Source organism: Allobosea sp. MMO-172, from assembly GCF_037147855.1.
In the GTDB taxonomy this organism is placed as follows: domain Bacteria; phylum Pseudomonadota; class Alphaproteobacteria; order Rhizobiales; family Beijerinckiaceae; genus Allobosea.
The window spans coordinates 55684-169812 of record NZ_JBBCUM010000009.1 but is presented as its reverse complement, the minus strand read 5'-3'; the positions used below and the strand labels follow the sequence as shown (position 1 = coordinate 169812).

At 66.7% G+C, this 114129-nt stretch carries 105 protein-coding genes and 1 pseudogene (2 of these 106 cut by a window edge); 46 read left to right on the top strand and 60 right to left on the bottom strand.

Going from position 1 to position 114129, the window contains the following annotated elements; genetic code table 11:
* The 6 genes from WFK61_RS15375 to fabD form a co-directional block, all read right to left on the bottom strand.
* Positions 1–96 carry the beginning of a YicC/YloC family endoribonuclease gene (locus WFK61_RS15375; RefSeq protein ID WP_336812959.1) on the bottom strand. The gene continues 786 nt to the left of window position 1, outside the view, so only the first 96 of its 882 coding nucleotides appear in the window; it begins with the start codon at positions 94–96; the stop codon falls past the left edge of the window.
* Between the two features lie 109 nt (positions 97–205).
* A complete protein-coding gene (gene mltG / locus WFK61_RS15370; protein WP_336812958.1) occupies positions 206–1552 on the bottom strand; it encodes an endolytic transglycosylase MltG in 1347 nt (448 codons plus the stop codon).
* Between the two features lie 209 nt (positions 1553–1761).
* On the bottom strand, positions 1762–3033 hold the full coding sequence (gene fabF, locus WFK61_RS15365; protein WP_336813016.1) for a beta-ketoacyl-ACP synthase II: 1272 nt from the start codon (positions 3031–3033) through the stop codon (positions 1762–1764).
* 56 nt (positions 3034–3089) lie between these two features.
* Entirely contained in the window at positions 3090–3326 is a 237-nt protein-coding gene (locus tag WFK61_RS15360) for an acyl carrier protein (RefSeq protein ID WP_047578895.1), read from the bottom strand.
* 264 nt (positions 3327–3590) lie between these two features.
* Complete coding sequence (gene fabG / locus WFK61_RS15355) at positions 3591–4328, bottom strand: 3-oxoacyl-[acyl-carrier-protein] reductase (protein WP_336812957.1); 738 nt, start codon at positions 4326–4328, stop codon at positions 3591–3593.
* Between the two features lie 54 nt (positions 4329–4382).
* Positions 4383–5327, bottom strand: coding sequence for an ACP S-malonyltransferase (fabD, locus tag WFK61_RS15350; protein ID WP_336812956.1), 945 nt, complete (start codon positions 5325–5327; stop codon positions 4383–4385).
* Positions 5328–5671: 344 nt separating this feature from the next.
* On the opposite strand from fabD, the gene rpsF reads away from it, so the two are divergent.
* The 10 genes from rpsF to WFK61_RS15300 all read left to right on the top strand — a co-directional run bounded on the left by rpsF (position 5672) and on the right by WFK61_RS15300 (position 15617).
* Positions 5672–6103 (top strand): 30S ribosomal protein S6, encoded by a 432-nt coding sequence (gene rpsF / locus WFK61_RS15345; RefSeq protein WP_257731937.1) that lies wholly within the window; start codon positions 5672–5674, stop codon positions 6101–6103.
* A 2-nt stretch (positions 6104–6105) separates the two neighbouring features.
* Complete coding sequence (gene rpsR, locus WFK61_RS15340; RefSeq protein WP_038367644.1) at positions 6106–6351, top strand: 30S ribosomal protein S18; 246 nt, start codon at positions 6106–6108, stop codon at positions 6349–6351.
* A gap of 181 nt (positions 6352–6532) precedes the next feature.
* Positions 6533–7480 carry a DUF2232 domain-containing protein gene (locus WFK61_RS15335; protein ID WP_336812955.1) on the top strand — a complete coding sequence of 316 codons (948 nt, stop codon included), beginning with the start codon at positions 6533–6535 and terminating at the stop codon, positions 7478–7480.
* Positions 7481–7515: 35 nt separating this feature from the next.
* A complete protein-coding gene (gene rplI, locus WFK61_RS15330; protein WP_336812954.1) occupies positions 7516–8079 on the top strand; it encodes a 50S ribosomal protein L9 in 564 nt (187 codons plus the stop codon).
* 217 nt (positions 8080–8296) lie between these two features.
* Entirely contained in the window at positions 8297–9784 is a 1488-nt protein-coding gene (locus tag WFK61_RS15325) for a replicative DNA helicase (protein WP_336812953.1), read from the top strand.
* A complete protein-coding gene (gene alr, locus WFK61_RS15320) occupies positions 9784–10911 on the top strand; it encodes an alanine racemase (protein ID WP_442896310.1) in 1128 nt (375 codons plus the stop codon). Before WFK61_RS15325 ends, alr begins: the two co-directional genes overlap by 1 nt.
* Before the next feature lie 158 nt (positions 10912–11069).
* On the top strand, positions 11070–12470 hold the full coding sequence (gene radA / locus WFK61_RS15315) for a DNA repair protein RadA (protein WP_336812951.1): 1401 nt from the start codon (positions 11070–11072) through the stop codon (positions 12468–12470).
* Positions 12471–12577: 107 nt separating this feature from the next.
* On the top strand, positions 12578–13195 hold the full coding sequence (locus WFK61_RS15310) for a CvpA family protein (protein ID WP_336812950.1): 618 nt from the start codon (positions 12578–12580) through the stop codon (positions 13193–13195).
* Between the two features lie 45 nt (positions 13196–13240).
* On the top strand, positions 13241–14713 hold the full coding sequence (purF, locus tag WFK61_RS15305; RefSeq protein WP_336812949.1) for an amidophosphoribosyltransferase: 1473 nt from the start codon (positions 13241–13243) through the stop codon (positions 14711–14713).
* 163 nt (positions 14714–14876) lie between these two features.
* Positions 14877–15617, top strand: a complete 741-nt coding sequence (locus WFK61_RS15300; RefSeq protein ID WP_336812948.1) for an SDR family NAD(P)-dependent oxidoreductase — start codon at positions 14877–14879, stop codon at positions 15615–15617.
* A gap of 6 nt (positions 15618–15623) precedes the next feature.
* Here WFK61_RS15300 and WFK61_RS15295 read toward each other — a convergent pair whose 3' ends face one another.
* The 4 genes from WFK61_RS15295 to WFK61_RS15280 form a co-directional block, all read right to left on the bottom strand.
* A complete protein-coding gene (locus WFK61_RS15295; RefSeq protein WP_336812947.1) occupies positions 15624–16034 on the bottom strand; it encodes an NUDIX hydrolase in 411 nt (136 codons plus the stop codon).
* Positions 16035–16051: 17 nt separating this feature from the next.
* Positions 16052–17149 carry an NAD(P)/FAD-dependent oxidoreductase gene (locus tag WFK61_RS15290; protein WP_336812946.1) on the bottom strand — a complete coding sequence of 366 codons (1098 nt, stop codon included), beginning with the start codon at positions 17147–17149 and terminating at the stop codon, positions 16052–16054.
* Positions 17149–18549 carry a ribosome biogenesis GTPase Der gene (gene der / locus WFK61_RS15285; protein WP_336812945.1) on the bottom strand — a complete coding sequence of 467 codons (1401 nt, stop codon included), beginning with the start codon at positions 18547–18549 and terminating at the stop codon, positions 17149–17151. Before der ends, WFK61_RS15290 begins: the two co-directional genes overlap by 1 nt.
* 83 nt (positions 18550–18632) lie before the next feature.
* A complete protein-coding gene (locus WFK61_RS15280) occupies positions 18633–19295 on the bottom strand; it encodes a tetratricopeptide repeat protein (protein WP_336812944.1) in 663 nt (220 codons plus the stop codon).
* Positions 19296–19477: 182 nt separating this feature from the next.
* Here WFK61_RS15280 and WFK61_RS15275 point away from each other — a divergent pair, with 182 nt between their 5' ends.
* Positions 19478–20506, top strand: a complete 1029-nt coding sequence (locus tag WFK61_RS15275; protein ID WP_336812943.1) for a purine-nucleoside phosphorylase — start codon at positions 19478–19480, stop codon at positions 20504–20506.
* A 14-nt stretch (positions 20507–20520) separates the two neighbouring features.
* Here WFK61_RS15275 and queA read toward each other — a convergent pair whose 3' ends face one another.
* The 27 genes from queA to WFK61_RS15140 form a co-directional block, all read right to left on the bottom strand.
* The gene (queA, locus tag WFK61_RS15270) at positions 20521–21606 is read right to left on the bottom strand and encodes a tRNA preQ1(34) S-adenosylmethionine ribosyltransferase-isomerase QueA (RefSeq protein WP_336812942.1); all 1086 of its coding nucleotides are present in this window, start codon (positions 21604–21606) and stop codon (positions 20521–20523) included.
* A 155-nt stretch (positions 21607–21761) separates the two neighbouring features.
* Positions 21762–22232 (bottom strand): peptidylprolyl isomerase, encoded by a 471-nt coding sequence (locus tag WFK61_RS15265; RefSeq protein WP_293806363.1) that lies wholly within the window; start codon positions 22230–22232, stop codon positions 21762–21764.
* Positions 22232–22876 carry a hypothetical protein gene (locus tag WFK61_RS15260; protein WP_336812941.1) on the bottom strand — a complete coding sequence of 215 codons (645 nt, stop codon included), beginning with the start codon at positions 22874–22876 and terminating at the stop codon, positions 22232–22234. Before WFK61_RS15260 ends, WFK61_RS15265 begins: the two co-directional genes overlap by 1 nt.
* Before the next feature lie 43 nt (positions 22877–22919).
* Positions 22920–23471 carry a peptidylprolyl isomerase gene (locus tag WFK61_RS15255; protein ID WP_336812940.1) on the bottom strand — a complete coding sequence of 184 codons (552 nt, stop codon included), beginning with the start codon at positions 23469–23471 and terminating at the stop codon, positions 22920–22922.
* A 389-nt stretch (positions 23472–23860) separates the two neighbouring features.
* Entirely contained in the window at positions 23861–24091 is a 231-nt protein-coding gene (locus tag WFK61_RS15250; protein ID WP_336812939.1) for a DUF1467 family protein, read from the bottom strand.
* Entirely contained in the window at positions 24088–24495 is a 408-nt protein-coding gene (locus tag WFK61_RS15245; protein WP_336812938.1) for a RidA family protein, read from the bottom strand. The genes WFK61_RS15250 and WFK61_RS15245 overlap by 4 nt, the downstream gene beginning before the upstream one ends.
* Positions 24496–24500: 5 nt before the next feature.
* Positions 24501–24905 carry a methylmalonyl-CoA epimerase gene (gene mce, locus WFK61_RS15240; protein WP_047575196.1) on the bottom strand — a complete coding sequence of 135 codons (405 nt, stop codon included), beginning with the start codon at positions 24903–24905 and terminating at the stop codon, positions 24501–24503.
* Positions 24906–25074: 169 nt separating this feature from the next.
* Positions 25075–26745, bottom strand: a complete 1671-nt coding sequence (locus WFK61_RS15235) for a ribonuclease J (RefSeq protein ID WP_336812937.1) — start codon at positions 26743–26745, stop codon at positions 25075–25077.
* Positions 26746–26857: 112 nt separating this feature from the next.
* Positions 26858–27616 carry a biotin--[acetyl-CoA-carboxylase] ligase gene (locus WFK61_RS15230; protein WP_336812936.1) on the bottom strand — a complete coding sequence of 253 codons (759 nt, stop codon included), beginning with the start codon at positions 27614–27616 and terminating at the stop codon, positions 26858–26860.
* Between the two features lie 11 nt (positions 27617–27627).
* On the bottom strand, positions 27628–29055 hold the full coding sequence (gene nuoN / locus WFK61_RS15225) for an NADH-quinone oxidoreductase subunit NuoN (RefSeq protein ID WP_336812935.1): 1428 nt from the start codon (positions 29053–29055) through the stop codon (positions 27628–27630).
* Between the two features lie 9 nt (positions 29056–29064).
* On the bottom strand, positions 29065–30576 hold the full coding sequence (locus tag WFK61_RS15220) for an NADH-quinone oxidoreductase subunit M (RefSeq protein WP_336813015.1): 1512 nt from the start codon (positions 30574–30576) through the stop codon (positions 29065–29067).
* A 4-nt stretch (positions 30577–30580) separates the two neighbouring features.
* The gene (gene nuoL, locus WFK61_RS15215) at positions 30581–32611 is read right to left on the bottom strand and encodes an NADH-quinone oxidoreductase subunit L (protein WP_336812934.1); all 2031 of its coding nucleotides are present in this window, start codon (positions 32609–32611) and stop codon (positions 30581–30583) included.
* A 29-nt stretch (positions 32612–32640) separates the two neighbouring features.
* A complete protein-coding gene (nuoK, locus tag WFK61_RS15210; RefSeq protein WP_336812933.1) occupies positions 32641–32949 on the bottom strand; it encodes an NADH-quinone oxidoreductase subunit NuoK in 309 nt (102 codons plus the stop codon).
* Positions 32949–33572, bottom strand: a complete 624-nt coding sequence (locus WFK61_RS15205; RefSeq protein ID WP_336812932.1) for an NADH-quinone oxidoreductase subunit J — start codon at positions 33570–33572, stop codon at positions 32949–32951. The genes nuoK and WFK61_RS15205 overlap by 1 nt, the downstream gene beginning before the upstream one ends.
* Positions 33573–33758: 186 nt before the next feature.
* Positions 33759–34247: an NADH-quinone oxidoreductase subunit NuoI gene (gene nuoI, locus WFK61_RS15200; RefSeq protein ID WP_038367698.1), complete on the bottom strand. Its 489-nt coding sequence runs from the start codon at positions 34245–34247 to the stop codon at positions 33759–33761.
* Positions 34248–34267: 20 nt separating this feature from the next.
* Positions 34268–34504, bottom strand: coding sequence for a hypothetical protein (locus WFK61_RS15195; protein ID WP_336812931.1), 237 nt, complete (start codon positions 34502–34504; stop codon positions 34268–34270).
* On the bottom strand, positions 34501–34701 hold the full coding sequence (locus WFK61_RS15190; RefSeq protein ID WP_336812930.1) for a hypothetical protein: 201 nt from the start codon (positions 34699–34701) through the stop codon (positions 34501–34503). The genes WFK61_RS15195 and WFK61_RS15190 overlap by 4 nt, the downstream gene beginning before the upstream one ends.
* Positions 34698–35750 (bottom strand): NADH-quinone oxidoreductase subunit NuoH, encoded by a 1053-nt coding sequence (nuoH, locus tag WFK61_RS15185; RefSeq protein ID WP_336812929.1) that lies wholly within the window; start codon positions 35748–35750, stop codon positions 34698–34700. Before nuoH ends, WFK61_RS15190 begins: the two co-directional genes overlap by 4 nt.
* 6 nt (positions 35751–35756) lie before the next feature.
* A complete protein-coding gene (nuoG, locus tag WFK61_RS15180) occupies positions 35757–37835 on the bottom strand; it encodes an NADH-quinone oxidoreductase subunit NuoG (protein ID WP_336812928.1) in 2079 nt (692 codons plus the stop codon).
* Between the two features lie 4 nt (positions 37836–37839).
* Positions 37840–39144, bottom strand: a complete 1305-nt coding sequence (gene nuoF, locus WFK61_RS15175) for an NADH-quinone oxidoreductase subunit NuoF (RefSeq protein WP_336812927.1) — start codon at positions 39142–39144, stop codon at positions 37840–37842.
* Between the two features lie 11 nt (positions 39145–39155).
* Positions 39156–40352: an NADH-quinone oxidoreductase subunit NuoE gene (gene nuoE / locus WFK61_RS15170; protein WP_336812926.1), complete on the bottom strand. Its 1197-nt coding sequence runs from the start codon at positions 40350–40352 to the stop codon at positions 39156–39158.
* A 650-nt stretch (positions 40353–41002) separates the two neighbouring features.
* On the bottom strand, positions 41003–41317 hold the full coding sequence (locus WFK61_RS15165; protein WP_336812925.1) for a hypothetical protein: 315 nt from the start codon (positions 41315–41317) through the stop codon (positions 41003–41005).
* Positions 41314–42504 (bottom strand): NADH-quinone oxidoreductase subunit D, encoded by a 1191-nt coding sequence (locus tag WFK61_RS15160; protein ID WP_199092713.1) that lies wholly within the window; start codon positions 42502–42504, stop codon positions 41314–41316. The genes WFK61_RS15165 and WFK61_RS15160 overlap by 4 nt, the downstream gene beginning before the upstream one ends.
* Positions 42501–42941 (bottom strand): GFA family protein, encoded by a 441-nt coding sequence (locus WFK61_RS15155; RefSeq protein WP_336812924.1) that lies wholly within the window; start codon positions 42939–42941, stop codon positions 42501–42503. The genes WFK61_RS15160 and WFK61_RS15155 overlap by 4 nt, the downstream gene beginning before the upstream one ends.
* Entirely contained in the window at positions 42941–43546 is a 606-nt protein-coding gene (locus WFK61_RS15150; protein ID WP_336812923.1) for an NADH-quinone oxidoreductase subunit C, read from the bottom strand. The genes WFK61_RS15155 and WFK61_RS15150 overlap by 1 nt, the downstream gene beginning before the upstream one ends.
* Before the next feature lie 41 nt (positions 43547–43587).
* Entirely contained in the window at positions 43588–44172 is a 585-nt protein-coding gene (locus WFK61_RS15145; protein ID WP_173046135.1) for a NuoB/complex I 20 kDa subunit family protein, read from the bottom strand.
* A 65-nt stretch (positions 44173–44237) separates the two neighbouring features.
* Entirely contained in the window at positions 44238–44618 is a 381-nt protein-coding gene (locus tag WFK61_RS15140; RefSeq protein ID WP_374678812.1) for an NADH-quinone oxidoreductase subunit A, read from the bottom strand.
* 341 nt (positions 44619–44959) lie between these two features.
* Between WFK61_RS15140 and WFK61_RS15135 the strand changes: the two genes are divergently transcribed.
* The 15 genes from WFK61_RS15135 (at position 44960) to WFK61_RS15065 (ending at position 62164) form a co-directional block, all read left to right on the top strand.
* The gene (locus WFK61_RS15135) at positions 44960–45652 is read left to right on the top strand and encodes a YcbK family protein (protein WP_336812922.1); all 693 of its coding nucleotides are present in this window, start codon (positions 44960–44962) and stop codon (positions 45650–45652) included.
* Between the two features lie 278 nt (positions 45653–45930).
* Positions 45931–46584 (top strand): TetR/AcrR family transcriptional regulator, encoded by a 654-nt coding sequence (locus WFK61_RS15130; protein WP_336812921.1) that lies wholly within the window; start codon positions 45931–45933, stop codon positions 46582–46584.
* On the top strand, positions 46581–47345 hold the full coding sequence (locus tag WFK61_RS15125; protein ID WP_336812920.1) for an ABC transporter ATP-binding protein: 765 nt from the start codon (positions 46581–46583) through the stop codon (positions 47343–47345). Before WFK61_RS15130 ends, WFK61_RS15125 begins: the two co-directional genes overlap by 4 nt.
* Positions 47342–48064, top strand: a complete 723-nt coding sequence (locus tag WFK61_RS15120; protein WP_336812919.1) for an ABC transporter ATP-binding protein — start codon at positions 47342–47344, stop codon at positions 48062–48064. Before WFK61_RS15125 ends, WFK61_RS15120 begins: the two co-directional genes overlap by 4 nt.
* Before the next feature lie 47 nt (positions 48065–48111).
* Positions 48112–49317 carry an ABC transporter substrate-binding protein gene (locus tag WFK61_RS15115; RefSeq protein ID WP_336812918.1) on the top strand — a complete coding sequence of 402 codons (1206 nt, stop codon included), beginning with the start codon at positions 48112–48114 and terminating at the stop codon, positions 49315–49317.
* Entirely contained in the window at positions 49314–50177 is an 864-nt protein-coding gene (locus tag WFK61_RS15110) for a branched-chain amino acid ABC transporter permease (protein WP_336812917.1), read from the top strand. The genes WFK61_RS15115 and WFK61_RS15110 overlap by 4 nt, the downstream gene beginning before the upstream one ends.
* Positions 50177–51088 (top strand): branched-chain amino acid ABC transporter permease, encoded by a 912-nt coding sequence (locus WFK61_RS15105; protein ID WP_336812916.1) that lies wholly within the window; start codon positions 50177–50179, stop codon positions 51086–51088. Before WFK61_RS15110 ends, WFK61_RS15105 begins: the two co-directional genes overlap by 1 nt.
* A 19-nt stretch (positions 51089–51107) precedes the next feature.
* On the top strand, positions 51108–51596 hold the full coding sequence (locus WFK61_RS15100; RefSeq protein ID WP_336812915.1) for a GAF domain-containing protein: 489 nt from the start codon (positions 51108–51110) through the stop codon (positions 51594–51596).
* A gap of 40 nt (positions 51597–51636) precedes the next feature.
* Positions 51637–52872: a metal-dependent hydrolase family protein gene (locus tag WFK61_RS15095; RefSeq protein ID WP_336812914.1), complete on the top strand. Its 1236-nt coding sequence runs from the start codon at positions 51637–51639 to the stop codon at positions 52870–52872.
* A gap of 97 nt (positions 52873–52969) precedes the next feature.
* Complete coding sequence (locus WFK61_RS15090; RefSeq protein WP_336812913.1) at positions 52970–54346, top strand: ABC transporter substrate-binding protein; 1377 nt, start codon at positions 52970–52972, stop codon at positions 54344–54346.
* Positions 54343–56283 (top strand): ATP-binding protein, encoded by a 1941-nt coding sequence (locus tag WFK61_RS15085; protein ID WP_336812912.1) that lies wholly within the window; start codon positions 54343–54345, stop codon positions 56281–56283. The genes WFK61_RS15090 and WFK61_RS15085 overlap by 4 nt, the downstream gene beginning before the upstream one ends.
* Complete coding sequence (locus WFK61_RS15080; protein ID WP_336812911.1) at positions 56280–57635, top strand: sigma-54-dependent transcriptional regulator; 1356 nt, start codon at positions 56280–56282, stop codon at positions 57633–57635. Before WFK61_RS15085 ends, WFK61_RS15080 begins: the two co-directional genes overlap by 4 nt.
* Before the next feature lie 196 nt (positions 57636–57831).
* Positions 57832–59166, top strand: a complete 1335-nt coding sequence (locus WFK61_RS15075) for an ABC transporter substrate-binding protein (protein ID WP_336813014.1) — start codon at positions 57832–57834, stop codon at positions 59164–59166.
* 176 nt (positions 59167–59342) lie between these two features.
* Entirely contained in the window at positions 59343–61064 is a 1722-nt protein-coding gene (locus WFK61_RS15070) for an ABC transporter permease (RefSeq protein WP_336812910.1), read from the top strand.
* Between the two features lie 2 nt (positions 61065–61066).
* A complete protein-coding gene (locus WFK61_RS15065) occupies positions 61067–62164 on the top strand; it encodes an ABC transporter ATP-binding protein (protein WP_336812909.1) in 1098 nt (365 codons plus the stop codon).
* Between the two features lie 177 nt (positions 62165–62341).
* On the opposite strand, the gene WFK61_RS15060 is transcribed toward WFK61_RS15065, so the two are convergent.
* From WFK61_RS15060 to WFK61_RS15045, 4 genes are all read right to left on the bottom strand, one after another.
* Positions 62342–63946, bottom strand: a complete 1605-nt coding sequence (locus tag WFK61_RS15060; protein ID WP_336812908.1) for a hydantoinase B/oxoprolinase family protein — start codon at positions 63944–63946, stop codon at positions 62342–62344.
* Positions 63946–65997, bottom strand: a complete 2052-nt coding sequence (locus WFK61_RS15055; RefSeq protein WP_336812907.1) for a hydantoinase/oxoprolinase family protein — start codon at positions 65995–65997, stop codon at positions 63946–63948. The genes WFK61_RS15060 and WFK61_RS15055 overlap by 1 nt, the downstream gene beginning before the upstream one ends.
* Positions 65998–66012: 15 nt before the next feature.
* Positions 66013–66849 carry a PfkB family carbohydrate kinase gene (locus tag WFK61_RS15050; protein ID WP_336812906.1) on the bottom strand — a complete coding sequence of 279 codons (837 nt, stop codon included), beginning with the start codon at positions 66847–66849 and terminating at the stop codon, positions 66013–66015.
* Between the two features lie 168 nt (positions 66850–67017).
* Positions 67018–68031, bottom strand: a complete 1014-nt coding sequence (locus tag WFK61_RS15045; protein WP_336812905.1) for an SIS domain-containing protein — start codon at positions 68029–68031, stop codon at positions 67018–67020.
* Positions 68032–68244: 213 nt separating this feature from the next.
* On the opposite strand from WFK61_RS15045, the gene WFK61_RS15040 reads away from it, so the two are divergent.
* Entirely contained in the window at positions 68245–68991 is a 747-nt protein-coding gene (locus WFK61_RS15040; protein ID WP_336812904.1) for a GntR family transcriptional regulator, read from the top strand.
* A gap of 47 nt (positions 68992–69038) precedes the next feature.
* Complete coding sequence (locus tag WFK61_RS15035) at positions 69039–70364, top strand: NAD(P)/FAD-dependent oxidoreductase (RefSeq protein WP_442896309.1); 1326 nt, start codon at positions 69039–69041, stop codon at positions 70362–70364.
* Between the two features lie 66 nt (positions 70365–70430).
* Here WFK61_RS15035 and WFK61_RS15030 read toward each other — a convergent pair whose 3' ends face one another.
* Positions 70431–71957 (bottom strand): ABC transporter substrate-binding protein, encoded by a 1527-nt coding sequence (locus WFK61_RS15030; protein WP_336812902.1) that lies wholly within the window; start codon positions 71955–71957, stop codon positions 70431–70433.
* 467 nt (positions 71958–72424) lie between these two features.
* Here WFK61_RS15030 and WFK61_RS15025 point away from each other — a divergent pair, with 467 nt between their 5' ends.
* The 11 genes and pseudogenes from WFK61_RS15025 to WFK61_RS14975 all read left to right on the top strand — a co-directional run bounded on the left by WFK61_RS15025 (position 72425) and on the right by WFK61_RS14975 (position 82897).
* A complete protein-coding gene (locus WFK61_RS15025; RefSeq protein WP_336812901.1) occupies positions 72425–73297 on the top strand; it encodes a transporter substrate-binding domain-containing protein in 873 nt (290 codons plus the stop codon).
* Between the two features lie 166 nt (positions 73298–73463).
* Positions 73464–74132, top strand: coding sequence for an amino acid ABC transporter permease (locus WFK61_RS15020; protein ID WP_336812900.1), 669 nt, complete (start codon positions 73464–73466; stop codon positions 74130–74132).
* A 4-nt stretch (positions 74133–74136) separates the two neighbouring features.
* Positions 74137–74772, top strand: coding sequence for an amino acid ABC transporter permease (locus WFK61_RS15015; RefSeq protein ID WP_336812899.1), 636 nt, complete (start codon positions 74137–74139; stop codon positions 74770–74772).
* A 12-nt stretch (positions 74773–74784) separates the two neighbouring features.
* Positions 74785–75597 carry an amino acid ABC transporter ATP-binding protein gene (locus WFK61_RS15010; RefSeq protein WP_336812898.1) on the top strand — a complete coding sequence of 271 codons (813 nt, stop codon included), beginning with the start codon at positions 74785–74787 and terminating at the stop codon, positions 75595–75597.
* Between the two features lie 7 nt (positions 75598–75604).
* Positions 75605–76093: a RidA family protein gene (locus tag WFK61_RS15005; protein ID WP_336812897.1), complete on the top strand. Its 489-nt coding sequence runs from the start codon at positions 75605–75607 to the stop codon at positions 76091–76093.
* A 41-nt stretch (positions 76094–76134) separates the two neighbouring features.
* Positions 76135–77334, top strand: a complete 1200-nt coding sequence (locus WFK61_RS15000) for an aminotransferase class V-fold PLP-dependent enzyme (RefSeq protein WP_336812896.1) — start codon at positions 76135–76137, stop codon at positions 77332–77334.
* A gap of 84 nt (positions 77335–77418) precedes the next feature.
* Complete coding sequence (locus WFK61_RS14995) at positions 77419–78942, top strand: ABC transporter substrate-binding protein (protein WP_336812895.1); 1524 nt, start codon at positions 77419–77421, stop codon at positions 78940–78942.
* 61 nt (positions 78943–79003) lie between these two features.
* Complete coding sequence (locus WFK61_RS14990; protein WP_336812894.1) at positions 79004–79945, top strand: ABC transporter permease; 942 nt, start codon at positions 79004–79006, stop codon at positions 79943–79945.
* Positions 79945–80817: an ABC transporter permease gene (locus WFK61_RS14985; RefSeq protein WP_336812893.1), complete on the top strand. Its 873-nt coding sequence runs from the start codon at positions 79945–79947 to the stop codon at positions 80815–80817. The genes WFK61_RS14990 and WFK61_RS14985 overlap by 1 nt, the downstream gene beginning before the upstream one ends.
* 1 nt (position 80818) lies before the next feature.
* Positions 80819–82023: pseudogene (locus tag WFK61_RS14980) on the top strand (amidohydrolase/deacetylase family metallohydrolase).
* A 31-nt stretch (positions 82024–82054) separates the two neighbouring features.
* A complete protein-coding gene (locus WFK61_RS14975; protein ID WP_336812892.1) occupies positions 82055–82897 on the top strand; it encodes an IclR family transcriptional regulator in 843 nt (280 codons plus the stop codon).
* Between the two features lie 17 nt (positions 82898–82914).
* Here WFK61_RS14975 and urtE read toward each other — a convergent pair whose 3' ends face one another.
* The 9 genes from urtE to WFK61_RS14930 all read right to left on the bottom strand — a co-directional run bounded on the left by urtE (position 82915) and on the right by WFK61_RS14930 (position 95527).
* Complete coding sequence (gene urtE / locus WFK61_RS14970; RefSeq protein WP_336812891.1) at positions 82915–83610, bottom strand: urea ABC transporter ATP-binding subunit UrtE; 696 nt, start codon at positions 83608–83610, stop codon at positions 82915–82917.
* 188 nt (positions 83611–83798) lie between these two features.
* Positions 83799–84563, bottom strand: coding sequence for an urea ABC transporter ATP-binding protein UrtD (urtD, locus tag WFK61_RS14965; RefSeq protein WP_336812890.1), 765 nt, complete (start codon positions 84561–84563; stop codon positions 83799–83801).
* 5 nt (positions 84564–84568) lie between these two features.
* Positions 84569–85708, bottom strand: a complete 1140-nt coding sequence (urtC, locus tag WFK61_RS14960) for an urea ABC transporter permease subunit UrtC (RefSeq protein ID WP_336812889.1) — start codon at positions 85706–85708, stop codon at positions 84569–84571.
* On the bottom strand, positions 85705–87306 hold the full coding sequence (gene urtB / locus WFK61_RS14955; protein ID WP_336812888.1) for an urea ABC transporter permease subunit UrtB: 1602 nt from the start codon (positions 87304–87306) through the stop codon (positions 85705–85707). The genes urtC and urtB overlap by 4 nt, the downstream gene beginning before the upstream one ends.
* Positions 87307–87414: 108 nt before the next feature.
* Entirely contained in the window at positions 87415–88710 is a 1296-nt protein-coding gene (urtA, locus tag WFK61_RS14950; RefSeq protein WP_336812887.1) for an urea ABC transporter substrate-binding protein, read from the bottom strand.
* A 455-nt stretch (positions 88711–89165) separates the two neighbouring features.
* Positions 89166–90506, bottom strand: a complete 1341-nt coding sequence (locus WFK61_RS14945) for an HlyD family type I secretion periplasmic adaptor subunit (RefSeq protein ID WP_336812886.1) — start codon at positions 90504–90506, stop codon at positions 89166–89168.
* 23 nt (positions 90507–90529) lie between these two features.
* Complete coding sequence (locus WFK61_RS14940) at positions 90530–92539, bottom strand: type I secretion system permease/ATPase (protein WP_336812885.1); 2010 nt, start codon at positions 92537–92539, stop codon at positions 90530–90532.
* A gap of 98 nt (positions 92540–92637) precedes the next feature.
* A complete protein-coding gene (locus WFK61_RS14935; RefSeq protein WP_336812884.1) occupies positions 92638–94353 on the bottom strand; it encodes a hypothetical protein in 1716 nt (571 codons plus the stop codon).
* A 421-nt stretch (positions 94354–94774) separates the two neighbouring features.
* On the bottom strand, positions 94775–95527 hold the full coding sequence (locus tag WFK61_RS14930; protein WP_336812883.1) for a hypothetical protein: 753 nt from the start codon (positions 95525–95527) through the stop codon (positions 94775–94777).
* A gap of 579 nt (positions 95528–96106) precedes the next feature.
* On the opposite strand from WFK61_RS14930, the gene WFK61_RS14925 reads away from it, so the two are divergent.
* Complete coding sequence (locus tag WFK61_RS14925) at positions 96107–96793, top strand: IS1595 family transposase (protein ID WP_336812882.1); 687 nt, start codon at positions 96107–96109, stop codon at positions 96791–96793.
* Between the two features lie 29 nt (positions 96794–96822).
* On the opposite strand, the gene WFK61_RS14920 is transcribed toward WFK61_RS14925, so the two are convergent.
* A complete protein-coding gene (locus tag WFK61_RS14920) occupies positions 96823–97272 on the bottom strand; it encodes a hypothetical protein (RefSeq protein WP_336812881.1) in 450 nt (149 codons plus the stop codon).
* 45 nt (positions 97273–97317) lie between these two features.
* On the opposite strand from WFK61_RS14920, the gene WFK61_RS14915 reads away from it, so the two are divergent.
* The gene (locus WFK61_RS14915; RefSeq protein ID WP_336812880.1) at positions 97318–97899 is read left to right on the top strand and encodes a hypothetical protein; all 582 of its coding nucleotides are present in this window, start codon (positions 97318–97320) and stop codon (positions 97897–97899) included.
* 21 nt (positions 97900–97920) lie between these two features.
* Here the strand turns inward: WFK61_RS14915 and WFK61_RS14910 are convergent, their stop codons facing one another.
* Positions 97921–98865, bottom strand: coding sequence for a carbohydrate kinase family protein (locus WFK61_RS14910; RefSeq protein WP_336812879.1), 945 nt, complete (start codon positions 98863–98865; stop codon positions 97921–97923).
* Between the two features lie 248 nt (positions 98866–99113).
* On the opposite strand from WFK61_RS14910, the gene WFK61_RS14905 reads away from it, so the two are divergent.
* The 4 genes from WFK61_RS14905 to purU all read left to right on the top strand — a co-directional run bounded on the left by WFK61_RS14905 (position 99114) and on the right by purU (position 104771).
* Positions 99114–100574, top strand: a complete 1461-nt coding sequence (locus tag WFK61_RS14905; protein WP_336812878.1) for an NAD-dependent succinate-semialdehyde dehydrogenase — start codon at positions 99114–99116, stop codon at positions 100572–100574.
* Positions 100575–100587: 13 nt separating this feature from the next.
* A complete protein-coding gene (locus WFK61_RS14900) occupies positions 100588–101358 on the top strand; it encodes a DeoR/GlpR family DNA-binding transcription regulator (RefSeq protein ID WP_336812877.1) in 771 nt (256 codons plus the stop codon).
* 74 nt (positions 101359–101432) lie between these two features.
* Complete coding sequence (locus tag WFK61_RS14895; protein ID WP_336812876.1) at positions 101433–103850, top strand: GcvT family protein; 2418 nt, start codon at positions 101433–101435, stop codon at positions 103848–103850.
* A gap of 15 nt (positions 103851–103865) precedes the next feature.
* The gene (purU, locus tag WFK61_RS14890) at positions 103866–104771 is read left to right on the top strand and encodes a formyltetrahydrofolate deformylase (RefSeq protein WP_336812875.1); all 906 of its coding nucleotides are present in this window, start codon (positions 103866–103868) and stop codon (positions 104769–104771) included.
* Between the two features lie 2 nt (positions 104772–104773).
* Here purU and WFK61_RS14885 read toward each other — a convergent pair whose 3' ends face one another.
* Together WFK61_RS14885 and pbfA are read right to left on the bottom strand one after the other, a co-directional pair.
* Positions 104774–105787 (bottom strand): 2-hydroxyacid dehydrogenase, encoded by a 1014-nt coding sequence (locus tag WFK61_RS14885; RefSeq protein WP_336812874.1) that lies wholly within the window; start codon positions 105785–105787, stop codon positions 104774–104776.
* A 7-nt stretch (positions 105788–105794) separates the two neighbouring features.
* Positions 105795–107156 (bottom strand): (R)-1-hydroxy-2-aminoethylphosphonate ammonia-lyase, encoded by a 1362-nt coding sequence (pbfA, locus tag WFK61_RS14880; RefSeq protein WP_336812873.1) that lies wholly within the window; start codon positions 107154–107156, stop codon positions 105795–105797.
* A 299-nt stretch (positions 107157–107455) separates the two neighbouring features.
* Between pbfA and WFK61_RS14875 the strand changes: the two genes are divergently transcribed.
* Positions 107456–108325, top strand: coding sequence for a LysR substrate-binding domain-containing protein (locus WFK61_RS14875; RefSeq protein WP_336812872.1), 870 nt, complete (start codon positions 107456–107458; stop codon positions 108323–108325).
* Positions 108326–108334: 9 nt separating this feature from the next.
* On the opposite strand, the gene WFK61_RS14870 is transcribed toward WFK61_RS14875, so the two are convergent.
* From WFK61_RS14870 to phnY, 5 genes are all read right to left on the bottom strand, one after another.
* On the bottom strand, positions 108335–109066 hold the full coding sequence (locus WFK61_RS14870) for a metallophosphoesterase family protein (protein ID WP_336812871.1): 732 nt from the start codon (positions 109064–109066) through the stop codon (positions 108335–108337).
* Positions 109067–109149: 83 nt separating this feature from the next.
* Complete coding sequence (locus WFK61_RS14865; RefSeq protein ID WP_336812870.1) at positions 109150–110865, bottom strand: putative 2-aminoethylphosphonate ABC transporter permease subunit; 1716 nt, start codon at positions 110863–110865, stop codon at positions 109150–109152.
* Positions 110862–112007: a putative 2-aminoethylphosphonate ABC transporter ATP-binding protein gene (locus WFK61_RS14860; RefSeq protein WP_442896308.1), complete on the bottom strand. Its 1146-nt coding sequence runs from the start codon at positions 112005–112007 to the stop codon at positions 110862–110864. The genes WFK61_RS14865 and WFK61_RS14860 overlap by 4 nt, the downstream gene beginning before the upstream one ends.
* A gap of 88 nt (positions 112008–112095) precedes the next feature.
* Complete coding sequence (locus WFK61_RS14855; protein ID WP_336812868.1) at positions 112096–113115, bottom strand: putative 2-aminoethylphosphonate ABC transporter substrate-binding protein; 1020 nt, start codon at positions 113113–113115, stop codon at positions 112096–112098.
* A gap of 107 nt (positions 113116–113222) precedes the next feature.
* Positions 113223–114129 carry the 3' portion of a phosphonoacetaldehyde dehydrogenase gene (phnY, locus tag WFK61_RS14850; RefSeq protein ID WP_336812867.1) on the bottom strand. 545 nt of this gene lie beyond the right edge of the window, so the window shows 907 of its 1452 coding nt (coding positions 546–1452); its start codon lies beyond the right edge, outside the window; its stop codon occupies positions 113223–113225.

The window sequence follows — 114129 nt, the reverse complement described above, 5'->3', positions numbered from 1 at the left end:
CCCGCGCCCGTTGACGCTGCGGATTTCCCAGGCCCAGCCATGGACCCCGGCCGTTCCGGCCGCACGGGCGAACCCCGTCATGCTTTCGATGGCCATCGCCCCTGCCGCCTTCGTCTGAGATCGGCGGGACCGTAGTGGCGCATATCCGCGACAGCAAGCGGCCCGCTGCCGGAAAATGGGGATTGCGAGCCTTCCAGCCCTCAGATCAGGGCTTGAGCTGCGGAACCTGCTTCGGGGAATTCAGGTCGTAGGTCTTGTTCAGCAGCGGGTCCCGCGCCGTTCCCTCGGAGGCGTCGAAGGCGCGCGCGCGTGTTCCGGCCACGGCCCCGACCGGCTGCGCGACGGGCACACCGGCAGAGCCGGCATTGTCGGAGGCGGGCTGGGTCGTCGCGGGCGCTTCGGTACGGTTGTCCGGGCCAGTCGGCGGCTCGACTTTGTCGACGCTGTCCGCGGGCGGCTTGCCGCCCTGCTGCTGGCTGCGCGTCGTCTCGATCTGGCGCCAACGCCCGACATTGCGGTTGTGCTGCTCCAGCGTCTCGGCAAAGGCGTGGCCGCCGCTGCCGTCGGCGACGAAGTAGAGATCCTTGGTCCGCGAATGATTGACCACCGCTTCCATGGCGGCGCGGCCGGGATTGGCGATCGGGCCCGGCGGCAGGCCGTTGATGACATAGGTGTTGTAGGGCGTCGCCTGGGTGATCTCGCTGCGCAGGATCGGGCGGCCGAGCGTGCCCTTGCCGCCGACGAGCCCGTAGACGATCGTCGGATCCGACTGCAGCCGCATCTTCTGGTTCAGGCGGTTGATGAAGACGCCCGCGACGCGCGGCCGCTCGTCGGCGCGGCCGGTCTCCTTCTCGACGATCGAGGCCAGGATGACGAGCTCATCCGGCGTCTTGATCGGCAGGCCGGCGGGAATGCGGATATTCTTGAGGACGGTGGCCTGGCTGCGCGCCATCACGTCAAGAATGCCCTTCCGGGAAAAGCCGCGCGGGAAGCGATAGGTGTCAGGCAGGATCGAGCCTTCCTTCGGCACCTCCGCGATGTCACCGGTCAGCAATTCGTTGTTCCGCAGCCGCTCGACGATCTGCTCGCTCGTCAATCCCTCGGGGATGGTGATCGAGTACTCGACCGACTTGCCGCTGGAAATGATGCCGAGGATTTCCTGCGGGCTGACGCGCGCCTTGAACAGGTACTCGCCGGCCTTCAGCTTGTGCCAGTCGCCGCCCATGATCGCCGCGACACGGAAGCTCAGCGGATGCTCGATCAGGCCCTCGCGCTGCAGCAGCTCGGTGATCTCGGTAAGGCCGCTCTCTTTCGGAATGATGAGGGTGCGGTCACTGGCGAGCGGTCCGGGCGCCTTGCTCTGGTTCGAAACGATGGCGATGCCGGCGCCAACCACGCCAGCGCCGATCAACGCGACCGTGAACAGGCCGCTCAGCATCGACAGGAACGGGCTGCGCCGGCGGCGACGAACCTTGGGCGGCGGCGCAGGCGGCGCTACGGGCTTGAGCGCCTCGCTCGGACTCTTCGGGGCGACGCGGGGCGTATCATTCACGATCAAGACGCTCGCAGCACGGGGTAATTGATCTCGGCACGGTGCCATCTGGACCGCGCCTGCCGGAGTGGACAAGCGACCGCACCGCAGCCGGACGGTCGCATTAGAGCCGGTTTCCTTGCGGCTGTGAACGCGGAATCACGCATTCGGCCGCTTGTGCCGCAAACTCTACCCAAGATTATGGCGAAACCGCGCTATCGCGCCGCGGCTCACTGTTCGGGTCGATAGCGCCGCATCACCAGCGAGGCATTCGTCCCGCCAAAGCCGAAGGAATTCGACAGGGCGTAGTCGATCTCGCGCTTGCGGGCGACATGCGGCACCAGGTCGATCTCGGTCTCGACGGACGGATTGTCGAGATTGATCGTCGGCGGCGCCACCTGATCGCGGATAGCGAGCACGGTGAAGATCGCCTCGATCGCACCGGCGGCGCCGAGCAGATGGCCGGTCGACGACTTGGTCGAGGACATGGACGGGCGCTTGGGCGCATTGGCCAACAGGCGCTCGACCGCGCGCAATTCGATTTCGTCACCGAGCGGCGTTGAGGTGCCGTGGGCATTGATGTAGTCGAGATCGGCCGCCGTGATGCCGGCGCGATCGAGCGCGGCCTGCATGCAGCGATAGGCGCCGTCGCCATCCTCGGAGGGCGAGGTGATGTGATAGGCATCGCCCGACATGCCGTAGCCGACGATCTCGGCATAGATGCGGGCGCCGCGGCCCAAAGCGTGCTCGAGCTCCTCGAGCACGAGGACGCCGGCACCCTCGCCCATCACGAAGCCGTCGCGGTCCTTGTCATAGGGGCGCGAAGCCTTCTCGGGCGTATCGTTGAAACCGGTCGAGAGCGCGCGGCAGGCGCAGAAGCCGGCAATGCCGATGCGGTTGATCGCCGATTCGGCGCCACCGGCCAGCATAACCTCGGCATCGCCGAGCGCGATCATGCGGGCAGCGTCGCCGACGGCATGGGCTCCGGTCGAGCAGGCGGTCACGACGGCATGGTTCGGGCCTTTCAGCCCGTGCTCGATCGAGACATAGCCCGCCGCCAGATTGCTCAGGCGGCCGGGAATGAAGAAGGGCGAGAGGCGGCGCGGGCCGCGCTCCTTGAGCAGGAGCGAAGCCTCGTAGATGCCGCCGAGACCGCCGATGCCGGAGCCGATGGCGACGCCGGTGCGGGTCTGGTCCTCGTAGCTTTCCGGCTTCCAGCCGGCGTCTTTCAACGCCTGCGTGGCAGCCGCCATGGCGAAGACGATGAAATCGTCGACCTTGCGCTGTTCCTTCGGCTCCATCCACTCGTCGGGATTGAAGGTCCCGTCGCTGCCGTCACCCCGGGGGATGTTGCAGGCGATCCGCGCCGGCAGGTCGCTGGCGTCGAAACTGGTGATGGGGCCGGCGCCGCTGGCACCGGCAAGAAGGCGCGACCAGGTCGGCTCGACGCCGCATGCAAGCGGCGTCACCATGCCGAGCCCGGTCACGACGACGCGCCGCATCGGATAACTGCGAGAAGCCATGGCTCTTTCTGCGTGGACCAACCCCGAAGGGCCGATCAGGCGCTCTTCGCGGAGAGGAACTTCACGGCGTCGCCGACGGTCACGATCGTCTCGGCCGCATCGTCCGGGATCTCGACGCCGAACTCTTCCTCGAAGGCCATCACGAGCTCGACGGTGTCGAGGCTGTCCGCGCCCAGGTCCTCGATGAAGTTGGCGCCGTCGACGACCTTGTCGGCCTCGACGCCGAGGTGCTCGACCACGATCTTCTTCACGCGCTCGGCAACATCGCTCATGGGTCTCTTCCTTAGACTTAGAAACTGAAAACGCATCGCAGGGATGCGACGCGGTGGAGGGATCTCATTCCGAGCCGCCGCGCCACCTGACGATGTCCGCGATCCGGAAAGCTCGAAGCCTGCACAAACGCAACAACCGAGGTTTCGTCAAGCCCCCTCGGATCGCCCGGCTGCACCGCGACGGCGCTAGTTAACACACCCTTTACGGGCTGGCGAGTGCGCCGCGGACTTATCAAAACCGATCTAAAATGGGCGCTAACGCACCTAGATCATTGCCATTCCGCCGTTGACGTGCAGCGTCTGGCCGGTCACGTAGCCGGCTTCCGTGCTGGCCAGGAAGGCCACGGCCGCGGCCACATCCCCGCCCTCGCCCAGACGGCCCATCGGCACGCCGGAGAGGATGCCCTCGCGCTGCTTGTCATTGAGGGCCTGCGTCATCGGCGACTCGATGAAGCCCGGGGCGACCACGTTGACGGTAATGTTGCGGCTCGCGACCTCGGCGGCCAGCGCCTTCGACATGCCGATCAGGCCGGCCTTGGCGGCGGCGTAATTGCCCTGCCCGGGATTGCCGGTGGTGCCGACGACGGAGCCGATCGCGACGATTCGGCCGTAGCGGCGGCGCATCATCGACTTCACGGCGGCGCGCGACAGGCGGAAGGCCGCCGTCAGGTTGACGGCCAGGACGCTGTCCCAATCCTCGTCCTTGAGGCGCATGAACAGGTTGTCGCGGGTGATGCCGGCATTGTTGACGAGAATATCGAGCCCGCCGAGCTTCTCCTCGGCCGTCGGCACCAGCGCCTCGACCGAATCCTTGTCGGAGAGATTGCAGGGAGCGATCACGACACGCTCGCCGAGTTCGGCCGCCAGGGCCTCCAGCGCTTCCGCGCGCGTTCCCGAGATCGCGACGCTGGCGCCCTGCGCGTGCAGCGTCCGGGCGATGGCTCCGCCAAGGCCGCCGGTCGCGCCGGTGACCAGGGCCTTGCGGCCGGTCAGATCAAACATGTTCGCTCCCCTTGTTCGGCATCCTGCCGCTGCAGCCCATCCTGGGTTCTGCGCTTATCCTTTGCGGGCCTTGTAAGCCGCGATGTCCTCGGCCGTGCCGATCGAGACCGGCGCGGCGCCCGCGGCGATACGCTTGACGAGGCCTGCCAACACCTTGCCGCTGCCGAGCTCGACGAAATCGGTGACACCGGCTGCGGCCATCGCCTGCACGCATTCGCGCCAGCGCACCGTGCCGGTGACCTGGGCGACGAGCGAGGCCCGGATCGCATCGGCATCGCTCAACGGCGCGGCCCCGACATTGGCGACGACGGGCACGACGGGCGCCTGCATTGCGACTTTGGCCAGCGCCTCGCGCATCGCGTCGGCGGCCGGCTGCATCAGGGCGCAATGGAAAGGCGCGGAAACCGGCAGCAGCATGGCGCGCTTCACGCCGCGCTCGCCGGCCAGAACGATGGCGCGGTCGATCGCCGTCTTGGCGCCTGAGAGCACGACCTGACCGCCGCCATTGTCGTTGGCAGCCTCGCAGACTTCGCCCTGAGCAGCGGCCGCAGCGATCTCGCGAGCGAGGTCGAGCTCGGCGCCAAGCAGCGCCGCCATGGCGCCCTGTCCGGCCGGAACGGCCTTCTGCATGGCGTCGCCGCGGATGCGCAGCAGGCGGGCGGCATCGCCGATCGAGAAGGTGCCGGCAGCTGCCAGTGCCGAATACTCGCCGAGCGAATGGCCGGCGACGAAGGCGGCGTCGCGCTTCAGATCGAGTCCGGCTTCGTTTTCGAGCACGCGCACGACCGCGAGGCTGACCGCCATCAGGGCCGGCTGGGCATTGGCCGTCAGGGTCAATTCCTCGGAAGGGCCTTCCCACATCACGGACGAGAGCTTCTGCGACAGGGCCGCATCGACCTCGTCGAAGACCGCCTTCGCAACAGGGAAGTTGTCGGCCAGGCTCTTGCCCATGCCGACCGCCTGAGAGCCCTGGCCCGGAAAGATGAACGCTGTGGTCATGCTGTGAACGTCCCGGTCTTCATTATCAGTCATTCGTCTTATATGACGCGGCTGTCACATCGCTTCCGCCGCCAAGTCAAGCGCGGCGCCCGAATTTTCCGCTCCCGAGGCGGTGTTTTCCGGCAGATTCCGGTTGCCATGGCGCGCCGGACACTGTAACGACCGCCTCCTGCTTGTTCGGCCGGAGGCTGAACGGATGGCGCATGTCCGAAATGGACCGGCGCAGGCTCGTTTCCCGAACCGTCATCCCGTGTCTCCGCCTTCGATGAAATCCTGTCGGGCCTTATCCAGGGCTCGGAGGGCTCCGCGCCGGGCGAAGCAGGGTGAAACAAGGAAGGCCACATATGGCATTGTACGAGCATGTGCTGCTCGCGCGGCAGGATGTCAGCGCGCAGCAGGTCGAAGCTCTTGTCGAGCAGTTCAAGGGCGTGATCGAAGCGAATGGCGGCGCCATCCGCAAGGTCGAGTACTGGGGCGTCAAGTCCCTCGGCTACCGCATCAAGAAGAACCGCAAGGCTCACTACACGCTGCTGAACATCGAGGCTCCCTCCGCCGCCGTGCTGGAGATGGAGCGCCAGATGCGCATCAACGAGGACATCCTGCGCTTCATGACCGTCAAGGTCGAGGAGCTCGAGGAAGGTCCGTCGGCCATGCTGCAGAAGCGTGACCGCGAAGACCGTCCGGAGCGTGGCGGCGACCGTTTCGACCGCGGCCCGCGCCGTGATCGTCCGCGTCGTGACGACGAAGCGACCGAAACCGCCGAAGCGGAGGCCTGAGAATGTCGACTGCATCCGCTGGCGCCCGTCGCCCCTTCTTCCGCCGCCGCAAGTCCTGCCCGTTCTCGGGCGAAGGCGCCCCGAAGATCGACTACAAGGACGTGCGTCTGCTCTCGCGCTACATCTCCGAGCGCGGCAAGATCGTCCCGTCCCGCATCACGGCGGTCTCCGCCAAGAAGCAGCGCGAGCTCGCCCAGGCGATCAAGCGCGCCCGCTTCCTCGGCCTGCTGCCCTACGTCATCCGCTGATCCGTTCATCCGGATCCGGCAGACACTAAATCCCGGAGGCGTACCCTGCGCCTCCGGTTCTCGCTTTCAAGATCAACCAGTCGCCCGGCGGTGAAACTCCATCGGGTTCGTTGAGGCCAAGGGGCCTCTCACCCTGCCGAGCCAAAAGGCTTGCGAGCAGCGGGACAGCAGGACGGATTAGATGATTCCGATTGTCGGCATCGGCGCGGGCCTCGTTTCGGCCCTGCTCTTCTCAGTGGTGATCACCGGATCGCCGCTGGCCGCCTTGCTGTACTCGGCCGCTCCCCTCCCGATCTTCATCGCATCGCTGGGCTGGAACCACCGCTCCGGGCTGTTCGCCACGGCTGCCGGTGCGTTGGCCGTCGCCATCGCGCTCGCCCCGACCGGCGGGATCGCCTTCGCCCTGATCATCGGCCTGCCGGCATGGTGGATCGCCTATCTCGCCCTGCTCGCCCGCGGCGATGCAGACGGCCGGGTCGAATGGTATCCGCTCGGCAACCTGCTGCTCTGGATCGCCGCCACCGCCGCGCTCGCCACCGTCGGCAGCGCGCTGGTGATGACCACCGATTACGAGACCTATCGCGCGGTGATCGCGCGCATGATCGAGAACCTGCTGAACGAGATGGTACGCGGCAAGCTCATCTCCTTGCCCGGTGACGTCCAGGTCAAGGAACTGGCGCTGAGCCTGGCGCCCGCCGTGCCGCTCGGCATCGGCGCCTCCTTCGTGACCACCATCACCGCCAATCTCTGGCTCGCGGCCCGCACCGTGAAGATGTCCGACCGGCTGCCGCGGCCCTGGCCCTTCATCCCGTCGACGACGCTGCCGCGGCAGGCGCTGCTGCTGCTGATCGCGACGGGCCTCGTCGCGACGACGGGCGGCTTCGTCGGCGTCGCCGCCATGGCCATGGCCGGCGCGCTGCTCGCCGCCTTCATGTTCAGCGGGCTCACCACGCTGCACGACATCTCGCGCGGCCGCCCGTGGCGGCTGCCGATGCTGATCTCGATCTATGTCGCCCTCGTCGTGATGCAGGCCGTGCTGACGCCGCTGCTCGCGATCGTGGGCCTCATCGACACGCTGTTCGGACTGCGCAAGCGGGCCGCGCTGCCGCCTCCGCCTAACCGTTCCTGAAACCCTCGTCTGAAGACATAACAAGGAGAAGACCCATGGAAGTGATCCTGCTCGAGCGCGTCGCCAAGCTTGGCCAGATGGGCGACATCGTGAAGGTGCGCGACGGCTTCGGCCGCAACTACCTGCTCGCCCGCGGCAAGGCGCTGCGCGCCACCGAGGACAACAAGAAGCGCTTCGAGAGCCAGAAGCTCGAGCTCGAGACCCGCAACCTCGAGCTGAAGTCCGAGGCCGATGCCGTCGCCGAGCGCCTGAACGGCCAGAGCGTCACCATCCTGCGCCAGTCGGGCGAGTCCGGCGTGCTCTACGGCTCGGTCTCGACCCGTGACATCGCCGAGGCCCTGTCCAAGGAAGGCTTCAACGTCTCGCGCGGCCAGGTGACCCTGAACAACCCGATCAAGACGCTCGGCCTGCACACCGTCCCGGTCGTGCTGCATCCGGAAGTCGCGGTCTCGATCACCGTCAACATCGCCCGTTCGGCTGAAGAGGCCGAGCGTCAGGCCGCCGGCGAGAACGTCACGGCCCGCGAGGAGTTCGACCTCGACGATCTCGGCCTCGAGGTCGGCGCGGCGCTGGCCGAGGCCGGCGACGTCGAGCTCTGAGCCTCATCGCTCCCGAATCGAGTCAAGGGCGCCGTGGCAACACGGCGCCTTTTTCATTTCAGGGCCTGTGCAAAGGGGTGGATGGAACCGGAGCCTGCTGGCACCGATTGTCAGAATGTTAAGGTAGTTCCCTGCCCGACTCAGCTACGCCAAGCCGCAAGCCTGCGCGGCTGATTGTCGGCTTGAATTCACCCAGCATTGATTTATCGGGACGGCCATGGCCACCGCTACAGCCCTCGTCGCCCGCCTCGACAACCGCGAGGCGGAATTCCGCGTCCAGCCTCATAACATCGAGGCTGAGCAGGCGCTGCTGGGCGCAATCCTGGTCAATAACGACGCGTTCTATCGCGTCTCCGACTTCCTGCTGCCGGATCATTTCTTCGAGCCGGTCCACCAGCGCGTCTACGAGCTGGTGTCGAGCATGATTCGCGCCGGCAAGATCGCGACGCCGATCACGCTCAAGACCTTCGTCAACGACATCGACCTCGGCGAGATCACGCCGAGCCAGTATCTCGCCCGCCTCGCGGCAGAGGCGACGACCGTCATCAACGCCGCCGATTACGGCCGCACGATCTACGACCTCGCGGTACGCCGACAATTGATCGGCGTCGGCGAGGACCTCGTCAACGTCGCCTATGACGCGCCGGTCGAGATGGCGCCGCGCGAGCAGATCGAGGATGCCGAGCGCCGGCTCTACGAGCTTGCCGAAAAGGGGCGCTACGAGGGCGGCTTCCAGAAATTCGACGGCGCGCTGCGCCTCGCCATCGACATGGCGGCGAGCGCCTACCAGCGCGCCGGTGGCCTCTCCGGCATCTCGACCGGCCTGCGCGACGTCGACCAGCGCATGGGTGGCCTGCAGCGCTCGGACCTGCTCGTGCTCGCCGGGCGCCCCGCCATGGGCAAGACCTCGCTCGCCACCAACATCGCCTTCAACATCGCCAAGGCCTGGCGCGGCGAGCGGCAGGAGGACGGCTCGATCAAGTCGGTCGATGGCGGCATCGTCGGCTTCTTCTCGCTCGAAATGTCGGCCGACCAGCTCGCGACCCGTATCGTCGCCGAACAGTCGAGCATCTCGTCCTACAAGATCAGGCAGGGCCGCATCACCGAAGGCGATTTCGCCCGGTTGACCGATGTCGCCGCCCAGATCGAGAAATTGCCGCTCTATATCGACCAGACCGGCGGCATCTCGATCGCGCAGTTGATGGCGCGCGCCCGGCGCCTGAAGCGCCAGAAGGGCCTCGACGTCCTGTTCATCGACTATCTGCAATTGCTCTCCGGCTCGTCCAAGAACAGCCAAAACCGCGTGCAGGAACTGACCGAGATCACGACCAGCCTGAAGGCGCTGGCCAAGGAGCTCAACGTCCCTATCATCGCGCTCTCACAGCTCTCGCGTCAGGTCGAGAATCGCGACGACAAGCGCCCGCAGCTTTCGGACCTGCGTGAATCCGGCTCGATCGAGCAGGACGCCGACGTGGTGATGTTCGTCTACCGCGAGGAATATTACCTCAAGGGCAAGGAGCCGCGGCCCGGCACCGAAGAGCACAACAAGTGGCAGATCGAGATGGAGGCGATGCACGGCGTGGCCGAACTGATCATCGGCAAGCAGCGCCACGGCCCGACCGGCGCGGTGGCCTTGCAGTTCGACGCGGATGTGACACGCTTCTCGGATCGCGCCGATGAGATGCGCCTTCCGGACCGTGAATGATGCCTGCCGACCTGCCTGATTCCGCCGCCTACGGCGCGACGCTCACCATCGATCTCGACGCGCTGGTCTCGAACTGGCGCCTGCTCGGGAAGCGCGCCGGCACGGAGGCCGGAGCCGTGGTCAAGGCCGACGCCTATGGCATCGGCATCGAGCCCGCCGTGACGGCGCTCGCCAGGGCCGGCTGCAAGAGCTTCTTCGTCGCCCATGTCTCGGAGGCTATCCGCGCCCGCAAGGTCGCGCCGGACGCCACGATCTACGTGCTGAACGGGCTGCTACCCGGTGCGGCCGAGACCTTCGCGGCGCATGGCCTGTCGCCGGTGCTGGGCTCGCATGAGGAACTGCTGGAATGGGCCTCGTTCCGGCAGACCGGCGCGCAGGTCCGACCGGCGGCGCTGCATGTCGATACCGCGATGAACCGGCTCGGCCTCTGGCCCGGCGAAGGCCTCAACCTCGCCCGCGAGCGCTCGGGCGTGATCGCGGCGGCGGGGATCGGGCTGGTGATGAGCCATTTCGCCTCCTCCGAGGACGAGACCGACCCGGCCAATGCCCGCCAGATCGCCGCCTTCGCCGAGATCGCTGCGGCCCTGCCGGAAGTGCCGGCCTCGCTCAAGAATTCGTCCGGGCATTTCCTCAAGGACTGCCCGTCCTACCAGCTGACCCGGCCGGGCTATGCGCTCTATGGCGGCAATCCGACGCCGGGCCAGCCGAACCCGATGAAGCCGGTCGTGGGCCTGGAAGCGACGATCATCCAGACCCGCGAGGTCGAGGACGGCACGCAGGTCGGCTATAACGGGCGCTGGACCGCCAAGGGCAAGCGCAAGCTCGCGACGATCTGCCTCGGCTATGCCGACGGCTATCCTCGCAACGGCAGCTGGACCGATAGCTCGACCGGCGGCTCGGTGCTGATCGGCGGCGTTTCCTGCCCCTTCGTCGGCACGGTTTCGATGGACCTGATCATCATCGATGTGACCGATGCCCCGGCCGGTGCCGCCAGGCGCGGCGAGAGCGTGACCCTGATCGGCGGGCCACTCGACCTCGAGACCGTCGGTGGTGGCGCCAAGACGATCGGCTACGAGATCCTGACCAGCCTCGGCCGCCGCTATCACCGGCGTTATGTGGGGCTGTAGAGAGTGGCTCATTCCCTTGTCATTCCGGGGCTTCGCGCCAGCGAAGAACCCGGAACCCACGACCGGGTGAGCGGTTGCCACCGCGTTCGGCATAGGTCGCGCGCGATCGTGGATTCCGGGTTCACGGCTGCGCCGTGCCCCGGAATGACAATCTAACGATGGCCAAGCGCGGTCCGACTTATCATTGCCAGGCCTGCGGCGCGGTCTATCACCGCTGGCAGGGCAAGTGCGACGCCTGCGGGACATGGTCCTCGCTGGTCGAGGATGCGCAGGCCGCGCCCGTTCCCGGCGGCGGCCGGCCCTCCTCCGGCGGCCGGGCGCGCGGACGCATCTTCGCGCTGGAGACGCTGAAGGGCGAGACGCAGGATGCGCCGCGCATCGTCTCCGGTATCGGGGAACTGGACCGCGTCACCGGCGGCGGCTTCGTCCCGGGCTCTGTGCTGCTGATCGGCGGCGATCCCGGCATCGGCAAGTCGACCTTGCTGATGCAGGCCTGCGCGGCACTGGCCATGGGCGGTCGCCGCGTCGTCTACGTCTCGGGCGAGGAATCGACGGGTCAGGTGCGTCTCCGGGCCGAGCGCATGGGGCTGGCCGAGGCGCCGGTCGATCTCGCGGCCGAGACCAATGTCGAGGACATCATCGCGACGCTGGGCCAGGGCGAGCGCCCTGCCCTCGTCGTGATCGATTCGATCCAGACGATGTGGTCCGGCGAAGTCGAGAGCGCGCCGGGCACGGTGACGCAGGTGCGCGGCTCGGCCCAGGCGCTGATCCGCTATGCCAAGACATCAGGCGTCTGTCTGATCCTCGTCGGCCACGTCACCAAGGACGGGCAGATCGCCGGCCCCCGCGTGGTCGAGCACATGGTCGATGCCGTGCTCTCCTTCGAAGGTGAAGGGGCGCATTCCTTCCGCATCCTGCGCGGCCAGAAGAACCGCTTCGGCGCGACCGACGAGATCGGCGTGTTCGAGATGACCGGCAAGGGCCTGTCCGAGGTCACCAATCCCTCGGCACTGTTCCTCGCGGGGAGAGACCAGCCGGCACCGGGCGCAGCCGTCTTCGCGGGCATGGAAGGCACGCGACCGGTCTTGGTCGAGATCCAGGCGCTGGTTGCGCCGACCGCGCTCGGCACGCCGCGCCGCGCCGTCGTCGGCTGGGAAAACAGCCGGCTCGCCATGGTTCTGGCCGTTCTGGAGACGCATGGCGGCCTGCGACTGGGCCAACATGACGTCTATCTCAACGTCGCCGGCGGTCTGCGCGTCAACGAACCTGCAGCCGATGTCGCGGTCGCCGCCGCGCTGGTGTCCTCGCTGAGCGGCGCGACCTTGCCGCAGGAAGCGGTCTATTTCGGCGAGATCGCGCTGTCGGGCGCGATTCGGCCGGTCGCGGTCGCAGCGGCACGCCTCCGGGAGGCCGCCAAGCTCGGCTTCGAGGCCGCGCTGATGCCGGCCGGCGGCGCCGATCACGGCGACGGCAACGGGCTGACCCTGCGCCGTTTCGGTCATGTCACGGAACTCGTTGCCGATATCGCGGCACGCGCTCCTCGCAGAGATGTGAAATGACTCTGCCCAAAGGGTGACGGAAAGCCCCGGAACGCGTATAGCAAAGCCGAAACGGCCGCCCTGCCTCCGGCCGGTCGGCACCTGACCACAGCAAAGCGGCCCTCCCAATGCCTGTCACCATTCTCGATCTCGTCGTCATCGGCGTGGTTCTGATCTCGGCTTTGCTCGCAGCCGTGCGCGGCTTCACGCGCGAAGTGCTGGCGATCGCCTCTTGGGTCGCCGCCGCGGCCGTGGCCTGGGTGTTCCACCCGCAGCTCGTGCCCTTCATCAAGCAGTACATCCCGGCCAGCTCGGCTCAGGACACGATCGCGCTGGTGGCGGCGATCGCTGCGCTGTTCCTGGGCACGCTGATCGTCGTCTCGCTGATCACGGCCCGCATCTCCGATTTCGTGCTGGATTCGCGCATCGGTGCGCTGGATCGCACGCTCGGCTTCGTCTTCGGCGCCGCGCGCGGCCTGCTGCTGGCGGTGATCGGCTATGTCTTCTTCACGGCGCTGGTCGGCAGCGAGAAGCTTCCGGTCTGGGCCAAGGACGCCAAGGCCAAGCCGATGCTGGAGGAGACCGGCCGCTCGCTGATCGCCATGCTGCCGCAAGACGTGAACGCCGATTTCATCAAGAACCTGCTGAAGAAGCCGGCCGGCGAGACCGCGCCGGAGGCTCCGGCGGAGGAGCCGCGCAGCCCCGCGACGCCGGCACCGGTTGCGCCTGCCCCAGCCCGTCCCTAATTAGCGCGTAGAACATCAGCCCAAGCCATCTGCCTGGAGCAAGACATGATCTCGCAAACCGAGCGTGATACCGCCTTCGATCCCAATGCCGACCGGCTGCGGGAGGAATGCGGCGTCTTCGGCATCTACGGCCATGCCGATGCCGCGGCGCTGACCGCGCTCGGCCTGCACGCCCTGCAACATCGCGGCCAGGAGGCGGCGGGCATCGTCTCCTTCGACGGCAAGCGCTTCCATTCGGAGCGTCGTCTCGGCCTCGTCGGCGACGCCTTCTCGGAAGCGAGCGTCATCGACAAGCTCAAGGGCAAGCAGTCGATCGGCCATGTCCGCTACTCGACCACCGGCGAGACGATCCTGCGCAACGTCCAGCCGCTCTTCGCCGAACTGCATGGCGGCGGCTTCGCCGTCGCGCATAACGGCAACCTGACCAACGGGCTGACGCTGCGCCGCAACCTCGTCCGCGACGGCGCGATCTACCAGTCGACTTCGGACACCGAGGTGCTGCTGCATCTCGTCGCCCGCAGCCGCAAGCAGAACTTCGTCGACCGCTTCATCGAGGCGATCCGCCAGATCGAGGGCGCCTACGCCTTCGTCGGCATCACCAACAAGAAGCTGATCGGCGCCCGCGATCCGCTCGGCATCCGCCCGCTCGTGCTTGGCGAGCTCGACGGCGCGCCCATCCTGACCTCGGAAACCTGCGCGCTCGACATCATCGGCGCCAAGTTCATCCGCGAGGTCGAGAACGGCGAGGTCGTGATCATCTCCGAGACCGGGATCGAGAGCCACAAGCCCTTCCCGCCCGTGGCGGAACGCCCCTGCATCTTCGAGTACATCTATTTCGCCCGTCCCGATTCCATCGTGAAGGGCCGCAGCATCTACGAGCGCCGCAAGGCGATGGGCGCGGTCCTGGCCCAGGAATCCCCGGCCGATGCGGATGTCATCGTGCCCGTGCCGGATTCCGGCGTGCCGGCGGCGCTCGGTTATGCCCAGGCCAGCGGCATCCCCTTCGAGCTCGGCATCATCCGCAACCACTATGTCGGCCGCACCTTCATCGAGCCGACGCAGAAGGTCCGCGAGCTCGGCGTCAAGCTGAAGCACTCGGCCAACCGTTCGGTGGTCGAGGGCAAGCGCGTCGTGCTCGTCGACGATTCGATCGTGCGCGGCACGACCTCGTTCAAGATCGTGAAGATGATGCGCGAGGCCGGCGCCCGCGAGGTCCATTTCCGCATCTCCTCGCCGCCGATCACCCATCCCGACTATTACGGCATCGACACGCCGGACCGGGAGAAGCTGCTCGCCGCGACCCATTCGCTGGAAGAGATGCGCCAGTTCGTCGGCGCGGATTCGCTGGCCTTCATCTCGGTGGACGGGCTCTACCGCGCCATGGGCCATGAGGGCCGCGACCCCACCCGGCCGCAATTCACCGACCATTGCTTCACCGGCGACTATCCGACCTCGCTGACCGACGTGATCGGCGAGAGCGCCAAGCAGCAGATCTCGCTGCTGGCTGAAGCCGGCTGATCTTTCGAAAGAATGGGCTGTCATCCCGGGCGAAGCGCAGCGCAGACCCGGGATCCATGCCTGAACCTTGATCGGAAGCGCTCCGGCATGGATCCCGGATCGGCGCCGCTATCGCGGCTTGTCCGGGATGACGGCGCGTAAAGGAACCGGGGCAACTCTCATCATGACCAAACCATTGCAGGGGCGCGTCGCGCTCGTCACCGGCGCCTCGCGCGGCATCGGCCGCGCCGCGGCGCTCGCCTTCGCGGAAGCCGGTGCGCATGTCATCGCGCTCGCCCGCACCGCCGGCGCGCTTGAGGAGCTCGACGACGAGATCGTCGCGATCGGCGGCAGCGCCACCCTCGTCCCGCTCGACCTTGCCGATGCCGGCGGGCTGGAGAAGCTCGGCCATGCCGTGACGGAGCGCTGGGGCAAGCTCGACATCCTGCTCGCCAATGCCGGCGTGCTCGGCTCGCTCAGCCCGCTCGACCATGTCACCGAGAAGGACTGGGCTAGGGTTTTCGACATCAACGTCACCGCCAACTGGCGCCTGCTCAAGGCGCTCGATCCGGCATTGCGCGCCTCGGATGCCAGCCGCGTGCTGCTGATGACCTCGGGCGCGGCGCATAAGTGCACGGCCTATTGGGGTCCCTATTCGGTCTCAAAGGCCGCGGTGGAGGCTCTGGGGCGCACCTATGCGGCCGAGACGGCGACGACGCCGGTCAAGCTCATGCTGGTCAACCCCGGCCCCCTCCGCACCAAGATGCGGGCCGAGGCGATGCCGGGCGAAGACCCGGAGACGCTGAAGACGCCGGAAGAGCTGGCGCCGCATCTGGTCAGGCTGGCTTCGCCCGACTGGAGCGAGAGCGGCAAGATCTTCGACTTCCCGCAGGGCAAGGTCCTCACCCCGCAATTGCCGGTCTGAGGCTGCTCAGCCGCGCGCCAGCGCGGCCTGCACCAGCGTGATCAGGTCGGGGATGGTGAGGTTCGGCAGGGCCGCCATCTCCTCCAGGCCGAACCAGCGGATCTCGTCATGTTCGTCGACGAGATTGACGGCCGCTCCGCCTTCCCAGGCTCTGACGACATAGATGTGATGGAGCGCGGCGCCGTTGCGCTCCGGGAAGCGCTCGGCCTCCGACAGCACCAGTTCATAGCGCGTCGGTACCAGGCCGACCTCTTCGCGGCACTCCCGCAGCAGGGCCTGTTCCAGCGCCTCGCCGGGCTCGACGCGCCCGCCGATCGCATCCCAATGGCCGGGCCAGGCCTGTTTCCAGACGGCACGCAGGCCGAGCAGGACCTTCTGGTCGGCATCGACGAAGAGCGCGCTGACGGTTTCGAGCATGCGCGCGACCGCAATCGCTATTCGGCCCTGAGCCAGCGCAGCAAGCCAGCCTGATCGCCGCTTTCCACGGCCGCCGCGACGCGCCGGCCGACCGCCGCGCCGAACTTGTAGCCATGGCCCGAGCAGGCCGAGACCGCTATCACGCGGCCGATCTGCCGCGAGAGGAACTTGCGATCCGCCGTGAAGGTGTAGGCGCAAGTGACCACACGCTCGACGCGGTACTCGGCGATGCGCGCAAAGGGCGGCGCGAAATAATCGCGGATCTGCTCGCCCTCGCCCGCCCGCGGCTCGCGCTCCTCATCGGGCTGGCGAGGGCGCTTGTGCACGCCGGCGCCGACCTTGAGGCCGGTGCCGTCGACCGGAGGCAGAACATAGCCATCGACCGAGCCGCCGACATCGACGATGACCGGAGCGGCCTCCCAGGCGGCCTTCAGATCATCGGGCGGAGCTAGATAGGCGACGGCCGTGCGATAGGTCGTCAGGACGTCTGCAAGCTCGGGCAGGAGCTTCAGCACCCAGGCGCCGGAGCTGATCACGACGCGGTCGAAGCTCGCCGCCTCGCCATCGGCAAGGACAATGCGGCCGCTCTCGGGATCGATCGCGGTAACCGTTGTGCCCTCGCGCAGAGTGACGCCGCGCTCGCGCAGCAGACGCACCATGTCGGCGGCGATGCGGGCCGGGAACAGCGCACCGCCCTCGGGGCTGAGATAGGCGTAGCGGATCGTCGCCGCGTCGATGAAGGGATAACGCCGGGCCGTCTCGGCTGCGTCATAGAGCGCGTAGGGCGAGGCCATGCGGTCGAGGCCCTCGCGGTATTCCTCGCCCTCGTCGCCTTGCGTCTGGGAGATGCCGAGCACGCCGCAGGGCGCATAATGCTGCCTGCCGAGATCGGCCCAGAGCTCGCTCCAGGCCTCGAAGGCCTCGGTGATGGTCCGGGCATAACCGTCGGCGCCGCCATAGGCGCGGCGGATGATGCGGTGCTGGTCGCCGGAGGCCGCATAGGGGTTGGGGATCTGCGGTGCCTGCTCGAACAGGGTCACCTCATGCCCGCGCTTGTTCAGCGACCAGGCGGTGGAAAGCCCGGCGATACCGGCGCCGACGACCGCGACCTTCATCAGCCCTTGCGCTCCTTGTCATAGGGATTGGCGCCGCCGCGGCGATGCAGGCGGATCGGCGTACCCGGAAGCTCGAACGCATCCCGCAGGTTGTTGACGAGATAGCGCGTGTAGGAGACCGGCAGATGATCCAGCTGGTTGCCGAACAGCGCGAAGGTCGGCGGCCGGGCCTTGGCCTGCGTCATGTAGCGGATCTTGATGCGCCGACCGGCCACGGCCGGGGGCGGATGGGCCGAGAGCACGCCTTCAAGCCAGCGATTGATGCGCGCGGTCGAAACGCGGCGGTTCCAGACGCCATAGGCCGAGAACACGCCCTGCATCAGCTTGTCGATGCCCTCGCCGGCGAGGCCGGAGAGCGGGATGATCGGCACGCCGCGAACCTGCGCCAGCAGATGGTTGGCCTTCTCCTTGAGCTCGGCCAGCAGGCCCTGCTTGTCGGCGACGAGGTCCCATTTGTTGAGGCCGATGACGACGGAGCGGCCCTCACGCTCGGTCAGGTCGACCAGCGTCAGATCCTGCTTCTCGAAGGGGATCGTCGCATCGAGCAGCACGACCACGACCTCGGCGAAGCGGATCGCGCGCAGCGAATCGGCGACGGAGAGCTTCTCCAGCTTCTCCTCGATGCGGGCGCGCTTGCGCATGCCGGCGGTGTCGAAGAGCTTGACCTTGCGGCCACGCCATTCCCAGTCGACCGAGATGGTATCGCGGGTGATGCCGGCCTCGGGGCCGGTCAGCATCCGCTCCTCGCCGATCATGCGGTTGACCAGCGTCGACTTGCCGGCGTTCGGACGGCCGATGATGGTGACCCGCAAGGGGCGATCGGGATCGATATCCTCCTCGTCGTCCGAATCGGCAGCGGGAACGTCTGCCCAGGCCGCTTCCTCGTCCTCGTCATCCTCGGATTCATCGGGGATATAAGGCATCAGCGCCTCGAGCAGATCCGAGGTGCCCTCGCCATGCTCGGCCGAGAACGGCACGGGGTCGCCGAGGCCGAGCCCGTAGGACTCGATGATGCCGTCGGTGCCCTTCTTCCCCTCGGCCTTGTTGGCGAGCAGGATCACCGGCTTGCCGGAGCGGCGCACCAGATCGGCGAAGGGCTGGTCCATCGGCGTGATGCCGAGGCGGGCGTCGATCATGAAGAGCACGACATCGGCCTGCGCGATCGCAGTCTCGGTCTGGGCGCGCATGCGACCGGCGAGCGAATCCTTGTCGGCCTCTTCGAGACCGGCGGTATCGATCACCTTGAAGCGGAGATGGCCGAGGGTGGCGTCACCCTCGCGGCGGTCGCGCGTAACGCCCGGCCGATCGTCGACCAGCGCAAGCTTCTTGCCAACCAGCCGGTTGAACAGCGTCGACTTGCCGACATTGGGGCGCCCGATCAGGGCGACGATGGCTGTCATCAGATTTCACACATTTTCGCCGTCGTCCCGGCCTGCCGAAGCAGGAAACCGGGGCGGCGGCGCCGTTGGAGCGAGGCTCCGGTTCAGTTCTTCACCGTGACGGGACCGCCACGGACCAGAGCGAGATAGAGCTCGACACGCTGGCGCAGGGCCTGCGGTGCCTGCGGATCGGTGATCGCGGCATCGAACCAGCGCCCGGCATCCTCGAAGAGATTGGCCTTGAGCGCAGCGATGCCGAGGAACTCACGGGCCGTGTGGCGCCAGACGCCCTGCGCCGTCGCGAGCGGCTCCAGCGCTGCCTTGACCTCCGGATAGGGCGCGAGGTCGACGCGCAGGATGCCGGCGCGCAGCTTGGCGAGGTCGCGAGAGGTCTGGTCGAGCGAGGCGTCGTTGGCGAGCGCATCGAAGGCGGCGACGCCGGCGGCCGGATCGCGCTTGGCGGTCTCGGCGGCGAGGCGGAAGCGGGCGATCAGACGATAGCCGGCGGGCGCCGTGGCCGAGAGCTCCTTCAGGATGGTCTCGGCCTGCGTGGCGTCGCCATCGCGCGAGGATTTCAGCGCGGCTTCAAGGCGCGCGCCGACGGCCTGCGAGGCCTGATTCTCGCGGTGCAGCCAGAACTGCCAGCCAGCGACAGCAAGCACCGCCAGCACGGCGAGGCTGGTGAGAAGCCAGCCATATTTCTTCCAGAGCTCCGCGGCTTTGTCGCGGCGGACTTCCTCATCGATCTCGCGAAAAATATCGGCCATTTGACTGTCAAAATCCCTGTTGGGAGCCCGGTAGCATTTTCAGACCGGGAATGCGAGCCGGTTCAGCGCATGGCGCATCGCGCTGCGATGGACGGCCGCAGCCCCGCCATGGCAAAATTGGCCCGGCCCTTGCTGCGCCGGCACCGGACGGCCCCTTCAGCTTTCGGCCGTGGAGAGCTTGCATGAACCAGACGATCACCAGACGGGCCGGCCTCGCCGCCCTCAGCTTCGCGGCTTTCGGCGCGCTTGCTGCGCCCGCCACAGCGCAGACCCCGCCGATCAAGGTCAAGGTCTTCATCGCCGCGATGTTCGAGATCGGCCAGAACACCGGCGACCGGGCGGGCGAGTTCCAGCACTGGTACGAGCGCTACTGGAGGGCGAGCCAGCCGCATGAGGTCAAGGGCGCGCTGAAGCCGGTCTATTGCAATGGCGACGGCGTCTGCGGCGCCGTGCTGGGCATGGGCAAGGTCAACTCGTCCTCCTCGATGCAGGCGATTCTGCTCGATCCGGCCTATGACTTCTCGCAGGCCTATTTCGTGCTGAGCGGCGTCGCCGGCACGCCGCCCTCCCGCGGCACGATCGGCGACGTCTCCTGGGGCAGCTGGCTGGTCGATTACGATCTCGGCCATCGCTGGGCGCCGGAGGAAGGCAAGCCGGGCGAGCCGGTCTTCATGCCGCGCAAGGGCTATGAGAGCTATCGCGTCTTCCAGCTCAACCCGGCGCTGGTGAACTGGGCGGTGAAGCTCGGCTCCGGCGTGAACTTGCAGGACTCCGATTCCGCCAAGCAGTACCGCATGCGCTATCCCGACAAGCGGGCGCAGGCCGCGCCCTCCGTGCAGGTCGGCACGCATATGACCGGCGACACCTTCTTCCACGGGCCGGGCCTGTCGAAGGAAGCGCAATACATGGCCAAGCTCTACGGCGCCGACGACTACGTGATCACCGAGATGGAGGCGGCCGCGATCACGCTGGTGATCAAACGGCAGTTCGGCACCGACCGGATCATGAGCCTGCGCGGCGCGGTCAATTTCGACCAGGGCAACCCGAACGAGACGACGCTGCAGCATCTCGATCCCGCGCCCGGCCAGACGGCGGGTGGCTTCGCCGAGACCGTCGCCAATATCGAGGCCGTCGGCTCGAAGGTGGTCGACCACATCGTCGCGGACTGGCCGGTCTGGCACAAGGGCGTGCCGCCTCTGCCGGCGAAGTAAGACCTGCGGGGCGGTCAGCCTGCCCGGAAGAGCAGGCTGCCGTCACCGTAGGAGTAGAAGCGGTAATTCGCTGCGATCGCATGGGCATAGGCCCGTTTCATCATGTCGAGTCCGCAGAAAGCGGAGACGAGCATGAACAGCGTCGAGCGCGGCAGATGGAAGTTCGTCATCAGCATGTCGACCGCGCGGAAGCGGTAGCCCGGCGTGATGAAGATCGCGGTGTCGCCGGAGAAGGGCCGGATCGTGCCGTCCTCGGCCGCCGCGCTCTCGATCAGGCGTAGCGAGGTCGTGCCGACGCAGACGATGCGCCCGCCCTTCGCCTTGACGGCGTTGAGGGCCGCCGCGGTCTCGGGCGAAACCGTGCCCCATTCGGCATGCATGCGGTGGTCTTCGGTATCATCGGCCTTCACCGGCAGGAAGGTGCCGGCGCCGACATGGAGCGTGACGAAATGCCGGCTGATGCCGCACGCGTCCAGTGCCGCCAGCAGCTCCGGCGTGAAATGCAGGCCCGCGGTCGGCGCCGCGACGGCTCCGTCCTTCCGGGCGAAATTGGTCTGGTAATCGGCCGTGTCGGCGCTGTCGGTCGGGCGCTTGCCGGCGATATAGGGCGGTAGCGGCAATTCGCCGAGCCGCGCGATGGCCTCGTCGAGATAGGCGCCGGTCAGGCTGAACTGCAACTCGACCTCGCCGCCCTCGCCCTTGGCGATGACCTCGGCATGGAGACGGCCGAGCTCGCAAGCATTGCTGGCGGCGTCCGAATCGAAAACCACGCGTTCGCCAAGCGCCAGCTTCTTGGCCGGCCGGGCGAAGGCGAGCCAGCGATCCTCGCTCTCGCGCTTGTGCAGCATGATCTCGATACGCGCCGAATCCGCGCCGCGATAACGCCGCCCGCGCAGGCGAGACGGGATGACGCGGGTATCGTTGAGGACGAGCGCATCGCCGGGCTGAAGCAGCGAGACGAGATCGCGGATGCCGCGATCCTCCAGCGGCTCGGCTGTGCCCGGACGCACGACGAGCAGCCGCGCCGTATCGCGCGGACTGGCGGGCCGCAGCGCGATACGATCCTCAGGCAGGTCGAAATCGAAGAGATCGACGTTCATCGGACTAAAGCCGGCTTCCTGTCACAGGAACGCGCAGGTCATCCCGGCCGCAGCGGAGCGGAGAGCCGGAATCCATGCCTGAAGCTCGACAAGAGGCGCTCCAGCATGGATCCCGGGTCAAGCCCGGGATGACTCCGAGGTTCCGAAGCGAGCCCTCAGGCCGCGTCGGCCATCACCTTCATCGAGACGATGGAGTCGGGATCGCGCACCGGCTCACCGCGCTTGATCTTGTCGACATTGTCCATGCCTTCGACGACCTCGCCCCAGACAGTGTACTGCTTGTCGAGGAAGCGGGCATCGTCGAACACGATGAAGAACTGGCTGTTGGCCGAGTTCGGGTTCTGGGCGCGGGCCATCGAGCAGATGCCGCGGACATGCGGCTCGGCGTTGAACTCCTGCTTCAGGTCCGGATAGCTCGAGCCGCCGGTGCCGGTGCCGTGCGGGCAACCGACCTGGGCCATGAAGCCGTCGATGACGCGGTGGAAGACGATGCCGTCATAGAAGCCCTCGCGGGCGAGCAGCTTGATGCGCTCGACATGGCCGGGCGCGAGGTCGGGACGCAGCTTGATCACCACCTTGCCCTTGGTGGTTTCCATGACGATGGTGTTCTCGGGATCCAGCGACATCAGGTCTGCCTTTCGTTGAGCCGCGTGCGGCCGTGGAAGCGAATGGTGAAGGGTCGCCCCGCGATACTCGCTCCGAGGCCCGCCGACAACCTCATCGGCGTGCAGGAGCTGATGGCGGCGACGGCGGAATCGCTGAAGCGTCGCTGAAACTCGGCGTCGCCGCGCTTGGTCTCCCAGGTGACGCGGGGCTGGCCGAAGAGGCTGCCGTCACGGCGCAGGCTGAAGCGAAGCGAGACCATCGCGCCCGTCAGGTCGCCAGGCAATGGCGGCGGGTTCCAGCAGCGCTGGATGGCCGGGGCGATCTCGTCGAGTCGATCGACGGCCTCGGAGCCATCGTGCTGATTGTCGGGCGTGACCTGGCCGATCAGGCCGATCTCGCCACTGCCGCGCAGCGGCCGCGGCGCGCCGAGCCCGCGCTGGTCGAGGCCGGGGATGTCGCTGCCGCTGAACGGGCCGCCGATCCCCGGATTGTAGCGCTGGCCGCTCTGCGGCGGCAGGATCGGGTTCTGTGAGCCCGAAGGCGGCGGCAGAACCGGATTCTGCGAGCCGGATGGCGGCGGCAGGCCGAGATCGCGCGTGTCCTGCGCCAGGGCTCCGTTGAACCCCAGCGCCAGGGCGATCCCGACCAGGGCCGTCCGAGCCATCGCCGCGCCCTCCCCGGCTCGCCCTGCGCGCACGTATCCTGCCTTACTTGGCGTCGGCCTGCATGCGCATGCGGACGATCTTGTCAGGGCCGCTCACCTGGCCGTTATTGGCGCTGGAACCCTTCTTGATCTTGCGCACGGCGTCCATGCCGGAGACGACCTCTCCGAACAGCGTGTACTGGCCAGTCAGCGAGCCGCAGCCCTCGTAGCAGATGAAGAACTGCGAATTGGCCGAATCCGGCGAGGACGAACGGGCCATGCCGAGCGAGCCGACCTTGTAGGGGGTCGGGGTGAATTCGGCGGGCAGGTTCGGCAGGTCGGACTTGCCGGTGCCGGTGCCGGTCGGGTCACCGGTCTGGGCCATGAAGCCGTCGATGACGCGGTGGAAGACGATGCCGTCATAGAAGCCGCGCTTCACCAGCGTCTTGATCTGGGCGACATGCTTCGGCGCGAGATCGGGCCGCAGGCGGATCGTCACCGGGCCGTCCTTGGTCTCGAGGATGACGGTGTTCTCGGGATCGGGCTTCGGCGTCTGCGCCTGAGCGAAACCGAACGAGGCGACGACGGCAAGGGCGGCGAGCGAGCTGCGCAGCATGAAAATCTCCATGGCCGCCAGCGAGCCCGGCGGATGCCGGTCGATAGCCCTATCCTTTGGCCGGAACAAGGCGTCCCGGCGATCCGCGACCTGCCCTTGCTGCACTGCACAAGTGCAATGGAGACTAATCTTGCAAAAATTCCAGGCTGACGCTGCCTAAACTGATGACAGCGCCGTCACAATCGGCTAATCCTTCCGGCGCTGGGAGCGCTTTGCAGGTCGAAGCGCTGCGGACCAGGTCTTGGGAGGAACAAACGCCCGCCTTGCAAAATGAGTTGCATGCTTCTTGAAGACGTGCGCCGGTGCAGCGGTAAAAAGCGGACTACCAAAGGCAAGGCATCGGCCTTGCCTTTTTTCTTGGGCGGTACCCTGAGCGGGCGCGCCAATCTTCAGATGTCGTAGGTCACCCAGACATACCAGACGCCGGCGAAGATCACCGCCGCGATCAGCGAGGTGATGACGGCCTTCTTCACCAGGCCCGGCAGCACAGGCGCGCCGGGCTCCGTGCCGGCCACCACGTCACCCGCCTCCTCCTGGCTGCGGATGCCGAAGGGCAGCACCGCGAAGAGCGTGATCCACCAGATCACGAAATAGAGGGCGAGGCCGCCGACGACGTTCATGCCGCCTTCCCCGCGAGCGCGATGCAGGAGAAGGCGACCTTCGCCTCGGTCGGCACGCCGAAGCGCGCGGTATGGCGAGCCGGCAGGCCGCCCGGGAAATGCTTCACATACTCGGCGTTGCAGGCGGCATAGTCGGCCGGATCGGTGATCAGCATCGTCATCTGGACGACGCGGTCGAGCGAGCTTCCGGCCTCGGCGAGAATCTCAGAGATGCGGCCGAGCGCATTGCGCACCTCCTCGGCCGGGGTCTCACCACGATGGATGCCGCGCGCCGGATCATGCGGCGCCGAATGGCCGGAGACGAAGACGAGCCCGCCCGCGACAGTCGCGGCGCTGAAGGGGCGCGGCGAGCCGGCTTCTGGCTGGCCCAGGAAAGCGATCTCGGTCGAAGCGAAGTCGGTCATCGTCGTCAGGCCTGTTCGAGCTCGACCAGCGTGCCCAGGAAATCCTTGGGGTGCAGGAACAGCACCGGCTTGCCATGGGCGCCGATGCGCGGCTCGCCGGAGCCGAGCACGCGGGCGCCTTGCGCCTTCAGGCGGTCACGCGCCGCAAGGATATCGTCGACCTCGTAGCAGATGTGGTGGATGCCGCCGTCGGCATTGCGCTCAAGGAACTTGGCGATCGGCGAATCGGCGCCGAGCGGCTCCAGCAACTCGATCTTGGTGTTGGGCAATTCGACGAAGACGACGGTTACGCCGTGCTCCGGCTCGGCCTGCGGCTGCGACACGCGCGCGCCGAGCGTATCCCGATAGAGCGCCGTCGAGGCTTCGAGGTCCTTCACCGCTATGGCGACGTGGTTCAGGCGTCCGATCATGTCACTTTTCCCGATCACATCCGTTCAACTCAGAAACACCGTGTCATCCCGGACAAGCCGCGCGAGCGGCGCCGATCCGGGATCCATGCCTGAACCGTTCCGGAATGGATCCCGGGTCTGCGCTTCGCTCCGCCCGGGATGACCACGCGCGGTTCATAAAGAGCCTACCCTACACCTCGACCACCAGCGCATGCACCAGCGGCTTCTTGCCCCACTCCTCGTTGACCGCGCTGCGCACGCCGCGCTCCAGCGCGTTGCGCAGGGCTTCGGGATCGCGGCGGCGGGCCTTGGGAATGTTGTCGAGCAGGTCGCTGACCGTATCGGCGACGAACTCGTCGAAATCGATGCCGCCAAGGGTGCGCGGCGGCAGGCCGAGCACGGCAATCTCCGGCTCCCCGGCAATGCCGCCCTTCTCATCGATGGCAACCGCAATCGAAACGATGCCGGCGAAGGACAGGCGACGGCGCTCCTGGATCGTCTTCTCGAGCGCGCTCACCAGCAGGGAACCGTCCTGGTAGAGCCGGCCATGCGGGGCCTCATCCACCTTGCGGGCGCCTTCAGCCGAAATCGCGACCACATCGCCGTTGCCGGCGCGCAGGACATGTTTCACGCCGAGGCTGCGGGCGAAGGTTTCATGCTCGGACAGATGCAGGTCCTCGCCATGGGCGGGGATCGCGATCTGCGGCTTCAGCCAGCCATAGAGCCGGGCCATCTCCTCGCGGCGCGGATGGCCGGAGACATGGACCAGATGGGTCCGGTCGGTGATGATCTCGATCTTGTCGCGGGCGAGCGCGTTCAGAATGTTGCCGACCGACTTCTCGTTGCCGGGAATGGTGCGCGAGGAGAAGATCACGCGGTCGCCGGGCGAAAGCGCGATCTCGGGATGGTCGTCGGAGGCGATGCGCGAAAGCGCGGCGCGCGGTTCGCCCTGGCTGCCGGTGACCAGCGCCACGACCTTGTCGCGCGGGAGGTAGCCATAGGCGTCGACCGGACGGAAGCCGGGAATGCCGTCGAGATAGCCGCATTCGCGGGCGACATCGATGACGCGGTCCATGGCGCGGCCGACGACGACGACCTCGCGGTCATTGGCCATCGCCGCTTCCGCGACGGCACGCAGACGCGCGACATTGGAGGCGAAGGTGGTGACGGCGACGCGGCCGGGCGCCGAGGCGACCAGCTCCTTCATCTTGGCGGCGACATCGGCCTCGCTCGGGCTCGTGCCGTCGCGCATGACATTGGTGGAATCGCAGACCAGCGCCAGCACGCCCTCCTCGCCGAGTTCGCGCAGGCGTTTCTCGTCGGTCGGCAGGCCGACGCGCGGGGTCGGGTCGATCTTCCAGTCGCCGGTATGGACGACGAGGCCGGCCGGCGTGCGGATCGCGAGCGCGTTCGATTCCGGGATCGAATGGGCCACGGGCACGAATTCGATGTCGAAGGGTCCGAGCGTGATCGCCCCGCCCTGCGGCACGACGTTGAGCTCGACGCTCGGCGCGCCCGGCTCGGAGAGGCGGCGCGTGGCGAGGAGGCCGGCGGCGAAGCGTGTGCAATAGACCGGCGCGCGCAGCGAGGGCCAGAGCGCGGCGAGCGCGCCGATATGGTCCTCATGGGCGTGGGTGATGACGATGCCCAGCAGGTTCGCCCGTTCCTCGATGATGTAGCTCAGATCGGGCAGGACGATATCGACGCCCGGCGCCTCCGGCCCGGCGAAGGACAGGCCGCAATCGACCAGGATCCACTTTCGTCGTCCCTCGGGCCCGAAGCCGTAGAGAGCGGCATTCATGCCGATCTCGCCGAGGCCGCCGAGGGGAACGAAGACGAGCTGGTCGGAGGAGCGGGTCACTGGCAATCCTGATTCTGGCAATGGCTTGATCTAATGCCGCGTGATGGCAACGAGCCCTAGCACGCCCGCGACACCGTCTCCAGATCGACGGAGGTCGAGCGGGACTGCGTAATCAGGCGGGCGGGCCGAAGAAAAGGTCGCCGGCATCGATGAGGCGGCGGCCGGTTTCGGTTTCGAGTTCGAGGCGCCCGATCGGGTCGAGGCCGATGAAGGTGCCGCTGAGCGGGCCTTCGGGCAGGCGGATGGTGATGGTCTCGCCAAGGAAGGCCGCGCGCTCCAACCAGGCGGCGCGGGTCGGGCCGAAACCGCCGGCTTGAGACCAGATGGCGAAGCGCTGGGCGAAGGCGTCGCTCAGGCCCGTCAGCATGGCCTCGACATTGGCCTGCGGCGCGGCGGCCTTGAGGAAGGTCGCCGGGTACGGCGTGTCGTTCGGACAGGAGGCGATGTTGACGCCGCAGCCGACGATGACGTTGAAACGCCCTGCCCGGCTATCGCCCTCCAGCAGCAGGCCGGAGGTCTTGGCTCGGTCAAGCAAAAGGTCGTTCGGCCATTTCAGCCGGAGGCCGGATGCGGCCGGGCCGAGCAGCTTCGCGGCGGCATCGTGCAACGCGAGGCCCACGACGAAGCCGAGCTGCGGCGCCAGCGCCGGCTCGCACGGATCGGTCAACAGCAGGCTGACGTAGAGATTGCCGGGCGGCGAGCCCCATTGCCGGCCGTGCCGGCCACGGCCGGCGTTCTGGCTGCGGGCGACGATCCAGAGCTTGCCCGGCTCGCCCTGATCGAGCGCGCGACGGGCCTCCTCCATGGTGGAGCCGACCTCGTCGCGGACGATCAAACGATAGCCCGCGGCGCGGGCGGCCTCACCGAGCACGCGCCGTCAGCTCAGAACAGCGACTTCGCAGCGGCGGCCGCCGAGTCGAAGAGCGGTGCCGGCACCAGCGAGAGCACCAGCACGAAGAGCGCCGAGACCAGCAGCACGGTGCGCACGCCGAGGTCCGCCTTCTCGAAAGCCGGCTTCGGCTCGTCGAAATACATCACCTTGACGAGGCGCAGGTAATAGTAGGCGCCGACGACGCTGGTCAGCACGCCGATGACGGCGAGCACGTAGAGCTTCGCGTTGATCGCGGCCAGGAAGACGTACCACTTCGCCCAGAAGCCGGCGAGCGGCGGGATGCCAGCGAGCGAGAACATCATCATCGCCATTGCGAAGGCCATCCAGCCATTGGTGCGGGACAGGCCGGCGAGCTCCGAAATGTCCTCGACCAGCTTGCCGTCGCGGCGCATCATCAGCACGCAGGCGAAGGCGGCGAGCGTCGTGGCGAGATAGATCGCCATATAGGTCATCACGCCTTGGACGCCCTCGGCCGTGCCGGCGGCGAGGCCGACCAGCGCATAGCCCATATTGGCGATCGAGGAGTAGGCGAGCAGGCGCTTGATGTTCGTCTGGCCGATCGCGGCGAAGGCGCCGAGGCCCATCGAGGCGATCGAGATGAAGACGATGATCTGGCGCCAGTCATGGATCGCGCCCGGGAAGGCGCCGATGAAGACGCGGATCACCATCGCCATGGCAGCCATCTTGGGCGCCGAGGCGAAGAAGGCGGCGACCGGGGTCGGAGCGCCCTCGTAGACGTCGGGCGTCCACATGTGGAACGGCACCGCCGAGATCTTGAAGGCGACGCCGGCCGCGATGAAGACGATGCCGAAGATCAGGCCGATGCCGGCATGGCCGCCAGCGGTCGCGGCCGCGATGCCCGGGAAGGTGACGGTACCGGTGAAGCCGTAAACCAGCGAGCCGCCATAGAGCAGCATGCCGGAGGAAAGCGCGCCGAGCACGAAATACTTCAGGCCGGCCTCGGTCGACTTGGCGTTGTCGCGGTCGAAGGCGGCGACGACATAGAGCGCCAGCGACTGCAGCTCGAGGCCGACATAGAGGCTGATGAGATCGTTGGCCGAGATCATCATCATCATGCCGATGGTCGAGAGCACGACGAGGATCGGGAACTCGAAGCGCATCGTGCCCTGGCGGCGCAGCGTATCGGCCGAGAGCAGGATCGCGGCGCCGGCGCCCAGCAGGGTCAGCACCTTCATGAAGCGGGCGAAGCCGTCGACGATGAAGCCGTCGTTGAAGGTCAGCATCTTGCCGGTGCCTGAGAGGACCAGCACCAGCGCCACCGCCAGCAGCGCCAGCGCCAACCCTTCGAGCAGGCGCGTGGCGCGCTCGCCCTGGATGGCGCCGACCAGCACCATCGCGATGGCGCCGAGGGCGAGGATGATTTCCGGCAGGGCCGGGCCGAGAGCGGGCAGAGCCATGACGAGACCTTACTGCGCGACCGCCAGCGCCGTCTTCGCGACGGCGAGGGCTGCCTGATAGTTCTTGATGAGCGCTTCGGTCGGCGCCGCGAAGGCGTCGAGGATCGTATGCGGCTGGACGCCGTACCAGATCGTCAGCAAGACGAGCGGGACCAGCGTCACGTATTCGCGGACGTTCAGGTCCTTGATGTCCTTCAGCTCGGGCTTGGTGAGCTCGCCAAACACGACCCGGCGATAGAGCCAGAGCGCATAGGCCGCCGAGAGGATGACGCCGGAGGTCGCGAAGAACGCCACCCAGGGATTGGCGCGGAAGGCGCCGAGCAGCGTCAGGAACTCGCCGACGAAGCCGGCCGTGCCGGGCAGGCCGACATTGGCCATGGTGAAGACCATGAAGACGACGGCATAGGCCGGCATCCGGTTCACCAGGCCGCCATAGGCAGCGATCTCGCGGGTATGCATGCGATCGTAGATCACGCCGACGCAGAGGAAGAGCGCGCCCGAGACCAGCCCGTGGCTGACCATCTGGAACATCGCGCCCTGAATGCCCTGCGGCGTCAGGGTGAAGAGGCCCATCGTCACGAAGCCCATATGGGCGACCGAGGAATAGGCGATCAGCTTCTTCATGTCCTCCTGCATCAGCGCCACCAGCGAGGTGTAGACGATGGCGACGACCGAGAGGGCGAAGACCAGCGGCGCAAACAGCGCCGAGGCTTCCGGGAACATCGGGATCGAGAAGCGGATGAAGCCGTAGCCGCCCATCTTCAACAGGATCGCCGCCAGAACGACGGAGCCCGCGGTCGGCGCCTCGACGTGCGCGTCCGGCAGCCAGGTATGGACCGGCCACATCGGCATCTTCACCGCGAAGGAGGCGAAGAAGGCCAACCACAGCCAGGGCTGCATCTGCGACGGGAATTTATGCGCCAGCAGCGTCGGGATGTCGGTGGTGCCGGCGTTCCAATACATCGCCATCACGGCGAGCAGCATCAGCACCGAGCCGAGCAGCGTGTAGAGGAAGAACTTGTAGGAGGCATAGACGCGCCGCTTGCCGCCCCAGATGCCGATGATCAGGAACATCGGGATCAGGCCTGCCTCGAAGAACAGGTAGAACAGCACGAGGTCGAGCGCCGCGAAGACGCCGATCATCAGCGCTTCCAGCACCAGGAACGCGATCATGTATTCGCGCACCCGCTTCTCGACCGAGGTCCAGGACGCGACGATGCAGAACGGCATCAGGAAGGCCGTCAGCACGATGAAGGGGAAAGAGAAACCGTCGACGCCAAGCTTGAACTTGATGGCGTCCGAGACCCAAGCGTGAGTCTCGACCAGCTGGAAGCCGGGATTGGCGATGTCGAAGCGATACCAGGCGACGCAGGCGAGCAGGAAGGTCAAGCCCGTGGTGAACAGGGCGATCCAGCGCGCATTGGAATCGACGGCCGACTGATCGCCACGCTGCACCAGGATCAGGGCAGCGCCGACCAGCGGCAGGATCAGAAGACCGGTGAGGATACCGAAACCCAACATCATCTCACCCGCGCGCCACGAGATACCAGGTCACGAGCCCAGCGACGCCGATCAGCATGGCGAAGGCATAGTGATAGAGATAGCCGGTCTGCAGCCGGACCACCCGATTGGTGACGTCGACCACCCGGGCCGAGACGCCGTCCGGGCCGAAGCCGTCGATGACCAATCCATCGCCCTTCTTCCAGAGGAAGCGGCCAAGCCATTTCGACGGGCGCACGAACAGGAAGTCGTAGAGCTCGTCGAAATACCACTTGTTGAGCAGGAACTTGTAGAGCGCGGGGTTGGCGGCCGCCAGCTTGCCCGGAATCTCCGGCCAGCGGACATACATCAGGTAGGCCAGCACGAAGCCGATCACCATCGCCACGAAGGGCGACCAGACGACCCATTTCGGCACTTCATGCATGGCGTGCAGGATGTGGTTGTCCTTGCCCATGAACAGGGCCGACTTCCAGAAATGCTCGAAATCGTGGCCGATGAAGGCTTCCTTGAAGACGAAGCCGGCCGCGATCGCGCCGACCGAGAGCACGGCAAGCGGGATCAGCATCACCCAGGGGCTCTCATGCGGCGTGTGGTCGTGACCATGGCCATGGCCGTGATCGTCATGACCATGCGCATGATCGTCGTGGCCGTGCGCGGCATGCGCGTGGTCGTCATGACCGTGGCCATGCGAGTCATGCCCATGGCCCCAGCGCGGCTTGCCCTCGAAGGTCATGAAATAGAGCCGCCACGAATAGAATGAGGTCATGCAGGCCGCGATGACCAGCAGCGGGAAGGCATAGCTCGTCGCGGCAGCGCTATGAGCGGCATAGGCACTCTCGATGATCGCGTCCTTCGAGAAGTAGCCAGCGAGGAACGGGAAGCCCGTCAGCGCCAGCGTGCCGATCGTCATGGCGGCGGCCGTGATCGGGATGTGCTTCCGCAGGCCACCCATGTTGCGCATGTCCTGCTCGTGATGCATCGCGTGGATGACCGAGCCGGCGCCCAAGAAGAGCAGAGCCTTGAAGAAGGCGTGCGTGAACAGGTGGAAGATGCCGGCGCCGTAGTTGCCGACGCCGAGCGCGACGAACATGTAGCCGAGCTGCGAGCAGGTCGAATAGGCGATGACGCGCTTGATGTCGTTCTGCACGAGGCCGACCGTCGCCGCGAAGAAGGCGGTGGTGGCGCCGATGACGACGACGACGGTAAGCGCGACCGGGGCGTATTCGAAGACCGGCGACAGGCGCGCCAGCATGAAGACGCCGGCGGTGACCATGGTCGCGGCATGGATGAGGGCCGAGACCGGGGTCGGGCCTTCCATCGCGTCCGGCAGCCAGGTGTGCAGCAGGAACTGCGCCGACTTGCCCATCGCGCCCATGAAGAGCAGCAGGCACGTCAGGGTCAGGGCGTTCCAGTCATAGCCGAGGAAGCGGAAGCTCTGGTTCACCAGCTCGCCGGCGCGCGGGAAGATCGCGTCGAAGCCGACCGAGCCGAACAGCACGAAGACGAGGAAGATGCCGAGCGAGAAGCCGAAATCGCCGACGCGGTTGACGATGAAGGCCTTCATCGCGGCCGCATTGGCCGAGGGCTTCTGATACCAGAAGCCGATCAGGAGATAGGAGGCGAGACCGACGCCTTCCCAGCCGAAGAACATCTGGACGAGGTTGTCCGACGTCACCAGCATCAGCATCGCGAAGGTGAAGAGCGAGAGATAGGCGAAGAAGCGCGGACGGTGCGGATCCTCGTGCATGTAGCCGATCGAATAGAGATGCACGAGGCTGGAAACCGTGTTGACCACGACCAGCATCACCACTGTGAGCGTATCGATGCGAAAGGCCCAGTCGACCTGGAGCTGGCCCGACGAGATCCAGCTCGCGACCTGCACGCGGGTCGTGCCGGAGCCGAAGCCGACCTGAACGAAGGCGACCCAGGACAGGAGGGCGGAGACGATCAGCAGCGAGGTCGTGACGATCTCGGAGCCACGCGCGCCGATCAGCCGGCCGAAGAGGCCGGCGATCAGGAAGCCGATGAGAGGGAGGAAGACGATCAGGTGATACATGGCAGTGAGGTCCAGGCGCAGGGGCGCGCTCAGCCTTTCATCATGTTGATGTCTTCCACCGCGATCGTGCCGCGGTTGCGGAAGTAGACGACGAGAATGGCGAGGCCGATCGCGGCCTCAGCCGCCGCCACCGTGAGCACGAGCAGCGCGAAGACCTGCCCGACGATGTCGTTCAGGAAGCTCGAGAAGGCGACGAAGTTCAGGTTGACCGAGAGCAGGATGAGCTCGACCGACATCAGGATGACGATGATGTTCTTGCGGTTGACGAAGATGCCGAGCACGCCGAGCGTGAACAGGATGGCGCTGACGGCGAGATAATGGCCCAGTCCGATCGTCATCACGCCATCTCCTCGGGAACGCCGGCGCGCGAGGGCACCTGCTTGACCGCCATCGCCGCGTCCTTGGTGCGGGCGTTCTGGGTCGGGACGTGCTGGCGCTTGATGCCGTGACGGTCGCGCAGCGTCAGGACGATCGCGCCGATCATGGCGACGAGCAGCACGAGGCCGGCCGCCTGGAAGTAGTAGACATACTGGGTGTAGAGCACGCGGCCGAGCGCCTCGGTGTTCGAGATGCCCGCCGGGATCGCGGCGACCGGCGCCTTGACGATCTGCGGATCGATGACCCAGGCGCCGACGACCAGCAGCAGCTCGACGGCGAAGATGAAGCCGATCAGCGCGCCGATCGGCAGATAATTCAGGAAGCCCTGGCGGAACTCGGCGAAATCGACGTCGAGCATCATCACCACGAACAAGAAGAGCACCGCGACCGCGCCGACATAGACGACGACCAGCAGCATCGCGAGGAACTCGGCGCCGAGCAGCATGAACAGCCCGGCCGCGTTGACGAAGGCCAGGATCAGATAGAGCACCGAATGCACGGGATTGCGCGAGGTCACCACCATGAAGGCGGATGCCACGGTCACCCCTGCGAAGAGATAGAAGAAAGCCGCTGCGGCATTCATCTCGGCCAGCCCTTCCCGCCCCTTTTCGGCGCGGTCCTCGTTTGGTTCGTGCTCCGGGACTCAAAGACCCCGAGCAATTTGGAGCGTCTATAATCAGGCCCGCCGGGCGGGACAACCGCACGGCGGGGCTGCATCCTCAGTCACGTCCTTCGGCATCATCGTGGGATGGCGCCGGAGGGTGGTCGCTCACCGATAGGGCGCGTCCATCGCGATGTTGCGCGCGATCTCGCGTTCCCAGCGCGCGCCGTTCGCGAGCAGCTTGTCCTTGTCGTAGAACAGCTCCTCGCGGGTCTCGGTCGCGAACTCGAAATTCGGCCCCTCGACGATGGCATCGACCGGGCAGGCTTCCTGGCAGAAGCCGCAGTAGATGCACTTGGTCATGTCGATGTCGTAACGGGTGGTGCGGCGCGTGCCGTCGTTGCGGCGCGGGCCGGCCTCGATGGTGATGGCCTGCGCCGGGCAGATCGCCTCGCAGAGCTTGCAGGCGATGCAGCGCTCCTCGCCGTTCGGATAGCGGCGCAGCGCATGCTCGCCACGGAAGCGCGGCGAGAGCTGGCCCTTCTCGAACGGGTAGTTCAGCGTCGCCTTCGGCTTGAAGAAATAGCGCATCGACAGGCCGATAGCCCCGACGAACTCCTTCAGCAGCAGGCCCCTTGCGGCTTGCGCGAGTGACATCGCCTTCGTCCTTTACATCCTCAGCCGAACAACGCCCGGCCGATCACGAAACCCAGGACCGGCATCAAGCCGATCGTCATCACAACCAGCACCGCCCGCAGGATGCGGATGCGACGCTCATAGTCAGCCTTCTCGGCCTCCGTCGTCGAACGATCCGTGCGCCGGAGCGCCCCGATCACCACCGCCGACATCAGCCGGTATTCCAGCAAGCCCAACGCGAAGCCGATCACGGCACCGACCAGACCTGCATTGTTCATGGCGCCACCAGCCCGAGCCAGGCGACGCCCTTGTATCCGAGGAACCCGCCGAAGAATGCCCCGACCATGAGCCCGACGAGGGCAGCCTTAACACCCATTACGACGTCCCTGCGGAAAACCCACAGGACAAACGCCACGGAACATATTCCACCGACGACCATGCCCGCTGCCGGGCCCATGATCGTCGGGTTGATCATCCCGCCACCGGGCCCCAGCCCGTCAGCTGCAGCACCAGCGCCACGATCACGACGCAGGCGAGCGAGAGCGGCAGGAAGACCTTCCAGCCCAGGCGCATCAACTGGTCGTAGCGGTAGCGCGGCACGAAGGCCTTCACCAGCGCGAACATGAAGAACACCAGGCAGACCTTGAGCGCGAACCAGAACACGCCGGGCAGCCAGGTGAAGGGCGGCAGCGCGACCGGGGGAGCCCAGCCGCCGAGGAAGAGGATCGTGGTCAGCGAGCACATGGTCATGATCGCCACGTATTCGCCGAGCATGAACAGCAGGTACGGCGTCGAGGAATACTCGACCATGAAGCCCGCCACGAGCTCCGACTCGGCTTCCGCCAGATCGAAGGGCGGCCGGTTCGTCTCGGCCAGTGCCGAGACGAAGAAGACCACGAACATCGGGAAGAGCGGGATGAAGTACCAGTTCAGGATCGAGAGCCACGGCACGCCGAGCGCATGGGCCAGGCCGCGGTTCGCTTGAGCCTCGACGACGGCCGAGAGGTTCAGCGAACCGACGCAAAGCAGCACGGTGATGATGACGAAGCCGATCGAGACCTCGTAGGACACCATCTGTGCCGCCGAGCGCAGCGCGCTCATGAACGGGTATTTCGAGTTCGAGGCCCAGCCGGCCATGATGATGCCGTAGACGCCGAGCGAGGAGATCGCGAGGATATAGAGCACGCCGACATTGATGTCGGCGATCGCCCAGCCTTCCGCCACCGGGATCACCGCCCAGGCACCGAGCGCCAGCAGGCAGGAGATGAACGGCGCCAGCAGGAAGATGCCCTTGTTGGCGCCGGACGGGATGATCGGCTCCTTGAGCGCGAACTTGATCAGGTCCGCGAAGCTTTGGAACAGGCCGAAGGGGCCGACCACGTTCGGGCCGCGGCGAAGCTGCACCGCCGCCCAGATCTTGCGGTCGGCCAGCAGGATATAAGCGATGAAGACCAGGAGGCAGACCAGCAGCAGCAGGCTCTTGCCGAGGATGATCGCGATATCGAGGACGAGGTCCCAGTTCATGGCCGCTTACTCCGCCGCCTGCTGATGCCGGCCGGAGGCCAGCGCCGAGCATGCCGCCATGATGGCGGAGGCACGCGCGATCGGGTTGGTCTGATAGAAATCGGCGACGGCGGGCGCGAAGCCCGCCTTGTCGGTCTTGCCACCGAGGCCGGCGAGCTTGCCGATCTCCGAAGCATCGTTGGCTGACAGGCTGTCGAGCGCCGCGAAATGCGGATGCGCCTCGTAGAGCGCCTTGCGCAGGCCGGATAGCGAGTCGAAGGGCAGCGTCTTGCCGAGCGTCGCGGAGAGCGCACGCAGAATCGCCCAGTCCTCGCGGGCATCGCCCGGTGGGAAGGTGGCGCGGTCGCCCATCTGCACACGGCCTTCCGTGTTCACATAGGTGCCGGACTTCTCGGTATAGGCCGCGCCCGGCAGGATGACGTCGGCGCGATGCGCGCCCTTGTCGCCATGCGTGCCCTGATAGACGACGAAAGCGCCTTCCGGCACCTCGATCTCGTCGGCGCCGAGCAGGAAGAGCAGGTCGAGCGCGCCCGGCTTGACCATCGCGGCCGCATCCAGACCGCCCGATCCATCAGCGTTTTCTTGCGGCACGAAGCCGAGATCGAGCGCGCCGACGCGGGCGGCGGCGGTGTGGATCACGCCGAAGCCGTTCCAGCCTTCGGCGACGGCGCCAAGCGCCTGCGCCGCCTTGGCGGCGAGCGAGAGCACAGCCTCGCCGTCAGTGCGGGCAAGAGCGCCCTGCCCGACCAGCACCATCGGCTTGCCGCCAGCGGCCTGGGCCGACTTGACGACCTCGGCCAGCGTCTCCGGACCGGCGCCAAGATAGTCGTAGGCGTAGGTCAGGTCGGCCTTCTCGCCGATCACGCTGACCTTGAGGTCGCCGCGCAGCCAGCGCTTGCGGATGCGGGCGTTCAGGATCGGCGCCTCGCGGCGCGGGTTCGAACCGATGATCAGCAGCGAGGTCGCATCCTCGATGCCGGCGATGCCGGCGTTGAGGACGTAGGAGGCGCGGCCGAACTTCGGATGCAGCTTCGTGCCATCCTGACGGGCATCGAGATTGGCGGAGCCGAGCGAGGCGATCAGGCTCTTCAGCGCGAACATGTCCTCGACAGCCGCGAGATCGCCGGCGATGGCGCCGATCTTCTCAGGCGAAGTCGCCTTCACCTTGCCGGCGATGGCGGCGAAAGCCTCGTTCCAGCTTGCGGGGCGCAGGCGGCCGTTCTCGCGGATATAGGGCCGGTCGAGACGCTGGGTCTTGAGGCCATCCGCGACGTGGCGGGTCTTGTCGGAGATCCACTCCTCGTTCACCGCCTCGTTGAGGCGAGGCAGGATGCGCATCACTTCCTTGCCGCGCGAGTCGACGCGGATGGCCGAGCCGACGGCGTCCATCACGTCGATGCTCTCGGTCTTCGAGAGCTCCCACGGCCGGGCCTTGTTCTGGTAGGGCTTCGAGGTCAGCGCGCCGACCGGGCAGAGATCGACGACGTTGCTCTGCAGCTCCGACGCCATCGCCTGCTCGAGATAGGTCGTGATCTCCATGTCCTCGCCGCGGCCGATGGCGCCGAGATCGGAGGCACCGGCAACCTCGGTGGTGAAGCGGACGCAGCGCGTGCACTGGATGCAGCGCGTCATCGTCGTCTTGACCAGCGGGCCGATATACTTGTCCTCGACCGCGCGCTTGTTCTCGGCATAGCGCGAAGTGTCCGCGCCATAGGCCATGGCCTGATCCTGCAGGTCGCACTCGCCGCCCTGGTCGCAGATCGGGCAGTCGAGCGGGTGGTTGATGAGCAGGAACTCCATCACCCCTTCGCGGGCCTTCTTGACCATCGGCGACTTGGTCAGGACGACCGGCGGCTCGCCGTTCGGACCGGGGCGCAGGTCGCGCACGCCGATGGCGCAGGAGGCCTGCGGCTTCGGCGGGCCACCCTTCACCTCGACGAGACACATGCGGCAGTTGCCGGCGATCGAGAGACGCTCGTGGAAGCAGAAGCGCGGCACCTCGACGCCCGCCGCCTCGCAGGCCTGCAGCACGGTGTACTCCGCGGGAACGTCGACCTCGATGCCATCGATGAGGAGTTTCGTCATGGTCTCACTCCGCCGCCATCAGGCGCACAGGCTCGCTGTGCGGGTTGGCGGCATAGTCGTCGATGCGCTGCTCGATCTCGTGCCGGAAATGCGCGATCAGGCCCTGGATCGGCCAGGCCGCGGCGTCGCCGAGCGCGCAGATGGTGTGGCCCTCGATCTGCTTGGTAACGTCGAGCAGCATGTCGATCTCGCGCTTCTGGGCGCGGCCCTCGGCCATGCGCTCCATGACGCGCCACATCCAGCCCGTGCCCTCGCGGCAGGGCGTGCACTGGCCGCAGCTCTCGTGCTTGTAGAAATGGCTGATGCGGGCGATGGCGCGGACGATGTCGGTCGACTTGTCCATCACGATCACCGCCGCCGTGCCGAGGCCGGAGCGCAGCTTCGAGAGCGAGTCGAAATCCATCGGCGTGTCGATGATCTGCTCGGCCGGGACCATGCGCACCGACGAGCCGCCGGGGATGACCGCCTTGAGATTGTCCCAGCCGCCGCGGATGCCGCCGCAATGCTTGTCGATCAGCTCGCGGAAGGTCAGGCCCATCGCCTCTTCGACGTTGCAGGGCTTGTTCACATGGCCCGAGACGCAGAAGAGCTTGGTGCCGACATTGTTCGGCGTGCCGATCGAGGAGAACCAGCTCGCGCCGCGGCGCAGGATGGTCGGGGCCACCGCGATCGACTCGACGTTGTTCACCGTCGTCGGGCAGCCATAGAGGCCCATATTGGCGGGGAATGGCGGCTTCAGCCGCGGCATGCCCTTCTTGCCTTCGAGGCTCTCCAGCAGCGCCGTCTCTTCGCCGCAGATATAGGCGCCGGCGCCGTGATGCACATAGAGATCAAAGGGATAGCCGTGGACGTTGTCCTTGCCGATGAGCTTGGCCTCATAGGCCTCGTCGACCGCGCGCTGCAGCGCCTCGCGCTCCCGGACATACTCGCCGCGGATATAGATATAGGCGGCATGCGCGCCCATGGCGAAGGAGGCGATCAGGCAGCCCTCGACCAGCGTATGCGGGTCGTTGCGCATGATCTCGCGGTCCTTGCAGGTGCCCGGCTCCGACTCGTCGGCGTTCACGACGAGATAATGCGGGCGCCCGTCGCTCTGCTTGGGCATGAACGACCATTTCAACCCGGTCGGGAAGCCTGCGCCGCCGCGGCCGCGCAGGCCGGACTTCTTCATCTCGTCGATGATCCAGTCCCGGCCCTGCTCCAGGATGAACTTGGTGCCATCCCAATGGCCGCGCTGGATCGCACCCTTCAGGGTACGGTCATGCAGGCCGTAGAGATTGGTGAAGATGCGATCGCGATCTGCGAGCATGTCCTGGTGCCTCACTCTGCCGGCTTGTCGCCAAGCTTCGATTCCGGGCGCCAACCCGTCGCGAGCTTCTTCGACTGAGCAATCCAGTCGTCACGCAGCGCCCGGCCCTTGAAGCCGGTCAGCCGTGCATCGACCCAGGCGAGCTCCGCCGGTGTCCATTTGGCGATCTGGTCATAGTGCCAGACCCCCATCTCGTTGAGCATCTTGCCGAGCTTCGGCCCGACGCCCCAGATCAGTTCGAGATCGTCGCCCTTGCCGCCGCGCGCGGCGGCCAGCAGTTCGGGCTTGCTCTCGTCGGTCGCGGGCTTTGAGGCCTCGGCGACGTCCTTCTTCTCGACCTTGCCGCTGGCGGCCGGAGTATCCTTGGCCGCGTTGGACGGCTGGGCCGGCGAGGAAGGCTGCGGGCGGGCGGCAGCGGCCGTCTCCGTCGCAGGCTTCTCGGCAACTGCGGCAGTCGTCGCCTCCGCCTTCTTGGCCTCGGCCTCGGCAGCCTTCTTGGCTTCCGCCTCGGCGGCAGCCTTCGCGGCGGCGGCTTCGGCCGCAGCCTTGCGCTGCTCGACGATGCGCTTCTGCCAGTCGCCGGCGCCGATCATCGAGCCGTCGTAGAGGGCCTTGTCGGTCAGCGTCTGCGGGCCGCCTTCCGGCTCGGAGCCGGTGCGGCCGTTCTGCGGGCCGGGCTTGGTGGCGCGGCCATTGCGGAGGTCGTCGAGGAGCTGGCGGAAATTCGCCGGCGTCAGGTCCTCGTAATAATCGACATTGATCTGCGCCATCGGGGCGTTGCAGCAGGCGCCGAGGCACTCGACCTCGAGCCAGGAGAGCTTGCCGTCGGCGGTCACGGTCGATTGCGGGCCGATGACGTCCTCGCAGACCTTCTTCAGCGCTTCGGCGCCGCGCAGCGCGCAGGGCGTCGTGCCGCAGAGCTGGACGAAATACTGGCCGACCGGCTGCAGGTTGAACATCGTGTAGAAGGTCGCGACCTCCAGCACCCGCATCGGCGCCATGCCGAGACGCCGGGCGACGGTCTCGATCACGGCGCGAGAGACCCAGCCCTCCTGCTCCTGCGCCTTCCACAGCAGCGGAATGACGGCGGAAGCCTGGCGGCCTTCGGGATACTTGGCGATCTGCTGGACGATCCAGTTCTCGTTCGCCGCGGTGAAGGCGAAGGAAGCGGGCTGGACCGGATCAGGGGCGAGACGACGGACGGACATGACTAGTCTGCTTCCGCATTGTTTGAACGGCGGGCGGTAAACCGGCCAACCAGTAGAACGGCGATTGTCACGATGGCAGGCGTCACGACACCGACATCAGCAAAAGTTCCAGCCTGAGCGTAGCTTCGAACGCCTTCGATCGTCAGGAAAGCAGCCATAAGGACCACCGCCTGCGCGACCCAGGAGGTCTGCAACGTCCGTCGAAGCGAGTTGGCCGATCCCGAACTCATCGCTTGCCCGCCCTCAGGAGTTGCGACAGCACGCGCTCACACCACGCCAGCCCGAGGACAGCAGCGTACTTCCATGCCTGCAGGAATTGCGACATCTCGTGCGAGACCCTGGCCTGAAAGAGGTGGCTCGACATCAGCTCGGGACAAGCGAAGAACAGCGCCGTCCACGAGACCCAGATCGTCGCGGCCCGCGTAAGAAAAACACCCCAACCAACGGGAGTGCCCAAGAGCTCCGACAAGAGATGAAGCTCCGACAAGAGATGAACAACTATCCAGGGCGCTGCAATGAGCAGGCCGGCATAGGCAGCTCTGACGAGTAGGCGATGTGATGCGATTAGCCTCACCGATCGACCTCCCCGAACACGATATCGAGGGAGCTGAGGATCGCGGAGACGTCGGCGAAGATGTGCGTGTGCTCGATCACGAGATGCCGCCCCCCATCACCGCGCTGCCCAGAAACATTCCCAAACCTCCGGCCGCGCCAATGAAGAGGCCGGATTTCAGGCTATGCTTCAAGGCCACCGGTAGAGTCTCGCCATGTATCCGCTCGGCCAGCGTCTGAATCAGAGCGATCGAGAGGAATGCCGCGACGGCGAAACGGACACCCCTGATCGGGAAATAGCCGTCGGAGACGTTGGTAAGATAGACCGCGACAAACGAAGCCAAGCCGACCGCGATGGCGCTGTGCCATGAGCCGATGAAGCCGTTTCTCTCGGACAGGAAGCCCAAAATCACCGATCGACCTCCCCGAACACGATATCGAGGGAGCCGAGGATCGCTGAGACGTCGGCGAGCATGTGCTTGCGGCACATGAAATCCATGGCCTGAAGATGGGCGAAGCCCGGGGCCTTGATCTTGCAGCGATAGGGCTTGTTGGTGCCGTCGGAGACCAGATAGACGCCGAACTCGCCCTTCGGGGCCTCGACTGCGGCATAGACCTCGCCGGCCGGGACCTTATAGCCCTCGGTATAGAGCTTGAAATGGTGGATCAGCGCTTCCATCGAGCGCTTCATCTCGCCGCGCTTGGGCGGCACCATCTTGCCGTCGAGCGACGAGACCGGGCCGCCGCCATCGGGGGCCAGCAGCTTGTCGCAGCACTGCTTCATGATGCGGACCGACTGGCGCATCTCTTCCATGCGGATGTGGTAGCGGTCGAAACAGTCGCCGTTCTTGCCGACGGGGATGTCGAATTCCATCTCCTCGTAGCACTCGTAGGGCTGCGACTTGCGCAGGTCCCAGGGCGCGCCGGAGCCGCGCACCATCACACCCGAGAAGCCCCATTTCCAGCAGGTCTCAAGATCGACCACGCCGATATCGACGTTGCGCTGCTTGAAGATGCGGTTGTCGCTGAGCAGGCCTTCGAGGTCGTCGCAGACCTTGAGGAACGGATCGCACCACTCGGCGATGTCATGGATCAGCGAGACCGGGATATCCTGGTGCACGCCGCCGGGGCGGACATAGGCCGCGTGCATGCGCGCGCCGCAGGCCCGCTCGTAGAAGATCATCAGCTTCTCGCGCTCCTCGAAGCCCCAGAGCGGAGGCGTGAGGGCGCCGACGTCCATCGCCTGCGTGGTGACGTTCAGCAGATGCGAGAGGATGCGGCCGATTTCGGAATAGAGCACGCGGATGAGCTGGCCGCGGCGCGGCACGGTCACGCCGACGAGGCGCTCGACCGCGAGGGCATAGGCATGCTCCTGATTCATCGGCGCGACATAGTCGAGCCGGTCGAAATAGGGCACGGCCTGGAGATAGGTCTTGGCCTCGATCAGCTTCTCGGTGCCGCGATGCAGCAGGCCGATATGCGGATCTACGCGCTCGACGATCTCGCCGTCGAGCTCCAGCACGAGGCGCAACACGCCGTGCGCGGCCGGATGCTGCGGGCCGAAATTGATCGAGAAATTGCGGATATTGTGCTCGGTCATGACCGGCCTTCCTGCGCAGCGAAGAACTCTGCGACCACCTGCTCGCCCGTCTTGCGCCGCCGCTCACCGGCGAAGGCATAGAGCCCGGGCTTTTCGTCGATGAAGATTTCCTCGGCAAAGGCGAGGCCTTGCGGGTCGTCGAGGCTGGGGAACGCCACCGCGACATGGCCCTCGCCCGAACGCTGCCGCCAGAACAGGCTGGTGCCGCAATTGCGACAGAAAACGCGCTCGCCCCATTCGGAGGAGGGGTAGATACCGAGCTGCGCCTCATCGGCGACTACGACATCGGTGCAGGGCACCGTCATCAGCACGCCGCCGCTCCAGCGCCGGCACATGCTGCAGTGACAGACGTCCATCTCCGCCTTCGCGGCCACGGCCGTGAAGCGGACGGAGCCGCAGAGACAACCGCCGGAGAGGGTTTGGTGACCCGCCGTCATCACGCCCCCTTCGCCTTCTCGTCGCCCGGCAACACGTAGTCCGTGCCTTCCCAGGGCGAGAGGAAATCGAAGTTGCGGAATTCCTGGTTGAGCTTCACCGGCTCGTAGACGACGCGCTTCTGCTCGTCGTCATAGCGGACCTCGACGAAGCCGGTCAGCGGGAAGTCCTTGCGCAGCGGATAACCCTCGAAACCGTAATCGGTGAGGATGCGGCGCAGGTCCGGATGGCCGGAGAAGAGGATGCCGTAGAAATCGTAGGCCTCGCGCTCGAACCAGTTCGCCGCCGGGAAGACCTCGATGACGGAGGGAACGGGCGTCGCCTCGTCGGTCTGGACCTTCACGCGGATGCGGCGGTTATGGTGCGGCGCCAGCATATGATAGACGACATCGAAACGCTTCTCGCGGCCAGGATAGTCGGCGCCGGCGATGTCGGTGAAGTTCACGAAGCGGAAGCGCGGGTCGCTGTAGAGCGTGCGCAGCACCTCGACGATCGAAGCCGCCTCGGCATGGATCGTGAGCTCCTCGAAGGCGACGACAGCCTCCGTCACCGCGCCGGGCAGCGCGGCCTTGATCTCTTCGCCGAGTTGTACGAGCGCTTCGCTCATCGTCTCACCTTCATCGCCTGCAGCATCGACCGAAAGAGCGCTCAGCGCTCGATCGTGCCGGTGCGGCGGATCTTCTTCTGCAGCAGCAGGACGCCGTAAAGCAGCGCCTCGGCCGTCGGAGGGCAGCCCGGGACATAGATGTCGATCGGGACGATGCGGTCGCAGCCGCGCACCACCGAGTAGCTGTAGTGGTAGTAGCCGCCGCCATTGGCGCAGGAGCCCATCGAGATGACGTAGCGCGGCTCCGGCATCTGGTCGTAGACCTTGCGTAGAGCCGGGGCCATCTTGTTGGTCAGCGTGCCGGCCACGATCATCACGTCCGACTGGCGCGGCGAGGCGCGCGGCGCGAAGCCGAAGCGCTCGACATCGTAGCGCGGCATCGAGAGCTGCATCATCTCGACGGCGCAGCAGGCCAGCCCGAAGGTCATCCACATCAGCGAGCCCGTGCGGGCCCAGTTGATCAGATCGTCCGTCGCGGTGACGAGGAAGCCCTTGTCGGCCAGTTCATTGTTGATCTCGACGAAGAACGGATCACGCGCCCCCAACGGCTTGCCGTCGGGACCGAGCAAACCCCTCGGCGCCTGCGCGACGAGCGGATCACCACGATCGATCGCTGTGACTGCCATGACCTATTCCTTGTGAACCTTTGCCTGCCGGATCGAATGCGGAGCGCCGCCTCGCAACCCGACAGTCAGTCCCACTCCAGCGCGCCCTTGCGCCACTCGTAGATGAAACCCACGGTGAGCACGCCGAGAAAGACCATCATCGACCAGAAACCATACCAGCCGAGCCCGCCGAAGGCGACGGCCCAGGGGAACAGGAACGCGACCTCGAGATCGAAGATGATGAAGAGAATCGCGACCAGATAGAAGCGGACGTCGAACTTCATGCGCGCATCGTCGAAGGCGTTGAAGCCGCATTCGTAGGCCGAGAGCTTTTCCGCGTCCGGCTTCGAATAGGCGATCGCGAAGGGCGCGATCAGCAGGGCCAGGCCGATCACCGCCGAGACGCCGATGAACAGCACCAGCGGCAGGTAGTCGCTCAGGATGGATGGCACCGTGGCAGCTTGCATGGTCGAACTCATTTCAGGCGGCCGTGGCGCGGCTCGCTGTCCCAGTCGCTTAGACCCTCGATTAGAATGAAGCAAGACTCCGCCGCGCCGCACAATCGCCGCATCCGGGTTGAACCCAGCGCAGAATGCGGCAAAATCCGGCCTCGTCTCGCCGCAGCCCTGCCATGCATCGGCGAAAAATCGACAAAACCGCGTGCTTTCGGCATGCGGCAGCGGCAGCAATCCGTTCACCGTGCCGAATCGTTGCCGGCTGCGCGAGCGCTTTATCCCGAAAGGCCTTCGATGTTTCGTGATCCCCGCCCCGCTCGCCAGCCATGCATTTGCGGGCGCCCGGCCACGCGATGAGCCCGGCCTGCCTTTCGCGCGTGCTGGCCATGCCGGCGCTCGCCCTGCTGCTCTCGACGACCGCGGTCTACGCCCAGGAGGGCGAGCCGATGCGCGCGCCGCTGCCGCCGCAGCGCCCGTTCGACCTCGACCTGGAAGGCACGCCGAAGCTGCCGCCGATCGTGGTGCCGCCGCCGACGCCACGCGCTTCCGCTCCCGATACGCCCGTGCCGGCCTCCTCGCAGGAGACTCCCGCAGCGACACCGGCTCCGGAAACCCCGCCGGCCGAGGCCACGCCGCCCAACCCCGGCGAGCCCGATGACGATGAAGGCGTCGAGTGGCCGAAGCTGACGCCCGGCCAGAAGGCGGGCGCCGAGCCCGATTTCGATCCGAACGAAAAGCCGGAGCGGCCGGGCATCTCGACGGATCCCGGCACCTCGATCGCCTGCCTGCCGCAGGAGCTGAAGCAGATCCTCGGCAAGATCGCCGACAGATATGGGGCGGTGAAGGTGACCTCGACCTGGCGGCCGCCCTGGCGCGCCCGGCGCGGCTCCTATCATAAGGGCTGCCAGGCGATGGATTTCCGCGTCCCCGGCGTCAGGCCGCGACTGGTGCTGGAATGGGTGCGCGCGCTCCCCGAGGTCGGCGGCAACCATGTCTATTGGAACGGGCTGATCCATATCGATACCGGGCCGCGCCGACCCTGGTAGGCTTGGTGGGGGCCGGCCTCTATCACGACAGCTCTTCGCCTGTCCGCGGAACCACTGCGTCATCCCGGGCTTGACCCGGGATCCATGCCGGAGCGAGTCCGGTCAATGGTCAGGCATGGCTCCCGAATCTCCGCTTCGCTCCGTCCGGGATGACCAGCACCATTAGGGAGCGCTGAAGCCCCGAGTCTTCAGCGCCCTACTCGCCCTCAAAAAACAGGCTTGACTGTTTGTAAGTGGAGTCGCACCGTTTCCCCATCGTCAAGGGGAGCGAGGTCGGGATGAGCGGTACCGGCAAGCGGCGATCGCAGAAGCAGCGCAGCGCGGAGACATCCGCGCGGCTGATGAACGCGACCATCGACCTGCTGCACGACCAGGGGTTGGCCCGCACCACCACGCCGGAGATCGCCCGCGTCGCCGGCGTCTCCCGCGGGGCGCTGACCCACCATTTCGCCAGCCGCGAGGCGATCATCACCGCCTCTGTCGCCGACCTGCTCGGCAAGTCGACGCGCGACCTGCACCGCTTCGCCGAGGATTTCGTCGAGCGCGGCGGCTCCAGCGACGAGATCGTCGACTACATCTGGCGGATGATGGACGACCGGCTGTTCTACGTGACCATGGAGTATCTGCCGGAAGCCCGCCACAACCCGGCTTTCCGCGCCGACCTCATCCCGCTGGTCAAGGAATTCCACGCCGGGCTCGACGCGATCTGGACCGCGCTCGCGGCCCGCGCCGGCACCGATCCCGACCATACCCGCACGGTGATGAACGCGACGATGTGCCTGTTCCGGGGCATGATCAGCCAGACCGTGCTGCGTCCCAACGACCCCGCCTATTACGAGGGCATGCAGCGGTTCTGGAAGCAGCAGGTCAGCCAGCATTTCCCGATGAAACCAGCCGCCGTGCCCGGCGCGCGCAAGACGGCGACGGCATGACGGCTGCACTGACCATCCAGGGCCTGAAGCTCGGCTTCTACGGCGTGCAGGTGCTGCGCGGCGTCGATTTCGCGGTGCCGCAGGGCTCCTTCACCGGATTGATCGGCCCGAACGGCGCCGGCAAATCGACCCTGTTCAATGCGGTTTCCGGGCTCTACCCGCCGCAGGCTGGCTCGGTCCGGCTCGGCGCGACCGAGACGGCAGGGATGCCGCCGGAGAAGCTCGTCGCGGCGGGTCTCGTCCGCTCCTTCCAACTCGCGCGCGGCTTTCCCAAGCTCAGCGTCTTCCAGCACCTCATGCTCTATGGCGCCGAGCAGCCGGGCGAAGGCCTGCTGGCCGGGCTGATCGGAACGAGCGGAGCCAAGCGTCGCGAGGCCGAACTCTCCGAGAAGGCCTTCGGAATCGCCCGCCGCTTGAAGCTCGACCATGTGCTCGACAACCCCGTCACCGCCCTCTCCGGCGGCCAGAAGAAGCTGGTCGAGATCGGCCGGGCGCTGATGGCCGAGCCGAAGCTCCTGCTGCTCGACGAGCCGATGGCCGGCGTCAACCCGAGCCTGACCGAGCAGATCGCCGAACACCTCGTCGCACTCAACCGCGACGGGCTGACGATCTGCCTGATCGAGCATGACATGGGGCTGATCCGGAAGCTCTGCGCGCCCGTCATCGTCATGGCCGAGGGCAAGACGCTGACGCAGGGCACGTTCGACGAGGTCGCCTCCGATACCCGCGTGCAGGAAGCCTATCTCGGGAGGCGTCATTGAGCGCGGCACAGAGCGAATTGCTCGCCGTCGACGGCATCGTCGCCGGCTATGGCGCGGCCGAACAGATCCTGAAGGGCACTTCGCTCACGGTCTCAGCCGGCGAGATCGTCTCGATCATCGGCCCAAACGGCGCCGGCAAGTCGACATTGCTCAAGACCATCGCCGGGCTCGTCCAGGCGCGTGACGGCACGATCCGGCTCAAGGGCGGCGACGTGACCCGCGAGAATGCGCTCGGCCGGGCGAAGGCCGGCATCGGCTTCGTGCCGCAGGAGCGCAATGTCTTCGGCGCGATGACGGTCGCCGAGAATCTCGAGATCAGCGGCTTTCAGGAACCCGGCAAGGTCAGGGAGCGCAGCGAACAGATGTATGCGCGCTATCCGATGCTGGCGGAGAAGCGCAAGGCGCTGGCCCGCACGCTCTCGGGCGGCCAGCGCCAGATCCTCGCCATGGCGATGGGGCTGATGAACGCCCCTGCCCTGCTCCTGCTCGACGAGCCGACGGCCGGGCTTTCGCCCAAGGCTGCCGACGAGCTGTTCGATGCGATCGTCGCGCTCAACAAGGGCGGCCTGCCGATCCTGATGGTCGAGCAGCATGCGCTCGAAGCGCTGCAGATCTCGACGCGCGGCTATGTGCTGGTCTCCGGCCGCAACAGCCGCGAGGGCGCGGGCCCCGCGCTCGCCACCGATCCCGAAATCCGCCGGCTCTTTCTCGGCGGCTAGGACGACGCCGAAACGACAGCAAACCAACAAGACAACAGGGGAACAGCATGACCGAGTTCACGACCGACCGCCGCACGCTGCTGGCAGGCGCTGCCGCGCTTGCCGGCCTCTCCGCCCTGCCCGGCCGTGCGCTGGCCCAGGGCGCGCCGATCAAGATCGGCACGCTGACGCCGCTGACCGGCGCGGGCGGCCCCTATGGCCCCGTCATGGTCAAGGCGGTCAAGGCCGTGATCGACGAGGTCAATGCCGCCGGCGGCGTGCTCGGCCGCAAGGTCGAGCTGATCTCGGAAGACGACCAGACCAATCCTGAGGCCGGCGTCCGCGCCGCCCGCAAGCTGATCGATGTCGACAAGGTCTCGGCCATCCTCGGCACCTGGGCCTCGTCGGTCACCACCGCCGTCGCACCGCTCTGCTGGGAATCGAAGACCTTCCTCGCGACCGTCTCGGGCGCCGATTCGATCACGCAACTGCCGCATCAGGGCTACCTGATCCGCACCCAGCCGAACACGACCCTTCAAGGCCGCAAATTCGGCGAGTTCTGCATCGCCGAGAAGGCCAAGCGCGTCTTCTTCCTGTCGCCGCAGACGCCCTTCGCCAAGAGCCAGTTCGACAACATCACCGAGGCCGTGAAGAAGGCCGGCGGCGAGACCGGCTCGCTGATCTATGATGACAAGAAGCCGGCCTATCGCAGCGAGATCGACGAGGTGCTGCGCTTCAAGCCCGACGCGATCATCTTCGGCGGCTACACGCCCGATACCGCCGTCATGCTCAAGGATGCCTACCGCGCCGGCTATGGCGGGTTGAAGGTCGCCTTCGGCTATGCCGTCAACCAGAAGCTGGTCGAGAGCGTGCCGGCCGAGGTCGTCGACAAGACCTTCACGATCGCGCCATCGCCGGCCGAGGGCTCGAAGGCCTATGCGCGGCTGGTCAAGATGATCGGCGTCGCCTCGCCCGATCCCTACACCACTCAGGTCTACGACCAGATCAACCTGATCCTGATGGCGATCGCCATCGCCGGCGACACCTCCGGCACCGCGATCAAGGACGCGGTCCGCAAGGTCAGCCAGGCGCAGGGCGGCGCCAAGGTCGACAACGCGCTCGACGGACTGAAGGCGATCGCCGCCAAGCAGCCGGTCGATTATGACGGCGCCAGCGGCCCCTGCGACTTCACCGAGACCGGCGACATCGCCGATTGCCAGTTCCGCTACGAGCAGGTCCAGGGCGGCAAGCTGGCGCTGGTGAAGATCGCGTGAGCCAGTTGCTGCAGGCGCTCGTCAACGGGGTGATGAGCGGGACGCTGATCGCCGTCCCGGCCATCGGCTTCTCCGCCATCTTCGCGGTGCTGCGCTATCCGAACTTCGCCATCGCGGCCTATGCCACCATCGGCGCCTTCGCGGCCTGGTGGGCGAATGTCGCGATGGGGCTGCCGGTGCCGGCCGCGCTCCTCGTCGCCTTCGCGGTGACGGGGCTCGTCGGCGTCGTGGCCGAAGAGACCTCGCTGAAGCGCCTGCGCAACAACGGTGCGCTGATCGTGGCCATCGCCTCGATCGCGCTCAATCTCGTGCTGGAGAACATCGTCCGCTTCATCTTCGGCAACGAGATGCGCGGCTACGACCTGCCGATCGCGCGGGATATGCGCTTCGGCGACCTGCGTATCGGCCCGCAGCAGCTCCAGAGCCTGCTGCTCGCCGTCGCGATCATGGCGGCGATGTTCCTGTTCCTGCGCTATACCCGCTTCGGCAAGGCGATGCGCGCCGTCGCCGACAATCCCGATCTCGCCCGGCTCAAGGGCATCGATCCCGCCAGGATCGCGATCGTCACGCTGTTCCTGGGCGCAGGGCTGACCGGCGTCGGCGGCGTGCTGATCGGGCTCGACACCTCGATCGACCCGCTGACCGGCTATCGCGTGCTGCTCTCGGTCTTCGCCGCCGCCGTGCTCGGCGGGCTCGGCTCGATCCCCGGCGCGGTCGTCGGCGCGCTGATGCTCGGCATCGCCGAGGAACTGGCATTGCTCGTCGTTCCCGCGACCTATCGCACCGGCGTCGGCTTCGTCGCGATCCTGCTGATGCTCACCTTCCGCCCGCGCGGCATCCTCGGGGAAAGGGCCGCCTGATGCTGTCCTATCTGATCTTCACCCTGACGCTCTGCGCCATCTACGGCCTGCTCGCGCTCAGCCTGAACCTGATCTGGGGTGGCGCGGGCCTCGTCAATCTCGGCCTTGCCGGCTTCTTCGCGGTGGGGGCCTACGCCTCGGCGCTGGCGACGGGTGCGGGCGCGCCGGTCCTGATCGGCTGGGGCGCGGCGCTCGTGGTGGGCGCGGCGGTTGGACTCATAGTCACCTTCGCGACGCTACGCCTGCGCGACGACTATCTCGCCATCGTCACGCTCGGCTTCGCCGAGGTCATTCGCCTCGTCGCACTCAACGAGCGCTGGCTGACCAACGGCTCGGACGGCATCTCCGGCATCAAGGCGCCGCTCAAGGCCGAGCTCGGCACGCAGAACTTCGCCTATTTCTATCTCGGCCTCGCCACGCTGGTGCTGATCATCGTTTGGGCGCTGCTACGCCGGCTCGACGCCTCGCCCTATGGCCGCGCCTTGAAGGCGATCCGCGAGGACCAGCAGCTGGCGAGCTTCGCCGGCAAGCCGGTGCTGCGCTTCAAGCTGCAGGCCTTCGCGCTCTCGGCCGCGATCGCGGCGCTGGCAGGCGCGCTCTATGCGCATTTCCAGTCCTATGTCTCGCCCGACCATTTCCAGCCGCTGATCACGATCTACATCTTCCTCGCCGTCACGGCCGGCGGCGTGGGGCGCCCGAGTGGTGCCGTGCTCGGCGCCTATCTGGTCGTGATCTTCCTGGAGGCGACGCGCTTCATCACCGAATGGGTGCCGGGCCTGCAACCGGTCCAGCTTGCCGCCACGCGCGAAATGCTGATCGGCATCGCCCTCATCCTCGTCCTGCATCTCAAGCCGCAGGGCATCCTGCCCGAGCGCATCCCGAAGGCGCCGGTTCCTCCGACCGCCGCCTGAAGCCAGAGAAGGTCTGCCCATGTCCGACGATCTCGCCACCCTCTCCGCCCTCATCAAGGAGCCCGGCCAGCCCGACACGGTGTTCAAGGCCTTCGAGGACATCACCCGCCGCCTCGTCGGCCATGAGCTGTTCACGCTGCTTTATGTCGACGGCCAGGAGGTCGCGCGCATCTATTCCAACCGGCCGGCCGAGTACCCGGTCTCCGGCCGCAAGACGATGGGCCCGACGCCCTGGGGCAAGCATGTGCTCGACGGCCGCCAGCCCTATCTCGGCAAGGACAAGGCCGGCATCCGCTGGGCCTTCTTCGATCACGAGCTGATCGAGAGCATGGGGCTGGGCTCCGTGATCAACATCCCCGCGATCTATGACGGCAAGGTGGTCGGCACGATCAACCTGCTCGCGCCCGAACACCATTACCGCGAGGAGCATGTCGCGCCGGTCGAGAAGCTCGCGCCGCTGCTGGTGCCGGCCTTCCTCGCCGCGCGCGCCGCCAACAAGGCCGCCTGATCCCGTTTCCCCGACGCATCCCGACCGAAGGAACATGCCAGTGGCTTCCACCCTCTTCACCAATGCCCGCATCGTCGACGGCTCGGCGCCGGAGGCAGGCGCGCCCGTCAGCGTCCTCGTCGAGGGCGGCACCATCCGCGAGGTCGGCAAGTCCGTGACCTCGGCCAAGGCCAAGGTCGTCGATCTCAAGGGCAAGACGCTGATGCCCGGCCTGATCGACGCCCATGTCCATGTCGTAGCCGGCGTCGCCGATCTCGGCGCGAACTCCCGCCTGCCGGATTCGCTGGTCACCGCCCGCTCCTTCGGGATCATGCGGGCGATGCTGATGCGCGGCTTCACCACGGTGCGCGATGTCGGCGGCGCCGATTTCGGCCTGAAGCAGGCGACGGAGGAAGGCGATTTCCCGACGCCGCGCCTCGTCATCTCCGGCAAGGCGCTGAGCCAGACCGGCGGCCATGCCGATTTCCGTGGCCGCTATGACGACCGCCCGAGCGTAATCGAGCGCCACCGCCTCGGCGCGCTCGGCCGCATCTGCGACGGCGTCGACCAAATCCGCCGCGCCGCGCGCGAGGAGCTGAAGGGCGGCGCCGACTTCATCAAGATCATGGCCAATGGCGGCTGCGCTTCGCCGACCGACCCGATCCATTTCCTCGGCTTCTCGGTGAGCGAGTTGGAAGCCGTGGTCGAGGAAGCGAAGATGGCCGGCACCTATGTCTCGGCCCATGTCTATACCGACGACGCCATCCGCCGCTGCGTCGAGGCCGGCGTGCATTCGCTGGAGCATTGCAACCTGATCAAAGCCGAGACGGCGAAGCTCGCCGCCTCCAAGGGCGCCGTCGCGGTGCCGACTCTGGTGACCTATGACAAGCTGGTCTCGGACGGGCCGAAGCTCGGCTTCCCGCCGGATTCGGTCGCCAAGGTCGATGTCGTGCGCTCGGCCGGCATGGAATCGCTCGCCATCATGAAGAAGGCTGGCCTGACCATGGCCTATGGCAGCGACCTGCTCGGCGAGATGCACAAGTACCAGTCCGAGGAGTTCGTGATCCGCGGCCGCGCCCTGCCGGCCCATGAGGTCATCGCCTCGGCGACCCATGTCGCGGCCAAGCTCCTGAAGATGGAAGGCCTGATCGGCACCGTCGCGGCCGGCGCCCATGCCGACCTGATCGTCGTCGACGGCGACCCGCTGAAGGACCTCTCGCTCCTGACCCGCCAGGGTAAGCACATGCCTGTCATCATGAAGGGCGGCACCTTCATGAAGCGCGCCAGCCTGAACTGAGCATCAGGGCGCAGTGGCTCCTATCGGATGCCCTGCGCCCTGATCGTCCTGCGGAGTGAGCCTAGCCGGACCTGCAAGCCGGCTATATGACGGCTTCATGGGTCGTTCCGCCGTTACGATCAGGCTTGTCCTTCTCGCCCTGCTGGCTTTCGGCTGGCCCGCCAGCGGCATGGCCGAAGGGCGACGCGTCCAGATCATCACGTCCTTTCCGCCCTCCTTCTTCGAGCCGTTCCGCAGCGCCTTCCGCAAGCAGCATCCCGACATCGCCGTCGAGGTGGTGCAGCGGAAGACGACCGCCGCCGTCATCGACATCCGCGCGCAGAAGCGGCCGGAGGCCGACCTGTTCTGGGCCTCGGCGCCCGACGCCTTCGAACTGCTGAAGCGTGCGAACCTGCTGGCGCCCCTCCAGCCGCGCAGGACCGGCGCGCCCGAGACCATCGCCGGCTATCCCGTCAACGATCCCAACGGCCGCTATCTCGGTTTCGCCGTCTCGGGCTACGGGCTGGTCTACAACCCGGCCTATCTGGTGGCGCGCGGCCTGCCGGTGCCGCGCAACTGGGCCGATCTCGCAGCGCCGGTTTATGCCGGGCATATCGGCCTGACCTCGCCATCCCGCTCCGGCACCACGCATCTGATGGTCGAGGCTCTCCTGCAATCGCTCGGCTGGGAGCGCGGCTGGGCGCTCTGGTCGGCGATCGGCGGCAATCTCGCGACGATCACCGCGCGCAGCTTCGGCGTGAATGCCGGCGTCGCGCGCGGGCGCTTCGGCATCGGCATCTCCATCGATTTCCTGACGGAGGCCAATGCGACGGAGGGCGAAGGCAATCGCTTCGTTCTGCCGGGCGAGACGCTGTTCGCGCCTGCCAGCATCGCCAGGCTTGCGACCTCGCCCAACCCGAAGGAAGCAGAACTCTTCATCGATTTCGTGCTCTCGCCCGAAGGCCAGGCGATGCTGCGCGAGCCCCGGATCGGGCGCCTCGCCATTTCACCTTCAGCCTATGGGCCCGAGGAAACGCCGCCGCATCTCTCGGCAACGGAAAGCATCTTCAACCGGACGCGTTTCGATGCGGGGCTCTCGGCCGGGCGCTACGAACTCGTCAACCTGATCTTCGACGAGTGGATCACCTTCCGCCGCACCGAGCATGCCCGGCTCTGGCGCAGCCTGCAGGCGATGGAGGCGGCGCTGCTGACCCGCCCCGACGAGCAGGTCGCCAAGCTGCTGACGCAGGCGCGCGCCGCGCTGACGCAACCGCCGGTGTCAGCTGCGGAGCTGGAGAAGACGGATCGCTTCCGGAACATCGTCCGCGTGCCGCGCGGCCTGCCCGTGCCTGAAGAGCAGGCGCGGATCGAGGCCGATATCCGCAATGCGATCGCGGCTCGCGCGTCGGAAGCCGGCGACAGCTTGCAGCAGGCCGCCGAGCGGCTGGCGGGTTTGGGCTGGCGCGACGAAAGCCTGACCGGAGCGCGGCCATGACGCTCCCTCCCGTCAAGCGGCGCTTCGGCATCGGCGGGCGATTGATCGCGGCCTTCCTAGGCGTCGGCCTCTTCGCCGTCGGCGCCGGTATCGTCGGCGTGATCTCCTATGAGCGCTTGAGCAAGGAGCTGGCGGCGATTGCCCGGGAGCATCTGCCCGGCCTCGCCTCTGCCGCGCGGCTGGCCGAGGCCAGTGCCCGCGTCATCGCCAGCATGCCGGAACTTGCCAATGCCGAGCGGCGCGATGGCTATGAACGCGGTCGGCGCGTGGTGGGAGAGCGCCTGAGCGAACTGGACAAGGTTCTGTCCGAGCGAACGGGCAGCGGCTTCGACGCACCGCAGTTGACAGCCGTAGCGGCCGAGATCCGCCGCAACCTCAATGCCATCGACGACGTATCAGGGCGCCGCTTCACGCTTGCCGAACGCATCCGCGGCGTCAGCGAGGAACTGCGCTGGCTCCAGGCCGATCTCATCGACGAGATCGAGCCGCTGACCGACGATGCCCGCTTCAACATCGATACCGCGCTCGGCCAGAGCGGCAGCGAGGCGGCAGCGGCCAAGCCGAACACGATCCGCGAGGAAACCCGCAAGAGCGAAGCGCTGATGACGCTCAACGCCCAGGCCAACCTGATCGTCGGCCTGTTCGGGCGGCTCGGCACCGTCCAGACCCGCGAGGACATGGAGCAGACCGGCCATGTCATCGGCGAGGCTGTCGACCAGCTCGAGGTCGAGGCCAAGGCGCTCGCCGGCTGGCCCGACACGATCACCGTCCGGCAGATCACGCAGCGCCTGATCGGGCTCGCCGATACCACGACCGGCCTGCCCGGCCTCAAGCGCGCGGAACTCGCGGCGCTGGCCGACGCGCAACGGCTGATCTCGGAAAGCCGCCGCCTCGTCACGGAACTCGGCACGCTGGTCTCGCAGGAGGTGCAACGTACCGAGTCCGTGGCGAAGGAGGCCGCCGACCGCTCGGCCGAGGCGATACGGCTCGGCCGCAACCTGCTGCTTGCCATTGCTGCGGCCTCGCTGCTCGGCGCGCTGTTGATCGGCTGGTTCTATGTCCGGCGCCATCTCGTGGCGCGCCTGCGCGTGCTGACCGAGGCGGCGACCAGCATCGCCAGCGGCCAGTCGTCGGCGCTGCTGCCCAAGGCGGGCAATGACGAGCTTGGCGATCTCGCCCGGGCGCTCGCCGTCTTCCGCCAGACGCGCGACGACCTGATCCAGGCGGCCAAGCTCGCGGCCCTCGGGCAGATGGCGGCGGGCTTGAGCCACGAACTCAACCAGCCGCTCGCCGCGATCCGCTCTCACGCCCATAACGGCGCATTGCTGCTGGAACGCGGACGGCCCGAGGAAGCACGCAAGGCGATTGGCCGCATCCAGGCGCTGACGACGCGCGCGGCCGACCTGATCGCGCATCTCAGGCGCTTCGCCCGCAAGCCCGGCGTGGTTCTCAACCCCGTTGCGGTCGGCGATACCATCGACACCGCGCTATCCCTGTTCGAGCCGCGTTTCGAAGCCGAGCGCGTCAGGCTCACGCGGGAGCTGCCGGCCGGGCGGCTCCATGTCCATGCCGAGGAGATCCGGCTGGAGCAGGTTCTGGTCAATCTGATGGCCAATGCGCTCGACGCCGTTTCAGGCATGGAGGACGCGACGATCGCGATCGGTGCGCGCCGTGCCGGCCACAAGGTCGAGATCTGGGTCGCGGATAGCGGCCCCGGCATCGACCGGGCGCATCTGGAACGCATCTTCGACCCGTTCTTCACGACCAAGCCGGTCGGCTCGGGGCTCGGCCTCGGCCTCTCGCTGTCCTACAACATCATCAAGGACCTCGGCGGCACGCTCGCGGTAGCCGAGACCGGCCCCGCCGGCACGCGCTTCCTGATCACGCTCGAAGGAACGACATCCCACGTCATGGCCCCGCTGGAAATCGACGCATGAACGCTCCCAAGGTCGTCCTCGTCGATGACGATGCCGAGGTGCTCGAAGCCTGGCGGCTGACGCTGGAGTTGGAAGGGTTTGCGGTTATCGCCAAGCGCTCCGGCGATGCCGCGCTCGCCGAACTTGGCCGCGACGCCGCCGTCGTGCTGGTCAGCGACGTGCGCATGCCCGGCCGCGACGGTTTCGGTTTGCTCGCGGCTGTGACCGCGATCGATCCGGAAATCCCGGTCGTGCTGATCACCGGCCATGCCGATGTTCCCATGGCGGTGAAGGCGATCCGCGAAGGCGCCTGGGATTTCGTCGAAAAGCCCGCCGATCCCGTCCGCCTGATCGAGACCATCCGGCGCGCCAGCGAATACCGCCGGCTGATCATCGAGAACCGTTCGCTTAAGGCCGGTGCCCATCCCGAGGACCCATGGGCGGCGCGCGTCGTCGGCCATTCGCCGGCGGTCGCGCGCCTGCGTAGCAGGCTCGCCCTGCTGGCCGATGCCGATACCGACGTGCTGCTCTTCGGCGAGACCGGCACCGGCAAGGAGGTCGCGGCCCGCGCGCTGCACGATCTCGGCAATCGCCGCGCCGGGCGCTTCGTCGCGGTCAATTGCGGGGCGATCCCCGAGACCATGATCGAGAGCGAGCTGTTCGGGCACGAGGCCGGAGCCTTCACCGGGGCGCGCGAGCGGCGGATCGGCAAGATCGAGCATGCCAGCGGCGGCACGCTCTTCCTCGACGAGATCGAGTCGATGCCGATGGCGGCGCAGGTGCGGCTGCTACGCGCGCTGCAGGAGCGGCGGATCGAGCGTCTCGGCTCCAACAAGGAGATCGCCGTCGATATCCGCATCGTCGCCGCGACCAAGACCGACCTCGCCGCGCTCGCGAAGGCCGGTGGCTTCCGCGAGGACCTGGTCTATCGGCTGAACGTCGTGACGCTGCGCCTGCCGCCCCTGCGCGACCGGCGCGAAGACATTCCGCTGCTGTTCCAGCATTTCCTTTCGCTTGCCGCCGCGCGCGTCGGCCGCTCGGCCCCGCCGCTCGGGCGCGACCTGCTCCAGCGGCTGGCGCGGCAGGACTGGCCGGGCAATGTCCGCGAATTGCGCAATGCCGCCGAGCGCAGCCTGCTCGGCATGGACGAGGATTTCGAAGATACGGATGCCGGCCCGGCCGCAACCGACGGCGCCGAGCGCTCGCTGGAGGAGCTGGTCGCCATCGCCGAGGCGGAGGGTATCGGCGCCGCGCTGAAGCGCCATAACGGGCGCATCGGCGTCACCGCCGCGGCGCTCGGCATCACCCGCAAGACGCTCTATCTGAAGATGCGCCGCTACGGCCTGAGTGGTTCGGCGGCGCTCGCGGACTGAGCGGCGATGTTACCGCAATGACCCATCGGGGGCTGTGGCAGGTTACCACCATGCCCCCGAAACCGGGTACCTGACGACCCCTTCTCCCGAATTCCCCAACGGAATCAAGACCGCAACCACTTGGCATCGCGGTTGCTGAAGCAGTGGCATCGACCTCGACGTCGACCCAAAAAATTCGCTTCGGGAGGAAGCCATGTTGAATCGTCGGACCGCGCTCGCGGCCACTCTCGGCCTGTCGCTGAGCGCCTCGTTTATGACCATCGCGCTGGCGCAGGCGCCGGCCGGCAAGGTCACGGTCGTGACCTCCTTTTCCAAGGACGTTACCGATCCCATCAAGAAGGCGTTCGAGAAGGCGGTTCCGGGCGTCACGCTCGAAGTACAGAACCGCAACACCAATGCCGGCGTGAAATATGTCGAGGAAACCAAGGCCAACAATCAGGTCGACCTGTTCTGGGCCTCGGCGCCCGACGCCTTCGAGGTGCTGAAGGGCAAGAAGCTGCTCACCGCCTACAAGCCGAAGGCGACCGGCATCCCCGACAAGATCGGCTCCTATCCGATCAATGATCCGGCCGGCTTCTATTTCGGCTTCGCCGCCTCCGGCTACGGCATAATGTGGAACGACCGCTATGCCAAGGCCAACAAGCTGCCCGAGCCCAAGGAGTGGCAGGACCTCGCCAAGCCGGTCTTCTACGACCATGTCGCGATCGCGGCGCCGTCGCGCTCCGGCACGACGCATCTGACGATCGAGACGATCCTGCAGGGCGAAGGCTGGGACAAGGGCTGGCGCACCATCAAGGAGATGGCCGGCAATTTCCGCTCGATCAACGAGCGCTCCTTCGGCGTGCCGGAGCAGGTCAATTCCGGCCAGGTCGGCGTCGGCGTCGTCATCGACTTCTTCGCCTTCTCGGCCCAGGCCTCGGGCTTCCCGGTCAAGTTCGTCTATCCGAGCGTGACGACCGTGGTTCCGGCCAATGTCGGCATCATCGCCAACCCGCCGAACAAGGCCGCGGCCGAAGCCTTCGTCGAATTCCTGCTCTCGCCCGCCGGTCAGGAAGTGCTGCTCGAGCCCGGCATCCGCCGCCTGCCGGTGAACCCGGCCGTCTATGCCAAGGCCGGCGCCGACTATCCGAACCCCTTCACCGATCCGCGTTTCCAGAAGATGATCGGCTTCGACGTCGACAAGTCGGAAGGCCGCACGGCGGTCGTCGACACGCTGTTCGACCAGCTGATCTCCTTCCAGCTCGACGCGCTGAAGGGCGTCAACAAGGTGCTGCACGAAGTCGATGCGGCCCTGGCCAAGAAGCCGAACGACAAGGCCAAGGCGCTGGCCGAGGAAGCGCGCGTGCTGCTCGCCGCCATGCCGGTCAGCGAGGCGCAGGCTGCCAGCGCGGAGCTGCGCGGCGCCTTCACCGGCGGCAAGGAAAAGGGCGCCCGCCAGGCCGAGGTCGAGGCGCAATGGGCAAGCTTCGCCCGCGACAACTACGCCAAGGCCAAGGCGAAGGCCGAAGAGGCGCTCAAGGCGGCGAAGTAAGCTCGTCTGTCTTCGTCGTCCTGCGGGTCATCCCGTGTGCGCTGCAGCGTGAAACGCTGCGGTGCAGACACGGGACCGCGCGACCAACAGGCGCCTTTTCCTGACAACGGTTCCGTGTCTGCGCAGCGGCATTTGCATGCCGCAGCGCGCACGGGATGACAGCCCGGCCGCATCTCATGACAGCCATCCCCACCACAACGGCTCCACGCCGCCCCCGTCGCATCGCCGGCACGCCCGGACAGATCGCGCTGGCGCTGGCGATCGCCGCCTTCCTCCTGATGTTCCTCGTGCTGCCGGTGGCGACGGTGATCTATGTCGCCTTCACCGAGAAGGGCACCTCGACCTTCACGCTGGTGAATTTCTACGATTTCGTCCGCACCGAGCTGTTCATGCGCTCGCTGTGGAACTCGTTCTATGTCTCTGCGATGTCTGTGGTCTGGGCCTCGGTCTTCGCCCTGCCGCTGGCCTATCTCACGACGCGCTTCGTCTTCCGCGGCGCCGCCATCGTCCAGACGCTCGGCTTCCTCCCGCTGATCATGCCGCCCTTCGTCGGCGCGGTGGCGATGCAGCTCTTCTTCGGCCGCAACGGCTCGATCAACCTGCTGCTGGACGACTGGTTCGGCTTCAAGATCGACTTCATGGAGGGGCTGAACGGCGTCATCTTCGTCCAGTCGGTCCATTATTTCCCGTTCATCCTGATCAATCTCTCGGCGGCCCTGCGCAATGTCGACCGCGCCATGGAGGAGGCCGCGCAGAATCTCGGCTCCTCGGGCTTCCGGCTGTTCCGTCGGATCGTCTTCCCGCTGGCGATGCCGGGTTATCTCGCCGGGGCCTCGCTCGTCTTCGTCAAGGTCTTCGACGATCTCGCAACCCCGCTCCTGCTCAACGTCAAGGACATGCTGGCGCCGCAGGCCTATCTGCGGGTCACCTCGATCGGCATCGCCGACCCGATGGGCTACGTCATCTCGGTCGTGCTGATCATCGCCTCGGTCACGGCGATGTGGCTCTCGGCGCGGGCGCTGAAGGGGCGGGACTACGCCACGACGCAGCGCGGCGGCGGCGGCCTCGCCAAGCGGGTGATGACGCCGATGGAGGCCGTGTTCGGCTATGGCATCGTCATCCTGATCCTGGCGCTGGTGCTGGCGCCGCATCTGGGCCTGCTGCTGCTCTCCTTCGCAACGATCTGGTCGTATTCGCCGCTGCCCGATGCCTTCACGACGGCGCATTACGCCCGCGTCTTCGGCGAGAGCTCGGTCTACATCAAGAACACGCTGATCTACGCGACGATCGCCGGCGGCATCGACGTCGTTCTCGGCGTCGCCATCGCCTATCTCGTGCTGCGGACCAAGCTCGTCGGCCGCGAATGGCTCGACTGGATGGCGACCGCCGCGCTCGCGATCCCCGGCGTGGTGCTCGGCATCGGGTATCTCAGGACCTTCTACGGCGTCACCCTGCCGGACGGGACGCCGCTCGCCGCGCTCTGGATCACCATCGTGCTGGCGCTGGCGATCCGGCGCCTGCCCTATGCCTTGCGGGCCTGCTATGCGGCGCTCCAGCAGATATCGGTCTCGCTTGAGGAGGCGGCCGAGAATCTCGGAGCCACCAAGGCGCGCACGGTCCGGCGCATCGTCGTGCCCTTGATGGCGGGCGGCATCCTCGCCGGCTTCGTCACCTCGTTCTCGACGGCCGCCGTCGAGCTCTCGGCGACATTGATGCTGGTGCAGTCCAACTCGGACGCGCCGCTGGCTTACGGGCTCTATGTCTTCATGCAGTCGGCAGCAGGGCGCGGTCCCGGCGCCGCGCTCGGCGTCGTCGCGGTGATCCTCGTCGCGGCCTGCACCTTCCTCTCCCACCTCATCATCGAACGCAGCCAGAAGGCCAAGGGAATGGGCCACTGATCATGAACGCGACCGTCTCCCTAACCACGCCCGCCGTCGCCGTCGATATCGAAGGCGTCAACCTGTCCTACGGCACCAACCATGTGCTCAAGAACGTCAATCTGGCGATCAAGCCGGGCGAGTTCTTCGCCTTCCTCGGCCCCTCCGGCTGCGGCAAGACCACGCTGCTGCGCCTGATCGCCGGCTTCAACCATGCCGATACCGGCGAAGTCCGAATCGGCGGCAAGCCGATCACCGACCTGCCGCCCTGGAAACGCGATGTCGGCATGGTCTTCCAGTCCTATGCGCTCTGGCCGCATATGACGGTGCGCCGCAACGTCGCCTTCGGGCTGGAGGAGCGCGGCGTGAAGCGCGCCGAGGTCGAGCGGCGCGTCGAGGCGGCCTTAGGCCTCGTCGGCCTCGCCCATCTTGCCGAGCGGCGGCCCTCGCAGCTCTCGGGCGGCCAGCAGCAGCGCGTCGCGGTGGCACGCACCGTCGCGGTCGAGCCCAAGGTTCTACTGCTCGACGAGCCGCTCTCCAATCTCGACGCCAAGATGCGCGTGCAGGTGCGTCGGGAACTGCGCGACCTGCAGCAGCGCCTCGGCCTGACCACGATCTTCGTGACCCATGATCAGGAAGAAGCGAACACGATCTGCGACCGCATCGCCGTAATGAACGACGGCATCGTCCAGCAGGTCGGCACGCCGATGGAGCTCTACGAGCGGCCGGCGAACCTGTTCGTGGCCGGATTCCTCGGCACCGCCAATATCGTCGGCGGGAAGCTGACCGGCAGCGGCGGGACCCGAGTCTTCGAGATCGAGGGCGGGACGCGGGTGCCGGTTCCAGCCGAAGCTGAGGTGCCGGAGGGCGCCAAGCTGGTCTTCCGGCCGCAGCATGCCAGCCTCGGTGATGCGGGCCCGGCCGGAGACGAGATGCTCGCCCTGCCCTGCACCGTCGCCAATCGCGAGTTCCTCGGCGCGAGCGTGCGCTACGGCGTGCGGATCGGGACGACGGAAGTGGCAGTGGACGTGCCCTTCCAGTCCGGCAGCGGCTTGTTCGAGGTCGGCAGCGGGGCGACGCTCAGGCTGTCGCCGCATGCGCTGCTGTGGCTGGCGGGTTAAGGGGCACTACCGTTGTCATTCCGGGGCGCGCTGCAGGCGCGAACCCGGAACCCACGACTGGGCAGGACATCCAAGACCCGATTGCAGGCGGCTCACCCGGTCGTGGGTTCCGGGTTCTTCGCTTTGCGAAGCCCCGGAATGACAAGCGTTTGCGTCTAAGCGCGCCTTAGTGCTTCTTCACCCTCTCTGCTCGGCCTTGTCGCGCGCCCGCGCCTCGGCGCTGCGCTCAGAAGCCGGGCCGTAGCCCCCTGCTCCGGGCGTGATGATTTCGACGATCTGGCCCTTCTCCAGCGCGCCATCGCCCTTGAAGAAGGGCACGACGCCATCGCTGAAGGCGAAGGAGCCGCCCTGCCCCTCACCGCCACCGGCAAGGCCCCAGGGCCGCGAGGTCAGGCGCGAATTGTCGACATTGAGCCGGCACGGCGCCTCCGCCCGGTAGACGCGGCGCAGGCCCATGCCGCCGCGCTGCCGGCCGTCGCCGCCGGAGCCGTCAACCAGCTCGTAACGCAGCAAGGTCAGCGGGTATTCGAGCTCCAGCGCCTCGACCGGCAGGTTCGAGGTGTTGGTCATGTGGACATGGACGCCGTGGAGGCCGTCCTTGTTCGTGCGGGCGCCGGAGCCGCCGCCGATCGTCTCCAGATAGACCCAGAGCTCGCCGCTGCCGGGTTGCTCGCCGGCGAAGGTCGCGGAAGCGACCGCGCCCGAACAGGCGGCGATCACCCGATCCGGCACGGCCTGCGCGAGCGCGCCATGGATCAGGTCGACCACGCGCTGGCAGGCGGCGATGCGCCCGTTGACGGCGGCCGGGTGAACGCAGTTCAGCACCGTGCCTTCAGTCGCCGTGACGGTGAGCGGCCGGGCGAGCCCCGCATTCGGCGGGATGGTCGGATCGGCCACGGTCTTGACCGCGTAATACACGGTCGAGAGCAGCGCGGTGTAGACCATGTTGAAGCCGGCGCGCATCTGCGGCGGCGAGTCGAAGGCCAGCCGCATCTCCTCGCCCGCGACGGTGATCGCGACCGAGAAGGTCAACGCCTCGTCGATCTCGGGGTTATCGAACGAATCCGAGAAGCGATAGGTCCCGTCGGGAATCGAGGCGATGCCGGCGCGCATCTTGCGCTCGGCATAGTCCTGCAAGGCCTTGCCGGCAGCGAGCACCGTGTCGCGGCCGTATTTGTCGCAGAGCGCGCGCAGCCGTTCGACGCCGAGGCGGTTCGCCGCCATCTGGGCGCGCAGGTCGGACAACCGCTCGCGCGGCACCTGGCAGTTGAGCAGGATCAGCTCCTGCACGTCCTTCATCAGCACGCCGCCGTCATAGAGACGGATCGGCGGGATGCGCAGGCCCTCCTGGTAGATATGGGCATGGCCGCGATCGGCGAAATCGGAATGATGCGCCGTGTTGACCGCCCAGGCGATCATCACACCCTCGTGGAAGACCGGCTCGGCCAGGACGATATCCGGTAGATGCGTGCCGCCGCCTTCATAGGCGTCATTGCCGATGAAGACGTCGCCCGGCTTCATATCAGCGACAGCGTGGCGCTTCAGGATATGCGGGATGATGCCGATGAAGGAGCCGAGATGCATCGGGATATGCTCGGCCTGGCAGAGCGTCTGGCCCTCGACATCGAACAGCGCGGTCGAGCAGTCGCGGCGCTCCTTGATATTGGTCGAATAGCTCGCCTTGACCAGGGCCTCGCCCATCTCCTCGGCGATGGAGGCGAAAGAGGAGCCGATGACCTCGACGGTGATCGGGTCGACGCTGACGGATGCGAACGCGGTCATCACGGCATCTCCAGGATCAGGTTGAGATAGGGCTCGACAGTCGCGGTCATGCCCGGCAGCAGAACGGTGGTCGAATCCATCTGCTCGACGATGGCCGGGCCGGCGAAGCGATTGCCGGATTTGAGCTTGTCGCGATCGTAGATCGGACAGGCGACGAAGCCGCCGGCCTCGGGGAACCAGACCTCGCGGCTGCCGATGACGGCGTGGGAGGCGTCCGGCCCGGCATCGGGCTCCGGCCGGAAAGCCGCCTTCGGCACGAGGCCGACCGCCTCGACGCGATAGGTCACGAGCTGGACCGGCTCGCCTTCCGCGACGAAGCCGTAGAGGCGCTTGTGGGCGGCGGCGAAGCCCTCGGCCAGCGCCGTGATCGTCGCGGGCGTGATCGGCCCATCCGGCACGTCGATGGCGAGCTCGTAGTTCTGGCCGTGATAGCGCAGGTCGGCGGTGCGCTTCAGGCGGCGATCGGCCGAGGCGACGCCCTCTTCCGCGAACCAATGATCCGCCTGCTCCTGAAGGGCGACGAAGATCTCCGCCATGTCCGGGACGAGCGCATCGGAGAGCGTTGCCAGTCGCGTGGTGGCGAAATTGGCGCGCAGGTCGGTGAGCAGGAGGCCGAGCGCGCAACCGATGCCGGGATTGCGCGGAACCACGATGCGCTTCATGTCGAGTTCGCGCGCGAGCCTTGCCGCATGCAGCGGCCCGGCCCCACCGAAGGCGACCAGCGCATAGTCGCGCGGATCATGGCCGCGTTGGACGCTGATGACGCGGATCGCCTTGGCCATATTGGCGGTGACGACGGAGATGATGCCTTGCGCCGTCGCCATCAGGTCGAAGCCGAGTTGCCCGGCCAGCCTGCCAATCGCCTGTTTCGACAATGACTGGTCGATCGGCATGCGCCCGCCGAGCAGATGCGTCGGATTCAGGGTCTGGAGCACGACATTGGCATCGGTGACCGCGGGCTCGGTCGCGCCGCGCCCGTAGCAGACCGGGCCTGGATCGGCGCCGGCCGAGCGCGGCCCGACCTTGAGCAAACCGCCGGAATCGATCGCCGCGAGCGAGCCGCCGCCGGCGCCGACCGTATGGATGTCGAGCATCGGCGCCTTGATCGGATAGCCATGGACATTGGCCTCGGAGGCAAGCTTGGCCTCGCCATCGCTGAGCAGGGCGACGTCCGAGGAGGTGCCGCCCATGTCGAAGGTGATGAGGTTCGGCATGCCGATCATGGCGCCGATCGCCTGCGCCGCGACGACACCGGTCGAGGGACCGGAGAGCACCGTCCGCACCGGCAGGCGCGCCGCCATGTCGAAGCCGATGACGCCGCCATTGGACTGCGTCAGATGCGGCGTCGCCTTGAGGCCGAGTTCCTTCAATCGGTCGGCGAGGCGGCGGATATAGCCCTGCATGACCGGGCCGAGATAGGCGTTCACGACTGTGGTCGAGATGCGCTCGTACTCGCGGAACTCGGGCGCGACTTCATGCGAGGCGCAGATGAAGGCTTCGGGAAATTCCTCGGTGACGATGCGCTTGGCCGCTTCCTCGTGCTCCGGCCGGACGAAGCCGTAGAGGAAGCCGATCGCGACCGCCTTGACGCCCTCCGCCTTCAGCCCCCGCGCCGCCTGCCGCACGGCGCCTTCGTCGAGCGGCGTTTCGACCGTGCCATCATGGCGGACGCGCTCGGCGACGCCGAAGCGCAGGTCGCGCGTGACGAGCGGCGGCGCCTTGTCGGCCTGAAGATCGTAGAGGTCCGGCCGCTTCTGCCGGCCGATCTCGATCAGGTCGCGGAACCCTTCCGTGGTGATAAGCCCGGTCCTGACGCCGCGATGCTGGATCAGGGCATTGGTGCCGACCGTCGTGCCATGGCCGAAATAGGCGATCTCGGCGGGGCTGGCGCCGACGCGCTCGACGCCTTCCTGCGTGCCGCGCGCGATGGCGCGGGAGGGATCGTCGGGCGTCGAGGGCACCTTCCAGACAGCGACCATGCCGGTCGCGTCGTCGAAAAGGCAGACATCGGTGAATGTGCCCCCGGAATCGATCCCGATCCGCCACGCCATCTCTGTCTTCCTCCCTTACGGTATGGCGACCTCGGCCGGTGCCCATGCCACGCCGTGGCCGAAACCACCCTGATAGCCGCAGACCTGCGCCGCCTGTTTGGCTCCCGCTGCCAGCGCCGCCGCAATGCCGGCTCCGTCGAGTATGGCGAGCAGGCAAGCCGCTATGAAACCGTCACCGGCGCCGAGCGTATCCACCACCGATGCAGGAACGGCCGCCTGCTCGTGCAAGCGCCCAGAGGCGAGCGCGAGGGCGCCCTTAGCGCCGCGCGTCGCCACGACCACGCCTGCCCCCCAGCCAGCGCAGCGCTCCAGCAGGGCGAGGCAGTCCTCGTCCGAAGCGGAAGGGTGCGACAGGAAGGCGATATCGACCGCCGACAGTGTCGCGGCGAGATTCTCGTCGGTCCAGCGCTCGGAGAAGTCGTAGGACAGGCGCCGGGCCGCACCGCGTACGACCGGCAAGGCGTCGCCAAGTTCGCTGTAGATGCTGGAATGGACGAGATCGAAGCCTGCGATATAGGCGCGGTCGGCAGCTTCGAAGGCGCCCCATTCGCCACGCACGCCCCGCTCGGAGCGCAGGAAGCGCCGGTCCTGCCCGTCATGGCCGATGAAGGCGCGGGCATTCGGGCCGGACCTGATGCGGCAGCGCGCAGTATCGACGCCCTCTTGCCTCAACGCGTCGCTCAGAAGCCTGCCGGCCTCGTCCGAGCCGAGGCAGCCGAGATAGCCGGTTTCCGCTCCGAGCCGCCTCGCCTGCACCGCGACATTGACCGCATTGCCGCCCGGGAACTGGAGGCCGCGATCGACATAGGTGTCGACCGTGTTGTCACCGAGGCCGAGCAGGCGGTGCTTCATCAGGCGTCGCTCCCCATCGCAATCGCGGACACCAAGCCCTCATCCTGAGGAGCGCCGCAGGCGCGTCTCGAAGGATGTTCCAGGAGGCTTCGGAGCCATCTGGAGCATCCTTCGAGACGCCGCTGACGCGGCTCCTCAGGATGAGGGCTGGAGGGGGTCACAGGCACCTCAATAAGCCACCTTCCACATGTAGCGGCGGGTCGTCAGGGGCTGGTTGCGCAGCACGGAGAGATGCGCCGAGAATCGCTTCAGCGCCGCCTGCAGCACGTAAGGCGCAACGATCGGGCGGATCGCCGGGTCGATACCCTTCATCGCGAAGGCGCGGGAATCGTAGTTCATCACCCGCCCGGCATAGGTGTCGCAGAACGTGACGACGCGCTCCATCAGGGGCCGGCTCGGGTCCTCGCCGGTAATCAGGATCATCGGCGTCTGCTTGTCGACGATCTCGAAGGGGCCGTGGAAGAACTCGGCGGCCTCGATCGGGTAGCTGTGCAGCCAGAGCATCTCCATGAGGATGCAGACGCCGAAGACATAGGCCGTGGTGAAGCCCGGCCCCGAGGCGACATGGTAGATGCGATCATCACCCGCATAGGCCGCGGCATCGGCAGCGGCGCGGGCCTCGTTCTGCTCGGCCGCATCGCACATCGCCACCGGGAGAGCGTCGAGCGACGCGAGAAGCTTTTCGCCGAGCGGCCAGCCTTCCTTGGCCACCATCAGGCCGCCGATCAACGCCTGCATCAGCATGAACATGGCCGCGAAGGATTCGCTGGTGTCGCCGACGAGGAAATGGCGCGGCACCGCCTGTGCCAGCGGCTTCTCGCCATACTGGCTGAAGGCGACGATCTGGCAGGGCTTGTCCTTGAGGACATGCGCGGCGGCGACCGTCTCGGGCGTCGTGCCGGATTTCGAGGCCAGCAGGACCAGCGTCCGCTCGTTAAGGCGCGGCGGGTCGATCGCCATGAACTCGGCCGGGAAATAGCGGCGCACCTCGATGCCCGGCGAATAGCGCTCCAGCCAGTACTGGATGCCGAGCATCGCACGGTTCGCCGAACCGCAGGCGACGAGATAGACGCGGTCGATCCGGGGGGCCAGCTCCTGCCCCAGCGCATAGGCTTTCGGCAGCGCGGCGCGCGTCGGCTCCAGGCCGGACAGGACGGCGTCACGGTCGAAGGCAATGGACATGGAAGGCTCCCGGACGGGCTTTCAATGGGGCGCGAGAATTGGTATACACCAATTCCATATACCAATCACTGTCAAGCCTGTTCCATGCCGCCCAAACGCCCCTCCCGACCAGTAGCGCTCCGCGACCGTTTCGCCTTAAAGACGAAGAAGGCGCCGCGCCTCGGATTCCGACAGCTGCGCACGTCGAAAGGCATGGAGGCCGGGACGCAAGGCATGTCGAACCCGCTGAAGGGCGTCAAACCGATCTATGTCGAGGTGCAGGATTACCTGCTCGACCTCATCGGCGGGCCGGATTACGGGCCGGGCGACCGGATTCCCTCCGAGCGGACGCTGGCCGACGCACTCGGCATCAACCGCATGACCGTGCGCAAGGCGATCGACCGGCTGGTCGAGCGCAATGTGCTGGAGCGCAACGGCACCAGCGGCACGCGCGTCCCGCTGGTCCAGGTTTCGCGGCCGATCGATGCATCGGCTTCGCTGGGCATCGCCCGCATCATCCGCAATGCCGGCGGCGAGCCCGGCAGCAAGCTCCTGCATTTCGGCGAGGAAGGGGCGAGCGAGAGCATCGCCCAACGCCTCGAACTGGCGCCGGGCAGCACGCTGATCATGGCGCGGCGCCTGCGCAGCGTGAATGACGAGGCCTTCTGCATCGAGACGAGCTATCTGCCGGCCGGCAGCGTGCCCGGCCTGTCGGCGGAGGATCTCACCTCCGGCCAGTCGCTCTACGAGTTGCTGCGGCAGCGCTACGGCATCGAGATCAGCATCCGCGACCGCGAGATCAGCGTCGGCACGGCGACGGAGCGGGAAGCGCAACTGCTCGCGCTGGCGCCGGGCTCGCCGACATTGGTGCTGCGGATCGTGGCGCGCGACGGCGAGGGCCGGCCGGTCGAATACATGCGCTCGGTCAACCACCCCCATCACGTCGTCTTCCGCAGCTCGACGCCCCCTGCCCGCGGTTGAGCGGTGTAGCCAGCCTTCCTCCTCCCTCTTCCGCCGCCGGAGCCTCCCTGATGGGCATCACCATCGAAACCATCGAGCCGGACGCATCCCTGCCCGCTTCCAGCGATGTCGTCGTCATCGGCGGCGGCATCATCGGCATCACGACCGCGCTCTTCCTGGCGCGCGAGGGCATTTCGGTCACGGTCTGCGAGAAGGGCGAGGTCGGGCACGAGCAGTCCGGGCGCAACTGGGGCTGGGTCCGCGTCATGGGACGCGACCCCGGCGAGATCCCGCTCGGGCTCGAAAGCATGCGGCTCTGGGAAGACATGGACCGACTCGTCGGCGGCGATACCGGCTTCACCCGCTCCGGCATCGTCTATGTCGCCGATACCCCGGCCAAGCTCGCCGAGCACGAGGCCTGGCTCGAACACGCCAAGACCTACCAGCTCGACTCGCGCTTGCTGAGCACGCGCGAGATCGACGCCGTCATCCCCGGCGGCAAACGCGCCTTCGCAGGGGCGATGTTCACGCCGAGCGATGCCCGCGCCGAGCCGCAAAAGGCCGTGCCAGCCATGGCGCGAGCGCTGCGCCGCCATGGCGGCACCGTTCTGACGCGCTGCGCGGTGCGCGGCATCGAGACGGCCGGCGGGCGTGTCAGCGCCGTCGTGACCGAGCGCGGCCGGATCGCCTGCCAGCGCATCGTTCTGGCGGGCGGCGCCTGGTCGCGATTGTTCCTCGGCAATCTCGGCATCGACCTGCCGGCGCTCAAGGTGCTGGGCTCGGTGTTCCGGACGGAGCCTCTCGACGGGCCGCCGCCCCATGCCGTCGGCGCTTCCGACTTCGCCTTCCGCAAGCGGCAGGATGGCGGCTACACCATCGCCCATCGCGGGGCGAGCGTGGCCGAGATCGTGCCGGACAGCTTCCGGCTGTTGTTCGATTTCCTGCCGTCCTTCGCCCGGCAGCGCCATGAATTGCGGCTCAGGATCGGCGAACGCTTCATCGAGGAGGCGCGCCGGAAGATCAACTGGTCGCTCGACGAGGAGACGCCTTTCGAGCAGACGCGCATCCTCGACCCCAAGCCGTCCGCGCCCATCCTGGAAGAGGCCAAGCGCAACCTGATCGCCGCCTTCCCCGCCTTCGCCAATCTCAGGATCAAGGAGAGCTGGGGCGGACTGATCGATGCCACGCCCGACGCGGTGCCGATCATCGGCGAAGTGCCGCGCCTGCCTGGCTTCTTCCTCGCCACCGGCTTCTCGGGCCATGGCTTCGGCATCGGCCCCGGCGCCGGACGCCTAATCGCCGATCTCGTCAGCGGCCGCACGCCGATGATCGATCCGAAACCCTTCCGGCTGGAGCGCTTTTCGCGACTGGAGCGGACGACACGCGCGGGGTGAGCCGAGACACGAACGGCCCGCCTCTCTTCCGAGAAGCGGGCCGGCCGGGTTCAGACCCTACGCCGCTCAGGCCAGCGCCGCCTCGTCCAGCGAATAGGCGGAGAAGAAGTTCGTTCCGCCCGGATAGCATTTGAAACCGCTGAGGCCCGTGACCATCGCGTAGCCCTGCGAGCGCCAGGCGAGGCCGACGAGCGGCGCCTGTTCCAGCGCGTGCTTCTCCAGCTCGGCATAGATCGCCTTGCGCTTGGCCGGGTCGAACTCGGCGCGGCCCTTGGCGAAGAGCGCATGGATCTCGGGCGTCGGAATCTGCCAGCTGCGCGCCATGTTGGCGGGCAGATCGCCGTCGAGCAGCGGCGCGAGGCCGTCGGGGTCGTTATTGTCGGCCGTCGTGCCCTGCACCATGAAGTCGTAGCGGCCCTTGCCGGCGAGGTCGACGCGCGCGGCCCAGTCCGGCAGGTTCAGTGTCGCCTGTATGCCGATCTCGGCGAGATTGGCCTGCACCACCTCGGCCGTCGATTTGTGCATGCCATATTGCGCGGTCGAGAGCAGCGTGCAGGCGAAGCCGTTCGGCACGCCGGCCTCGGCCATCAGCTTCTTCGCCTTGGCAGGGTCGTAGTTCCAGAACTGCGAACGGCCCTTGTCGAAATACGGGCTGCTCGACGGGATCGGGATGCCCTCGAGCTTGCTGCCCCGGCCGAAGAAGGCGGCCTGCACGATGTCCTCGCGACGGATGGCATGGGCCACCGCCTGGCGCAGGCGCGCGTCCTTGAACGGCCCGGCACCGCCATTGAAGTTCAGGCCCATGAAGGGGCCATCGACCGCGACGAGCCGCAGGCGGGAATCCTTCTCGATCGTGCCCATGGACTGCCAGGGCACATATTCGATCAGGTCGATATCGCCGGCCTGGAGCGCGGCGACGCGCAGGTTCTCATCGGCATAGGCGACGAGCTTGATGCCATCGAGCTTCGGCAGGCCGGGCTTGTAGTACTTGTCGAATTTCACGACCTCGATCGAGGCGCCGCGCTCCTGCCCCTTCAGGACGAAGGGGCCGGCCCCGACGCCGAGCCCCGCCCGCCCCTCGATCGAATCCTTGGCGATGATCGGCATATGCGGGCTGGCGAGCCAGATCGGCAGCGTGACCGTCGGCTGCTTCATGACGATGCGGACGGTGCGGGCATCGGGCGTCTCGATGCGTTCGACGCCGCCGAACTCGGCCTTCATGAAGGCAGTCGAATTGGGCGCGGCAACCTGCTCCAGCGTCCATTTCACGTCCTCGGCCGTGACCTGCTTGCCGTTCTGGAAGGTGGCCTGACGCAGCTTGAAGACCCAGGTGGTCTCGCCCTCGCGCTCCCAGGATTCGGCGAGTTCCGGCCTGACCTCGCCCTTCTCGTCGAAGCCGGTCAGGCCGCGGAAGATCAGGAGCTTCACCGTCAGCGCCGCCGTGCCGGTGTGGAGCCAGGGCTGGAGGCTGGGCGGGAAACTCGACAGGCCGAAGCGGAGGATTTTGCCCCCGGCTTGAGCATGGGCCCGCAGGCGCAGGAGAGGCAGGGCTGCACCGGCGGCGAGCACAGAGCGGCGAGAGATCGGCTGCATCGAATACCCCTCTCAATTTTATGGCGGCCTGCACGGCCGAGAGGGCAGAATGATTTGGTGTATACCAGATTGTCAATGCTTCCCCGGATCACAATGCCGCCGCACTGACCAAAGGGCAGCTTTCTTCGAGATGCAGCTGCCGGCGATTGCGCTTGGCGCCGCGCAGCCTCGCGCTGCACCGCAAAAGCACGGCTGCGCACCTGTTCTGATCGCTCGCCATCTCTGCGCGGCTGCCCGTTGGATCGCCGGACGAACCTGATCTTGACGGCTCGCGAAGATCACAATGGTATATACCAATCGTGACAGCCCGCGAGCGCCTCGGCACCGCCGAACCGCCTCCCTCATGTGGCTCAACCGGGGCTGCTTCGCGCAGGCGCTTGACTTCCCGACGAAAGCCTCACTAGCATCCCTTACTACAAGATATATTCTGCAATTATGGATTAATCTTGCAAAGAGGGGTATCGCCAATGAGCGAAGCGGATGAAGGCAAAAGGCTTCTGCTGAAGGGTGGACTGGTCGGCGGCCTCGCATTGGCCGCAGCCGCGAGCACGGCCCGCGAGGCCGCGGCGCAATCGGCGCCGAACAGCCTGCTGCGGACGGTGCTGGACCGCGGCAAGCTGATCGTCGGTACGGGTTCCACCAACGCGCCCTGGCATTTCGAGGACGAGAAGGGCCAGCTCGTCGGCATGGACATCACCATGGGCCGCATCCTGGCCAAGGGGCTGTTCGACGACGCGAGCAAGGTCGAGTTCGTCCGGCAGGACGCGGCCCAGCGCATCCCCAACATCAATACCGGCAAAGTCGACATCGTCATCCAGTTCATGACCATGTCCCCGGCGCGCGCCCAGCTCATCGCGTTCTCGCGCCCCTACTATGTCGAGGGCATCGCGCTCCTGACCCGGCCGGACAGCGACAAGAAGAGCTTCGACGCGCTGCTCAAGGCCGGCTCCTCGGCCCGCGTCTCGATCCTGCAGAATGTCGATGCCGAGGCCTCGGTGAAGAAGGTGCTGCCGCAGGCCACCGTAATGCAGCTCGACAGCCAGGCCAACGTCATCCTAGCGCTCGATTCCAAGCGGGCGGACGCGGCCGCGGTCGATCTCTCGACCGTCTGGTGGCTCGCCAAGCGCCATCCCGACAAATATGCCGATGCCGGCAAGTCCTGGAACACGATGCTCTACGGCGCCGGCATGAAGCAGGGCGATCCCGACTGGGTGCGCTTCGTCAACACCACCTTCGACATCGCGATCTTCGGCCACCAGAACGAACTCTACGACGCGGCGGTGAAGGACTATTTCGGCGCCGAGCCGCCGCAGCGCCAGCCCGGCCTGCCGCGCTTCTGACCGTCCCACGCTTCGCACAAGGAAGGGCGCGCACCTCGCGCCCTTCTTCCCCGATGCCCGGTTAGAGCATCAGGCTTCAGCCCGATACTCTAACTCTTTGATCCTGCATCGGCTTTACCGAAAACCGCGCTCCACTTTTCGGGCCGATGCTCAAGTCCTCGGGACCATGGCGAACTATCACTTCAACTTCGCGATCGTCTGGCGCTATGCCGGCAAGCTGTTCGAGGGGCTGCTGCTCAGCCTCGAACTGGCGGCGGCGAGCATCGCGATCGGCATGGCGATCGGCCTCGTGCTGGCTCTTATCAGCCTCGACGGCCCGAAATGGGCGCGCCCGCTGATCGCAGCCTATGTCGAATTCGTCCGCAACGTGCCGCTGCTGCTGCTGGTCTATCTGGTCTTCTACGGCATCCCCAGCGCCATCGACCTGCAATATGACGCGGTGACCTCCTTCGTCGCGACGCTCTCGATCTATTCCGGCGCCTATCTCGTCGAGGTGATGCGAGCCGGACTGGAGGCCGTGCCGCGCGGGTTGATCGAGGCCGGCAAATCGATCGGGCTCACCCCGATGAAGGTGCTCTGGCATGTGCGCCTGCCGACCGCGATGCGCATCGCCCTGCCCTCGCTCTCCAACACCTATGTCTCGCTGTTCAAGGACACCTCGATCGCCTCGGCCATTGCCGTGCCCGAGCTCGCCTATGGCATGCGCTGGATCGAGACGCAGACCTTCCGCACCGTCGAGGTCTATCTGCTGGCGACGCCGATCTATCTGATCACGAGCTACGCCATCCTGCTGCTGCTGCGCCTGGCCGAGCGGCGCTACGCGATCGCAAGGTGACGGCATGGCGACGCTGATCCAGACCCTGCCCTTCCTCGTCGACGGCCTGCTGACGACCCTTCTGGTCTCGGCCTGCGTGATCGTGCTCTCGCTAATCGTCGGACTGCCGCTCGGCTGCGTGCTCGCCTTCGGGCCGCTCTGGGCACGCGCGCCGATCCGGCTCTATGCCGATTTCGTGCGCGGCGTGCCGATCCTCGTCCTGCTCTATTTCGTCTATTACGGGTTGCCCGCGATCAAGGTGAACCTGCCGAGCCTGCTCGCCGCGATCGTCGCGCTGACGGCCTTCAAATCGGCGCAGATCATCGAGATCACGCGCGGCTCGTTCCAGTCGATACCGACCGGCCAGACCGAGGCCGCCAAGGCGATCGGACTCAGCCTGTTCGACCGCTTCGTGCATGTGCTGGCGCCGCAGGCCGCGCGCCGTTTCCTGCCGCCCTTCGTCAACAGCGTCGTCGACACGGTGAAGGGTTCCTCGCTGGTCTCGCTGCTGGGGATCGTCGATCTGATGCTGTCGCTGCAGCAGGTGATCGGGCGCACCCATGTGGCGCTGCCGCTCTATCTCATCGGCGCGCTGATGTATTTCGCCATCAACTTCCCGCTCTCGGCGCTCAGCCGCCGGCTCGAGAAGCGCTTCGTCTGAAAGGAGGCATCCATGGCCGAGACGGATGCCCGTGCTTCCGCCACGACACCGGTGATCGCGATCGAGGGCCTGACCAAGTCCTTCGGCGCCAATCAGGTGCTGAAGGGCGTCGACCTCCGCGTCGGCAAGGGCGAGGTCGTCGCCATCATCGGCCCCTCCGGCAGCGGCAAGACCACGCTGCTGCGCTGCATCAACTTTCTCGAAGAATATGACGGCGGCTCGATCCGGATCGACGGGACCGAGGTCGGCTATCGCGACGGCACCGGGAGCCGCAAGCGCCGCGGCGACCGCGAACTCGCCGCGATCCGCGTCGATGCCGCGATGGTGTTCCAGCAGTTCAACCTGTTCCCGCATCTCACCGCCGCGCAGAACATCATGCTCGGCCTGATGAAATCGCGCGGGCGCTCCAAGGCCGAAGCGCGGGCCATCGCCGAGAAATGGCTGGCGCGCGTCGGGCTCGCGGCCAAGGTCGATGCCCTGCCCTCGCAGATGTCGGGCGGCCAGCAGCAGCGCGTCGGCATCGCAAGGGCCGTGGCGATGGAGCCGAAGGTGCTGCTGCTCGACGAGATCACCTCCGCGCTCGATCCCGAGCTCGTGGGCGAGGTCCTCGCCGTGGTGCAGGAACTCGCCGCCGAGGGGCGCACCATGATCCTCGTCACGCATGAGATGGCCTTCGCGCAGGAGGTGGCGGACCGCGTCGTCTTCACCGATCAGGGCCGGATCGTGATCGACGCCCCGCCCGCGAAGGTCTTCGGCGAGCAGCCGCACGAGCGGCTGCGCTCCTTCCTGTCGCGCTTCGTCGGCTTCCGCCCCAATCCGGCGTGAGGACAGCATGAACGCAGTGCTTTCCACCTTTCCCGACACGGCGCCCTACCGGCGGCTGGCCAAGCTCGGCCTTGCGCTGCCCGAGCTGCCCCGGCCGATCGGCAATTTCGCCACCCATGTTCAGGAAGGCGGCCTGATCTACCTCTCCGGCCAGGGGCCGACGCATGAGGATGGCCGGCTCCATACCGGCAAGGTCGGCCGTGATGTCAGCGTCGCCGAGGCCTATGACCATGCCCGTTTGACCGGTCTCAACCTGCTTGCCGTGCTGCATGAGGCGCTGGGCGATCTCGGCCGCGTGCGCCGCGTCGTCAAGCTGCTCGGCATGGTCAATGCCGAGCCCGATTTCAGCGACCACCCGGCCGTCATCAATGGCTGCTCCGACCTCTTCGTCGCCGTGTTCGGCGAGGCCGGAAAGCATGCCCGTTCGGCGGTCGGCTTCGGCTCGCTGCCCAGACAGATTACCGTCGAGATCGAGGCGATCGTCGCCATTTCATGACCGGGGCCAACGCCCCGCCGCCTGCCGCCCAGGAGAATGCCATGTCTGCTTCCGATATCCGTCCGTCGCTGGGCCTGCGCCCCGTCATCAACGTCTCGGGGACGATGACGGCGCTCGGCGCCTCGATCGTGGTGCCCGAAGCGGTTGCGGCGATGACGGCGATCCTGCCGCAATTCGTCGAGATCGACGATCTCCAGCGCAAGGCCAGTGCCGTGATCGCGCGGCTCTGCGGCAGCGAGGCCGGCTTCGTCACGGCCTCCTGCTCGGCCGGGATCACGCTCGCGATCGCGGGCGCCATGACCGGCGACGATCTCTACGCCGTCGAGCAGTTGCCGGATGCCAGCGGCCTCAAGGACGAGGTCGTCGTGATGATGGGCCACATGGTCGGCTATGGCGCGCCTGTCGACCAGGCGATCCGGCTCGCGGGGGCAACGCCGATCGTCGTCGGGCAGGCCACCAGCGCCCGCGCCTATCAGCTCGCAGGGGCGATCTCCGAGCATACGGCGGCGGCCCTTTATGTCGTCTCGCACCATACGGTGCAGTACGGACTGCTCCCGCTCGACGAGTTCGCGGCGATCTGCCACGAGCGCGGCGTGCCGGTCATCGTCGACGCGGCCTCCGAATACGACCTGCGCAGCTTCCTCGCCGCCGGCGCCGATATCGTGCTGTACTCATCGCACAAGTTCCTCGGTGGCCCGACCGGCGGCATCGTCGCCGGTCGCAAGGCGCTCGTCCGGGCCACTTTCATCCAGAATGGCGGCATCGGCCGCGGCATGAAGGTCGGCAAGGAAAGCGTGCTCGGCACGATGGCAGCGCTAGAGGCCTGGGAGAAGCGCGACCATGCCGGCATCCGGGCGCGCGAGCAGCGCGCGCTCGATCTCTGGCTTGCCCGCTTTGCCGACCGCCCCGGTGTGACCGCCGTCATCGAGCCCGACCCGACGAATAACCCGCTCGACCGAATGAAGCTCTCGGTCGATCCCGAGCAGGCGCATATCACGGCCTGGGACCTCGCCGACGCACTGGCGCGCGGCACGCCGCCGGTGATCGTGCGCGACCACGAGGTCGAGCACGGCCATTTCTACCTCGACCCCTGCAACCTGCACCCTGACCAGGAGGAAATCGTCGCCGAGCGGATCGTCGCCGAGCTGGAGACCGCGCGGCGCAGCAACACGATCATCGCGAGCCCGCTGATCGAACGCCGCAACCGGCGCGCCGCCTCGCTGGCGAAATGGCCGGATTGAGGGACAGGCGCGCGTTGACAACCGCCGCGCGCCGATATTCTGTTATTGAGCACAATACTACATAATAAAAGAATGTGAGGGACCATGAAACGCCTGCTCGGATGCCTCCTCGCCTGCAGCCTGCTCACCGCCCCGTCCCTCGCCACCGCCCAGGAGGCGGGCGGCATCGCGACCGTCGCGACCGTCGGCGAGCCGCCGACCCTGGACCCGATGGTCTCGACCGCGGACCTCGTCGGGACGATCACCCAGCACATCTTCGAGACGCTCTACACCTTCGACAAGAGCTGGAAGGTGACGCCACTGCTCGCCGACGCGCTGCCCACGGTCAGTGCGGACGGCAAGAAGTACACGATCGCGCTGCGATCAGGCGTGAAGTTCCATGACGGCTCCGACCTCACCGCGGAGGACGCGGTCGCCTCGCTGAAGCGCTGGATGAAGCTCGCCTCGCGCGGCAAGCAGGCGGCGGGCTTCATCGAGAGCGTCGAGGCGGCAGGCCCGGCTTCGGTCGTGATCACGCTGAAGGAGCCCTACGCGCCGCTGCTTTCGCTGCTCGCCTTCAACAATTCCGCGGCGATCATCGTCCCCGCGAAGAAGCAGGACGAGCCGATGAAGGAGTTCATCGGGACCGGCCCCTACATGCTGAAGGAGCGCAAGGCCGACCAGTATATCCAGCTCGCCCGCTTCACCGGCTACAAGCCGCGCGAGGGCGCGGCCGACGGCTATGGCGGGGCACGGCGCCCGCTGCTCGACGAGGTCCGCTTCGTGCCGGTCCCCGATGCCAATACCCGCGTCGAGTCGGCCGTCTCCGGCCAATATTCCTATGTCGATGCGATCCCTGTCGAATCCTTCGACCGGCTGAAGGGCGCGGCCTCGCAGCCCGTCGTGCTGAAGCCCTTCGGCTACCCGGTCTTCGTCATGAACACCGCCGAGGGTGCGGCCAAGAACCTCGCCGTCCGCAAGGCGATCCGCACGGCGCTCAACATGGAAGACATGCTGGCGGCGGCGTTCGGAACCAAGGAGTTCTACGCGCTCGACGGCAATATCTATCCGCCCGGCTATGTCTGGAACACGGATGCCGGCGTCGCCGGGAACTACAATCTCGGCGATGCCGACAAGGCGAAGGCCGCGGCGAAGGCTGCCGGCTACAAGGGCGAACCGATCCGCATCCTGACCAGCCGCCAATACGAATTCCACTACAAGATGGCGCAGGTTGCGGCCGAGTATCTCAAGCTCGCCGGCTTCACCGTCGACCTGCAGGTGGTCGACTGGGCGACGCTGACCCAGCGGCGCACCGACAAGGCGCTCTGGGAGATCTACATCACCCATAGCCCGTTCCTGCCGGAGCCGGCGTTGATCGGCTCGCTCTCGACCAGCTCGCCCGGCTGGTGGGATACGCCTGCCCGCAAGGCCGCCGTCGATGCCTTCACCTCCGAAGCCGACCCGGCCAAGCGCGCCGCGCTCTGGGCCAATGTGCAGAAGACGATCTACAACGAAGTTCCCTTCATCAAGATCGGCGACTTCAACGCTCTCTCGGCGAAATCCGCCAAGCTCGACGGCGTCGTGCCGGCGCCCTGGCCGTATTTCTGGAACGTCACCCTCAAGAAGTGATCCCCCTCGCCATCCGGCCGCGTGATCGTGGCCGGACGGCGGGCAACGAGACGGTCAGGTCATGGTCGGCTACATCCTTCAACGCCTATCCGGCATGATCGCGGTCATGCTGCTCGTCGTCACGATCGTCTTCGTGATCGTGCGCGTCACGCCGGGCGACCCCGCCGCGGTGATGCTCGGCCCCGATGCGACGGCGCAGGACGTCGCCGACCTGCGCACAAGGCTCGGGCTCGACCGCTCGATCCTGTCGCAATACGTGATCTATGTCGGGCAGTTGCTGCGCGGCGATCTCGGCCAGTCGATCTTCCTGAACATGCCGGTGACCTCGGCGCTGATGGAGCGGGCGGAGCCGACCTTCTTCCTGACGCTGCTCTCGCTGGCGATCGCGAGCACCATCGCCCTGCCGGTCGGCATCTATGCCGCCTATCGGCGCGGTTCCTTCCTCGATCAGGCGGCGACGACGCTCGCCATGCTCGGCGCCAGCATCCCCGGCTTCTGGCTCGGCCTCATCCTGATGCAGATATTCGCCGTGCGCTGGGGCATCCTGCCGGTCTCCGGCTATGGCGGGCCCGATACCAGCCTGCTCGAGCGCATCAGGCATCTGATCCTGCCGGCGGTGGCGCTCGGGCTCGTCTCCTCGGCGCTGATCATGCGCTTCACCCGCGCCTCGATGCTCGACGTGCTCGGCGACGACTATATCCGCACCGCCCGCGCCAAGGGGCTGGGCGAGCAGAAGGTCGTCCTGACCCATGCGCTGAAGAACGCGCTGATCCCGATCCTGACCGTGCTCGGCCTCACCGCCGCCGTGCTGATCTCCGGCGCGGTGGTGACCGAGACCGTGTTCGGCCTGCCCGGCGTCGGCAATCTCGTGGTCTCGGCCGTCCTCAGGCGCGACTATCCCGTCATCCAGGGTGCCCTGCTCGTCATCGCCGGCCTCTACGTCCTGATCAATTTCGCGATCGACATGCTCTACCTGCTGGTCGATCCGAGGGTGCGCTACTGATGACCGATCTCGCCCCCGACGCACCGGCGCCGAACCGCGGCCGGACCTTCCTGAAGCACCTGCTGAAGCGCCGCATGGTGGCGATCGGCCTCGCAATCCTGATCGCCTTCGTGCTGCTGGCTGCACTGGCGCCGCTGCTCGCGCCCTATCCGCCGGGCAAGCTCTCGATCGTCAACCGGCTGAAGCCGCCTTCCGGAATCTTCTGGTTCGGCACCGACGAATTCGGGCGGGATATCTTCTCGCGCATGCTCTATGCAGGCCGGCTGTCGCTTTCGGTCGGCGCCGCCGTCGTCGTGCTGTCCTCGCTGATCGGCGTGACGCTCGGCCTGCTCGCCGGCTTCTTCAAGCGGCTGGACACGCCGATCGCGCGCCTGATCGACGCGATGATGGCCTTCCCCGACATCCTGCTCGCGATCGCGCTGGTCGCCGCGCTCGGCCCCTCGCTGATGACGGTGATCATTGCGCTCTCGATCGTCTACGCGCCGCGCCTCGCGCGCATCGTGCGGGCCGCGACGCTGGTGATCCGCGAACTGCCCTATGTCGAGGCGGCCCGCGCCTTCGGCAATCCGACCCTGCGGATCATGGTCCGGCATGTCCTGCCCAACATCGTCTCGCCGATCACCGTGCAGGCGACCTTCATCTTCGCCAGCGCCATGCTGGCCGAGGCCGGCCTCTCCTTCCTCGGGCTCGGCGTCAGCCCGGATATCCCGACCTGGGGCACGATGATCTCGGCCGGGCGGCAATATATCGGCCAGGCCGACTGGATGACCTATTTCCCGGGGCTCGCCATCGTGCTCGCCGTTCTCTCCCTGCAGATGGTGGGCGACGGCCTGCGCGACCTGCTCGATCCGCGCCTGCGGAAGGATCTCTGACATGACGACCGACACGCGGCAGCCGCTGCTCATCGCCAATGTGAAGCCGGTCGCCTTCGGGCCGGCCATCCCGACCACAGCGACCGACATCCTGGTCGGAGGCGACGGCAAGATCGCGGCGATCGGTGCAGGGCTGGCGGCGCCGGCCGATGCCGAGCGCGTCGACGGCAAGGGCGCCTTCGTCTCGCCGGGCTGGGTCGATCTCCACGTCCATGTCTGGCATGGAGGCACCGACATCTCGCTGCGGCCGAGCGATTGCGGGGCCGAGCGCGGCGTTACCACCATGGTCGATGCGGGATCGGCCGGCGAAGCGAATTTCCACGGCTTCCGCGAATATGTCATCGAGCCGGCGCGCGAGCGGATCAAGGCCTTCCTCAATCTCGGCTCGATCGGGCTCGTCGCCTGCAACCGCGTGCCGGAGCTGGCGATATCAAGGATATCGACCTCGATCGCATCATCGAATGCTATGCCGAGAACAGCGAGCATATCGTCGGGCTCAAGGTGCGGGCGAGCCATGTCATCACCGGCTCCTGGGGCGTGACGCCGGTCAAGCTCGGTAAGAAGATCGCCAAGATCCTGAAGCTGCCGATGATGGTGCATGTTGGCGAGCCGCCTGCGCTCTATGACGAGGTTCTCGAGATTCTCGGGCCGGGCGACGTCGTCACCCATTGCTTCAACGGCAAGGCAGGGTCGAGCATCCTCGAGGACGAAGACCTGTTCAAGCTGGCCGAGCGCTGCGCGGCCGAGGGCGTGCGCCTCGATATCGGCCATGGCGGCGCCTCCTTCTCGTTCAAGGTGGCGGAGGCCGCGATCCAGCGCGGGCTGATGCCGTTCTCGATCTCGACCGACCTGCACAATCGCTGCATGAACTTCCCGGTCTGGGATCTCGCCACGACGATGTCGAAACTGCTGTCAGTCGGCATGCCCTTCGACGCCATCATCCAGGCGGTGACCCACGCTCCGGCCTCGGTGATCAAGCTCGACATGACGGGCCGATTGACCGTCGGCCAGCGCGCCGATTTCACGATCTTCGACCTGATCGACAGCGATCTTGAAGCAACCGATTCCAATGGCGACGTCTCGCAGCTGACCCGGCTTTTCGAGCCGCGCCATGCCGTGATCGGCGCTGAAGCGATTACCGCCAGTCGCTATGTGCCGCGTCCGCGCCGGCTGGTGCGGCACAGCCATGGCCTCTCCTGGCGTTGACTTGGCGAGCGGGAGGTATGAAAGCGCAGTCATGAGCAAGGCCCCGACGACGCAGGATGGCGAAAGCGCACCGGAACCGGCCGGGCCGCGGCGCTCGCGCGTCAGCGGCATCGACCGCGCCGTGCAGATCCTCGATCATCTCCAGCAGGAAGGGCGGGCGCTGACCGCCTATGAGATCGCCCGCGCCATCGGCGCGCCGCTCTCGACCGTCTATGCCATCGTCGAGGACCTGCTCGACAAGAGCCTGCTGGCCCGCGCCGGCGATGGCGGCGTCTGGCTGGGACCAAGGCTCTATCATTACGGCCTCGCCTATGCGCGCGACCTCCAGGTCATCAATGTCGCGACGCATGAAATGCATGTGCTCTCGCGCGAAGTCGGCGAGACCGTGCAGATCTGCGGCCGGGATGGCGGCATGATGGTGGTCGAGGCCATGGCCGAGGGGCCGGGCCATTTCGTCATCACCTCGCGCGTCGGCACGCGCGTGCCCTTGAACTGGACGGCTTCCGGCCGCCTGCTGGTCGCAGGCCTCGACGAGGCCGAGCGGGCCGCCCTCTTCCGCAAGAGCGCCAAGGCCTCGCCAACAGGCCGTGCCGTCACCGACCCCGCCACCCTGCTCGCGCAGTCGCGCGACGCGCTGACGACGGGCGTGTCGATCCAGGCCGGAGAATCGGATTACGCGGTCGCCTGCATCGCCGCGCCGGTGCTGGATGAGGCCGGCGCCTGCCCGATCACGGTCTCGATCGTGCTGCCCGAATTCCGGGTGAATGAGGAACATGCGAATTTCGTCGAGGCGGTGAAGGCCGCGGCCCGGCGCATCGAGGAGAAGCTCGGCTGGCGCATGGGCTCCTTCGTCGCCGGACGCAAGTTCGGCTGAAGCGCGCCGCAGAGCCCCTAGACCTGGATCAGGCGCTGCACCTGAGCGCCATCGAGCTCGCTCATCGGGCCGGACAGCACGACCTCGCCGCGATCCATCACGAACATCGTGTCGGCGAGGTCGCGGGCGAAGTCGAAGTACTGCTCGACCAGCACGATCGCCATGCCGCCCTTCTGGCGAAGGTAGTCGATGGCACGGCCGATATCCTTGATGATCGAAGGCTGGATGCCCTCCGTCGGCTCGTCCAGCACCAGCAGCCTGGGTCGGGTGACCAGCGCCCGCGCGATCGCGAGTTGCTGCTGCTGGCCACCCGAGAGGTCTCCGCCGCGCCGGCCCAGCATGGTCTTCAGCACGGGGAACAGGTCGAAGAGTTCATCCGGGACGAAGCGCTCTCGGCGCTTCAGCGGCGCGAAGCCGGTCTCCAGATTCTCCTTCACCGTCAGCAGCGGAAAGATTTCCCGCCCCTGCGGCACATAAGCGACGCCGGCCCGCGCGCGATCCTCGCTGCGCAGCGCCGAGATATCCTCTCCGTCGAGGCGGATATGTCCCCCGGAGATCGGCTGATGGCCGACGATGGCGCGCATCAGCGAGGTCTTGCCGACGCCGTTGCGGCCCATCACACAAGTGACCTTGCCGGTCTCGGCGGTCACGGAGACACGACGCAGTGCCTGGGCGGCGCCGTAATGCAGGTTGATGGCGTCGACGGTCAGCATCGTGTCGCCTCCACCCTGACCTCGCAGGAAAAAGCACGGGTCATCCCGGGCGGAGCGAAGCGCAGACCCGGGATCCATGCCGGAACCTTCACCGGCAGCGCTCCGGAATGGATCCCGGATCGGCGCCTCTGCGTGGCTTGTCCGGGATGACGGCGGAGGAGGAGCAAGGCGAGTGTCACGATCATCCCTCACCGCCCCAGATAGACTTCGACGACGCGCTCGTTGGCGCTGACATGGTCGAGCGGGCCTTCGGCCAGAACCGAGCCCTCGTGCAGCACCGTGACCTTCACGCCGAGTTCGCGGATGAAGCCCATGTCGTGCTCGACGACGATGACGGAGTGATCCCTCGCGATCTCCTTGAGCAGCACCGCCGTCTGCGCCGTCTCGCCATCGGTCATGCCGGCGGCGGGCTCGTCGACAAGCAGGAGCTTGGGGTCCTGGGCCAGCAGCATGCCGATCTCCAGCCACTGCTTCTGGCCATGAGAGAGCGAGCCGGCGAGCCGGTCGCGCCTGTCGGCAAGGCGGATGATGCCGAGGATGTCGTCGATGCGCTTCTGCTGCGGCGCCTCGGTTTTCCAGAACAGCGTCCGACCGACCGTGCGCTTCGATTTCAATGCCAGCAGGATGTTGTCCTCGATCGTGTGGCTGTCGAAGACGGTTGGCTTCTGGAACTTGCGGCCGATGCCGAGATTGGCGATCGCGGCCTCGTCGAGCCTGGTCAGGTCGACCGTGCCGCCAAACATGACCGTGCCGACATCGGGCTTGGTCTTGCCGGTGATGATGTCCATCATCGTGGTCTTGCCGGCGCCGTTGGGGCCGATGATGGCGCGCATCTCTCCCGGTTCGATGGTTAGGGACAGTCCACGGATCGCCTTGAAGCCGTCGAAGGTGACGCTGACGCCGTCGAGATAGAGCAGCGAGGAGGTCAGGGCGCCGGGCACGGGAGCGTTCATCACCGTCACTCCGCCGGAGCCGGCTCGGCGGCCGGGGCGCTATCGGGCTTGCGGCGCCGCGCCCACAGGGCCTCGGCGGTGCCGAGGATGCCCTTGGGCAGGAAGAGCGTGACGACGACGAAGAGGCCGCCGAGCGCGAAGAGCCAGTACGGCGCCATGAAGCCGGAGGTGAACAGCGTCTTGGCCCAGTTGACCACGACCGCGCCCAGGGCCGCGCCGACCAGCGTGCCGCGCCCGCCGACCGCGACCCAGATCACGGTCTCGATCGAATTGGCCGGGGCGAATTCGCTGGGATTGATGATGCCGACCTGCGGAACGTAGAGCGCGCCGGCCACGCCCGCCATGCAGGCCGAGACGGTGAAAACGAAGAGCTTGAAGCGATCGACCCGGTAACCGAGGAAACGCGTGCGGGATTCCGCGTCACGGATCGCGATCACGACCTTGCCGAGCTTCGAGACGACGATGCCGCGCGCGATCAGGAAGCCCGCCGCCAGCATGACGCAGGTCATGGAAAACAGAGCAGCGCGAGTCGCTTGCGCCTGGATGTTGAAGCCGAGGATGTCCTTGAAATCGGTCAGGCCGTTATTGCCGCCGAAGCCCATGTCATTGCGGAAGAAGGCGAGCAGCAGCGCATAGGTCAGCGCCTGCGTGATGATCGAGAGATAGACGCCGGTAACGCGCGAGCGGAAGGCGAACCAGCCGAAGACGAAGGCGAGCAGGCCCGGAACCGCCAGCACCATCAGCATGGCGAAGGGAAAGGAGGAGAAGCCCCACCAGTACCAGGGCAGTTCCTGCCAGTTCAGGAAGACCATGAAATCCGGCAGGATCGGATTGCCGTAGACGCTGCGCGAGCCGATCTGGCGCATCAGGTAGAGGCCCATGGCATAGCCGCCGAGCGCGAAGAAGGCGCCGTGGCCGAGGCTCAGGATGCCGCAATAACCCCAGACGAGATCGAGCGAGACCGCCAGCAGCGCATAGCAGAGATATTTGCCCCAGAGCGACATGGTCGAGGTCGGGACATGGAAAGGCGAGGATGCCGGCAGGAACAGGTTCGAGAGCGGCACCAGCACGGCAAGGCCCAGCAGGATCGCCAGGAAGATGCCGCCGCGCCGGTCCATGTTCTGCAGGAGGAAGCGGGTGATCATGCTTCCACCGCCCGGCCCTTGAGCGCGAACAGACCGCGCGGGCGCTTCTGGATGAAGAGGATGATGCAGACGAGCAGCGCGATCTTGCCGAGCACGGCGCCTGCATAGGGTTCGAGCAGCTTGTTGGCGACGCCGAGCGTCATGGCGCCGACCAGCGTGCCCCAGAGATTGCCGACACCGCCGAAGACCACGACCATGAACGAGTCGATGATGTAGCTCTGGCCGAGATTGGGGCTGACATTGTCGATCTGCGAGAGCGCGACGCCGGCGAGGCCCGCGACGCCCGAGCCCAGCCCGAAGGTCAGTGCGTCGATGCGGCCGGTGCGGATGCCCATGGCGGAGGCCATGCGCCGGTTCTGGGTGACGGCGCGCATCTGCAGGCCCATCGGCGTGAGCTTCAGGATGGCGAGCAGCGCGGCGAAGACCAGGGCAGCAAAGACGATGATCCAGAGTCGGTTATAGGTGATCGCTAAACCACCGAGTTCAAAAGCGCCCGACATGAAGGAGGGTGCGCCGACCTCGCGATTGGTCGGGCCGAAGGCGGTGCGCACCGCCTGCTGCAGGATGAGGCTGATGCCCCAGGTCGCGAGCAGCGTCTCCAGCGGGCGGCCGTAAAGGAAGCGGATGACGCCGCGCTCGATGGCGATGCCCACGGCACCGGCGACGATGAAGGCAGCCGGCAGCGCGATCGCCAGAGACCAGTCGAACAGCCAGGGCGCATTCGTGCGGATCAGCTCCTGCACTACGAAGGTCGTGTAGGCGCCGAGCATGACCATCTCGCCATGGGCCATGTTGATCACGCCCATCACGCCGAAGGTGATGGCGAGCCCGATGGCGGCGAGCAGCAGAACCGAGCCGAGCGAGAGCCCGTACCAGAGGTTCTGAGCGGCAGCCCAGAGCTTCAACCGGCCTTCGATAGCAGTGATCGCCTTGGCCTGTGCCTCCTTGAGGGCCGGCGTCACATCGCCCGGCAGCGCGCGCAAAGTCGCCAGCGCATCCTGATCGGCCCGCTCGCGCAGAACCTCGATCGCCGCGAACCGGTCCAGGGGCTGCGTGTCGGGCCTGGCGATCAAGATCGCGGCCTGGGCCTGACGCAGGGCTGCGAGCGCGCGGGGATTGGTTTCCTTGCCGATCGCCGCCTCGACGATCGGCAGCAGGCCGGCATCGCGGGACTTGAACACGGCCTCGGCCGCAGCCGCGCGCTTGCCCGGATCGGGATTGAGCAGACCGAGGCCGCCGAGCGCGGCCTGGACCGCACGGCGCACGGCGTTGTTGAGGCGGACGGGCTTCACGTCGGCGGGAGCGGCTGCGAGCGCTGCGCCCGTCTTCGCGTCGACGAAGCCGCCGGCCGCCGTCTTCACGGCGACGCCGCCGGGGCCGGCAAGCAGACGCCCATCACTGAGGGCCTCGACGATCAGCGCCGCATTGGGATGAGCGGTTGAAACCAGGATTTCGATGGCGCGGGAGGTGTCGGAATAGCTATCTGCCGCCAGCCGCGTGAAGGCCTCGTCGGCGGTCTGCGCGATCGACGCGACCGAAGCCGCGACCAGCGCGACGAGGATGACGAATGCGTGCTTCAGGCGGTGTAAGATCGGCATCGATCCGGTTCGCATGTCGGCTGGTGATTGCCTGGAAAAGCCTTGCCGCTGGGCGGCGAATGGAGGGCGGCCGGGATTTTTCCCGTGCCGCCCTTCCCCCTCATGATCTCAGACGCCGCCGCACTTGCCGGTCTTGACGTTGAAATTGCCGCATTTCTTCTCGGTCCAGTCGCCGATGAGGTCCTTGGAGCCGTCGAGCTCCTTCGACCAGGCGTCGCCCGGGACGAGGCCCGAGGTCTTCCAGACCACGTCGAACTGGCCATCATCCTTGATCTCGCCGATAAAGACCGGCTTGGTGATGTGGTGGTTCGGGAGCATCTTCGAGATGCCGCCGGTGAGGTTCGGCGCCTCGATGCCGGGCAGCGCGTCGATGACCTTGTCGGGATCGGTCGACTTCACCTTCTCGACCGCCTTCACCCACATGTTGAAGCCGACGACATGGGCTTCCATCGGGTCGTTGGTGACGCGCTTCGGGTTCTTGGTGAAGGCCTGCCACTGCTTGATGAAGGCCTCGTTCTCCGGGGTCTTGATCGACTGGAAGTAATTCCAGGCGGCGAGATGGCCGACGAGCGGCTTGGTGTCGATGCCGGCGAGTTCCTCCTCGCCCACCGAGAAGGCCACGACCGGGATGTCGGTCGCCTTGATGCCCTGGTTGCCGAGCTCCTTGTAGAACGGCACGTTGGCGTCGCCGTTGATGGTCGAGACCACGGCGGTCTTCTTGCCGGCCGAGCCGAACTTCTTTATGTCGGAGACGATGGTCTGCCAGTCGGAATGGCCGAAGGGCGTGTAGTTGATCATGATATCCTCGGGCTTCACGCCCTTGGACTTCAGGTACGCCTCGAGGATCTTGTTGGTGGTGCGCGGATAGACATAGTCCGTGCCGGCCAGAACCCAGCGCTCGACCTTCTCTTCCTTGGCGAGGTAGTCGACGGCGGGGATCGCCTGCTGGTTCGGCGCGGCGCCGGTGTAGAAGACGTTGCGCTCGCTCTCCTCGCCCTCGTACTGGACGGGGTAGAACAGGATGTTGTTGAGCTCCTTGAAGACCGGCAGCACCGACTTGCGCGACACCGAGGTCCAGCAGCCGAAAGTGGCCGCGACCTTGTCCTTGGTGATCAGCTCGCGCGCCTTCTCGGCGAAAAGCGGCCAGTTCGAGGCGGGATCGACGACGACGGCCTCAAGCTTCTTGCCGAGCAGGCCGCCCTTCTTGTTCTGCTCCTCGATGAGCATGAGCATGACGTCCTTCAACGTCGTCTCGGAGATCGCCATGGTGCCCGAGAGCGAGTGAAGGATGCCGACCTTGATGGTGTCCTGCTGCGCCGCCGCCGGCAGGTAGGACGATCCGAGGAAAGCGGCACCAGCCAGAGCGGTGCCGAGAAATTCGCGACGGTTGCTGTTCACGGCCATCTCCCGAAGGACTGTTGTTGACGGCGTCCCCTCGACACCGGCGGGCCGTGCGGCCCATGAACAATCCAACGCAAGCGATGTGCCAACAGCGGAAAGGCTGCTTTTCTCTAGGGAAACCGCCGATTCCACGCGGTTTCGTCAGACGTTCTCCGCACCGCCCGAATGGCGCACGCGTGGCCGCAACCTATCCGTTCATGAGCAATTATTAGGCATAATATTTCCAGCCCGGAGATATGTCGCCTTTTTGAGCAGAAGCCTCACTTCGGCCCGCCTGGCCATTCCGATCGTGTTGGGAAGCGAGGCTGCCTGCCTCAATTTGCGCCGCGTTCTGCGGCCGCCTTTGCCGGCCTGCGGGGCGCATGGCGGAAACACGCACAGTTTCCCTGGCGCGGCGCACCAGGGAAACCGTCGTCACGACCGGCGAAGGGCGATCCCGCCGATCGACGGCGAAGCTCTCAGGTCTCGCGGAAGGCCCGGGCCATGCTGTCCTTCAACGGCTGCATCAGATACTCGAAGAAGGTGCGCTCGGTCGTCTTGATGTAGACATCGGCCGGCATTCCCGGCGTCGGCTGGAAATCCGGGATGCTCGCAACGCTCTCAGGGTCGAGCCGGGCGCGGACGACGTAGAGATCCGGCACTGCGGGATAGGAGCGCTGCTTCTCGTCGGGCAGAGCATCGGCCGAGATGTAGATGACCTTGCCTGTGGCCATCGGCGTGATGCGCTGGTTGAGCGCGGTGAGACGCACGCTGGCGAGCTGGCTGTGCTTGATCTTGTCGATGTCCTGCGGGCGCACGCGCGCCTCGATGATGAGCTCATCCTGCAGCGAGACGATCTCCATGATGTTCTTGCCGGCCTCGATGACGCCACCGGAGGTGTGGTAGCGCAGCTTCACGACCGTGCCCTTGACCGGGGCGGTGATGTTCGAGCGGTCGAGCACGCCCTTGACGGTATGGATGCGCTCGCGGACGTCGTTGAGATCGGCGCTGATCTCCTGGAGCTGCTCCGAGGCGATCTTCTGCGCGTTCTTGCGCACGCCGTCGATCTGCTCGACCGAGCGGGCGATCCGTTCGCGGGAATCGCCGATATCACCGCTGATGCGGCCGGCCTCGCCGGTCAGGTTGGCGGCAAGGCGCTGGAGCGAGAGCACCTCCGGCTTGCGGATATAACCGCGCTGCAGCAGGGCCTGCTTGCCTTCCAGCTCCTCCTTCAGCAATTGCGATTGCCGCTCGACGCCCGCAAGCTGCACCTTGCTGCCAGCGACCTTCTCCTCCAGCGCGTCGATGCTCTTCTGATGGGCGGCGATCTCGCTGGCCATGTTGTTCTGCCGCGCCTTGAAGGCGGTGCGCTGGGAAGCGAACAGGACGGCGATGTCGGGATCGCCACGCTTGTCGAGGAGATGCGGCGGGGCATTGAAGTCATCCAGACCGGTCACTTCGGCCCTGAGCCGGCTCTCGATCATCTCGAGGCGGTAAAGCTTGAGCTCATGGCGCCGCAATTCGGCGCGGGCCGAGGTGTCGTCCAGCTTCACCAGCGGCTGGCCGGGCACGACGACATCGCCCTCGCGGACGAGAATCTCGCGGATCACGCCACCTTCCAGGTGCTGGATCGTCTTGTTCTGGCCGGTGGTGACGAAGACGCCGGTGGCGATCACCGCGCCGGCGATTGGCGCGGTGTTACCCCAAACTCCGAAGCCCATCACGGTCACCGCCACGATGACGGCGCCACCGATCATCGCCGAGCGCGTACTGCGCGGCACATCGGCGTACCAGGGTTGCGACATTGGCTGAACGCTCATGAACCCCACTCCCCTCACTCACGTCATTGCGGCCGCGGCGCGCCGCCATCGATGCTGCGCTGGCCGACGATCATCGGCAGGATCTCGTCACGGGCGCCGATGGCCTGCACCGCGCCGTCCTTGATCATCATGATCTTGTCGACGCTGCGCAGCAGGGCCGGTCGCTGCGTGACGGCGATCACGGTCATGCCGCGGTCCTTCGCGCGGGCGAAGGCACGGGCGAGAGCGGCTTCGCCGAGCACGTCGAGATTGGAATTCGGCTCGTCGAGCACGACCAGCCGCGGGTTGCCGTAGAACGCCCGCGCGAGGCCGAGCCGCTGCTTCTGTCCGCCGGAGAGCGGCGCGCCGTCGATGCCGATCTGCGTCTCGTAGCCATGGGTGAACTGGGCGATCATCTCATGGATATCGGCAATCTCGGCGGCCTCGAAGACATCGGCATCGGAAGCGTCCTCACGCATCCGGGCAATGTTGGCCTTGATCGAGGCCGGAAAGAGCTGCACGTCCTGCGGGAGATAGCCGACATTCTCGCCGAACTGGCGTGGATCCCAGTTGCGCTGCTCCATCTTGTCGAGGCGCACCGTGCCGGCCGTCGGCGAGATCGAGCCGACGAGCATGCGGGCGAGCGTCGACTTCCCGCAACCGGAGGCGCCGACGATGGCGAGCGAGTCGCCGGGCTCGAGGCTGAAGCTGATGCCGTTCAGGATGACCTTCTTGTTCGGCGGCGGCACGTAGAGGATCCGCTCGACATCGAGGCGGCCCTTCGGGCTCGGCAGCTTCAATCGGTCGAGATTGAGCGGCGAGGCCTGCAGCAGCGCCTTCACGCGCTGGAAGGCGGCGCGCGCATGGATGAAGCTGCGCCAGCCCTCGATCGTGCCCTCCATCGGTGCCAGAGCACGGCCGGCGACGACCGAGGAGGCGATGACCATGCCGCCGGTCAATTGACCCTCCAGCGAGAGCATCGCGCCCCAGCCGAGCATCGCGACCTGCGTGCCCAGGCGGAAGAACTTGGAGATGCCGGTCATCAGGATGTTGCGATCCTGCGCGCTGACCTGCGCTTTCAGGGATTCCGCCGTCTCGCGCCCCCACATCAGCACGCCCTCGGGGATCATGCCCATGGCATTGATCACCTGCGCGTTGCGGGACATCGCCTCCGACTGCAGGTTCGCGCGCGTGGTGAAAGCGCTGGAGCGCGCGAAGGGCACGGCGGTGAACTGCTGATTGAAATAGGCGACGACGAAGAGAATGATCGCCGAGACCGTGACGATATAGCCGAGATGCGGGTGGATCAGATAGACCGCCAGCAGGTAGATCGGCGCCGTCGGCGCATCGAGCATCGTCAGGATCACCGGGCCGGTGAGGAAGCTGCGGATCTGCTGGAGATCGGCCAGGGTCTGGAACTCGCGGTTGGAGCCGGTCTGGGCCGCCTTGGCCGCGGCCGCGAGCACCGGGCCACCGAGCCGGCTTTCGACATCGACCGCCACCCGCATCAGCATGAAGCGGCGCACCATGTCGAGCAGGACATGGGCGCCGATCGCGACCATGACGATCAGCGACAGCATCACGAGCGTGTCGAGGCTCCGGCTGGTCAGCACGCGGTCCGACATCTGGAAGAGATAGATCGGCACGGCGAGCACCAACGTGTTCACCACCACCGAGAACACCGCCACGATCGCCAGATTGCGGCGCGCGCCCGACAGGCCCTGGCCGAGCACCTGCTTGAAGTCCCGGTCGCCGAGGCGCTGCTCGATCGGCGTACCGCGGCCCGAGCCTCCCCCGCCACCGCCGCCTCCACCGCCGCCACCCTTGCCGCCGCGGTCTCCGTCATGGGCCGTCTTGGGCGGCTCGGTGTCGGGCTTCGGGCGCAGGATGACAGGCTCGGGCGCCGGCTGGCCGTCGCCGCGTGCGTCGGCGCGGGGCGTGCCGTCCTGCGGCGGCCCGGCAGGCTCAGCCGGGGCTTGAGCGATGCGGCTGTTGCTGTTGGCCGTGTCGTCCGGCCGGATATTGGCCAGCCCGATCGCCGGCGGCAGGCCCATTACGCGAACCGGCGGGGGCCCCGCCTGCGGGGATTGAGCTGGCTGCAATGCTTCGCTTTTCTCGCTCATGCCCCGTCCCCGTCCTGGTTTTTTGCGCCTCAAACCATGATGTTCGATGTCAGGTGGTCCTGCTGGTGATCGACCGTCGGCGCGGGCAGACAGTCGGGCTCCGGCTCCTGTGCCGCGTGCTCGGCGAAGGCGACGAGTTCCGGCACCAGCGTGCTCGTATCGTGGATCGTTACGGTGTCGCTGTCGGTGACGATGTTCACCTGGATCAGCACCGCCTCCTCATAGGCGTCGCCGCCGAGATAATTAGAGGTCGAGAGCAGGCCGGCATCGACGATGTAGGCTTCGTTGAGCAGGCTGTTCGCGCCGGCCGCCACGCCCTGCTCCGTCCCCGCATTGGCGCTCGCCTGAATGGCCTGATCGCCATCGACGAGGACATTCACCTGCGTGATGACATTGATGTCGTAGTAGTCACCGGGAACGTAGAGGATCTTGAGGGTGCCGGAGGCGCTGCCGTAGAGCTGCCAGTCGCCATTGGGCAAAAGGATCGTCTCACCGGCGGCGAGAAGCCCGATCAGCTCGTGATGCGCATCGAGCATCGGCTTGAAGGCGTGGGCGTCGTAGCTCTCGATCGTGGCCTGGTTGATCAGGCTGTTGAAACCGGTGGTGACGGTCGTCTCGCTGTCTTCACCGGCCGTGCTGTAGAGCTTGGCGTAATCGGGATCGAGTACGATGTTGTACTGGTAGATCCAGTCCGCGCGGTGATAATCGCCGCCGATGATGATGATGTCGTAGCTGTCGATGCCGGAGACCTTGGCCAGGTTGAACTGCTGGTTCTCACCGGTGCCGAGATTAAAATAGGTGCCGCCCTCCGCCTGGACCACCCGGTCGTTGTCGTCGAGCCCGTTGAACTGGACGACCGTCTTCACGTCGTAGAAGTCGGCCGGCATGACGTCGACGACCCAATGCGAGGTGGCCGCCGCGCCGCGAACGCTGATCGTCGATTCATGGGTGATGAACTCGGCGATGTTGTGGACCTCGTTGCCCGCGGTCTTCACGATCGGGTTCAGGTCGCCGGCGACGGCGATGTCGACATGGTCGTTGTCGACCAGGACGTTCACCTGGACGATGCCACGGGAATAGAAGTAGTCGCCGCTCACCATCATCGAGCCGACGGCCTCATTGACATCGAATATCAAGGCGGCGTTGGTCTGCGCGTTGAGTCCGGTCTCGGCCAATGTCGCGACGCCTCCGGTCGGGCCGGTGATGTCCAGATTCGCCTCCACCGAGGTTACGACCGGCTCCTCGGCGCCCTCCTCCGGCTCGGCCGGCCGCCAGGGCGCGAAATCTGCCGAAGTCGGTTCATAGGGATCGGGCGCGTCGGCGACGCCATCGACGATGCGCCCTTCCGGAGCCGTCGTGGTCGGCCTGCCATCGGAATAGGGAGTGCCGGTCTCGGCCCAGGCCGCATCGCGATCCCAGATCATCGCGATGGCGTCCCCGGTCCCGAGATCGAGAGCCCTCATCATATCGGGAATGCCCTCGGGCGCGACGGCGTTCGCCTGCCCGAGTAGTGAGTTCAGGTGATTGCCAAGGTCGAGTTCCTCCGGAATCACCGGGCTTCCGTCGGCATTGCGGATCTCATCCGAGGTGGTGAGGTCGCGATCGTTCTGGGTATTGACCTGGCGAATCTGGAGCAGGGTCTCCTGCCCGCCCTGCCGGTACTCGACGGTAATGAACTTCGGCGGGGCGCGCATGGCGAAGCCATGGTCGTCGCCATCAAACGGGATGCGCTTCAAAGGGAGCACGAAAGATGGCGGGAGGTGACCCGCCGCTGCAAAGCCTGCCGGCGACAAATCGTAATCCGGGCTATCGGATGCGCGCGGCGCCGCCGCCTCATAGGCCGCAGTTGGCAGCGAGACGAGCTCATCGAAAGCAAGGCCGCGCAGTGGTTCGAACGGGAGACCGTGGGCTTCCGGAGGAGCGTGCGGTTGCGGATCGCCTTCATAGAGAGTGGAGGCGCGCGCCACGGAATCCGCGAGATGCAGATACCCGATGAAGTGCCAGATGGTTTCGGTGAAGCCGCCGGCATGCATGGCACAATCCTCCGCTGCGTCCGGCTCGCACCGGGCGGAAAGAGTCCACGCGCATCGCGCGCATGAGGGGAGAGCACTCCAGAGCGAAAACCGCGCGGGGCAAACCCGCGCGGTCCTCTGGTCTGGTCAAGGCTTACAGGCCGTCGACCGCGTTCCCTGCGACCATGTCCACATCGACAGAGTTGAACTGAATGTTCGCGCCCTGAACGATCGACTGGGTGAAGGCTTCCTGGTTGATGGACACTGCGGACGAGGCAGCGCCCGCACCGCCGAAGTCGCCGTCATCGCCCTGGATCTGGTTGCCGCTCGCCGTTGTAGCGCCACCGACCGCGCTGGCGGACAGGGTGAAGTCGCCGACCGAATTCGGATCCGCGCTGCAGGAATAGCAGCAGTCATCGGCCAGGCCACCCGCGTTGTAGGTGACGTCCGGGTCCGACAGCGTGTCGTTGTCGGTCAGGTTGTTGACCTGGTCGAGATTGAACGCGTTGCCGGTCGTGACCGATTGCCAGACGACATCCGGCATGATGATCGAGCTGCTGATGTTGCTGATGGATTCGATATCGATCGTATCGGGGTCGTACGGAGCCGGGGCAGGCGTTTCGCACGCCGGAACCTCGACATCGACCTTCACCTTTACATCGACGCAGGTATTAACGTGGGTCTCGACCTCGTTATAGTTGAAGTTGCCGTTGGCATTCAGGTTGCCGTTGGCATTGAGATTGCCGTTGGCGTTCAGGTTGCCGTTGACATTGGCATTCCAGGCATCGGTGTCGACGCCCATTCCGCCGCCACCGCCACCGCCACCGCCGTGACCATTGCCGTTACCATTGCCATTGCCGTGACCATTGCCGTTGCCGTGGCCGTTGCCACCACCGTTACCACTCATGACACGCTCCTGTTGTTCAGGAGACATCGCTGCTTGCCGGTTCCGCGCCTCTCTTCTGCGGTGCGCGTCCCGTCACAAACGATGTCGATTGAAGGGAAAAGCCGGTTATTTGGCATCGACTTCGCCGCTTCGGCGAAGTGTTCTTCCGTTTCCGGGCAGTTGGCCCGGATGGTCGCTTTTCTAAATCATTGGCCTGCCTCCTCACTGATGATTGTGGAACATTCATTCCGATAGCGGCCATGTTTGTTATTTTTGCCCTGACTCGCAGCACCGGAACAAACAGCAAAGACATAGAACTCATGGTATATACATGAGTTAACTTCCATTAACTTTTGAAAAATCAAAATACGAAACCTTCGAAACCAACGCATATCGCGTGGGCGTCGTCATAAAAATCTCGTGATTTCAGGGCTTAATCTCAGCCACCTTCGGTGATTTTTGTTTCCTCGAAGGCAATCCGTTGCTATAAAGAGCCATGACAAGGCATAACCGTCAATGTGCTGAATAATTACCCTGCGTTAACCGATTGTTGACTTTTAGCGACCCAAGGTCCGTCCCATTCCGCGCTGGAGGCTGGCTATGCCGTATGCCGTCCGCCTGCACGACGAACGAGCCGCCTTTCTCTCGCTGGAGGCCCTGGTCTGGCGGGATGGCCCGGTTTGTCCGCATTGCCAGGAAAGATCCCGCGTCGGCCGGCTCAGCGGGCTGAGCAGCTCGATCGGCACCTGGAAATGCTATGCCTGCCGCAAGCCGTTCACCGTCCGACACGGCACGATCTTCCAGAACAGTCATGTGCCGCTGCATGTCTGGCTGCAGGGCCTCTATCTGCTGATATCGAGCCGCCAGCGCCTGAGTTCCCAGAAGCTCGGGCAAATCCTCGGCGTCTCCGTCAGGACGGCGTGGCATCTGAAAGGCAAGATCGCAGCGGGGGTGGCCGCCAGCGAGGATCACGCCACCCCCTTTCCACGCGAAGCCCGACCGCCCATCGAGATCAGGGCGCCCCTGCCGGAGGCGACCTCCCCACCCCAGCCGGGGCAAGCGGTCTATCGGGCCCGCTACGAGCGTTTCCTCCACGCTCTCGACAATCTCGCGTCGCCCTGCAGCGACATTGCCTTTCTCGACGCGTTGAACCGCCTGCTATCGCAGCCCGCGCAACCGGCGCCACGAAGCCCCGTGTCTATCGGGGAGCAGCAGTTGCAGCTGAGCCTTTTCGACGAGCCCGAGGAGCCGCTGGAACGCCAGCGGCTGAAGGATGTGAGCAGCTAGGCGGCAGCGCAAAGGATGGTCAGCACGAACTACAGCCTGCGCTGCGACCGCGCGAGCAGATGTCCGACATGCTCATCCCAGAGCAGGGCCAAGGTCGGATCGGGCGCTTCGCCGCTTTCTGGCTCGATGTTGCCTGCCATGGCCTCCAGAAACGTGGCCGCCCCCACGGCGCCTGCGGCAAAGGCAGGGTCGCCGCGGCTGCTCCACAGGCAGATTTCCTCTCCGATCAGTTCGGGGCCGATCCCCGTCACGGCGTTGAGAACGTCAGACTGCACGGCCGCGAGCGCGTGGTCGCGCATCGGGCCGCAGGCGCGCTGCGCGAGCAGCGTGACAAGCGTCGCAAGGAAGCCGATGATCTGCGGATGAAGCCAGTCGCCCGCCTGCAAGCCGTCGCTGCCGCCCAAGCCCCTGTGCAGGAACGGTTCGAGCGTGGCGTGAGCCAGTCTCCGTGCCCTGCGCATCTTGACCAGTTCGAACATGGCGGCCCCGCCCGACCCGAAACCTCGCCGCAATAGGGGGTGCTTATGCGCAGGCCCGCGAAGGGAAATTCGGTCCTGCCGCCCCGCCCGGATTTCGACGCGCTGACCATCGTCTCGGCGCGGCGCTCCTCCGAGCGCAGGCTAGCCTTCATGAACCTGGTAGGCGACCTGAATCTTGCATGGTCGAACGACGAGAGCCTGTTCATCTACGTGCTGATGCTGCTGCTCGGCACGGATGAGCGCGCCGCCGCCATCGTCTTCGCGACACTGAACACCACGCGCGCGCGCCTCGACCTCGTGCAGCGCCTCGCCAAGATCGCACCGCTCGACAAGGCGCTGCGCGGCGAGCTCAACGACATCGTCGAGCGCTTCTCGGCCGCGACGCGGCTGCGCAACGATCTCAGCCACGCCACCTTCGTCATCGATGCCGACGGCGAGATCACCCATACCCAGCACATGAAGGTGGAGGAGAACCGCGGGAACCTGCGCTTCGGCATCCGCAAGCCCGTCGATGACGAGAGGCTCGAAGCGATCGCGCGCGTCATCCAGGACCTTCATGCGCTCAACCGCCGAATCTGGGACCTGATGCCGCTTCTGGAGGCCGCCATGATCCCGCCGGACAAGTAGCCGCCGCGCCCGGTCGCCTCGCTAGCGCAGCACCGCCTCGACCTCAGCGGCCGTCGGGAGATCGGCGCCGCGCCGCGTCACCGTGATCGCCGCCGCGGCCGTGGCATAGGAGAGCAGCCCGGCCAGAGCCTCCCGGTCGAGCGCCGCGATCGCCTCCCGCTCCAGCCGGCCGGTCTGGGCGAGGCGCGCCAGCAGCGCGGCATGGAAGGTGTCGCCCGCCCCCACCGTATCCCGCACCGCGACCTTGTGGCCGGGCACCGAAACCTGGCCGGCCGCGGAATAGGCCGTGGCCCCCTGCCCACCTTGCGTGACGACGACGAGCTCCGCGCCAAGGTCCAGCCAATAGGCCGCCGCCTCTGCCATGGTGAGCTGGCCGTCCCAGGCGATCCGGATGTCCTCGTCGCTAGCCTTGATCAGCGTCGCCATGCGGTAGAAGCGCTCGGCCGCCCCGTGCCACCCCGCCATGTCGCCGATCACCGTAGGGCGGAGATTGGGATCGACGCTGATCACGCGCCGGCCGCGCTCCCGCTCGGCAAGCGCGGCAAGGGCGGAGCCCACCGGCTCCACCGCCATCGTGTAGGAGCCGAAGGTCAGGGCCCGGATTGCATCGGGCAGGACAGGCGGCAGGTCGGCGGCAACGAGTGAGCGGTCGGCCGCACCCTCGCCGTGGAAGGAATAGCCGGGATGGCCGTCCTTGCCCGTCGACACGACGGAGATCGTGGTCAGCCGGTCCGTCCGGGCAAGATAGCGGCAATCGACCCCTTCGCGCGCCAGCTGGTCGGTCAGCATGCCGCCGAAGCCGTCCCGCGAGACCCCGCCTAGGAACGCCGCCTCGATGCCGAGGCGCGCGAGGCCGATCGCAACATTGAAGGGCGAGCCGCCGGCCACGACCCGCGCCGGCCTCACAGCCCCCTCCCCGGCATCGACGAAGAGATCGACCAGCGCCTCGCCACAGACCAGAATCATGCCCACCGGCCTTCGCTCGTCATCATCGTGCTCATTGAACAGCAGGCGGCGCTCCGCGGGAAGCCGTGACGGCAGCCTTCAGACCGGCGCGGAAAGCAGCCCCGACCTGCCGCGCGGCGGTTCACAGGGCGCCGGCCGCGGACTAGAAAGGACCGGTGACATCCCGCCCGAAGCACCTCGCCGACAGACGCCTCGCTCAGCACGAGGGCGCGAGGCTGTGCCTGCCCGCATTTCCGAAAGGCTGAACCATGTCCCAGTGGAGCGATTTCAAGCGCGACGCGATCCTCGTCGGCGGGCGCTGGCTGGACAAGGCATCGGGAGGAACGATCGACGTCACCGATCCCGCCACCGGCAAGCTGATCGGTAAAGTTCCCTCGGCCGGTGTCGAGGAGACGCGCGCCGCGATCGAGGCCGCGCATGCCGCTTTCCCGGCCTGGGCCGCCAAGACCGCGCAGGAGCGCGCGGTGCTGCTGCGCAAGCTCGCCGACGAAATTCTGAAGCATCAGGACGCGCTCGCCGAGCTTCTGACCCGCGAGCAGGGCAAGCCGCTGGCCGAAGCCAAGGGCGAGGTCGGCATGAGCGCGGCCTATGTGCTCTGGTTCGCCGAAGAGGCACGGCGCGTCTATGGCGACGTCATCCCCTCGCCCTGGGCCGACCGGCGCATCATCGTGACCAAGCAGCCACTCGGCGTGGTCGGCGCGATCACGCCCTGGAACTTCCCCTCCTCGATGCTGGCCCGCAAGATCGGCCCGGCGCTGGCGGCCGGCTGCACCGTCGTCGCCAAGCCCGCGTCGCAGACGCCCTATTCGGCGCTGGCCTGGGGCATCCTCGCCGAGAAGGCCGGCATCCCGGCCGGCGTCGTCAATGTCGTGACGGGTGACGCCCGCATCGTCGGCGGCGAGCTCACCGGCAACCCGCTCGTGCGCAAGATCACCTTCACCGGCTCGACCCCGGTCGGCAAGGTGCTGCTGAAGCAGGCGGCCGAGACGGTGAAGAAGGTCTCGATGGAGCTCGGCGGCAACGCGCCCTTCATCGTCTTCGACGATGCCGATCTCGACCGCGCGGTCGAGGGCGCGATTGCCGCAAAATTCCGCAATTCCGGCCAGACATGCGTCTGCACCAACCGCTTCTACGCGCAGGCCGGCATCTACGACGCCTTCGTCGAGAAGCTGGCGGCTGCGACCCGCAAGCTCAAGCTCGGCTCAGGGCTGGAGGCCGGCGTGACGCAAGGGCCGCTGATTGACGAGAAGGCGCTCGCCAAGGTCGAGGAGATGGTCGCCGACGCCAAGGCCAAGGGCGGCACCATCGCGACCGGCGGCAAGCGCTCGGAGCTGGGCCTGAGCTTCTACGAGCCGACCGTGATCGCGGGCGCGACCAGTGCCATGCAGTTCGCGCGCGAGGAGATCTTCGGGCCGGTGGCCCCGGTCTTCCGCTTCGAGACCGAGGCGGAGGCGCTCCGGTTCGCCAACGACACCGAGTATGGGCTCGCCTGCTATTTCTATACGCGCGACCTCGGCCGCACCTTCCGCGTCTCGGAAGCGCTGCAATACGGCATCGTCGGCGTGAACGAGGGCCTCGTCACCACCGAGGTCGCGCCCTTTGGCGGCGTCAAGGAATCGGGCCTCGGCTCCGAGGGCTCAAAATACGGCCTGCAGGATTATCTCGACGTGAAATACACCTGCATCGGCGGGATCGGGGCCAGCGCCTAGCGGCCCCGCTGCCATGACGCGCGACATCGCAGCACGACGGCACCACGCCATCCTGGCGAAGCTCGATGAGACGGGCTCTGTCACGGTGGAGGAGCTGGCGCAGGCGCTCGACGTCTCGCGCGAGACGATCAGGCGCGATCTCAAGGCCCTGTCGGCCGGGAGCCTGCTCGCCATCGTCCATGGCGGCGCCATCCGCAACGAGCGCTCGGAAGCCTCCTTTGCCAGCCGCCGCACCGTGAACCGCGCCGGCAAGGAGGCGATCGCCGATCTCGCGGTCTCGCTGATCGGCGACGGCATGACCATCCTGCTCGATTCCGGCACGACGACCGAGGCTTTGGCGCGCGCGCTGGCACGCTCCGACCGCAAGCGCCTGATCGTGCATACGACCTCGCTGGAGAATGCCCGGCTCGTCAGCCGCTTGGGAGGCGCCCGCGTCTTCCTGATAGGCGGCGAGTTCGACCGCAACGAGGATGCGACCACCGGCCCGGAGACGCTCAGGGCCATCGCGCGGCTTTCGGCCGATTTCGCCTTCGTCAGCGTCGGCGGTGTCGATCCGGAGGGACATCTCACCGACTATACCCGCGCCGGCGCCGCGACCCGGACAGCCCTTCTGAATGCCGCCGAGCAGGGCTTCCTGATGGCGGACCAGAGCAAGTTCGGGCTCGTCCTGCCCAGCCGCATCGGCGGCGACCGGCCTTGCGCCGGACTCCTGGTCGATCAGGCTCCGCCCGCCCCGCTCGCCGCGAAACTGGCCGGGCAAGGGGTCCGGATTCACGCCGGATGAATTGACCGTTTTTGTGGTTTTTTGTTGTTTTTTGAATTCTGCGCGCTAAGCTGCCTTCCATCGCGGAGGCGCTCATGTCCATTCCCACCCAATCCCGTGTCGTCATCATCGGCGGCGGCATCATCGGCTGTTCGGTCGCCTATCACCTGACCAAGCTCGGCTGGCGCGACGTGCTGCTGCTGGAACAGGGGCGCCTCTCCTCCGGCACGACCTGGCATGCGGCCGGCCTCGTCGGGCAATTGCGCAGCCAGTCCAGCATGACCCGCCTGATCCGCTATTCGACGGAGCTTTACGCCTCGCTCGAGAACGAGACCGGGCTCGCCACCGGCTGGAAGCGCTGCGGCTCGGTCTCGGTCGCTCGCACCGAAGAGCGCATGACGCAACTGCGCCGGACGATCTCGGCGGCGCGCGCGCAGGGCGTTGAGATCGAGGAGCTAAGCCCGCAGGAAGCCGGCGAGAAATGGCCGGTGATGCGCACCGACGATCTCGTCGGCGGCGTCTGGCTGCCCGGCGACGGCAAGGCCAACCCTTCCGACATCACGCAGGCCCTGGCGCGCGGCGCACGCAGCGGCGGCGCCACCGTACGCGAGGGCATCCGCGTCACTGGCATCGAGACGGAGAAGGGCCGGGTCAAGGCGGTGCAGACCGATCAGGGCCGGGTGGAATGCGAAGTGCTGGTCATCTGCGCCGGCCAGTGGTCACGTACGATCGGTCAGATGTGCGGCGTCTCGGTGCCGCTGCATTCGGCCGAGCACATGTACATCGTCACCGGCAAGATCGCGGGCGTCTCGCCGGACCTGCCGGTGATGCGCGATCCCGACGGCTATATCTACTTCAAGGAGGAGGTCGGTGGCCTCGTCATGGGCGGGTTCGAGCCGGATGCGAAGCCCTGGGGCATGGACGGCATCCCCTACCCGTTCGAATTCCAGCTCCTGCCCGACGACTGGGACCAGTTCGGCATCCTGATGGAGAACGCGCTGCAGCGTGTGCCGGCGCTGGAGACCGCCGAGATCAAGACCTTCCTCAACGGCCCCGAGAGCTTCACGCCGGACAACAACTTCCTGCTCGGCGAGGCGCCGGAGGTGGCCGGCGTCTATGTCGGCGCCGGCTTCAACTCCATGGGCATCGCATCGGCCGGCGGCGCCGGCCGGGCGCTGGCCGAATGGATCGTCGAGGGTGAGGCGACGAGCGATCTCTGGCCCGTCGATATCCGCCGCTTCGCCGATTTCAACAACAACCCGGCGTGGCTGAAGGACCGCATCAAGGAGACGCTCGGGCTGCATTACGCCATGCCCTGGCCGAACCGCGAGCTCGACACCGCCCGCCCCTTCCGGCGCTCGCCGCTCTATGACCGGCTGGCCGCCAAGGGCGCCGTCTTCGGCTCGAAAATGGGCTGGGAGCGCGCCAACTATTTCGCCCGCACCGAGGAAGAGCGCACGATCGGCTATTCCTTCGGGCCCCAGAACTGGTTCGAGACCGTCGCCGCGGAGCATCGCGCCTGCCGCGAGGCGGCGGGTCTCGTCGACATGTCGAGCTTCGCCAAGTTCCTGCTTCAGGGCCCGCAGGCCGAGGCCGCCCTGCAGCGCCTCGCCGCCAACGATGTCGCCGTACCTGTCGGCACCTCCGTCTACACGGCTTTGCTCAATGCCCGAGGTACGTTCGAAAGCGACCTCACGGCCGCCCGCATCGCGCCCGACACCTATCTCCTGCTTACCGGCACCGCCCAGGCGACGCGCGACGCCCACTGGATCAGGCGCCAGCTTCCCGAAGGTGTGACGCTGACGGATGTGACCTCGTCCTATGCCGTGCTCTCGCTCGCTGGGCCGAGGGTGCCCGAGATCCTGGCCCGCCTGTCGCCGACCTCATTCGAACTCGCGGATTTCCCGGCCAATGCCATCCGCAAGATCACCATCGGCTATGCCACGACCTGGGCCTGCCGTCGCTCCTATCTCGGCGACGGGTTCGAGCTCTATGCCCCCGTCGAGTTCACCGCCGCGATCTATGACGCGCTGCATGAAGCCGGGGCCGATCTCGGGCTGGTGGATGCCGGCTACTACGCCGTGGACTCGCTGCGCATCGAAAAGGGCTTCCGCGCCTGGGGGCGCGAGCTGACGCCGGACGTGAATCCTTACGAAGCGGGCCTTGGCTTCGCGGTGAAGCTCGGCAAGGGCGAGTTCCTCGGCCGCGCGGCGCTCGTCGCCGCCAGGGCCGCGCCGCGCGCGAAGCGGTTGATCGCTCTTGTCGGGCCGCGCCCGAACGGGCAAATGGCCTGGGGCGGCGAAGCGATCCTCGCGGATGGCAAGCCGGTCGGCGAGATCACCTCGGCCGCGTTCGGCGCGAGCCTCGATGGCATCGTCGCGCTGGGCTGGGCCTCAGGCGATCAACCGATCGACCAGGCCTGGCTCGATGCGCGGAGCTGGTCTATCGACCTCGCCGGCACCAAAGTTCCGGTCAGCGCCAGCCTCGCGGCGCCGCTCGACCGCAAGGCATAGCAGAGAAGCCAGACCATGACTGAGGCCCATTCCGCGCATGCTCCCGCCCCCGGGCGGGACTTCAAGGTGCAGAAGCCCGATCGCATCCTGACGCTGTCCTGCGAGGACCGGCCGGGCATCGTCCATGCCGTCAGCGGCGTGCTTTACCGCCATGGCTGCAACATCCTCGAAAGCGCGCAGTTCAGCGATCCACGCGACGGCCGCTTCTTCATGCGCGTCGCCTTCGCGACCAGCGAGCGCTTCGACGAGGCCGCATTCCGGCGCGAGTTCGACGGCATCGCCGGCACCTTCCGCATGGACTGGGACGCGATCGACGCCGCGGCTCCGGCCCGCGTGCTCCTGATGGTCTCGCGCTTCGGCCATTGCCTGAACGACCTGCTGTTCCGGCAGGCCACCGGCAATCTCAACATCGAAATCCCGGCCATCGTCTCCAATCACCGCGATTTCGAGGCGCTGGCCAAGAGCTACGGCATTCCCTTCCACTATCTCCCGGTCACGCCCGCGACCAAGGCGGAACAGGAAGCGCGCCTGCTCGAGATCGTCGCCGAGACCAACTCATCGCTGGTCGTGCTCGCCCGTTACATGCAGGTGCTGTCGAACGATCTCTGCCGGGCGCTGGACGGGCGGGCGATCAATATCCACCACTCCTTCCTGCCGAGCTTCAAGGGCGCCAAGCCCTATCACCAGGCCTATGATCGCGGCGTGAAGCTGATCGGCGCGACCGCGCATTACGTCACGCCCGATCTCGACGAAGGCCCGATCATCGACCAGGACGTCGGCCGCGCCGATCATTCGCTGGCGCCGGACGATCTGGTCAGCGCCGGGCGCGATATCGAGGCGGTCGTGCTGGCACGGGCGCTCCGGCTGCATATCGAGCGCCGGGTGATGCTCGCCGGCCGCCGCACGGTGATCTTCCGGTAGGATCAAGCGAAGGCGACGTTCCGCGTCTGTGCCCGCAGGCGCGGATCGTGCGAGCGGATCTGGACCGGCCTGCCGTCGAGGATTTCGAAGCAGCGCGCCAGCGTGTCGTCCGAGAGCCGCCGCATCGCCTCGACCGTGAAGAAGGTCAGGTGCGGAAACAGAATGACGTCGTCGCGGCCGAAAAGCGGGCTGAGCGGGTGCCCAGAACGGACGAGCGGCTCCTGACTGTAGACGTCGAGCCCGACGCCGCCGAGCTTCCCCGCCAGCACCGCTTCGACCAGCGCCGCCTCGTCGATCAGCGCGCCGCGCGAGACATTGACGAGGATCGTATCCGGCCTGAGGCAGGCCAACTCGGCCCGGCCGATGATGCGACGGGTCGCGTCGTTCAGGACGGTGTGAAGCGAGACCAGATCGCATTGCCGGAGCATCGCGTGGAGATCGTCGACCTTCTCGATCCCTGCCACAGCCATCGTCTCGGCATCGACATGCGGATCGTAGCCGAGGACGCGCGCCCGGAACCCCTGCCCCGCCATCCGCGCCATGCTGCGCCCGATCTTGCCGGCACCGACCAAACCCAGCGTCGCCCCGGCGATATCGCGGCCGATCCAGCGCTGGGCCGGCCAGATCCAGCCCTCGCTCTGGATGGCGCCGCCGATCTCCGGCAGGCGTTTCGCCAGCGCGATCATCAGGGCGAAAGCGCCCTCAGCGACCGTCTCCTCGGCATATTCGGGCACGTTCACCACGGGAATGCCGCGCGCGATCGCAGCCGGAATGTCGATCGCGTCGATGCCGACACCGTATTTGACGATGCCCTTGAGCCTGGGCGCGGCAGCGATCACCCGCGCGGTGACGGGCGTGTAGCACATCAACAGCAGATCGGCGTCGGCGACCTCCCGCATCAGCGCCTCCTCCGAAATCCCGTCGGGAAGCGTGACGAGCTCGACGCCGCGGGCGCGAAGCCCTGCGTCGATCTCCGGGCATTCCAGTTCCCGGTCGGTGCGGACGGCCTTCATCATCGTCCCCTCAGCCCGCCAGGATCGCCTGCTCGACGATGCCGAGCGCACGTTCGAGATCGGCCCGCGCGATCACCATCGGCGGCGACAGGGTCAGCACATTGCCCTGGCTGATCTTGAAGCTCAGGCCCGCTTCGAGGCAGCGATAATAGACCCGCTCGGCTAGGGCGTTGTCCGGAGTCCAGGCATCGCGATCGGAGACCAGCTCGACCCCGAAGAGCAGACCTCGCCCACGCACGTCGCCCACAGTCGGGCAGCGCTCGCCGAAATTCCGCAGGCGCTCCATTGCATAGGCGCCGAGCTCGGCGGCACGCTCGGTCAGCCCCTCCTCACGGATGATGTTAATGGTCGTGAGCGCCGCGCGGGTGGTGACCGGGTTCTTCTCATGGGTGTAGTGGCCGATCGCGTAGCCGCCGGCGACATCGAGATCGCGCCGCGCCACGACCGCTGCGATCGGCAGGATGCCGCCGCCGAGAGCCTTGCCGAGCACGACCATGTCCGGCTGCACCTCGTCATGCTCATGGGCGAAGAAGCGCCCGGTCTTGCCGAGCCCGGTCGGGATCTCGTCGAAGATCAGGAGCGTGCCGTGCCGATCGCAAGCCTCGCGCACGCTCTTCCAGAAGCCCGGCGCTGGCGGATAGGGCGTCGCCCGCATCGGCTCGGCGACGACCGCCGCGACATCCCCTTCCCGCGCCAGCACATAGGAGATCATGCGGGCACAGGCGCGGGCCGAATCCTCCAGATTGTCATGGCCATAGGCGCAGTTGCGAGTGCCCCAGGGCGCGACATGCTCGGCGCCCGGCAACAGCGGCCCGGCGATGCCGGAGCGGAAAGTCGCCTCGCCACCGACGCTGGAGGCGCCGAAGCCGGCACCGTGAAACGCATCCCAGAAGGACAGGGTCTTGAAGCGGCCGGTCGCGGCGCGGGCGAGCCTGAGCGCAACCTCGATCGCATCCGACCCGCCGGTGGTGAAGAGCACCTTGCCGAGGTCGCCCGGCGCCATCCGCCCAAGCGTCTCGGCCAGTTCGACAGCGGGCTCGCAGGTGAAGCGGCGCGGCGCGAAGCAGAGATCGTCGAGCTGCGCCTTGATCGCCTCCTTCAGGCGCGGGTGGCCGTAGCCGATATGGTGGACGCTGTTGCCATGGAAATCCATGTAGCGACGCCCCATCGTATCCTCGATCCAGATTCCCTCCGCCTTGGCGATGGCGGTGAGACAGGGGCTCGACAGGCTCTGGTGCAGGAAGGCGGCGGAGTCGCGCGCGAGCAATGCGCGGGTTCCGGCATCGCCGATCCCGGCCGACCAGTCGCTGCGCGCTGCGGAGGTGTTGGATTCGCCTTCGGTATGGACGATGGCGGCGGTTTCGACGCGCATGGTAGGGTCCCGTTTTTTCCCCGTGCCGCCTGATGTTTTTCTCGGAACCACGGCGTCATCCCGGGCTTGCCCCGGGATCCATCGGAGGGCGCTGGAGCCCTATAATGGATCCCGGATCTGCGCGGCTTCGCCGCTTGTCCGGGATGACGCCGTGGTTCCGAGAAAAAACCACTAGGCTCTAGCGGGCTCTCTAGTCTCAGAATGCTCTCGCTTCATCGATCTGAAAAATCGTTATTTCATATCCAAGTATAAATTTCAGCGATATCGTTCCGGATCGGCTTTTCGAGGCTTCGTCCGCCATGCGTCATGTCCAGCTCCGGGCCTTCCATCAAGTCGCGCTGTCCGGCGGCTTCTCGAAGGCCGCGCTCGCGCTCAATCTCACCCAGCCGGCGATTTCGGATCAGGTCCGCAAGCTGGAAGAGGAATACGACGTCGCGCTGTTCAGCCGCCGCCATCGGCAGGTCGTCCTGACACCGGCCGGCCAGAGGCTGCTCGCCGTCACGCATCGCCTGTTCGGGGCCGAGGGCGAGGCGCTGGAGCTGCTGCAGGAGGAGCGCTCGCTGCGGACCGGCGCCCTCAGGATCGTCGCCGATTCCGTGCATCATATGCTCGATGTGCTCACCGCCTTCCGCGAGCGACATCCCGGCATCCAGGTCTCGATCGCGCAGGGCAATACCGGCAGCATCGTCGAGACGCTGATCGGCTACGATGCCGAGATCGGCGTGCTCGGCGAACTCGCCGACGAGCGGCCCTTCGAAGTGCTGCCGCTCAATGTCTCGCCGATCATCGCCTTTGCCGCAAAGGGCCATCCCGCGGCTGCGCGTCCAGCGCTTTCACTGGAGGAGCTCGCGACATGGCCGCTGGTCATACGCGAACGCGGGTCGCGCACGCGTCAGTTGCTGGAGCAGCGGGCGGCGGAACAGGGTGTTGCGCTCTCTTATGCCGTCGAGGCGGAAGGCCGTGAGGCGGTGCGCGCCATCGTGTCAGCTGGCGGCGGGGTCGGCTTCGTCTCGGCGGCGGAGTTCGGCGAGGATGATCCGCAGCTCGCCCGCATTCCGCTCGACGGGCCGCCGCTGCTGATGCACGAGAAGCTGATCTGCCTGCACGAGCGCCGCAACAGCAAGGCCATCCAGGCCTTCTTTGGGCTGGCGCGGTCCCTGCGCGGCTGATCCCCGGCGCTATGGAAGCGCCGTTCCCGTCTGCAAGGCATGCGCCCAATCGGCGCGCCCGTTCTGCTCGGCACGGCGGGCCGCATGGGCCCAGTCGTAGACGGCGAGATGATGCTCGATCGCGATCTCCGCGCCGAGCGTGACCACGGCGAAGCGGGCATGCGGCATGCCACTCTCGGAGACATGCGCCGGATTGGTGTCGCGATAGGCCGGGTTCCCGACGCTGCCGGGGTTGAGCACGATCGCGCCGGAAGTCAGCCGCGCCGCGCGCGGCAGATGGCTGTGCCCGCAGAGCATCAACGGCGCCGTCCGCCCAGCGAGGCGCCGCTCGATCGCCGTGATCGGCGATGGCACGAGATGGCCGTCATGCACCTCTTCCATCAGATAGGTTTCGTCATGGTCCGGCATGGCATGGAAGCAGAGAGCACCTTCGACCGTGATCTCGACCGGCAGGCCGGCCAGCCAGGCGCGGGCTTCGGGATCGAGCGCCTGCCAGGCGTAGCTGTCGGACTCGCCCAGCCCGAGGGCTGAGGCCGCGCCCAGCACCCGGTCGTGATTGCCCCGGACATGGCTGATCTCGCGCGAGCGCAGCAGCGCGACGGTCTCGGCCGGCCAGAGCGGACCGGAGGCGCAATCGCCGAGATTGATCAGGCGATCGACGGATAGGCCGTCGAGCTTGGCCAGCACCGCTTCGAGCGCCAGCAGGTTTCCATGGATATCGGCGATCACTCCAAGGCGCACGGCTGGTCCTAATCCTCAGTGGTCCGGCTCCGCAGCCTAGCGGGTCGCGGCGGCAGGGCAATGCCCGCAGCCGCGACCCGTACCTAGCGCTGGCGCCATTGCTGCAGGCGGCCGAAGACCAATTGGTCGAGACCGACATGGAGCAGCTTCACGGCGATGGCGGTGACCATGATGACGCTCGCCATGCCGGCGGCGGAGGCCATGGCGCCGGCCTCGTCCATATGGACGATCGCGATCGAGGCGAGCTTGGTGTCGGCCCCGTAAAGGAAGATCACGGCGGAGACCGTGGTCAACGCGTTGACGAAGACATAGACCGCGATATCGAGGATCGCCGGCAGGCAGATCGGCGCGGTCACCCGGCGGAAAGTCGACCAGAACGGCACCTTGAGCGAGGCGGAGACCGACTCGAACTCGCCGTCGAGCTGCTTCAGGCTGGTCAGCGCCGTGATGTGCCCGACCGTGTAGAAATGCGCGACGGTGTTGATCACCAGGATCGCCAGCGTCCCATAGAGGAAGCCGAGCGGGTTCCAGCCGGCATTGTAGAAGAAGACATAGCCGAGGCCGAGCACGAGGCCGGGCACCGCCATCGGCAGCATCGCCAGGAACTGGGCGAAGGCCCGCAGGCGCGGAAAGAGCTTCACCTTCTCGATCAGATAGGCGCCGGTGAAGATCAGCGCCGTGCCGATCACCGCCGTCAGCGAAGCGAGCAGCAGCGAGTTGCGATAAGGCCCCCAGCCATCGGGTTCGACCGCCGAGAAATCGTAATTGCCCAGCGTCAGGGTGAGGTTATAGGGCCAGTACTTGACGAAGGAGCCCCAGAACGCAACGGCATAGGGGCCGACGATGGCTAGCGCGATCAGGCTGACGAAGCCGAGCAGCGCGAGGTCGCGGCGCGGGTCCGGCTTGGGGACGTAAGGCACGGCACGGGCCGAGAGCATGGCGCTCTGGCGCCGCTGCACGACACGGTCGACGAAGAAGGCGAGCACGGCCGGCACTAGCAGGATGATGCCGACGACGGCGCCCATCGGGAAATTCTGCTGGCCGACGACCTGCCGGTAGGCATCCGTCGCCAGCACGCTGAACTGCCCGCCGATGACCTTGGGAATGCCGAAATCGGTGATGACCAGCGTGAAGACGACGAAGGTCGCGCTGATCACGCCATAGCGCGCACCCGGCAGGGTGATCGTGTGGAAGATGCGCCAGCGCGAGGTACCCATGGCGTCCGCTGCCTCGCGCAGGCGCCCATCGGACAGCGCCAGCGCCGTGACGAGGATCAGCATCGCATGGGGGAAGCAATAGAGCACCTCGGCCGCGATGATGCCGACGGGGCCGTAGAGCGAGGCGCCCATCATCCAGGATTTCAGCATGCCCTGGTTGCCGAAGAGATAGATCAGCGCGAGGCCGGACAGCAGCGAGGGCGCGAAGACCGGGATCATCGCCGCGGCGTAGAAGGCGCCCTTGGCCGGGATGCAGCTGCGGCGCAGCGCATAGGCATAGAGGAAGGCGAGCGGGACGACGATCGCGGTCGTCACGCCGGCGACCAGCAGGCTGTTCAGCAGCGAATAGAACAGCGAGGGCGTCGTCGCGTAGCTGACGAAATTGGCGAGGCCGACGAACTTGCCGTCCGTGTTCTCCAGGCTCTTGGAGAGCAGCGCCCAGAGCGGCAACGCGATGATCAGGACGAGCACCGCGCAGAGCGCCAGGATCAGCGCGCCGGCGACATGGCGCTCGCTGATCCGCAGCGGCACTGCTTTTACGGGCGTGTCGGTCATGGTGAGGGGCGGTGCGAGATCGCTCATCGTCCCTCCCCGGCAAAGACATGCAGGGCCTCGGGCGGAAAGGCGACGGCGCGAACCTGGCCCGGGACGATGCCGAGATCGCGCATCGCATTGGTCGAGAAATCGGCGGCGATCCGTGTCGTACGCGAGCCGGTCGGCTGGAGATGCGCCCGGCAATAGGAGCCGAGGAAGGCAAGGTCCCCGATCGTCGCCTCGAAACGGTTCGGCGTATCCTCGCCGATGCCACGCGTACGGACCTCCTCGGGGCGCATCGCCAGCCGCACGGGCGTGCCGGCAGCGAAGGGCGCGGCATTGGCGACGACGAGGTCGAGTTCGTCGACCCGCACCCTGCCCGGGCCAATGACGACCGCATCCATGAAGGTCATGTGCCCGACGAAATCGGCGACGAAGGGCGTCGCCGGGCGCCGGTAGATCTCCTCGGGCGAGCCGACCTGCTCGACCGCGCCATCCCGCATCACGACGATGCGATCGGCCATGGCGAGCGCCTCCTCCTGGTCATGCGTGACCATGATCGTGGTCACGCCGAGGCGCTGCTGCAGCGAGCGCATCTCGTCGCGCAGGCGAATACGGACCTTGGCATCGAGCGCCGAAAGCGGCTCGTCCAGCAGGAGCAGTTCCGGCGAGGTGGCGAGCGCGCGCGCCAGCGCCACGCGCTGCTGCTGGCCGCCCGAAAGCTGGACGGGATATTTCCTGCCCTGCTCAGGCAGGCCGACGAGGGTCAGCAATTCGCTCACGCGCCTGGCGATCTCGTCGCGGGAGCGGCGCCGGTTGACCAGCCCATAGCCGACATTGTCGGCGACGGTGAGATTGGGGAACAGCGCATAGGACTGGAAGACGATGCCGAAATCGCGCTCGGAGGGGCTGGCGCGCGACACGTCGCGCCCGCCCATATGGATGGTGCCGCTATCCTGCAGGTCGAGCCCCGCGACCGCCCGCAGCAAGGTGGTCTTGCCGCAGCCGGACGGGCCGAGGAAGCAGACGAATTCGCCGCGATGGATGTCGAGATCGATGTCGCGCAGCGCCTTGAACGCGCCGAAATTCTTGGCGACCTGACGGATCGAGAGGAAGGGGGTCGTCGCGGAGATCGCGGTCTTGGACATCGTGCCGGCCTTCATTTGAACGGGCAGAGATCCGCCCCGCATTGGCGGCGAGGCTTCTCTTAGGCGAGGCTTCTCTTGCGTCTTGCACAGACCATGCCGCCGCCCGCGCGGGCGGCGGCATGGCAGAGGCTCAGTTCTTCGGCGCAGCCTTGGACTCGTAGCGCTTCGACCATTCGGCGAGCACGCGGTCGCGATTATCGGCCATCCAGCCGAGATCGTTCTTGATCATGCCGGCTTCGGCATTGGCGGGGTAGTTCGCCGGCTTGGTACCGACGCCGGGCGCGGCGACGATGGCGTAGGTCTTGGAGTAGAGCTCGTTGGCGTCCTTGGACGTCGACCAGTCGGCGATCTTCTTGGCGAGCGCGAGGTTCTTCGAACCCTTGACGATGGCGCTGGCTTCCATCTCCCAGCCCACACCCTCCTTGGGGATCACGACCTCGATCGGCGCGCCCTTGCTCTTCTCGGAGGCGCCGCGCATGTCGAGCGCCAGACCAATCGTGCGCTCGCCGCGCGCCGCCTGGACGCAAGGCGCCGAGCCGGAATGGAGGTAGGCGCCGATATTCTCGTGCAGCCCGTCCATGAACTTCCAGCCCTCGGCCTCGCCCATGCTCTGCAGCCAGCCGGCGACCATCAGATAGCCGGTGCCCGACGAGGCCGGGTGCGGCATCACGATCTTGCCCTTGAAGGCCGGGTTGAGCAGGTCCTTCCAGGAGCTGGGAACAGCCACGCCCTTGGCCTCGGCGGTGTTGTAACAGACGACGCCGAGATAGGCGTCCATGCCGGTCCAGGTATAGGGCTCCTTGTCGTCGCGGAAGACCGGCTTCAGCGCGTCGGCGCCGGCGGGCCTGTAGGTTTCGAGCAGGCCGGCCTTCTCGAACATCAGCAAGCTCGACGCCGCCAGGCCCATCACCATGTCGGCGCGGGGATTGTCCTTCTCGGCGAGGAAGCGAGCGGTGATGACGCCGGTGGAGTCGCGGACCCAGACCACCTCGGCCTCGGGCACGGCCTTCTCGATCGAGGCCTTGAATGGTCCGAGCTGATCGTTCTCCAGGGCGGTATAGACGGTCACCTTCGTCTTCTGCGCATGGGCGACACCCGGAAGCGCCAGTGCGAAGGCGCCGATGACGCAGGAAGCAAGCCAGTTCTTCATGTTCTCATCCCCTCTTTATGGTCAGCCTGAACGCTCTTTGGACGTTTTCTTCCCCTGACATGCAAAAACGCAGGCGGATCGCTCCGCCTGCGCTGGCCTTTTCTTGTTCACGCGGTCCAGGGCATCGACCACGTCTTGACGTTGGTGAAGGACTTCATGGCCTCGACGACACCCTCCTTGTAGCCGAGGCCGGAATCCTTGATGCCGCCGAAGGGGGACATCTCGATCCGGTAGCCCGGCACCTCCCAGAGATTGACCGTGCCGACCTCGAGATCGGCCACAAAGCGCTGGATGTAATCGTAGCGGTTGGTGCAGATGCCGGAAGAGAGACCATAGGCGGTGGAGTTCGAGATCCGGATCACCTCCGCGATGTCATCGGGCACGCGGACGATCGGGATCACCGGGCCGAAGGTCTCCTCATGCACCAACTCGCAGGTGTAGGGGATCTTGTCGACCACGGTCGGATGGAACAGCGCGCCTTCCGCCCGCTTGCCGTAGAGCACCTCGGCGCCCTTGGTCACGGCGTCGTCGACGCGGGCCTGGAAGAGCGAGGCCGAGCGGGCATTGATGACGCAGCCGACATCGGTCTCCGGGTCCATCGGGTCGCCGCATTTCAGCTTCTTCGCCTTCTCGACGACGAGCTTGGAGAAGGCGTCGGCGACGCTCTCGACCACAAGGATGCGCTTCACCGCCGTGCAGCGCTGGCCCGAGTTCTTGGTCGCGCCGGTGACGGCAAGCTCGGCTGCCTTGTCGAGATCGGCATCCTCCATGACGATCAGCGGGTCGTTGCCGCCGAGCTCGAGCACGATGCGCTTGTAGCCGGCCTTGTCGGCGATGTGCTTGCCGACGCGGACGGAGCCGGTGAAGGTCACCAGATCCGCGTCGGGATCGGTGATCATCGCATCGCCCATGGTCGAGGGATTGCCGGTGACGACGGAAAGCATCTCCGGCGGCAGGCCGGCCTCATAGAGCACGTCGGCCAGCGCCAGCGCGGTCAGCGGGGTCAGTTCCGTC

Bases quoted from the DNA above. Each gene is read 5' to 3' on its own strand.
- WFK61_RS15130 (WP_336812921.1), top strand. From the start codon at position 45,931: ATGAGCGGTACCGGCAAGCGGCGATCGCAGAAGCAGCGCAGCGCGGAG.
- WFK61_RS14930 (WP_336812883.1), bottom strand. From the start codon at position 95,527: ATGAGTGGTAACGGTGGTGGCAACGGCCACGGCAACGGCAATGGTCAC.
- nuoF (WP_336812927.1), bottom strand. From the start codon at position 39,144: ATGCTCGCAGATCGCGATCGCATCTTCACCAATCTCTACGGCCTGCAT.
- WFK61_RS15015 (WP_336812899.1), top strand. From the start codon at position 74,137: ATGGCGACGCTGATCCAGACCCTGCCCTTCCTCGTCGACGGCCTGCTG.
- WFK61_RS14885 (WP_336812874.1), bottom strand. From the start codon at position 105,787: ATGATGAAGGCCGTCCGCACCGACCGGGAACTGGAATGCCCGGAGATC.
- WFK61_RS15125 (WP_336812920.1), top strand. From the start codon at position 46,581: ATGACGGCTGCACTGACCATCCAGGGCCTGAAGCTCGGCTTCTACGGC.
- WFK61_RS14975 (WP_336812892.1), top strand. From the start codon at position 82,055: ATGAGCAAGGCCCCGACGACGCAGGATGGCGAAAGCGCACCGGAACCG.
- WFK61_RS14865 (WP_336812870.1), bottom strand. From the start codon at position 110,865: ATGAGCGATCTCGCACCGCCCCTCACCATGACCGACACGCCCGTAAAA.
- fabF (WP_336813016.1), bottom strand. From the start codon at position 3,033: ATGCGGCGCGTCGTCGTGACCGGGCTCGGCATGGTGACGCCGCTTGCA.
- nuoG (WP_336812928.1), bottom strand. From the start codon at position 37,835: ATGACGAAACTCCTCATCGATGGCATCGAGGTCGACGTTCCCGCGGAG.
- nuoE (WP_336812926.1), bottom strand. From the start codon at position 40,352: ATGTCCGTCCGTCGTCTCGCCCCTGATCCGGTCCAGCCCGCTTCCTTC.
- rpsF (WP_257731937.1), top strand. From the start codon at position 5,672: ATGGCATTGTACGAGCATGTGCTGCTCGCGCGGCAGGATGTCAGCGCG.
- queA (WP_336812942.1), bottom strand. From the start codon at position 21,606: ATGAACGTCGATCTCTTCGATTTCGACCTGCCTGAGGATCGTATCGCG.
- nuoK (WP_336812933.1), bottom strand. From the start codon at position 32,949: ATGACGATCGGACTGGGCCATTATCTCGCCGTCAGCGCCATCCTGTTC.
- WFK61_RS15245 (WP_336812938.1), bottom strand. From the start codon at position 24,495: ATGACCGACTTCGCTTCGACCGAGATCGCTTTCCTGGGCCAGCCAGAA.
- nuoN (WP_336812935.1), bottom strand. From the start codon at position 29,055: ATGGCTCTGCCCGCTCTCGGCCCGGCCCTGCCGGAAATCATCCTCGCC.
- WFK61_RS15275 (WP_336812943.1), top strand. From the start codon at position 19,478: ATGAACCAGACGATCACCAGACGGGCCGGCCTCGCCGCCCTCAGCTTC.
- WFK61_RS15255 (WP_336812940.1), bottom strand. From the start codon at position 23,471: ATGCTGCGCAGCTCGCTCGCCGCCCTTGCCGTCGTCGCCTCGTTCGGT.
- WFK61_RS14900 (WP_336812877.1), top strand. From the start codon at position 100,588: ATGACGCGCGACATCGCAGCACGACGGCACCACGCCATCCTGGCGAAG.
- WFK61_RS15360 (WP_047578895.1), bottom strand. From the start codon at position 3,326: ATGAGCGATGTTGCCGAGCGCGTGAAGAAGATCGTGGTCGAGCACCTC.
- WFK61_RS15055 (WP_336812907.1), bottom strand. From the start codon at position 65,997: ATGGCGTGGCGGATCGGGATCGATTCCGGGGGCACATTCACCGATGTC.
- radA (WP_336812951.1), top strand. From the start codon at position 11,070: ATGGCCAAGCGCGGTCCGACTTATCATTGCCAGGCCTGCGGCGCGGTC.
- purU (WP_336812875.1), top strand. From the start codon at position 103,866: ATGACTGAGGCCCATTCCGCGCATGCTCCCGCCCCCGGGCGGGACTTC.
- WFK61_RS15300 (WP_336812948.1), top strand. From the start codon at position 14,877: ATGACCAAACCATTGCAGGGGCGCGTCGCGCTCGTCACCGGCGCCTCG.
- WFK61_RS15280 (WP_336812944.1), bottom strand. From the start codon at position 19,295: ATGGCCGATATTTTTCGCGAGATCGATGAGGAAGTCCGCCGCGACAAA.
- WFK61_RS15135 (WP_336812922.1), top strand. From the start codon at position 44,960: ATGAGCCCGGCCTGCCTTTCGCGCGTGCTGGCCATGCCGGCGCTCGCC.
- WFK61_RS15205 (WP_336812932.1), bottom strand. From the start codon at position 33,572: ATGAATGCCGCAGCGGCTTTCTTCTATCTCTTCGCAGGGGTGACCGTG.
- WFK61_RS15045 (WP_336812905.1), bottom strand. From the start codon at position 68,031: ATGTCCATTGCCTTCGACCGTGACGCCGTCCTGTCCGGCCTGGAGCCG.
- WFK61_RS15310 (WP_336812950.1), top strand. From the start codon at position 12,578: ATGCCTGTCACCATTCTCGATCTCGTCGTCATCGGCGTGGTTCTGATC.
- WFK61_RS15325 (WP_336812953.1), top strand. From the start codon at position 8,297: ATGGCCACCGCTACAGCCCTCGTCGCCCGCCTCGACAACCGCGAGGCG.
- WFK61_RS15190 (WP_336812930.1), bottom strand. From the start codon at position 34,701: ATGATCAACCCGACGATCATGGGCCCGGCAGCGGGCATGGTCGTCGGT.
- der (WP_336812945.1), bottom strand. From the start codon at position 18,549: ATGACAGCCATCGTCGCCCTGATCGGGCGCCCCAATGTCGGCAAGTCG.
- WFK61_RS15290 (WP_336812946.1), bottom strand. From the start codon at position 17,149: ATGAAGGTCGCGGTCGTCGGCGCCGGTATCGCCGGGCTTTCCACCGCC.
- WFK61_RS14995 (WP_336812895.1), top strand. From the start codon at position 77,419: ATGAAACGCCTGCTCGGATGCCTCCTCGCCTGCAGCCTGCTCACCGCC.
- WFK61_RS15065 (WP_336812909.1), top strand. From the start codon at position 61,067: ATGAACGCGACCGTCTCCCTAACCACGCCCGCCGTCGCCGTCGATATC.
- WFK61_RS15050 (WP_336812906.1), bottom strand. From the start codon at position 66,849: ATGAAGCACCGCCTGCTCGGCCTCGGTGACAACACGGTCGACACCTAT.
- WFK61_RS14875 (WP_336812872.1), top strand. From the start codon at position 107,456: ATGCGTCATGTCCAGCTCCGGGCCTTCCATCAAGTCGCGCTGTCCGGC.
- WFK61_RS15265 (WP_293806363.1), bottom strand. From the start codon at position 22,232: ATGTCGCTGGATCCCGAGAACACCATCGTCATGGAAACCACCAAGGGC.
- nuoI (WP_038367698.1), bottom strand. From the start codon at position 34,247: ATGTCACTCGCGCAAGCCGCAAGGGGCCTGCTGCTGAAGGAGTTCGTC.
- mce (WP_047575196.1), bottom strand. From the start codon at position 24,905: ATGATCGGACGCCTGAACCACGTCGCCATAGCGGTGAAGGACCTCGAA.
- WFK61_RS15010 (WP_336812898.1), top strand. From the start codon at position 74,785: ATGGCCGAGACGGATGCCCGTGCTTCCGCCACGACACCGGTGATCGCG.
- WFK61_RS15020 (WP_336812900.1), top strand. From the start codon at position 73,464: ATGGCGAACTATCACTTCAACTTCGCGATCGTCTGGCGCTATGCCGGC.
- WFK61_RS14945 (WP_336812886.1), bottom strand. From the start codon at position 90,506: ATGAGCGTTCAGCCAATGTCGCAACCCTGGTACGCCGATGTGCCGCGC.
- WFK61_RS14860 (WP_442896308.1), bottom strand. From the start codon at position 112,007: ATGCGGGGCGGATCTCTGCCCGTTCAAATGAAGGCCGGCACGATGTCC.
- urtA (WP_336812887.1), bottom strand. From the start codon at position 88,710: ATGGCCGTGAACAGCAACCGTCGCGAATTTCTCGGCACCGCTCTGGCT.
- WFK61_RS15060 (WP_336812908.1), bottom strand. From the start codon at position 63,946: ATGACCGCGTTCGCATCCGTCAGCGTCGACCCGATCACCGTCGAGGTC.
- WFK61_RS15040 (WP_336812904.1), top strand. From the start codon at position 68,245: ATGTCGAACCCGCTGAAGGGCGTCAAACCGATCTATGTCGAGGTGCAG.
- WFK61_RS14905 (WP_336812878.1), top strand. From the start codon at position 99,114: ATGTCCCAGTGGAGCGATTTCAAGCGCGACGCGATCCTCGTCGGCGGG.
- WFK61_RS15005 (WP_336812897.1), top strand. From the start codon at position 75,605: ATGAACGCAGTGCTTTCCACCTTTCCCGACACGGCGCCCTACCGGCGG.
- WFK61_RS15160 (WP_199092713.1), bottom strand. From the start codon at position 42,504: ATGACCGAGCACAATATCCGCAATTTCTCGATCAATTTCGGCCCGCAG.
- WFK61_RS15150 (WP_336812923.1), bottom strand. From the start codon at position 43,546: ATGAGCGAAGCGCTCGTACAACTCGGCGAAGAGATCAAGGCCGCGCTG.
- WFK61_RS14940 (WP_336812885.1), bottom strand. From the start codon at position 92,539: ATGGGCCTGCCGCCGGCGATCGGGCTGGCCAATATCCGGCCGGACGAC.
- WFK61_RS15250 (WP_336812939.1), bottom strand. From the start codon at position 24,091: ATGAACGTCGTCGGCGGCCTCGCCCTCTATTTCGTGATCTGGTGGATC.
- WFK61_RS15295 (WP_336812947.1), bottom strand. From the start codon at position 16,034: ATGCTCGAAACCGTCAGCGCGCTCTTCGTCGATGCCGACCAGAAGGTC.
- WFK61_RS15260 (WP_336812941.1), bottom strand. From the start codon at position 22,876: ATGGCTCGGACGGCCCTGGTCGGGATCGCCCTGGCGCTGGGGTTCAAC.
- WFK61_RS15100 (WP_336812915.1), top strand. From the start codon at position 51,108: ATGTCCGACGATCTCGCCACCCTCTCCGCCCTCATCAAGGAGCCCGGC.
- WFK61_RS15030 (WP_336812902.1), bottom strand. From the start codon at position 71,957: ATGCAGCCGATCTCTCGCCGCTCTGTGCTCGCCGCCGGTGCAGCCCTG.
- WFK61_RS15080 (WP_336812911.1), top strand. From the start codon at position 56,280: ATGAACGCTCCCAAGGTCGTCCTCGTCGATGACGATGCCGAGGTGCTC.
- WFK61_RS15115 (WP_336812918.1), top strand. From the start codon at position 48,112: ATGACCGAGTTCACGACCGACCGCCGCACGCTGCTGGCAGGCGCTGCC.
- fabG (WP_336812957.1), bottom strand. From the start codon at position 4,328: ATGTTTGATCTGACCGGCCGCAAGGCCCTGGTCACCGGCGCGACCGGC.
- WFK61_RS15000 (WP_336812896.1), top strand. From the start codon at position 76,135: ATGTCTGCTTCCGATATCCGTCCGTCGCTGGGCCTGCGCCCCGTCATC.
- WFK61_RS15140 (WP_374678812.1), bottom strand. From the start codon at position 44,618: ATGCAAGCTGCCACGGTGCCATCCATCCTGAGCGACTACCTGCCGCTG.
- WFK61_RS15155 (WP_336812924.1), bottom strand. From the start codon at position 42,941: ATGACGGCGGGTCACCAAACCCTCTCCGGCGGTTGTCTCTGCGGCTCC.
- WFK61_RS15105 (WP_336812916.1), top strand. From the start codon at position 50,177: ATGCTGTCCTATCTGATCTTCACCCTGACGCTCTGCGCCATCTACGGC.
- WFK61_RS14910 (WP_336812879.1), bottom strand. From the start codon at position 98,865: ATGATTCTGGTCTGTGGCGAGGCGCTGGTCGATCTCTTCGTCGATGCC.
- WFK61_RS14990 (WP_336812894.1), top strand. From the start codon at position 79,004: ATGGTCGGCTACATCCTTCAACGCCTATCCGGCATGATCGCGGTCATG.
- WFK61_RS15220 (WP_336813015.1), bottom strand. From the start codon at position 30,576: ATGTTGGGTTTCGGTATCCTCACCGGTCTTCTGATCCTGCCGCTGGTC.
- pbfA (WP_336812873.1), bottom strand. From the start codon at position 107,156: ATGCGCGTCGAAACCGCCGCCATCGTCCATACCGAAGGCGAATCCAAC.
- nuoL (WP_336812934.1), bottom strand. From the start codon at position 32,611: ATGTATCACCTGATCGTCTTCCTCCCTCTCATCGGCTTCCTGATCGCC.
- WFK61_RS14855 (WP_336812868.1), bottom strand. From the start codon at position 113,115: ATGAAGAACTGGCTTGCTTCCTGCGTCATCGGCGCCTTCGCACTGGCG.
- rpsR (WP_038367644.1), top strand. From the start codon at position 6,106: ATGTCGACTGCATCCGCTGGCGCCCGTCGCCCCTTCTTCCGCCGCCGC.
- WFK61_RS15090 (WP_336812913.1), top strand. From the start codon at position 52,970: ATGGGTCGTTCCGCCGTTACGATCAGGCTTGTCCTTCTCGCCCTGCTG.
- WFK61_RS15085 (WP_336812912.1), top strand. From the start codon at position 54,343: ATGACGCTCCCTCCCGTCAAGCGGCGCTTCGGCATCGGCGGGCGATTG.
- WFK61_RS15145 (WP_173046135.1), bottom strand. From the start codon at position 44,172: ATGGCAGTCACAGCGATCGATCGTGGTGATCCGCTCGTCGCGCAGGCG.
- fabD (WP_336812956.1), bottom strand. From the start codon at position 5,327: ATGACCACAGCGTTCATCTTTCCGGGCCAGGGCTCTCAGGCGGTCGGC.
- WFK61_RS14895 (WP_336812876.1), top strand. From the start codon at position 101,433: ATGTCCATTCCCACCCAATCCCGTGTCGTCATCATCGGCGGCGGCATC.
- urtC (WP_336812889.1), bottom strand. From the start codon at position 85,708: ATGATCACCCGCTTCCTCCTGCAGAACATGGACCGGCGCGGCGGCATC.
- WFK61_RS15335 (WP_336812955.1), top strand. From the start codon at position 6,533: ATGATTCCGATTGTCGGCATCGGCGCGGGCCTCGTTTCGGCCCTGCTC.
- urtE (WP_336812891.1), bottom strand. From the start codon at position 83,610: ATGCTGACCGTCGACGCCATCAACCTGCATTACGGCGCCGCCCAGGCA.
- purF (WP_336812949.1), top strand. From the start codon at position 13,241: ATGATCTCGCAAACCGAGCGTGATACCGCCTTCGATCCCAATGCCGAC.
- alr (WP_442896310.1), top strand. From the start codon at position 9,784: ATGCCTGCCGACCTGCCTGATTCCGCCGCCTACGGCGCGACGCTCACC.
- WFK61_RS15025 (WP_336812901.1), top strand. From the start codon at position 72,425: ATGAGCGAAGCGGATGAAGGCAAAAGGCTTCTGCTGAAGGGTGGACTG.
- urtD (WP_336812890.1), bottom strand. From the start codon at position 84,563: ATGAACGCTCCCGTGCCCGGCGCCCTGACCTCCTCGCTGCTCTATCTC.
- WFK61_RS14925 (WP_336812882.1), top strand. From the start codon at position 96,107: ATGCCGTATGCCGTCCGCCTGCACGACGAACGAGCCGCCTTTCTCTCG.
- WFK61_RS14985 (WP_336812893.1), top strand. From the start codon at position 79,945: ATGACCGATCTCGCCCCCGACGCACCGGCGCCGAACCGCGGCCGGACC.
- WFK61_RS15070 (WP_336812910.1), top strand. From the start codon at position 59,343: ATGACAGCCATCCCCACCACAACGGCTCCACGCCGCCCCCGTCGCATC.
- nuoH (WP_336812929.1), bottom strand. From the start codon at position 35,750: ATGAACTGGGACCTCGTCCTCGATATCGCGATCATCCTCGGCAAGAGC.
- WFK61_RS15195 (WP_336812931.1), bottom strand. From the start codon at position 34,504: ATGAACAATGCAGGTCTGGTCGGTGCCGTGATCGGCTTCGCGTTGGGC.
- urtB (WP_336812888.1), bottom strand. From the start codon at position 87,306: ATGCCGATCTTACACCGCCTGAAGCACGCATTCGTCATCCTCGTCGCG.
- WFK61_RS14920 (WP_336812881.1), bottom strand. From the start codon at position 97,272: ATGTTCGAACTGGTCAAGATGCGCAGGGCACGGAGACTGGCTCACGCC.
- WFK61_RS14915 (WP_336812880.1), top strand. From the start codon at position 97,318: ATGCGCAGGCCCGCGAAGGGAAATTCGGTCCTGCCGCCCCGCCCGGAT.
- rplI (WP_336812954.1), top strand. From the start codon at position 7,516: ATGGAAGTGATCCTGCTCGAGCGCGTCGCCAAGCTTGGCCAGATGGGC.